Genomic DNA, 115,343 nt, shown 5'->3' with positions numbered 1-115,343 from the left:
CCATTGGGGGCTGATGTTGCGCAATTGCATCTTCCAGAATCGCCGTAAGCCGGTTGGTCTGCCACTTCGCCATGGCTGACTCATAACAAGCCTCCACTGACTCGTACAGAACCCCTACCCCCGAGCCGTGCAGCGCAGAGATATAGTGCTTGTCAGCATAATCCAGAAAGTCCAAACGACGCTTCACCTGCTCCTTCACTTTGGCGCGGGCTTCAGGATCCATTCCGTCCCACTTGTTGACCGCAATCACCAGTGAGCGGCCGGCATCGAGAACAAAGCCGATAAGATGCAAATCCTGATCAACCAATCCTTCACGCGCATCAATAACCAGTATCACAACATGGGCATCGTCGATGGCCTTCAATGTTTTGATAATGGAAAACTTCTCCACCGCTTCATTCACATTTTTGCGGCGCCGAATACCTGCGGTGTCGATAAGAGTGTATTGCTTTTCGTGGCGCTCATAAGGGATATAAACACTGTCCCGAGTAGTGCCAGGCATGTCATAAACAATCACCCGATCCTCGCCCAGCATACGGTTGACCAGCGTTGATTTACCTACGTTGGGACGACCAACAATGCCTATGCGAATACCAGGGTAACGATCCGCCCGATCAGCTGCTTCACGCTCTTCTTCAGAAGGTAGCAGCAACTCAAGCATCGATCGTATGCCGCGGTTATGGGATGCGGCAACCATAAACGTTGAAGAAAACCCAAGGCTATAGAAGTCAGCCGCAGCGACATCGGGATCCTGCCCGTCGGTCTTGTTAACCACCAAATGGGCTGGCTTGCCCGACCGGCGCAGGTGATCCGCGATTATCTCATCGCCGGCAGTCAAACCCGCGCGACCGTCAACCAGGAACAGAACTATGTCTGCTTCGTCTACGGCCTGCATGGACTGCCGGGCCATTTCGAGATCCAGCCCTTCTTCTGTACCCGTCAGACCACCGGTATCAATAACGATAAAGCGCTGGTCTTCGTAGGTGCCCTCACCGTACTTTCGATCCCGGGTCAGGCCGGGAAAGTCTGCCACCAAAGCATCGCGGGAGCGCGTCATCTGGTTGAATAACGTCGACTTGCCAACATTCGGCCGGCCAACAAGGGCAATTACTGGGGTCATAATGGTTCGCTATGAAGTTATTTTAGGCTCTGTCTTTTGGCAGAGCCTTGAGTACGAACGGAACCGTTCCGTTCTCTCAGTGTGAATACAGACAATTTACCGCCGTTTCCGAAAACCATCAGGTTACCGTTCGCCAACCGCTGCAATGGAACCCGGAGGCCATCGCTATCATAGTGCGTCTGGCCAACAAGGCGCCCATCATCTGCAGACAATACATGCAGATAGCCTTCGTAGTCGCCAACAACCAGATAGTTTTCGTAAACAGCTGGCTGGGTCAACTGGCGCCAGGATAACTTATCCTGAAGCCATACTTCTCTTCGGTCCGAGCCACGATAAGCCACAACATCGCCGTTAGCAGATGACATATATATATTGCCACCCCCGATCATCGGGGCTTGCAAGCTGGATGCCTTACGGCTCCATATCTCCTGCCCAGTGCGGATATCAACGAGCGCAAGCTTTCCTTGATAACCCGCAACCATTATTGCACTCTCGAGAACCAAAGGCTGACCCGCAATATCCACAAGCCGCTCAAGTTCCGTCCGCCCCTGAGGCTGCCCAACTTCGTACTGCCACAATGGCTGCCCTGAGTCGGCCGCCAACGCCATCAGCTTTCCGTTGGAGAACGCCGCAATCACCACATCGCCGCCCACCAATGGAGCAGCAGCGGCCCGCAGAGACAAAGCAGGCACAACGCCGTCATACTGCCAGAGTATTTCGCCATCAGCTGTATCAAACGCGAGGACTCGCCCATCCGTTGTTTGAGCCACTACCAGCGATCCGTTCGATTGCGGCGCTGCCAAGGCCTCTGTGGGCAAGGCGCTACGCCATAGTTCCCGCCCGTCTTCACGGGAAAGCGCGATCAGATCTGCTTCACGGGTGACCAGGTAGAGTTGTTCCAGATCCCCACCAACACCGGCAAATATGCGGTCTTGAAGCTCGCGCTCCCATATCAACTTGCCAGTTTCCGAATTCACAGCAACCAGCTCGCCATCCGCAGAAGCCGCGTACACAACGTCTCCCGCATTCAATGGTGCCAAGTATAGAAAATCGCCATCATGTCCGTCGCCGACGGACATCTTCCAGACTGTTTTAAGCGCAACGGAGCTATCTACTTCAGGAACCGGCACCGGTTGCTCAAAGGTATCGGTTGTGCTGCACCCGGTGATACCCAGTGCAGCTACCAGGGCTGAAAAAACACCAGCCCGGAACAGCCTGTTACCCGCAAACTTCATCAGGCCTCCTCTCCAACACCAAGATCAGACAGCTTGAGCTCCAAAATACCACTGCGGCCTTGCTGGCTTTGTTCACGGGCAGCCAGATAAGCATCCAGTGCACCTTTCTTGTCGCCCTTAGCCAACAGAATGTCACCACGCAACTCAGAGAAAATTGCAGTAAAAGCGTCAGCGCTTTCAACATCGCCAGCACCATCGATGGTTGCCAGTGCATCATCATAACGCTCGGCAGAGAATTGAGCGCGGGCCAGACGGTTACGAACCACCAGCGCCAGTGCTTTATGGTCACCGGCTTTTTCAAGAGCCCACTCCAGTGAAGCAACGGCTGCTTCCGCATCCTTGTCTTCAACCAGCTGCTGACGGGCCAGAATCAAATTGCCATAAACTGCATAGGCGCTTTCAGCATGATCTTCACGCAGCGTGTTCGCAACGAAGTCTACAGTTTCGCCAGCAGTGTCATCCGCTTGATTGCCAAATGCGTTTAACAGCGTGGCAAACTGGTTAGCAGCTTCCGCTCGCTGTTGTTCCTGATGGTTCTGCCAAGCCTGCCAGCCGAAAACAATTGCGAGGGCGGCACCGATACCAATGAGCAGAGAGCTGCCATTTTTCTTCCACCAGTCCTTGATCGCCTGAACCTGTTCTTCTTCGGTGCGCATTTCCGCCATGATGACTCCTGTAATGGTTTTTTACTTTTATATTGATGCGAATTCAGTTCGCCAGGGCTTTCGCAAGCACCGATGCAAGATCGCTCTGTGCCACACTGCTTTGTTCTTCATCGGAACGCAGCGGTTTGAGACCCACCGTTGCGTTCTCTATTTCGTTGTCGCCCAGAATCACTGCGTACCGAGCGCCACTTTTGTCCGCTTTTTTCATCTGACTTTTGAAGCTGCCACCGCCACAATGGCTGATCACCACGCGACCTTCCAGCTGATTGCGCAGTGTTTCCGCAAGCGCCATTGCTGGTGCTAACGCTGTATCGCCCATAGCGGTTACGTAGACATCCGCATTGCTGTTTGCTTCTTCCGGCACAAGCCCGAGGGTATCAAGCAGTAAAATGAGACGCTCCAGCCCCATGGCAAACCCAACAGCCGTCGTCGGCTTCCCGCCAAGCTGCTCAACAAGACCGTCGTACCGGCCGCCCGCACAGATAGTACCTTGTGCGCCAAGACTCTCGGTCACCCACTCAAAAACGGTTTTCCCGTAGTAATCGAGCCCGCGAACCAGAGCTGGGTTAACGGTGTAGACGATACCCGCAGCATCCAGAAGCTCTTTCAGGCGATCGAAATGCTCACGTGACTCTGCATCAAGATAGTCTTCAAGGCGCGGCGCATCGGCAAGCAACTTGCGGGTGCCCGAATCTTTGGTATCCAGAATGCGAAGTGGGTTGGTATCGAGTCGTCGCTGGCTGTCTTCATCAAGTTCCGATTTGTACTGCCCCAAGTATTCGACCAATGCCTGACGAAACTCCTTGCGGGCAGCAGATGATCCAATTGAGTTGATTTCCAGGCGAGCATGATCGGTAAGGCCCAATTCCCGCCAGAGTCTGGCCGTAAGAATCAGCAGTTCTGCGTCAATGTCCGGGCCCTGAATACCGAAACACTCAACGCCAATTTGATGAAACTGACGATAGCGCCCTTTTTGTGGCCGCTCATGCCGGAACATCGGCCCGGTGTACCACAACCGCCGGGTCTGGTTGAACAGCAGCCCGTGCTCTTCGGCAGCCCGTACGCAGCCAGCCGTACCTTCTGGCCGAAGCGTCAGGCTATCGCCGTTACGGTCCTCAAAGGTGTACATCTCCTTTTCAACGATATCGGTCACTTCGCCAATGGAGCGTTTAAACAGATCTGTCTGCTCGACAATGGGCATCCGGATTTCCTGATAACCATATTGCCGGAGCACTTTGCGCGCGGTGGACTCAACGAACTGCCAGATGGGTGTCTGTTCTGGCAGGATGTCGTTCATCCCGCGTATTGCCTGAATCTTAGCCAATGTAAACCCTTAATTCCTGCTGGATAATCGTGCCTGCTCGATTACTTGCCCGAGCGCGCAATAATGGCATCTTCCTGTTCTTTTTTTCGGGCGATTTCTTCACGAATCAGCCGCTCAAGATCATCCGTAAGATTGGCATTGTCGAGCTTTTGATTTGGTTTTCCTGCCCTGTAAAACAGGTTCTTTGGGCTGCCTCCGGTTAGGCCGATATCCGCCACTTTGGCTTCACCGGGACCGTTGACGATGCAGCCGATGATGGCAACATCCAAAGATTCGTTCACGTCTTCCAGTCGCACTTCCAAATCGTTCATGGTCTGGATAACGTCGAAGTTCTGACGGGAGCAGCTCGGGCACGCAATGAAGTTAATGCCCCGACTACGCAAGCGCAGGCTTTTGAGTATGTCGAAACCGACCTTGATTTCCTGAACCGGGTCTGCGGCCAGAGACACCCTGATCGTGTCGCCAATACCATCCATCAACAACATGCCAAGACCGATGGATGATTTAACCGTACCTGCACGGAGCCCGCCGGCTTCGGTGATGCCCAGGTGAAGCGGCTGATCAATCTGGGTGGCGATCTTACGGTAGGCTTCCACCGTCATGAACACTTCCGATGCTTTCAGACTCACTTTAAAATTCTGAAAATCATGCCGATCAAGAATGTCGATATGGCGCATTGCCGACTCAACCAAAGCGTCCGCCGTGGGTTCGCCGTACTTGCGCTGAAGCTCTTTTTCAAGTGATCCGGCGTTTACGCCGATGCGCATAGGTATGTTGCGATCCCGGCAAGCGCTGATAACTGCACTGACCCGGTCATCACGACCAATGTTGCCAGGGTTGATGCGCAAGCAATCCACGCCCAGCTCAGCAACCCGAAGCGCTATTTTGTGATCAAAGTGGATGTCTGCAACCAACGGCAGAGACACCCGCTCGCGAATCTTTCCGAAGGCATCAGCAGCCTCCATTGAGGGTACAGATACCCTGACAATGTCGGCACCCGCTTCCTGAAGCGCAGTAATCTGACCAACCGTTGCGTCAACATCGCAGGTATTGGTGTTGGTCATGCTCTGAACAGCTATGGGCGCATCGCCACCAACGGGAACATCCCCAACCATGATTTGGCGGGATTTGCGTCTTATGATCGGGGATTCGTGTTTCATGTGCTTACGACCGAGATAGATAAATGCAAAAAAGTGTTCAGATTGTCAGTGTGAACTCAGACCGGTTGTTCACCACCGGGAAGTCCCTTATGTCCACAGACTCGCCCTGAAAGCGAATCGTATCCACAGTGCTTACTGCGCCAATAACAACCTTCAATGGGGGTTTGCCGGATACTTGAAGTGTATCACCTGCTCTTTGCAGGGAACTGGCCAAACGATGTCCAGTGGCATCACTTACCTGTACCCAGCAGTCACCTGTAAATGCAATTTCCAGCACGCCGGATACAGGCCCAGAGCTTTCCGTAACCGGCGGCTGGGCCAGAGCTGGCTCTATGGTTTGAGCCACAACGGGTACCTGGTCTGAAACTTCGGGCTGCACCACAACCTGCTCAGGCTCAACATCCCCGGCAACCAGCTCGGCCGCTGGGGCTTCATCAAGATATCCAAGATCAGACTGAATCTCGTTATTGTCATCACTCTTGCTGTCGGGCTCATCGGGTAAGCTGATGCTATCTTCTGGCAGCGCATCATCCGGCTGCGACATGACACCCGTTTCCGCCGGAAGCTCGGCATCTGCTTGGCCAGCAGTAAACTTCGGCATAACAAACATGACCACTAAAGCGCCAACAGCCACCATTGCCGCAAACAGCAAAAAAAGCTTGGCGATGCGGCGCTTTCTGCGCCTCCGACGCTCAATATCAATGAGAGGGTTGGCTTCAAGCTCCCGGGCTTTCTGAATTCGCGCCGGTTCAAGTTCAACATTTAAATCAGCAATAATGGCATCTGCATCCAGGCCGACCTGTTTCGCATAGGCTCGAACATAACCTTTAAGGAATAGCTCGCTGTCGATTTGTGCGTAATCGCCATTTTCAATAGCCTGGACAACACCATTTCTTAAATGCTGGGCATCAGCAATCTGGGCGACGCTCAATCCTTGCCTTTCACGAGCTCGCTTCAGTTGCAGGCCAACGGCTTCATTCGCTGCATTTTGTTGGGAGTCATCACTTGTCATTTGAAATCAGCGCCTTGTATTGTTGGTACTCTACTGACTCCGGGTACTTGTTCTTCAGCTGCAAAATCAGGCTCGCTTCCTGATTTCTATCCCCGGAATATCGCGCAATACGAATACCCGTAAAAAGACTCTCAGGCGAATGCTGCAAATTCGGGTTACGCTGCATGATCGACAGAAGGCGGTCATAATAGCGCTTGGCCCCGGCCACATCGCCCGAGTCGACCATTACCCGGGAAAGCGAAAGCAAGGAGCGCGCATCGCCACGGGAAAGCTCCGTCGCGCGACGATAGGCAACAATTGCACCGTCCTGATCCCCAAGGCGCTCCTGTGTCATTCCCAGATTGTAAAAAACAGACCCACGGTCTTTGTAACTCGTATCTCTGGAAGCTGCGCTAAATTGATTGCGCGCCTCTGAAAACCGCTGTTTGGAATAAAGAAAGGCGCCATAATACACTCTTGCACGCGTGTATCCGGCGTCTTTGGAGATTGCGTTCTTGAAGCTCTCTTCTGCAAGCTCCGACTCGCCATCAGCATTATAAATCAACCCCAGAGTCGCCAGGGCCTGCGGGCTGTTTGGCTCAATCTCAAGAGCACGGTCCAGATGATGCCGCGCGCGCTCAATGTTACCTTGGCCAATATAGGCCGAGGCAAGCTCAACGTAATTATCAACAGCTTTCTGGCGGTCCGCTTCACGGGAAAAACGGTTATCCGTAGTGGTAACACACCCGGTGACCAGCAGAGCAACCAACAAGGCCGCTGCTGTAGAACATCGTCCATTTAGCAATTTCATAGCCACAGAATGCGTTCCTCGCGGGTTAAACATTGCAAGTGTCCGATCAGGAATTCACCTGCTGAACATTGATGTATCGCTGGCTTCTACGGGTACGGTCTTCAACCTGTCCAACAAGCTGTCCACACGCCGCATCAATATCATCGCCGCGGGTTGTTCTGATGGTAGCGATGTAGCCTGCCTCATTCAGGACAGCCTGAAAACGCCGGGTAGCGTTCATGCTAGGCCGACGGAAGTCGCTTTCCGGGAACGGATTAAAGGGAATGAGGTTGATTTTGCAGGGAATATCCCGCAACAACTCAGCCAGCTCGTGAGCATGCTCTGGCTTGTCATTCATGCCTTCAATAACCGTATACTCAATGGTCGCTTTACGCTTATCAGGAAGACGGCTGAAATAGCGTTTTGTGGCCGCCAAAAGCTCCGCAATCGGGTACTTTTTGTTAAGCGGCACCAGCTTGTTTCTCAACTCATCATTGGGCGCATGCAAGGAAATGGCCAGTGAAACATCGGTAACTTCCGCAAGCTTATCAATGCCCGGCACCACGCCCGAGGTACTGAGCGTTACCCTGCGTTTGGAGATACCGTATGCGAGGTCCTCCATCATAAGATTCATTGCATCTACCACGTTGTCAAAATTCATCAGGGGCTCTCCCATTCCCATCATGACAACGTTGGTAATTGGCCGGTCAGGGCCCGGCTCAAATGGCATGAAGGCTTTGCGCGCAACCCATACCTGCCCGATAATTTCGGCAGCCGTAAGGTTTCTGTTAAAACCACGCTTGCCCGTTGAACAAAAGGTGCAGTCCAGGGTGCAGCCGATTTGCGAAGACACACACAAAGTGCCCCGCTCACCGTCTGGAATCAGAACAGTTTCTACACTGTTGCCGTTATCCATGCGCATGACCCACTTGCGTGTGCCGTCTTTCGATGTTTCATCGTAGACGACTTCCGGACCACGAATTACGGCTATTTCCTTGAGTTTTTCCCGTAGAGATTTACTCACATTGGTCATTTGATCGAAGTCATCCACACCCCGCTGATGCATCCACTGGAGCATTTGAGTAGCACGAAAACGCTTCTCGCCCAGGGATTCAAAGAAAGCCTCAAGCTTTGCTTTGGGCATTCCCAGCAGGTTGGTTTTTTCAGCAGCGGCTGTCATTTTATAACCTCGATCAGATAATCAATGCGGGAGCCGCCGACGGCAGCCCCCGACCAACAAAATCAGCCGCGCGGGCAGATTTCGTTGTCACTGAAGAAATAAGCAATTTCACGCTCTGCAGAAGCTGCAGAATCGGAACCGTGAACCGCATTCGCATCAATAGATGTAGCGAAGTCTGCGCGGATTGTGCCGGCATCCGCTTCCTTCGGGTTAGTTGCACCCATCAGGTCGCGGTTCTTCAGGATGGCGCCTTCGCCTTCCAGAGCCTGAACAACAACAGGACCGGAGGTCATGAATGCAACCAGATCGTTGAAGAAAGGACGCTCTTTGTGCTCAGCGTAAAAGCCTTCCGCCTGCTCCTGGGTAAGGTGCATCATGCGTGACGCTACAATGCTCAGGCCGGCTTTTTCAAAGCGGCTGTAGATTTCACCGATCACATTTTTTGCAACTGCATCGGGCTTGATAATAGAAAGCGTGCGCTCATTAGCCATGGTATTTCTCCTAGAGGGTTTGGGTTATGGAATACGGGTGAATTTCAGGCCTGCGATTATACGCAGTCAGAGGCCCACTGCCTACCGCACTGCGCGAAGGCGGGTAACAACTTCAACAATTTGCGTGCTGGCGAAGGCAATTTCCTCAGACGTGGTAAAACGCCCGATGGAAAATCTCAGTGCACGATGGGCTAACTCTTCGCCCAGCCCAATACCGAGAAGCACATATGAAGGCGCTAAGGTGGCAGAAGCGCAAGCAGAACCAGATGACACAGCGAGATGCCTGAGACCAAGCATCAGAGACTCGGCATCAACACCATCAAATGAAAGATTCATGATTCCCGGCACGCGGCACGTATCAGAACCATTGAGAGTCACCCCTGACAACCCTTCAAGGCCACCAAGAAATTCAGCACGCAAGGCTTCGAGCTTGCCGATTTCTTCCTCGAGACAGAGCTGGGAAATTGCGAATGCCTTACCCATGCCAACAATCTGGTGCGTCGGCAGGGTTCCCGAACGCATACCACGCTCATGGCCACCGCCATGAATCTGGGCTTCGATACGAACATCCGGCGATCGCCTCACATAGAGCGCGCCCACACCTTTGGGTCCGTATACTTTGTGGCCAGAGAGAGACATAAGATCCACTGGCATAGTGGTGACATCAACGGCGAGCTTGCCAGCGGCCTGGGCCGCATCGACATGGAACAAAACACCACGGTTTCGAAGCTCCGTACCAATAGTGGCTATGTCAGTTACACAACCCAACTCATTGTTCACAAGCATCAGGCTCACCAGAAGAGTTTCTGGCTTAAGCGCATCAAATACCTGCTGCGGCCGGATCACGCCATCACGTTCAGGCTCCAACCACGTAACTTCAACACCGCGGCCCTCGAGCCATTTACAGGTATCAACAACCGCCTTGTGTTCAATAGTAGAGGTTATGACGTGGGCTTTATCTCGACCCGCAACCGCGCCCTTGATGGCGAGATTATCAGATTCGGTAGCTCCGGAAGTCCAGACTATTTCACGAGGATCCGCATGAATCAGGCTCGCCACCTGACCTCGAGCAGCCTCTACAGCCGCTTCAGCCTGCCAACCAAAACCATGGGAACGGGACGCAGGGTTACCAAAGAAGCCCTCCGGTGTCAGATACTTGATCATCTCTTCCGCTACGGCAGGATCAACGGGTGTTGTTGCCGCGTAATCGAGGTATACAGGCTTTTTCATAGAATACAGAGGCTTGATTCAGGCGGGCGCCTGATCTATCAGACGCTCGGTATTAATTGTGTCGGAATCACCTTCGGCTTGCCGGCGATTCTGTCGGTCCGCAACCTGGCGGATTTCGTGTCTTTGCATCAGATCTCCGAGACTGATCCCGCTAAGAAACTGATGAATCTGATCACTCAAGTCAGACCACAGGTGATGCGTCAGACATTTTTCACCATTCTGGAAATCGCCCTTATTTCCACACCGCGTGGTATCCAGGGACTCACTGACTGCATCAACCACTTCGGCAATGTAAATACTGGCCGCACTTCGGCTCAGGTGATAACCACCGCCGGGCCCACGAATACTTATCACCAACTCCCGGCGACGAAGACGTGAGAAGAGTTGCTCCAGATAGGAAAGCGATATTTCCTGACGGGCTGAAATATCCGCTAGCGTTACCGGCCCCTGCCCTCCGTGGAGAGCGAGATCCAGCATTGCCGTAACGGCGTAGCGGCCTTTAGTAGTCAACTTCATGGCATCAGCCCCATGATGGGAATGAATCTCAGTATGCGAGACTGAGTATGAATTGACCAAGTAATTCAGTCAAGTATTCAGCCGCGATCCTCGCTTTCATCACGCACGCAATCAAAATCGTCTTCGTCAAGCACCGGAAGCTCTCCATTCTGGTACTCACTATTCACCTTGCGCAGCGCCTTACACATGATTTCAATGCGATCATCCACCGCATGCATGTGATCCAACAGCGCACGCATGGAGCGAGCAACAGGATCCGGCATCTCCTCGGTCACGCCATAAGCATCAAAACCCATGCGCTCTTCCATAACCTTGCGGCGGGCATCGTCTTCCATTTTTTGCTTCACGATAATCCGACCGGGGATTCCCACAACAGTCGCACCGGCGGGAACCGCTTTGGTTACCACTGAGTTAGATCCAACCTTGGCACCCTCGCCTACCTCAAAGGGCCCGAGTATTTTCGCGCCTGCACCAACGACCACACCGTTACCTATCGTGGGATGCCGCTTTCCCTTATTCCAGCTTGTTCCGCCGAGGGTCACACCTTGGTACAGCGTCACATCGTCGCCAATAATCGTCGTTTCCCCAATAACCACGCCCATGCCATGGTCAATAAAAAAGCGCCGACCAATCGTTGCGCCCGGATGAATCTCGATACCCGTAAACCATCGTGCCAAGGTCGATATTGTGCGAGCCAGCCATTTCAGCCCGACATTCCACAGCCAATGGGAGAACCGGTGAATAAGCAGTGCGTGGAGCCCCGGGTAATTCGTGAGTACCTCAAACGTGTTCCTGGCAGCAGGATCTCGATGAAAAACGCTATTTATATCTTCTTTCAAATGCCTAAACATGGCCATTTCCCTGCCCGGTCAGTCTGTACTGGCCTTGGTTGAATTGGTGTGCCCGGATGCGCCTGCGGCCTTTTGAACAGCACTCAAAATGCCCCGAAGGATGTTGATTTCCATCTGATCAAGCTTTGCGCGCTGGAACAATCGGCGCAAGCGAGACATCAACTGTCTGGGATTATCGCGACGATGGAAATCCACATCATGTAGCGTCTGCTCAAGGTGGCCAAAAAAGCCTTCCACATCACCTACCTTGGCGGGCGGCACATCCCAGCCAGCATCGCCTGGCGCGAGCATCGGTTTTAGATAGGGATTGTCTTTACCCTCTTCAAGGTTACGCAAGAAAAGCATGCGCAATTCATAGCACATAATCTGAACCGCCATAGACAGGTTCAAAGAACTGTAATCGGGGTTCGTGGGGATATGAATATGGTAATGACACAGGTGGAGCTCATCGTTGCTCAGCCCATGATTTTCACGCCCGAACACCAATGCCACTGGGCCACTAAGGCTCTTCTCCGCTGCAATTTCGGCCGCTTCTGGCGGCGGCAATACGGGCCAGGGAATTTTCCGACCCCTGGCACTGGTACCCATCACCATAATGCAGTCTTCAAGCGCTTTATCCAGACTTGGAACTACCTGGGCTCTGTCGAGTATGTCGGAGGCTCCGGCCGCTCGAGCGTATGAGGCTTCATCTGGAAAAGAATTGGGATTGACCAGCCAGAGATTGGCCAACCCCATGTTTTTCATGGCCCGTGCGACAGCCCCGATGTTTCCGGAGTGAGAGGTCTCGACCAGGACAATTCGAATTTTATCCTGAAACGCGTCTGGCCCTTCCAGAGGCGGAGATGGCTTATGCATTGGTGACTAGCCCGAGGTTAAAATTTAAGGGCCGCAATGATAGCAGAAACCAGATACCTTCTGCGCTCCGGATATTCACTCACATAGCAACATCCGTGCTTTTCCTGAGTCAAAAAACATACAAGGAGGGGGATCTTTTGCTATCATACCCGGCCTTCACACACCCGGATAACGAACACACAGATGCAACCAGCTATTAAAATGGCCCTGCGCGTCGCGCGTCAAGGGTCGGATTACCTGAAAGCCCACTTCGAGCGCCAGGAGCCTACCGGAAAAGACGACGACGAGCGTCGCTTCCAGTTGGACCGGGTCGAGCAATCCATTTATGACAACTTTGCAGAGCAACTCGAAAAGGCCTACAAAGATCACACCATTGCGCCCCTGAACGAATCAGACGCCGGAACCAGCGAACGTAGCTGGCATATTTTCCCGGTATTGGGACGCGAAAATTTCCTTCGTGGCATTCCTGAATTTGCTCTGGCACTGGCTCAGAAGAAAAACAACCGCACGGAAAACCTTCTTCTGGTTAACCCGGTTACCGGTGAGGAATACTCTGCCAGCCGTGGCCGAGGCGCCGCACTGAATAGCCGCAGAGTTCGGGTGTCTGACGTCAAGCATGCCGAGAAAGCCGCGTTTGCAACCAACCTGCTTGATCAGGCGCGCAAAAGCGAGAACCCGCTGCTTTGGGGCGAGATGGCCGCAGTACTGGCCCAGAACTCCTCCATGTTTCGCACATCTGGCTGCGTGGTCCTTGATATTGCGCGGGTTTCTGCCGGCCTTCTCGATGCTGCAGTCATCTTCCGCCCAGATGCCGTTGATCTGGACCTCGGCGTAGCCTTGGCAATGGAGTCCGGTGCTCTTACCGCAGACTTCTCGGGCAACCCTTCAACAGATAAGGCACGCCAACTCGTTGTTGCGAACCCGAAGCTGTTCCGGGAGGTTCTCAAGGTATTGCACCCATTCCGTGGTCGCATGCCTGCCTGAGCTGAATACGCTTAACCCCTGGACTGAGCCAAAGCCAAGTTCAGGGCACAAAAAAACCGCCAACGAACGAGTGGCGGTTTTTTTGTGCCCGGGTTATTAACCCGGGACCTGAATCACATACGGTCAAGCCATTCCGGTGGCTGTTCCTCTTCAGCACCTTCCCCGGCACCCTCTTTAGCAGGCACCATGAGGTCTTCGCGAGAAACACCCATAACCATCAGCAAGTTGGCGGAGACATAGATAGATGAGTAGGTACCCACCACCACACCGATAATCAATGCCAACGCAAACTTGTTAATGGCTTCGCCTCCGAAGAAATACAGAGCCAGAAGAACCACCAACGTAGTACCAGAGGTGTTGATGGTACGGGCAATGGTCTGATGAATAGACTCGTTGATGATATCCCAGGATCCACCCACCCGCATTTTCCGGAAATTCTCCCGAATACGATCAGCCACAACGATGGTGTCGTTCAGCGAGTAGCCGATAATCGCCAGCAGAGCTGCAAGAACCGTAAGGTCGAACGTCCACTGAAACAGCGCGAAGATCCCAAGAACGATAATAACGTCGTGGGCCAATGGCACTACCGACGCAATACCAAACTTGAACTGGAACCGCATGCCCACATAAATGAGCACCACCGCAAGCGCGATGAGAAGCGCAAGGCCGCTGTTCTCTTTAAGCTCGTCGCCCACTTGCGACCCTACAAACTCGGAACCTATCAACTTCAGATCGCCACCGTTTTTGGCCAAAACGCTGACAATCTCTGGCGCCAACTGGTCGTTACCCGATTCGTTGAGGCGCACAAGAACAATCGTATCTGCACCGAAGTTCTGCACAACAAATTGATCGTAGCCAGCCTCTGTAAGAGTTGAGCGTACCTCATCCAGTTGCGGCGCTTGTGCGTATTCCAGCTCTACCGACGTACCACCGGTAAAATCCATGCCGAAGTTGAGGCCGCGGACTCCAAGCAACACGATAGACGCGACCACCAAAGTAATGGAGATTACGGAAGCAATTTTCCGAAACCCCATAAAATCGAACTTTTGCTTCTGATCATCAGACATTGGCGAGCTTTCCTCCGATCGACAGTTTCTCGACCCTGCGGCCGCCATAAACCATATTAACGATACTGCGGCTGACCATCAGTCCTGAGAACATGGACGTCATAATCCCGATACACAGTGTCACCGCGAACCCTTTTACCGGTCCTGAGCCCATCGCGAAAAGGATAATGGCCACAAGTAAGGTGGTGATGTTCGCATCAAAGATCGACACAAAAGCACGAGAGTAGCCCGCGTTGATAGCAAGCTGCGGCGACGCACCCGATTTAAGCTCTTCTTTTATACGTTCGAATATCAGAACGTTAGCATCGACCGCCATACCCACAGTCAGAACGATACCAGCAATACCAGGCAGCGTTAGCGTCGCGGAGAGAATGGACATGCACGCTATCAGCAGCATCAGGTTGATGGTCAGAGCGATATTCGCAACAACGCCAAACCCACGGTAGTAGACCAGCATGTACAGCAACACAAGAATGAAGCCCAGAGCCACCGACATCATGCCGGCATCAATGTTCTTCTGACCCAGGCTAGGCCCAATAGTGCGCTCCTGAACAAAGTACATAGGCGCCGCCAAAGCACCTGCACGCAACAACAGCGCAAGCTCGGACGCTTCAGGTATGGAATCCAGCCCGGTGATGCGGAAGCTGCTACCTAAAGCAGATTGAACAGTCGCGAGGCTGATAATGCCTTTCTCAACGATCCGCTTGTCTACTTCAACAGGCTCACCATCAACCATTCTGGTTTCGGTTTCCGTACGGAACTCGATAAACAGAACGGCCATGCGCCGCCCTATTGCATTCCGCGTAGCGCGATTCATCAGATCGCCACCGATCGAGTCCATCGTAATGCTGACTTGTGGCTGACCATTCTCATCAAAGGCCTGCTGCGCGTTTGCAACGTTGTTACCGGTAGCGATTGTGTCCCGCTCCAAACGAGCAGTACGCTGACGCTCATTGCGGAAACTGAACTGTTCGGTTTCACTGGCAGGCGCATCCTGCCGCGCCTCCATACGGAATTCCAGGTTTGCCGTGGCTCCAAGTACCCGTTTTGCCTGAGCGGTATCCTGAACACCCGGAAGCTCAACAATAATCCGGTCTGCGCCCTGCTGCTGAACCAAAGGCTCTGCAACACCCAACTCGTTCACTCGATTGCGAATAGTGGTCAGGTTTTGCTCGAGGGCATACTTTCGAATGGCACTTACTTCAGCTTCGGAAAGCGTAAGGACAATCTGGAACTCATCGCCGACGGTCTTTTCATCCAAAAGAAACTCGTTGTACTGACGCTTGATGAGGTTAAAGGCTTCGGTACGCGACGATTCATCGCGGAAGCTCAAAACGATATCGCGAGTACCTTTAACATCGCCCCCGCGGTAGCGGATGCGTTCTTCGCGAAGTTCGCGCTTGATCTGACCTGAAACTGCTTCCAGCCTCTGACCAACGGCAGTATCCATATCCACTTCAAGCAAAAAGTGGACGCCACCACGCAGATCAAGGCCAAGTTTCATTGGCCCTGCACCCAGACTCTTGAGCCAGGCTGGCGTAGACGGTGCCATATTCAACGCAACGAGATAGTCTCGGCCGAGAGCTGCCTGAACGGCAGGGCGGGCACGCAACTGATCATCGGAACTGGTTAACCGTATAAGGGCATCCCGATCCTCAAGCGTGCTGCTTTTAACTTCAATGCCATCCGATTCCAGCGCTTTAACGGCTCTTTCAAGAACAGCGGAGTTCACTTCAGTGCTACTACGGGCACCGGTGATCTGCACAGCGTAATCATCGGGAAACAGGTTGGGTAAAGCGTAGATAAACCCGATCACGACCGCGACCAGGATAATCAGGTTTTTCCAAAGCGGGTACTTGTTCAGCATGGGATCCCTTGTAGCCGGCCCAAAAGCCGGCCTTGGTGTTTCAGCCAGAAAGGTTCAGGCCGGCGGGTATCAGGGCCGGCCAGAGAGTCCTTGCTCAGATATCTTTGAGCGTACCTTTAGGCAGTGCGGCAGCTACAGCTACTTTCTGTACCTTTACTTCAACATTGTCGGCAATCTCAACAACGATGAAGTCGTCAGCTACTTTGGTGATCTTTCCGGCAATGCCGCCAGAGGTAATCACTTCATCACCCTTGTTCAAGCCCGACATAAGTGACTTGTGCTCTTTCGCACGCTTGGACTGTGGGCGCCAGATCAAAAAGTAGAAAATAAGGATAAAGCCGGCGAAAAAGATAACCTGACCCATAACACCCATACCACCAGCGGCAGGCGCCGCCTGAGCCATAGCCAGTGCAGGCATCATTGCTATTAGGCCGGCCAAAAACAACTTGACTGATTTCATCAAAACTCTCCGTTGATTAAGCAAAAGGATTTACTCATTACCCATGGCTGGCACTGTCTCGCCGCGCAGAGCATAGAAGTCATTTATAAAGCTCGACAATGTACCTGCTTCAATGGCCCCGCGCAATCCAGCCATGAGGTTCTGGTAGTAGCGCAGATTGTGGATTGTGTTCAGCTGGGAGCCCAGCATTTCCCCACATTTATCCAGATGATGCAGGTAACTTCTAGAAAAATTCTTGCAGGTATAACAGTCGCAACGATCATCCAAAGGGCCTGTATCATGGCGATTCTTGGCGTTTCGGATCTTTACGATTCCGGTGGATGTGAACAAGTAGCCATTGCGGGCATTTCTTGTGGGCATCACACAATCAAACATGTCGACGCCACGGCGCACCCCTTCCACGAGATCTTCCGGCCGCCCAACTCCCATCAGATACCTGGGCTTATCAGCCGGCATCTTGGGTGGCAGGTGGTCGAGTATGCGGATCATATCCTCTTTGGGCTCACCAACGGAAAGACCACCAATGGCGTAGCCATCAAAGCCTATATCCGTAAGCCCTTCGAGAGAACGATCGCGCAGCGATTCATACATTCCGCCCTGAACAATGCCAAACAGCGCTGAAGAACTGTCTCCATGAGCGTCCTTACTACGCTTTGCCCAGCGTAATGAGAGTTCCATGGATTCCTTTGCCTGCTTTTCTGTTGCAGGGTACGGCGTGCACTCGTCAAAAATCATAACAATATCAGAGCCGAGATCGCGCTGTACCTGAATCGCGATTTCTGGGGACAACTCAACGGGGGATCCGTCTACCGGGGACCGAAACGTCACCTTTTCCTCAGTAATCTTTCGCATCTCCCCCAGGCTAAACACCTGAAACCCACCGGAATCCGTGAGAATCGGCCCTTTCCATTGAGTAAAATCATGGAGATCACCGTGAGCCTTTATTACTTCCATACCAGGGCGCAACATCAGATGAAATGTATTACCCAGAATAATTTCTGCACCGGTTTCGTGGATATCCCGGGGCAACATCCCTTTCACCGTGCCGTAGGTACCTACGGGCATAAACGCCGGTGTTTCAACGGTTCCACGGGGAAAGCTCAGCCGGCCGCGACGGGCCAGGCCATCTTCCGCCAGCTTTTCGAATGTCATAAAACAGGACTGGCTCACGACTTATCTCCGGAATTGAATGATGATGGGCTGCCCGCATGTGCATGTTCATCGGGCGCGCCCAGTAGCATACCTCTGCTCGGCTCCTGCCCGGTAATGAACATGGCGTCGCCGTAACTGAAAAACCGATACTTTTCGGCAATCGCTTCTTTATATGCCTGCATTACATGCCCATGCCCTGCGAAGGCACTGACGAGCATAATCAGTGTGGATTCCGGCAGGTGAAAGTTAGTGACCAGTGCATCTACGGTCTGAAATCGATAGCCGGGGTATATAAAAATCCTGGTTTCACCCTGAAAGGCTTCCAGACACCCGCTCCGGCTGGCAGACTCAAGGGATCGCACAGACGTAGTACCAACGGCGATCACTCGCCCTCCCCTAGCCCGGGTGCGATTAACCGCATCCACTGCCTCCTGGGAGACATGCACTATTTCACTGTGCATAACGTGCTCATCGATATGATCAACCCGCACCGGCTGAAACGTACCTGCCCCTACATGCAGGGTTACAAACGTACTTTCAACACCCTGGGCTTTCAAAACATCCAAAATCGTCGAATCAAAATGCAAGCCCGCTGTCGGAGCAGCAACCGCACCGGATTCTTTCGCGTAAACGGTTTGATAGCGCTCGCGGTCAGTTGATTCATCGGGACGATCAACATAAGGCGGCAGCGGCATATGCCCGATGCGGTCAAGCAGCTCCAACACCGGCTCACTTGCCTCACTTTCAAGATGGAACAAGGCGTCACTTCGCCCCGTCATGCGCAGTGCGCTGCCATCTTCAAGGATCACCTTCTGCCCTTCCTTCAATGCCTTGGAGGCACGAACATGGGCAACAAGATTATGCTCACCGGTGACACGCTCAACCAACACTTCAACCTGCCCACCGGTTTCCTTTTTTCCGAACAGCCGAGCAGGGATAACCCGGGTGTTATTAAAAACAAGCAGGTCGCCTGGCTGGAGTAAATCCGGTAGATCCGTAAAAGATCGGTGTGCAGTGTCGCCGGTAATACCGTCAAGACAGAGCATACGGGAAGCGCTACGTTCCCTGAGAGGGTACCGGGCGATGAGATCATCCGGGAGATCAAAGTGAAAATCGGAGACGTTCATGAACCAGACTATTCAAGGCGCCGCATTCCTGCGACTTGATTGGGGTAGCTGCAGATGCCAGTTCCGGATCGCTGCTGGTTAATTTCCGTAAGTGGTTGATTTAATTGAACTCACCCACTTACGGAGGCGGCATAGTATCGCACGCCCGCCAGCTTGGTTACAACCGCGCAGCGCGCGTAGCCCAAGCTTACAGCGCAGTGTAACCATCCAGGGTCTGAATACCCTTATTTACCCTTCTTTACGTGGGGTAAGGTCTTTTCAAGTGCTTTAACAATAACCGCTCCGAAGTCTTTGGCAGCGGAATCTATAGACATTGGATCAACGGTGCTGGAATAGAGTTGCCAAACAGGCTTGGCGGAGTCGGTATCAAACAGCGTCGATTTCAACGCGTAAGTTGTTGTTTCTTCATAATCAGCCGGCGCTACCGTTGTTTGCATGTAGGTAGATGCAGCGAGAGGCCCTACGGATGTAACAATTGGCTGGTAGTTCACCTGCTCTGGCACATACCGTGATTCGCGTTGCTTACTCACAAGCGAAACCACCAGAACACCATCGTACTCTCCAGCTCTGGCATCTTCTGCAACGAGGTTCTGCAGCTTGGTAGGATCGCCCCAGGGGATGTCAGAGTTCGACATTGCAAATCGACTGGCCTTGAAGTCACTCTTGTTCAGTTCCGCAACAAGCTCGGCTTCAATCGCTGAGCGGTTACGCTCTTTTTGGGTTACCGCAAACACCATTACGCGTTTATAGTCTTTATCAACCTCTGAGACCGCATCGATTCGCTGAACCTTCGTACCGGAGCTAGCGCACCCGGCCAGAAGTGCAGCAATAAAAAAGCAGACATATTTCATCATCGCCGTAGATCCTTTCATACTCTCCCTCTTAATTCTGTGAAGCTCACGGCAGCCTCATTTGCGGCCGCCTTTTGTTGGATAAATCACTTTGGATGCAGCTCCAGCCAACCTCTGCCAGAAACTATTGCCTTACAACTTTAACCTTCATGTTTGCATCCGGGTTAGGCACATAGGCTCTCAAAACCCCATAGAAAGCCTTGCCTGTCGGTATGCCATTAATCCCTTCGCCATCAGGGCTAAAAGTCAAGGTATAACTGCCGTCCACATTTGCTTTAGATGAAAAAGTGGTGCGATCGTAGATCTTCTTGTCGTTTGGAATCAGTAGCTGGTTGTCTGCTCCATAAAGCGTGACCGAATAATAGCCACCCTTTAAATGAAGCCCGGCAGGGACGGTAACTACATAAGTATCCTTACCATTGAGTGCTTGCCCCTTATTATCCGTCAGCATTATGCCGTAGCGGACAGTATCGGCCGGCGTCCCCAACTGCCCCAGTTTCACACCTGCGGCAAGATTCAGGAAACTCACGTCGCCACTAACTTCCCCGAAAGCAACATCCGGGTTCGCATAAGATACAATGGCATCTATAACAGAGAGCGCGTTCTTTTCTGTTTCAGCGGAGAAACGCTGCACGTTTCGAACCATACTACCCCTCCCGCCTTCCATAACGATCTTCTTACTCAGTCCCATAACCTCTTTTAGGTTATCCACAACAACCATGCGTGTAAGAATCACGCCTTGATCAGTTTCCAGTGAAACAACATGGAAGTCGCCGTCAGGTACCTTCTGCCCCGGGCGTTTGATCAGAATAGGTTTGTCCGGGTTTACAATCACTGCAGGCACATTGTGTTTCATATCAAAGATCGAAACTGAGAAAAACTTGTCATACTTCGGAGTTTTAACAATGGCGGGATCATCAGAAACCGAGAACCAGTTGTACCCATAGTTCACCGTGGCCTGGGGCGTCACAACGGTACTGTCGGTGGGGTCTACCAAGCCGGTAAACTGAAACGTACCTTTCTCATTTTTTTCCAGCCAGGCGTGCATCATCTTGACCTGTTCCTGGTTGGGAAACTCCCGAATATATTCTTCGACAGTGTCAGCTGCCTGCACGGCACCCGCCGTCGCAAAAGACATGATCAAGGCTACGCAAAAAGATTTGATAATGATGTTCATTCCCTTATATCCCCATTCAGATCTATCCATAGCTAATAGAGCATTATCGACAGCCAGCCCCAAAGGCCCCCATTTGAAAGCCTCAACTTAATTCGAAGAAATATTATAGTTCAGAGGTAGGATCAGCACCCGTAAAAATTCGCCGCATGTTCAAATTCGCGTATCGGGTATTTCCAGCGAAAAACAGACAGGCACAAAAAAACCAGCCTTGAAGCTGGTTTTGTGTTTCTCTTTTTAACCAAAAACCTTCGTAAGATTTTGGTAGCGGCGGGCGGACTCGAACCGCCACACTATTTCTAGCAACGGATTTTGAATCCGTCGTGTCTACCAATTCCACCACGCCGCCAACGAAGAGTGGGGGAATTATACTTAGCCTGATCGTGAAAGCAAGACACTGAGCCTGCAAGTTTTCCTCACAGGCCAAACATTTTACAGCCGGTCAAATAACGACAGCTGGGAAACCTGGGCAAACGACTGCTGGGCTGCCTGCAGCACAAAGCTCTGGAAGCTCAGGTTACTGATTGCCTCTGCATAATCCACATCTTGTAGTTGTGAGCGAATCTCATTGGTGTACACAGAGGAGTCTGCAAGGAAGCTCTTGGTAGATTCAACTGCATTCATTCGACCGCCGAGCTCTGTCTGTTTGAGAATAAAGCTTTCCTGAGCATTATCGAGATTCACCAGAGAATGCGCGATCAAATCGTCATATTCGGCTTGACCTTCCGGAGTGCCTTTATTGATAGAATCCAGGCCGGCAATCAGGTTTTCGATGGTACCGAAAACGGATTGTTTCTCCCCTACCTTCAATGTGAACGTATCGGGCGAACCTGGGGTTGCTCCGGTAATACGTGCCTCGATCCCTGCAACAACAAACACACCTCCATCCTCGTAGTCCGCCGGGCTAACAGGTAAAGCCTGCGGTGGGGTACTGTTGTTGTCGAAAGCTAACACCTGTGGCGGCACGCTGTTATCGACCTGAAGCGTTATATCATTGGGGAATCCGTTCGGAAACGCAGCAGCCAAATCGGCCTCGTTAACCACCTTAACGCCTGAAATAGATTCTCCCGCAGGGGTCGCACCATCAAACTGCCCTGTCACCGCCGCTGGCACATTGACAAATATACCCTTGCCGTTGTCACTGATCGGTACGGTCACACCGTCATCAATTTCAAGAACCCGCTGCCCTTCATCTCCATGGTATTCGTACTTGCCTTCGGCATTTTTCTGAAACGCCTGCACCGACCCCTGGAACCCACTGAAAATATACTCACCTGAGGAATCGCGGGTATTGCCGATGTTGGCAAGCTGCCCTAGCCGTTCTTTCATTTCTGAGGAAATCGACTTGCGGTCATTGGGGGACAGTGCCCCGTTACCTGCCTGCACCGTCAACTCGCGGATCCGTTGTATTACGTCGATCGCGCTTGTGAGCGTATTTTCTTCTTGCTTGAGCCGGTTATCCGCAAGGTTCACGTTGCGCTCATAGGTTTTAACCCGGGTCAGCTCTTGATCCAGCTTGAGAATGCGAGCCGCAGCCACCGGATCATCCGAGGGCTTGTTCACCCGTTTACCCGTAGATATCTGTTGTTGCGTGTTGTTCAGGTTACTGTTCAACTCCTGCAACCGGTTGATACCGCTTGAGAACACCTGTTGTGATGAAATTCTGATCATGTCACATCACCTCGTCTGTTACCGGAACGTCTGCAACAGTGTATTGAACAAATCCTGGGCCACCGATATTACCTGCGCCGAAGCGTTGTAAGCGGCCTGGTACTGAATGAGCCTGCCAGCTTCCTCATCAAGGTTGACCCCTGAAACCGACTCGCGCTGAGCCGTGGACTGCTCCAACAGTGTCTTGCCCGCTGAAAGATCAAACTGGCTCTGGCGGGTTTTTACGCCTATATCCTCAACCAAACCGGCGTAGCCTTCGGTGAAGCTTTGGCTTTTGCCGTTCAGCGTATTCGCCGTACCCAGTGCAGCCAACAGTTCAGCGTTGCGGTTGTCTGACACACCGTTGCTGTTGTAGGCAATCTCAAAGGTATCGCCTACTGCTGGCTTGCCGGTCAACTTGAATTGAAAGCCTTGGTAATCCACTCCCGCCGCAGGGTCGTCACTGAACACATCGTTAATTTCCCCTGCCTCATAGGGCTGGTTTGGCGTTCCCACGCCAGTATTCGATGGCGGTGGACCGGTTACTGTAAAAGTCATGCCCGTTGGACCGCCTGCAGCAAAACGGATGGTCAGAGGACCATTAGCCAACTCACCCGCTGTCTGAAACCCTGGTAATAAAGAGCCGGTAAACGGGTTGCGGACATTGAACATGGTGCCTTGGTCAATCTTGCCAGTTCCTACGTTCTGCTCGCCCGTAGTGGCCCTTACCGGGCTGGCAAATGCCAGATCTTCTTCACGACCTACCTGCAAACCCATGGATTCGGCGGCGTTTCGGCTCGGTTGAATCAGGTACTTGTCGCCCGCGTTGAAGGTGCCACCTTCAATGCGAATATTAAAACCGGGCATGGAAATTTCCGACTGCACGGGATTTGGCAACCGGCCCTGATTTACAACTTCCCCGCTGGCTTTGTCGATAAGCTCAAAGCTGCTGCCGTCGCCACTGAATTGCAGTGTCCAGCTACCCGCAGGCAGCTTCGTACTATCAGTAATCTCAACCGCCAACCGCCCATCTTTCGGCAACTGGTTGTTGGCGTTGGCCACCACACGGCTTCTCTGTACAGCCAGGTCGTTTATATCGTTGAAAAACAGGCCACCAAGATCCCCCTCAAGGTCCATCCCGATTTCGTGCTGATAGTTCACACTGGCGGCAAGCCCAATGGCAATCCGGCCCAGTTCATCAAACGCGGGTTTCAGTGCCTCATCATCAAACCGCCTCAAACCACCGAGCTTTCCACCGGTGATCTGCTCATTAATATTGACAGTGCGGCCACCAGTGGAGAGTGTGAACTCCAGGCGGGTCAGATCTTCCGCGTTATTCCGGGTACCGAGCTGAGCCGCGTTATTTCCAACCACAAGGGACAATCCATTGGATAGAGAAACGTTAACCTGACTACCCTCTGTTTCGGTTACCCGTATATTGACCAGTTCAGAGAGCTGGCGCAGTTTTTCATCACGCTGATCCAGCAACTCATTTGGCATTCTGCCTTGGGCCAATCCTGGGGATTCCGAGATTGCCAGGTTAAGATCGGCAATGCTTTTCAACAGGGTATTGGCGTCTTTAACACCCTGCTGCATTTGTGTTTTTACAGATTCCCGCTGCTGAATGAATTCCTGGCTCAGCGATTGAAACCGGTTGACCACCTGCTTGGCTTCGCTCAACACAAGCTGGCGCTGTGGCAGGGAGGCTGGGTCTTCTGCCGCGTTCTGCAGGCTCGCAAAAAAGTTATTCAGGGCATTGTTCAGCCCCGTGGTCTCGCCACCCAGCAAGTTGTCGAGCCGGCGCAGTTCGGAATTCAACGTTTGCTGTTCGCCTGTCAGGGTGCTGTCTTCCCTAACCTGCTGCACAAGGAACTCATTCGCCAGCCTGCGGATGTCTATAACGCTGACACCCGTGCCGATGGTTCCGGCGCCGGTTCGGTTCCCCTGCTGGGTTTCGAACACCACTTCCTGCCGACTGTAGCCAGGCGTATTCGCGTTGGTGATGTTGTTGCCCGTGGTGTTCAAGGCACTCTGATGGCCAAGGATACCGGTCAGGCCAATACCAATCAGTCCCGCCATAATTTACTCCCCGGCTCCATTGCCCATTGAAAGTGTCATCAGAGAATCCCGGTTCATAATCCGATTGATCTTATCCCCATACTGCGGATCCGTGGCGTACCCGGCTTCCTGCAGCTTTCTGGCAAACACATCGGGCTGATCGGCGCTGGCCAGCACATCACGATAGCGAGGGTTCGATTCCAGAAATGCCACATAATCACGGAAGCTGGATTCGTAATCCGGGTAAGCACGGAAGTCCGCTCGCTCCTTCATGGGCACACCTTCACGGAACTCTGTGGTTGTAATCGTCACCGCATCACCCTGCCAACGGCTGTCCGCCTTGATACCAAACAGATTAAAACTCGGCTGGTTTCCGTCACCACGAATCATGTGCCGGCCCCAACCGGTTTCCAGAGCCGCTTGCGCGACCATCAGCTTGGGGCTAATGCCGGTATCGGCCGCAATCGATTCTGCAACTGGTAGCAATGTGCTTACAAAATGTTCCGGCGATTCAAACTGTTCAGGTAGTTTGATGGCTTGCGCGGCAGGCTCTGCATTCGTTTTCTGTGCCACTTCTGCCACTTCATCAACTCTCTCTGGTAAGCGTGGTGAAATGACCGGCAGGCTGCGTTCGTAGTCCGTCAGCAGCTTCTTGTGAGCGGCCAAGGGACTACCTTCCTCATCCATTCCAGGGATACTTTTACCCAGTTGACGCACAAGAGCATCCGCAAGCCCAGTGCCCTGCCCGCTAGCCATGGACAGGCTCAGCTGGCTATCGAACATATCCCGATACATTTCAGACTGACTACTGTTCAGGTAGTTGCCCTCAGCAAACACATCTCCGGCTTTGCGCATGGATTTCAGCATTTCAGACAGAAAAATACTCTCAAACTGGCGCGCCACTTCTTCCAGCGCAGCCTGCTTGTCATCCCCAGCGCTGTGCTTAAGTGCATTCAGCCCGCTGAAATCTGTGTATACCCTGGCCTGTTGAAGCTGATAATCCTGCATCACATCACCTAGATAACAATAAGCTCAGCGCGCAGTGCGCCAGCCTGTTTGAGAGCTTCCAGCACGGCCATAACATCCCCCGGTGCCGCACCTACCTGGTTTACTGCCTGAACAATTTCGTTGAGCGTAACCGCTGGCCCAAACTTGAACATGCGGGCCGGGTCTTCTGTGATGGCAATCTGGCTGTCCAGCTCGGTCGCAGTGGTGCCACCTGAAAACGGCAAGGGCTGCTGAATAGAGGGGTTCTCCTGAATGGTCACCGTCAGGTTGCCGTGGGTGACGGCCGCGGGGCTGACTTTCACGTTCTGCCCAACAACAATGGTACCCGTGCGGCTGTTTATGACGACTTTTGCTGCGTCTTCTGCCGGCTCCACTTCCAGATTTTCGAGAATGGACAGAAAACTCACACGCTGTGATGGGTCCCGTGGCGCACGAACCGAGATTGCTGTTGCATCATGGGCATAGGCCATATCAGGGCCAAGAAATTCGTTAACCACCTCTACCACCCGGCGCGCCGTAGTGAAGTCCGGACGCATCAGGTTGAAGGTAATCGTGTCACCACGGGTAAACGGCGAGGCAATTTCACGCTCAATGGTCGCACCGTTGGGGATTCGGCCAACACTGGGCACGTTCACTGTAATACGCGAACCATCCTGCCCCTGAGCACCGAACCCGCCCACCACAAGGCTACCCTGTGCCATGGCATAAACATTACCGTCTGCGCCTTTCAGGGGGGCCATCAGCAAGGTTCCGCCGCGCAAACTGTCGGCGTTTCCAATCGACGAAACGGTTATATCCATTTCCTGACCCATTTTCGCAAATGGCGGTAAAGTGGCACTCACAGTAACCGCAGCCACGTTGGCCAGGTTCGGGTTCACACCATCCGGCAGAGTAATGCCGAATTGGTTCATCATGTTTCGAAACGTCTGGTTGGTGAAAGGTGCTTTATCGCCCGTACCATCCAGACCAACCACCAGGCCATAACCCACAAGCTGGTTGTTACGCACACCTTTGATACGCGCCAAGTCCTTCAGGCGGTCTGCCAATACAGGTGCCGCCATGACGGCAAGCATCAGTGAGAGAACTACGCACCGGCGTATCATCATAGGGGCCACCACTCACTGTTGAAGAACCGGGCCAGCCAGCCCATCTGATTCGCCTGATCAAAATCTCCGGTACCGCCGTAGGCAATGCGAGCATCGGCTATACGGCTGGAAGCAACAATGTTGCCCGGGTCGATGTCTTGTGGGCGCACCAGGCCTGTCAGGCGCACATACTCATCGCCGTTGGTCAGCGAGATCCACTTCTCGCCACGCACTTTCAATACGCCGTTGGGCAACACTTCTATAACCGTCACTGTAATACTGCCCGCCAGGCTATTGCTCTGGTCTGCTTCGGCTTTACCGTTAAAGTCTCTTTCATTCTTGATGGACGTTGCGATGCCAAAATCATTCCTGCCCAGAATAGTGGGCTCAATCAGTGAAATATCACTGTCCTTATTGATCTTGGTTTCAGCATTCTTGCTGGCCCGCGTGGACTCCTTGAGCGTAACCGTCAGTACATCGCCTACATTCAAAGCCACTGTGTCGCCGTAAAAGTTGTAGTTGCGGGAGCTCTGGAAAATCGCGCCTGATTCCGGATCACGCTGCATCATTGCGTTGGCACGCACAGGTGCGTACGCGGGATCATTCGGCTCGGCTCTGGGCCGGCTCATGGCCGTACATCCTTGCAGCAGGATCAGCATCCATACCAACACAAAGGTGCCTGCCGGTTTGGCTATCCAGGTTGATGTAATCGGTTTCATGAGCTCACTCCTCACTTCTTTCAGTCTATTAGCCAATATTATTGGTAATGAACTGGAGCATCTGATCGGTAGTTGAAACAACTTTTGAGTTCATCTCATAAGCGCGCTGGGTGGTGATCATGTTCACCAACTCTTCAACCACTTCCACGTTGGAGGACTCAATCATTCCCTGCTCCAATGAGCCCAGCCCGGCCAAGCCAGGCTCACCCTCAGCAGGGTCACCACTGGAGTTGGTTTCCTTGAACAGGTTGTTGCCAATGGCCTGCAAGCCCTGAGGGTTGATGAAGTTCACCAGGGTAATCTGCCCAAGGTTCACCGGTGCAGCCTGATCATCAGTAATCGCCGAAACAGTGCCATCTTTGCCGATGGTCACTTTTGTAGCGTTTTCAGGCACGTTGATATTGGGCTGAAGTGCATAGCCCTCTGGCGTAACCACATCGCCATCTGCGTTGAGCTGAAACTGGCCATCCCGTGTATAAGCGGTCTGGCCATCCGGCAGTTCAATCTGCATGAACCCACGGCCGTTAACAGCCAAATCCAGAGGCTGTTCAGTGATCTGAAGGTTGCCCTGGCTAAACTGCTTTGCAGTGCCAACCACTCGCACACCCGTACCCAACTGCAGACCCGATGGCAGCTCAGAGTTCTGCGTGTTCATGCCTCCAGGCTGCCGGTTGATCTGATACAGCAAATCCTGAAATACCGCCCTATCTCGCTTGAAGCCCGTGGTGTTCACGTTGGCCAGGTTGTTCGAGATGGTGGACATGTTGGTGTCCTGGGCGCTGAGCCCTGTTTTACTAACCCAAAGAGCTGGATGCATAGTCATTACTCCTTGCCGGTGCCTGGCTTGCGGCTAAGATTTGCCGCTTCTGGGCCAGACGGGCGTTGTTTTCAATCGCTATCAAAGGTTCTGCAACAGTCGTGCCGCTGCTTCAGAATTCTCGTTTGCAGTACGCATTACCTTCACCTGCATCTCGTATTGGCGGGAGAGCTGAAGGTTGGAAATCATTTCTTCTACGGCATTCACATTGGAGCTTTCGAGGAAGCCTGAGGCCACGCGCAAGTTCGCATCGGTGGGTTCTTCGCCATCAATTCCTTCGCCAGGTTTGCGGCGGATAAAACCATCCAGACCTTTCTCAAGCGCTTCTGGCGGCGGGTTGACCAGTTTTAGTCGGTCCACTTCCACCAACTGGTCTGGCGGGCCACCCACGGGAACAATAGACACAGTGCCATCAGCACCGACCTGTACGTTATCAAAGGGGGGTAGAGCCACCGGGCCGCCGTTACCGAGAACCATCTCGCCAGTGCCCAGGCGCACCAGGCCGTTCACATCAATCTGCAAGCTGCCAGACCGGGTAAAAACTTCCTCGCCCAGGTTGTTCTGAATGGCAAGCCAGCCCTCGCCTTCAATGGCTACGTCCATTTTCCGGCCGGTTTGCATCAGTGCACCCGCCGAAAGATCTGTACCGGGGCGTTCAGCCATGGCGTAAGCACGGGTAGGATGATGCCCACCGAACACGGGCATGCTACGGGCCTGAGCAAAGTCCTTCTTGAAGCCTGTAGTGTTTACGTTTGCCAGGTTGTTGGCATGGGCACGCTGGGAAAGCATATTCTGCTTCGCGCCAGACATACCAAGATAGAGTGCTTTGTCCATGGGAAAACTCCTGCCGGAATTTTGACTGTTTTCAGTGTTCTTACAGTCATTCCTGCAGGAGTCATGCCATGTTCAGATCAAAGCCGGTTTAGCGCAGGTTAATGATGGTCTGGGTGACCGCATCGGAGGTCTCAATGGTTTTCGCGTTCGCCTGATAGTTGCGCTGCGCAATGATCAGGTTGACCAGTTCCGCAGAAAGATCCACGTTGGATTCCTCCACCGAACTGGCTTTGATACCACCTAATGTTCCCGTATCAGGTTGGCCAATAATTGGCTGGCCCGACTCGAAGGTTTCAACCCAGCTGGTATCGCCCACGGGCGACAAGCCATCGGTGTTATTAAAGCTGGCAAGGGCCACCTGACCCAGGGCTTTGGATTGGCCATTGGTGTAGCGGGCGAACAGAACACCCTGCTTGGACACATCAAGACCGGACAAACGCCCAGTGGTGTAGCCATTTTGCCGCTGATCGTCCACGCCAAAGGCTGCACCGTACTGGGTGGTCTCCCCAAGGCTCAACACGAAGGCGGACGAAGTAGGCGGCTCCGGAATGGGAGTGACCACAGGTGCGCCAGCCGCCGGAGGGCCATCGGCGCCGTTAGGTAGGCCTTGGCTATCTTTCGGAACCCAGTCAGTGATCAGAATTTCACCACTGGTATCGCCGTTAATGGATTGCAGCACACCGTCTTGATCAAATCGCGCCGTGTAGGGGGTAATGTCTGTGCCCGCTACCATTTCGCCATCAATTTGCAGGTACACAGACCACTCACTCACGCCCACACCGTTTCCAGGGGCTGGCTCTTTAACAAAGAATTGCGTTAGCTCGTGGGAGTTACCCAAGCTGTCAAAAACCGAGGTCGATGTGGCGTGGTTATAGGTTCGCTGATCCTGCGGGTTGAACTCATTGGTTATGCGGATCGGAGAGGTCCCATAACTGTCAACAAAATTGCTAGTTCCGCCTGTAGATGTAAGACCTAAAATGGTTCGGTCGCCTATGGCATTCACATCACCGAAGACAGTTACAGGCGTAGTTGGATCTATAGATTGGGCCGGATTTCCATTGCCATAACTGAATTGAAGATTCTCACCCTGGTTATGAACGACATTCAACACACCAGTGGTACTGTCAATAGTGGCGGAGATTGCGCTATCACTCGATCTGTTAATAGCATCCCGCAGGTCAACCAGCGAGTTTACAGAACTGGTATCTATAGGAATCGGCGCATTGTTAACACTGAGATTGAATGAAAAACTGCTAGGGACTTGAGCTTGAGCGGTCGAAATATAGGCGTCGTTGAGTTCCGAGCCCGCTGGTGCAGGCGTGGTTGGGTGCTGAATGCGTGCAGTGGTTGTCGCGGAAGCGCTAAGACCCGGCGCACCGGCTATTTGGTCGGCCATCGCACGTGCCGTCGGCAATGAACTCAAATCGACGGAATAGGCAGGAGTGCCATCGGTATAGGTAACGTCGAAGGTTTCACCGCTAATGTCATTGTATGACAAAGGCACCACATCCCGTACTCTGGATTCCAGCACAGACTGGCGAGAGTCCAGGTTCAGATCAGAGCGTAAATTAGTGGTACGCCGCGGCGCCAGGTTATCCGTGGCAATTTCAAGATTGCCCCGGATGCCCGAGAGGTTACCATCATCATCAGCAGTGTAGCCCTGTACCCGCATTGACTGGCTATTTACCACAAAGCCGTCTTTATCGATGGTGAATTGCCCGGCACGTGAGTAGCGGGTTTCGCCACCACTATTCAGAATAAAGAAGCCATCGCCACTAATAGCCATATCCAGGCCATTGTCTGTAAAGCTGATATTACCCTGACCAAACGATTGCTTTACGTCCTGAACATTGACACCGTCGCCAATCGGGTTGGAGCCGCCGCTCAGAAAGCCGCTGGCATACAGGTCGCCAAACTGAACCCTGCTCCCTTTGAACCCCACTGTGCTGGCGTTGGCAATGTTATTGCCCGTAACATCCAGATCTACCGCTGCAGCCCGCAGGCCACTGAGCCCCGTATTAAAAGCCATAATTCACCCCTGGTCTGACATCGGTATTAATTGATTTGTTGTACATCTGACAGAGCAATAGAGCCCATGCCTGCCAGGTTTAAAGTAACTGACCCATTTTGCCCAAGTGACACGCTGTCTACGTTTGCACTGACCAGAGTCGGAAGCTGCACGCTACCCTGCGGATACGAGGCTTCAGCCACAATTCGATAAGGCCCGGGCGGCAAACTGTTGCCGTTGCCATCCTTGCCGTCCCAGCTGAACGCTTTGACCCCGGCAGAACTGCTGCCAAGATCAATCTGCCGCACCAGTTCGCCACTGGGGCTCTGGATAGACAAGCGCACGCCACCGGTGGATGCCGGCACCTGAATATTGCCGGAGATTTCACCCTCCGCTCCAAGAATACCGACTTCCGAAGGCGCCAGAACCGTCTTGCCAACCATTGCAGAGGCCTGCAGCGCCTGCGTGGAGCGGAACTGCCCTACCACGTCTTCAACAGTGCCCGACAGTTTCTGCATTTCTTCCAGCGAGCTGAACTGAGCAAGCTGGGAAATAAACTCGCCGTTGTCCTGGGGCTCCAACGGGTTCTGGTTTTTAAGCTGTGCCAGCATAAGCTCCATGAACTCGTTCTTGCCGAGTTCGCCCTTGCCGCTGGCGCCGCTCTGTGGCTGGCTTCTGTAGTTCGCCAGTACATCTGAGGCTTGTGTTGCGTTAACTGCACTCATGATTGAATCCCCGCCCCGTTACTGCTGACCAAGTGTCAGGATGCGCTGCATCATGGATTTTGCCGTGTTCATAATATCCACGTTCATTTGAAAGCTTCTTGAGGAAGACATCATGTCTGCCATTTCTTCCACCACGTTCACGTTGGGGTAGTACACATAGCCATCTTCATTAGCGGCCGGGTGATGTGGCTCGTAACGCATCTGCAGCTCGGCATCGCTCTCAACAATGCCCTCAACACGAACGCCTGCACCAGCACCCTCTCCTGCCTGAGCCCCAAATCCCTGCTGGCCCGGATTCATCATGGACTGCTGGATAGCAGAGAAAACCGGCTTGCGCGCACGATAGGTCGTGTCGGTGCTGGAACTCGCTGTCTCGGCGTTCGCGATGTTTGAGGCGGTGGTATTCAACCTCAACGATTGCGCTGTCATGCCGGAGCCGGCGATATCAAATATGTTGCCCAGGGACATGGTGATTCTCCTTCACAAATCGTGGAACCGCGGATTACTCGCCTTTCAGGGCTTTGGTCAGGCCGGTAAATTTACTGTTCAAAAACTGGAAGCTCGCCTGGTAATCCATCGCATTGCGCATGAACCGGGTCTGCTCTGCCTGGGCATCCACCGTATTGCCATCTACCGAAGGCTGGTCTGGCTCCCGATACAGCAAATCTGAATCGCCGCCACCGGCAGAGGTATCCATATGGCCTGCGTGGGTTTTCTCCATGCTGATACCGCTCATGCTGTCCTGGGCTTTCTGCATCATGGCCTGAAAGTCCACGTCACGGGCTTTAAAACCCGGCGTATCGGCGTTGGCAAGATTGTTCGCCAGAATTTCCGCACGCTGAACCCTGGCGTGCAGCGCATGCTGGTGAATGCCAAGAGCTCTATCAAAAGTGATTGCCATACAACCTCCGAAATACTGTCACCAGCAATATTTGGCTTTGCCGGTTTCGTTCTATGGCAGAACTAAAGCAATGCTGATGCCAGATTTTGGAAGTACGCTGAATTCGGGTGTCTTAGGGGATTACAGAGGTGCGGGGAATAATAATGCAGATAAAGAAGCGGCAAAGCCTGATGAAAGCGGCAAGCTGCTTCCCCCGCTGAATCGGCAGGGGAAGCAGACCTGTTGTTACGCTGGCCAACGGGCAACAAATTCCGACAGCTCAGGCCTTGGGACTGCAGGCTTGTTCGACGACACGGTACCTGTATAGAGAAAACCGATTATAGATTCTCCCTGTTCAAGGCCCAGCCCTTCCAGAACCAGGCGATTGTAGACCAGTTCACCGGTGCGCCACATAACCCCATAGCCGGCATCCTGAAGGGCAAGTCCAAGATAGCTCATGCTGGCGCCGGCTGAGAGTATTTGTTCAACCTCAGGAACTTTTGGATGGGGCTTAGGAGACGCAATTCCAACAATAATCATGGGGGATCGACGCGCCTTATTGCGTATGATGTCGAGCTTTTTTTCGTCGGTCTTACCCCTTAAATCGGAGTAGCCCACCGCAAGCACCTCACCCAGGGCATCCAGACCCTCACCCTCAATCACCAGATAACGCCATGGGCGTAGCAATGCATGGTCTGGTGCCCGGGCTGCACAAGTAAAGGCCCGGTCAAGTATTGCGGCATCAGGAGCTGGCGCTTCCAGCCGTGGCTCAGATGCCCTATTGAGCAAAAAGTCAGTGACTGAACTCATATCGATAATTTTCCAATAACAGAACACTGGCCCGTTAGCATTCAAACCGTGCCAGCGAATTGTGGGTTATACGTAATACTGCTAACCTTTAGTCGTACTTCCAATCTTTACTCTCAAACGTGCCTTACAAACTACAAATAAATTTGAATGGTTCCAGCACCATGAGTGATCAGCATACATGATGAGTGCTCCGGCAGATCTGCGCAATGCCAGCAATAGCTTGGGGAAATCTCTGGCATCCGATGCTCAGAACAGACCGGTAGTGATTCCCCCGATGCCCGACTACAGCGGGCGAGTGCTGGCGTATACGGCCACAGCCATCATTATTACTGTGGGCGTTTGGGAGGAAGTGTTCCAAACATGGCATTTGTGGCTGGTTGCCGGCGCCTTGATGTGGCCCCACATTGCGCACCTGTTAAGCCGTCGTACGTTTTTGAAAAACTCCTCCCGCATTCGACAAAAAATGCTGATGGTCGACTCCGTGATCGGCGGCAGTTTCATGGGATGCATCGGGCTGATTGCCATTCCATCCGCTTGTGCCGGGCTTATGGTGATGTTCAGCGCGCTGATCATTGGCGGGATTCGACAGTGGCTCATCGGCTGCGTGTATATGCTCATCTCCGCTTTGGCTTTTTTGGCCTTGGTGGGGCCCGCAGATTCGTTCCAGTCACCTTTATTTACAAGCCTGTTCTCCATACTAGCGGCTGGCTTCTACATCTGTGTGACTGCGTTTTACTCGCATCAACAGGCGCGGGCGCTCATGCTGGCAAAAACCCAGATTCAAAACCAGCGCGAGCAGTCCATAGCACTCTCCCACAAGTTGTCCAAATACCTCTCACCCCAGGTATGGCAATCCATTTTTACCGGGGAAAGAGATGTTCGCCTTGAAACCCAGCGTAAAAAGCTCGCCGTATTTTTCTCCGACATAAAAGGCTTTACCGAACTGTCGGAAGAAATGGAGCCAGAAGCGCTTACTGAATTGCTCAACCACTACTTCAACGGCATGTCTGAAGTGGCCCTCAGGTATGGCGGCACCATCGACAAATTCGTGGGCGACTCCATCATGATTTTCTTTGGTGACCCCACCAGCCGTGGCCAGCGGGAAGACGCCTTTGCCTGCGTATCCATGGCTATTGATATGCGCAAACACATGAAGATCATGCGGCAGAAGTGGCGCAGCCAGGGCATTAAATCCCCCCTCGAAATTCGCATGGGCATCAGCACCGGCTACACAACCGTAGGCAACTTTGGCGCTGAAAACCGCATGGACTACACCATTATTGGCAAGGAAGTTAACCTTGCCAGCCGGTTGGAATCTCTCGCAGAGCCGGGGGAAATTCTCGTTTCCTACGAGACCTTCTCACTGATCAAAGATCGGATCATGTGCCGAGACAAGGGCGAAATCACGGTGAAAGGCTTCGGCCGCCCCGTACCCATCTATGAAGTGGTAGATTTCCGCAGGGACATGGGGCCAAACCGCAGCTTTATGGAACATGAACACAGCGGTTTTGCCATGTACCTGGATTCCGAGAAGATCACCGGCAAAGAGCGGCAGAGTATCCTCAGTGCCTTGGAAGATGCCGCAGAGCGTCTGCGGCATGAAGAAGACAGCGCCCGGGACTGATTACTGACGAATCAACCTTGGGCCAACCTGTTCTTCTGGCTCCGTGCTGCGCCAAGGGTTGATATCCAAGCCACCCCGGCGGGTATAACGGGCGCAGACCGTCAGGCTCTCAGGCTTGCAACGACTCAACAAATCCGTAAACAAGGTTTCCACACAATGCTCGTGGAAATCCTGTTTTTGCCGAAAACTCACGATGTAACGCAACAACCCAGCGCGATCAATGGCAGAGCCGGTATAACTGATCAGCACCGTACCCCAGTCGGGCTGGCCGGTTACGGGGCAGTTACTCTTCAACAAGTGTGAACACAGCTTCTCTGAAACCACAGGCCCGGATGCGGCAAGTGATTCCGGCGCATAGTCATACACCACATCCTCAACCGTTTCGTTATCAATCAATTCGTATCCCGACGGGCGCCCGGTAGCCGTGTCAGACTCATCAACACTCAAAAGGCGAACATTCACTGCAGCTCCACACACACTGGAGAGATCCGCAGTAACGGTCTCCTCAACCTGTTCATCGGATGAGAACACGGTTTGATTCAGGGAGTTCAAATAGAGCTTGAGTGACTTGGATTCAACCAGGGACGGAGACGCAGCCGGAAACCGGATTTCTGCCCAGGCAACCCGGGGAATGCCATAGGGCCGCAGCCAGGATATTTCCCAAGCCTGCCACAGATCACCACCAAACCAGGGCCAGCGCCCATCCTCGAGGCCGATTCGACGGCGATTTTCATCCCGCGCTACCGGGAAAAGCAGAGCTGGATCGTACCGATCCGGGTAGTCACTGGTTTTGCCAAGCGGCGCATTATCAAGAGCCATAAAACGTCCTAAAAATAACAGTTGTCAGTATCTGGTGAAGGCATCAATGCCTGATGCCCTTGCCCCGCGCCAGTAATTTGAGCGCAATAAAGGAAAGCACAACGATGAACACCAGTATCATTCCAAGGGACACAAACGGGTTTACATCAGAAACGCCGAGTATGCCAAACCGGAAGCCGTTAACCATGTACAGGATCGGGTTCGCCATCGACACGCCCTGCCAGAAATCCGGCAGTAGATCGATGCTGTAAAACACCCCGCCGAGGTAGGTCAGCGGCGTTAGAACAAAGGTCGGCACGATGGAGACATCATCAAACTTGGTAGCCAAAAGCGCGTTAATAAAACCGCCCACCGCGAACAATGCAGATGTCAGAAATACCGTTACCACAACCATGGGAAGGCTGTGTATTTTCAGCTGGGTAAACGCCAGCGACAAAAGAGTCACAATCACGCCAATTCCTAGCCCGCGCGCCATTCCTCCCGTTACATAACCGGCCAATATGATCCAGTTCGGCACTGGTGAAACAAGCAGCTCTTCAACGCTGCGCTGAAACTTCATGGAGAAAAACGACGACACTACGTTGGCGTAGGAGCTGGTAATAACCGCCATCATGATAAGCCCCGGCACGATAAACGACATATAGTCGAAACCGCCCATCTCACCAATTCTGGAGCCGATCAGGTTGCCAAATATAATAAAGTAGAGCGTCATGGTGACAGCAGGTGGCAGCAGAGTCTGGGGCCAGATGCGGGTAAACCGGCGAATTTCCCGCAGTACAATAGTGCTGTACGCAGTAAACAGTGCCTGAGCGTTCATGCCCTGCCCTCCGTGATGGCTTCGCCCTCAGGGGCACTGGATTCCACCATTCGGATAAACAACTCTTCCAGCCTGTTTGCTTTGGTCCGCATGCTGATAACTTTTATACCTTGCTGTTCCAACTGCGCAAATACATCGTTCAATGCTTGCCCTTTGTGCACATCCACTTCCAGAACACCCTCATCGTCTAACCGGCAGGTAAAACCTTCCAACTCTGGCGTTTTACTCAACGGCTTCTCGGTATCAAGCAGAAAGGTTTCCAGGCTGAGCTGCTGCAGCAGTTCCCGCTTACTGGTATTCCGGACGATACGCCCATGATCAATAATGGCGATATTCCGGCACAGGGCCTCCGCCTCTTCGAGGTAATGAGTCGTAAGGATGATGGTGGTGCCCTGCCGGTTCATTTCCTCAAGAAATGACCACATGGAACGCCGCAATTCAATATCCACACCCGCGGTGGGCTCATCAAGAATCAGCAGTTTCGGTTCGTGCACAAGGGCACGGGCAATCATCAGCCTGCGCTTCATACCACCAGACAGCATGCGTGCTGGTGTGTTCCGCTTGTCCCACAGACCGAGCTTTTTCAGGTATTTTTCAGCGGAAACCGCCGCTTTCTTTAATGGAATTCCGTAATAGCCCGCTTGAATGGTGACAATATCAAACACCTTCTCAAACTGGTTGAAATTGAACTCCTGCGGCACCACCCCAAGATGGAGCTTTGCCTCTGAAAGATGGGTATCAATGTCGTAACCAAATACGCTTACCTTACCCGCACTTTTGGTCACCAGGGAGCACACAATACCCAGCGTGGTCGATTTGCCGGCACCGTTAGGGCCCAGCAATGCAAAGAAATCGCCCTCCGTTACCTTCAGGTCAATTCCCTTGAGTGCTTCAAACCCACTACCGTAGGTTTTGGTTAGCCCCTCGATTTCCAGAGCATTGGTCATAAAAGGTTCCGATTAAATAGGCAGTGTTCAGGGAACACTCATTTATTGAGGCTTATCCCATTTTTTCAAGGCCAATGCGCACCCACTCAGGCTCCGCGAAATATGCAAACTGCGACAGGTATCCCGATATACCCTGATTGGGCTCCCTATAATGCCGGTTACAACAATTTACAGAAGGCCGTCCACGACTGCACAGTTGGCACGGCCCAACCTCAGGGAATGTACAACGAACCATGGCTGCCGTTCACCTTGCTCGCTCACTCTTTACTCCTCCCCGCGCGCTCCTTGCTGCGTTGATTGTCGCGCCACTACTCTCCGGGTGCGTGAGCAGTGACAGCAACAATAACGGTGGTGGCACGAGCACGGGGACAATAAACGCATTGGGCGTTAGCGGGCTAAGTTATCAAACCAGCAGCCAGTCCGGTAAAACCGGCATCAAGGGCCATTTTCAGTATTACCCAGGTGAAACACTCCGCCTCAAAGTTGGCGATCTGCTTCTGGCAGAAGACGTACCTGCGCAGGAATGGGTCACGCTGCTCGAGTTTCTGCCGGAAATACGCAGCCAACTCACAACACCCGCTGTCGATGCTGAGGGCCTCAGTACTCACAGGATTACCGAACAACAGCTTCTTACTGACGTAACCTTGACCAACCTCACCCGATTCCTGTTGTCGCTCAATTGGTCCGAAAATTTGCGGGAAGGCAATGGCATCGACATCCGCGACCGCGTACTTCAGCAGATGAACGCGGCCCTGCCTGGCCTTTCCGGCCCCATTGATTTCCGCGTGAGTGAAGCCGAGTTTAATGCAACAGGCGCGGCGCCCTCCCCAGCAAACCAGTTGCTGACCAGCATCTGTTTTTACCCGCCAGATGATGAACTTTGCCAGACGCCCCCAACTGAAGACGAAATAGACCAAGCCCCTGATCGGCCAGAAGACGAAGATCTATGGGACCCGAACATTGAGTACAAGGAAGATCTGCGCAACAAAAGACAACGCATTCTCGACTCTGTTCGCTCCATGGAGGATGTTGATGCTGAAGATGCCAGGCTCTATCTAACCCGGGAGCTGGATAGCATTTCGACCACCATTGGAAACCGCTTTTATCTGGAAAATCACGTAGCCAAGCACCCGGCTAGCGACACCGGCATAAAACGGTTTGAAATACGTCGTATTGGTGGCAGTGCTGAGCTTGCAGACATTGAAGCCATCACAACCCGACCACAAGATGTGAGTGTGCATTCTTTTAGTTGGCAAACGGCCGATGTGGAATACTTTATAGGCGGACCTGCCGGTGGCGAGTCCGAGATTGTGACCAGCTTCTTGCCCGATTCTACTTACAGGTGGGTGCGGAAGACTCTGCGGGTTGTTATAACACCTTGAAAACGGTTATCGACTGATAAACCGGCTCATACTCCAACGGGATTCTGAACCGGTAACATCGTAACCCGCCGGATTCAGGCCATCAGTTCCGTGGGCAAGGCACTCTCTGATCGCCAATATCTGGGCTGCTGAACGGCTCTGGTTGTATTTCGCAAGATCAACAACCTTTGCGGCTTTCAGGGGCGAGCGGTTGCTGTCCGACATCACCATCACCTTGGGCCACAAACGGCGCCCGGGTGAATGCGACACCACAATACCGCGCTGACCATCCGTCAGCTCCACAAGGCTGCCTGTTGGGTAAATGCCTATGGCACGTATAAACCCCTCAACAAGCTCATCCTGAAATTCTATGTTGCGCATGTCATAAAGCAGCGCTACTGCCCTTGCAGGCGTCATCGGCTCGCCTAAACCTTCCCTCGGCTCAATCAGCGATTCGAAGAACTCAGCAATCCCGGCAATCTTGGCCAGCAATGGAATCCTGTCACCACGAATCCCTTCCGGAAAGCCCGAACCGTTATGGCGCTCACGGTGGCCCTGCACAACGCTGAGAACCGCACGGGAAAGCCCGCTATCCTCTAGCATCGCCATACCTTTTTCGACATAACTCCGGTACAGCGCAAATTCTTCCGGGCCCAACTGGCCTTCCCGACTGAGCAGGTCTTGAGGCAGCTGAGCTTTACCCACCTGGGACAACAGGCAACCCAAACCAAGATGACTCAGCAAGCCTTCATTCAAACCAAGCTGACGACCACAAACAAGCGCCCACACGGACGTATTGAGGGCATGCCGGTACACATGGTTATCGTGCTGCTGAACACGGCTCAGCCATAACAAGGCGTCTGGCTGGCGAATAACACTGCGCACCATTTTATTGATCACGGCTGCAATCGGGCGCAGGTCGCGGGTTTCCTGGGTATTTACAGCGGCGTAAAGCCGCTCAAGGGCAGTGCCGGCATCTTCAAGCAGATGCTTGGAGGTTTTCATTTCACGCTTCAGCGTGGTGCTTGCCTGATATTTTACCGGCTCACGTATACTAAGCGGCGGAAGCTGAAGCTGTTCGCGCCCATCATTCTTTTGTTGGCTTCTTTTTCCAAAAGACGGCCGCACAATTCGTGTCAGTTCAACGGAACCAGCTGTTTCCGCAACGTCGATGGACACCCATTTACAATGGGAGACAAGCGCACGAATATCGTCTTCGGAGCGGATATGAAAACCCTGAATCGGAAACGGTGTCTGGTGCCACGGCCGATCAAGGTCAGACACAAACATGCCAACCTCCAGATCATGCACCGCTACTTTTCTCTGACAGACACCCACCGCGTCACTCCTTGAGCCAAATACTTCTTTGATTGCTACTATTTTCAACCGAAGAAAGGGAATAGTCCATTACAACTTGGTAGCTTAAAGTAACGACAACAACACAAACAGTAACGACTGTATTCGGCCGGAAACAGAGTGTAATACCGTGACAAACATCACAGTGCTTACCCTCGCCATGTCACTAAATCCAAATGCCGATCACTCGGCATCGCATACCGAGCGTTCAAACTTTGGAGGGCGCGCATTGAACGCACCCCTTGGGGCTTTGCGAGAGTAGACAGTATAAGGCACCGTCGATGCGCGAATGTAATCAACATTCACCGCCTCCTTGCCTTCGCCCCTCACCGGAGAAACCGGCTCACAGGCTACGACAAGCTCCAACCGGCCGGGGATATCTGCAATTCTTGCTTCCGAATCCGAAGATCTCACCGACATACACTGATCGTCCGCACCCGCTGGCCGCCTGCTTTCTACCAGTCGGTCCTGCCCGGGCTGCCCGCAGGCCCGGATACCCTGGCCACAGCCTTCTGCCTCAGCATGGCTCGCATCATAAAGTTTCCAAACTCGCTCACTACACTGGGTTTCGACAGTTAAAGGCGTGGCGCGATCGGATACAAACCACCAACCGGGGTATTCCGCAGTGTCCCAGGATAGCCGGACAGTACGCGGCTCTCCTTTCGAATTTTCAGCAGGAAACATCGCGTAATGGGAGTAATAAGTAGCACAGCCAGCCTGCGTCACCAGCAACCCGGCGACAACCAACAAGCGCGCAATGCCAGCAGTACCACTAATAGAGGTGTTAAATCGGAAAGCGGTCATGATACCTAATCTATACATAGGGAATCTGTGTGGTGGTGCAGTCGGCGGGCGTGTCCTAGTTTACGCTTTCATCAAACTGCAAACCGTATCCATCTATGGTTTTGCGAACTACAACCATTTCCAGCAGCGGTGCCTCTACGGGCAAACCTTGCACCTGAACATTCACCTTGTCGCCCATTTCCGGAGCAAAGGGCTCAGTGTCGACCACGATGAACACACCACCATCTGATATATCGCGGGTAGAGAATATAAATTCTCCCAGCTGCTCGTGGGTCACTTTTACCTTGGCACTCATCGCTGTGCGACAGTGTATTCTGCGGTCATCTACAGCCATCAACAAAGATCCACTGCTTAACTACGGTACATTGTAGATTTTTATGTGTTTATACGAATCATATTTCGTATGTATCAATACGTAGAGTAACACCATTTTGAAGAAGTACGCCAAAGGGAATATTGACAACACCTGTAATAGAAATGAGAATGGTTGGCGTTTACAGACCGCAACTCATCTCAAACTCAGATGCGAACCCAAACAGACTCATTTAAGGATGCATTATGCGCATGAAACTCGCTGCAACTGCGGCAATCGCCCTTACAGCTCTCCCACTTGCCGCCTCCGCAGACGGTGAAGTTAATATCTACTCATACCGGCAGGCGTATCTCCTTGAGCCGCTGCTGAACGCATTCGAGCAAGAGACTGGCATCAAGAGTAATGTTGTGTTTGCAAAGCAGGGCCTGGCTGAGCGCTTGGAGCGCGAGGGCCGCAACAGCCCGGCAGACGTTGTGATGACCGTAGACATTTCACGCCTTAACGAACTGGTAGAGCGCGATCTGGTTCAAGGCCTGGACAACGATGTGCTGGAAAAGAACATTCCCGAAAACCTTCGCCACCCCGAAGGCAAGTGGTTCGGCCTTACTACCCGTGCCCGCCTGATTTACACCTCGAAAGAGCGCGTTGAAGAAGGTGAAATCACAACCTACGAGCAGTTGGCTGACAGCAAGTGGGACAACCGCATCTGTACCCGCAGTGGCAAGCACCCTTATAACATTGCTCTGATTTCATCCATGATCGCGCACCACGGTGAAGCCGAGACAGAAACCTGGCTCAAAGGCCTGAAAGACAACCTCGCCCGCAAACCCCAAGGCGGAGACCGCGACCAGATTAAAGCCATCGCGGAAGGTGTGTGCGATGTGTCTATCGGCAACAGCTATTACTACGGCAACATGCTGCAGGATGAGAGCCAACGCCCAACGGCAGAAGCCGTTCGGTTGGTGTTCCCTAATGCCGATGGCCGTGGAACACACATCAACATCAGTGGTATCTCTTTGACCAAGAGCACCCCGAACCGCGAAAACGCGATCAAGCTGATGGAGTTCCTGTCATCTCCGGAAGCCCAGGGCATCTACGCTGAGGCGAATACTGAATACCCAGCCAACCCGAACGTAACACCCACTGGCCTGGTAGCAGAATGGGGAGAAATCCACCCAGACAGCCTTTCTCTTCAGGAAATTGCAGACAAGCGCAATGCAGCAGTGAAATTGGTTGACCGCGTAGATTACGACGGCGAGTAAGCGTTTTGGCGAGGGTGGCACAACCACCCTCGCTATTTCTTTAAATCGGCCTGGCAAATGACACCAGTCATTGCAGCGGCTATTTGAGCTGACTACAATCCCTACCCTTCAACGTTAAACCCTATTCCCTATTGCCAACAGGAACCCTATGAGCGAGGTCGCGACCAGCGTTAACCCCGGGCTAACCCAGCCCTTGCTGGCAAAGCGAACCTCACGCCGTTGGTTGGTCAGTGCTGCACTCACCACTGCCATTGTCGCGCTGCCGGTTCTCACCGTTATTTTTCTGGCCTTTTTCCCTGAAGAAAACATCTGGCCACACCTGCTGGATACAACCTTACCCCGCTACCTTGTAACCACCATTAAGCTCATGGCCGGTGTCGGTGCCATTACTCTGGTAATCGGCCTTGCAACCGCCTGGGCCGTCACCATGTGCGAATTTCCGGGGCGCAAGTTCTTTGAATGGGCGATGTTGTTGCCGTTTGCGGTTCCGGCGTATGTTATCGCCTATGTATACACCAGCCTTCTGGATTATGCCGGCCCGGTACAAGGTGCCCTGAGGGATGTGTTTGGCTGGACCAGCGCCGCCGATTATTGGTTCCCGGAAATTCGCAGTCTGGAAGGGGCCACGTTAATGATCGGCCTTGTGCTTTACCCATACGTTTACCTTCTTGCCCGTGCCGCCTTTCTGGAACAGTCGCCCTCCCTGTTTGCCGTTAGCCGCAGCCTTGGCCATTCAGCGTTGAGCACTTTTTTCAAAGTGGTTCTACCCATCGCCCGCCCTGCCGTCGCTGTAGGTCTTTCACTGGTATTAATGGAAACACTGAACGACTTTGGCACCGTCGATTTCTTTGCCGTACAAACGCTCACCGCTGGCCTGTTTGATACCTGGATGAACCTGGGCAACCTGGGCGGCGCCGCGCAAATTGCCACCACCATGCTTATCTTCGTTGTTATTCTGGTCACCCTTGAACGCTATTCCCGACGACGCCAGCAACAATTCGCAGCGCGAGACAACCGCGACCCTATTCGCCGCTTTACCATGTCGTTCCCCCGGCAGCTGATCTGCGTTGCTGTTTGCGCCGTGCCAGTGGTGCTTGGCTTTGTCGTTCCCGGCGTCACGCTGAGTGTTTATGCATGGGAGTATTTTGGTGAAAGCTGGAACCCGGATTTCGTGCGCAACACATTTAACAGCCTGTTCCTTTCTGGAACCGCGGCCTTGACCACCCTTTTGATCGGCGTAACCCTTGCGTACAGCCGCAGGCTTCACAATACCCGCGGCATGCAGGTGCTCATGCGGCTTTCAAGCCTGGGATACGCCATGCCGGGTGCCGTGCTGGCCGTGGGTGTGATTGTGCCCCTGGCGGGTTTTGATAACTGGCTGGACAGCCTGATGCGGGATTACTTCGGTGTGAGCACCGGCCTGCTGCTGAGCGGCTCGGCCTTCGCCATCGTATTTGCGTATACGGTGCGCTTTCTTGCGGTCTCCGCCGGCAGCGTCGAAAGTGCATTGCAGAAGATTACCCCGAGTATGGACATGGCCTCGCGGTCACTGGGCAACAGCCCGGGTAAAACGTTGGTAAAGGTGCACCTACCCATGTTGCGCGGCACCCTTGTAACCGCCGCACTGGTGGTGTTTGTGGACTGCATGAAGGAACTGCCAGCCACGCTGATACTCCGGCCCTTCAACTTTGAAACCCTGGCCACCTACGTGTACCAGTTTGCCTCTGATGAGCGCCTGTACCACAGCGCTCTGCCTGCCCTGATTATTGTATTGGCCGGTATTATTCCCATCATTCTGATGAGCCGATCCATCTCCAACTCCCGCTCTATGGCCTGATACACCTCAAAGCTGCGGGGGCATCTTTGATCGGGCGTCCTGAACCACGAACCGGCCCTGAAACACCGCCACCGGATCGCCGTGGGGCAAAGGGTTAGGTTTGCCGCAGAACACCTCTGTGGTCAAATCCAGACGGCCCTTACCGTGCCTTGCCAGGCTTTTCCTGAAGCGCTCCGGAATTTCATCCCCAGGTAGGCGACAAATGGCGTAGAAGTCAGAGGTGACTGGCTCAAGGTAATCAATGCTCCCCGTTTGCACCACCACACTCCCCTTCAACCCGAGATCAGCCAGCGCAAGCTCCGTGACCCCCCAGGCTGCGGTTACGGCCACTGAATAAACGCTACCACCAAAACCCGTACCTTGGTGATTGATGTTGGGCGCAAGCGGGGCGCTGAGAAGCAACGAGCTGCCATCCCATGAATGCAGCTGGATGCCTAGCGCGCGAGAAAGCGGAATTTCCTCATGGATGCGCCGTTGGAACGCGGAAAGCTGAGCCATAAACCCCTCCTGATGTGAGTTAATTCTATGCCCGCCACTCGTCTTTCCCAATGCGACCAATGTCGGTTCCAAAACGCATCAGGCCCAGCGTGAGCCGGGCCTGATTTGAAACAAAACGGATTGCGCGTTACTGCCAAACTACCTTCTTCTTCTGCGCATACCACTCGTTTACTTTGCCTTCGTAAGTATCCTCCACCACGTTCCGCTTCAGCTTCAACGTTGGTGTAAGGAAGCTGTTTTCGATACTCCACTCATCGCTAACAATAATAACGAACGCCAGTTGCTCATGGGGATCCACAGTTTTGTTCACCCGTTCAACCAGCTCCGTCAGTTCCGCCTCAAGCTCCTTCCGGAAGTTCGCATCGCCTACCTTGGGCCGAACGCCTTCCGCCAGTTGAATCATGGCATAGGGCTGGGTTTGATTGGCACCCGACACGCACACCAGCTCGATAGACTGGTTTGCCATCAACTTGTTTTCAATGGGCGCGGGAGCAATGTACTTCCCTTTGCTGGTCTTGAAGATTTCCTTCATCCGGCCGGTAATTTTCAAGCGGCCCATCTCGTCAATTTCACCCTTATCGCCGGTTCTCAGGAATCCGTCTTCGGTAAAGGCCTCTTTGGATTTTTCCTCATCCTTGTAGTAACCCATCATAGTGGCCGGGCTCTTCACCAGAATTTCACCCTCCTGGCTAATCTTGGTGTCTACGCCGGGCATGGATTCACCCACATAACCGGTGCGGGAGCGCCCAGGCTTGTTGATATGGGAATAGGCAAAGTTCTCCGACATGCCGTAGCCTTCAAGTAACTCCAGGCCAAGGTTGCGATACCAATCCAGCACATCACCGGCCAGCGGCGCAGAACCACTACCCGCCAACTTGACCTTATCCAGGCCCAGCCCAGTGAGAACCTTCTTTTTGATCAGCTTGTTCACCACAGGAATCTTCAGCAGCGTATTCAGCTTTTTCTGTGGCAGCTTCTGCAGAACACCCTGCTGGAACCTGACCCAAAGGCGCGGAACCGAGAGGAACAGAGTTGGCTGCGCGCGCTTCATATCATCAACAAAGGTGTCGAGAGATTCCGCAAAGAACAGGTGAAAGCCGGCATACAGCGATGCAAGCTCAACAAACGTACGCTCAAACACATGAGCAAGAGGCAAGTAAGACAGCATGCGCTCATTGGGGCCTACCTGCAGCACATCCATACCACCTTCCGCCGCGTATGCCATATTGCGGAAGCTGAGCATGACGCCCTTGGGCCGCCCGGTACTACCGGAGGTGTAAACGATGGTTGCCAGCTCGTCTGCATCACGCTGAACGTTTTCTTCCAGCGGCGGGTACTTGGCAACAATATCATCCCAGGTTTCGAAATCATTAGGCGGGCTCAGGGGGAAGGAAATGCAGCGAACAGATTCAGGAACGCCCGGCTTCATCATATCCCAGTCGTCGAGCTTGCCCACAAACAACACGTCGCACTCGGCGTGATTCAGCACGTAATTGACCGTGTCAGCGTTGAGCGTTGGATACAAAGGCACGGAAATATGGCCCGCCATCCAGATTGCCCAGTCGGTCATAATCCAGTGCGCGCAGTTTTTGGAAATCAGGCCTACTCGGCTCTTTTCCGGAAGATTGAGCGACTTCAAATACGACGCCATTCGGCGGGCCTCGTCGACCGCTCTACCCCAAGTGTATTCAACCACCTTCCCATCTCCGATGGGCTGTGTCATATACAGGGAGTTCGATTTAGCCGTTTCCCAGTGATAGACCATATCCAGGGGCAATTTATTTTTAGTTGGCATGGACTTTCCTTACGTACGTTATTTGATTTATAAGGGCATTATTTAGACTTTAGTAGCATATTTCAACACATTATGGCGGGCCAAAGCGTGACACAAGCCTGCTGAACAGAAACTCAACCGGAGAATAACGAATCAGACTGCAAACACGTTAGCACGCTCTAACAACAAGTGGGTGAGGCTGTGATAAACTCCCGCACCTTAACAACTCGAAATACCGTATCAAACCTCGGAGATGGGCAATATGGCCAAGAAAACACTGCGCACCCTGCTGGGCGCGTCACTAATGGCACTGACAAGTCTTTCAATGGCCGCGGAACCGCGTGTTGTCGCTATTACACAGATTGTGGAGCACCCTGCTCTCGATGCTGTTCATCAAGGTGTGAAAGATGAACTGGCTGCACAGGGTTTTATTGAGGGTGAAAACCTCAAACTCATGCACGAAAGTGCCCAAGGTAACTCCGCTATCGCCTCCCAGATTGCCCGTAAATTTGTGGGCGATAACACCGACGTTATCGTGGCCATCGCGACACCGTCTGCACAAACTGTTGCCGCCGCTGCCCGGAATATTCCGGTCGTGTTTGCAGCCGTAACAGACCCGGTCGGCGCTAAACTCGTAAAAACTGCTGAAGAACCAGGTGCGAACATAACCGGTGTAAGCGACATGCTGCCTATCGACAAGCACATCGACATGCTGCTGCGCATGGTTCCGAATGCCAAGCGTATCGGCACCGTATATAACCCCGGTGAAGCCAACGCAGTATCTCTTATTGAACTGCTTGAAGAGCGCCTTGAAGCCCGCGGCCTGACTCTGGTTAAAGGTGCCGCTACCAAGACCTCCGAAGTACTCGGTGCAGCGCGCTCCCTGGTGGGCAAAGCCGATGCTATTTACCTGACCACCGACAACACCGTGATCAGCGCCGCTGAAGCCGTAATCTCTGTGGGCGAACGTGCCAAAATCCCGGTATTTGCAGCCGACACAGCCACCGTTGCCCGTGGTGCCGTTGCCGCACTGGGCTTTGATTACTACGACCACGGCCGCCAGGCCGGCGTTATGGTTGTGCGCATCCTTAACGGTGAAAAGCCAGCTGGCATGCCGGTAGAAACCATGGAAAAACTCAACCTGTTTGTAAACCCCGAAGCCGGTGAGCGCATGGGCATCACCCTGCCAGACGACGTACTCGCAGAAGCTGCTGAAGTGATTAGTAGTGGCAAGTAACACCTGACTTACACGGGCGGGTTCTGTATAAAGGGCCCGCCCGTTTTTCTTCCACAGTGAATCTTTCCCATGCTCAGTGAAATTGCATTTTACGGCGCAGTCGAAACTGGCCTTATTTATGGCTTGGTTGCGTTCGGTATCTACCTCTCTTTTCGTGTACTCGATTTTCCGGATCTGACCGTTGATGGCAGCTTCCCCCTTGGCGCAGCCGTTGCAGCCGTCCTTATTATGGAAGGCTGGAACCCTTGGCTGGCAACCGGTTCTGCCGTCCTTGCCGGCATGGCCGCCGGTGCAGTTACTGCGATACTCAACGTAAAACTGAACATCCTGAACCTGCTGGCATCCATCCTCACGATGATTGCCCTCTACTCCATCAACCTCCGGGTTATGGGGCGGCCAAACATAGCGCTACTAGGTGAAGAAACCGTACTCACCCCTTGGTACTCGCTGGACATCGCCTACCACCAAGTGCCGGTATTGCTGTTTGCGATCGTGATTATTGTCGCCCTTATTCTTCTCTGGCGCTTCATGAAATCTGAAACCGGCCTGGCCATGCGCGCCACCGGAGCTAACGCCAGAATGGCCCGCGCCCAAGGCATCGCCACCGGCGCCATGATTATTCTTGGTGTTGCCGTATCCAACGGCCTGGTTGGCCTGGCGGGCGCTCTGTTTGCCCAAAGCCAGGGCGCTGCCGATGTAACCATGGGCGTTGGCGTCATTGTTATTGGCTTGGCCTCACTGATTGGTGGTGAAGCGGTTATCACGCCTTCAACCGTTGTGCGCGCGCTGATTGCCTGCGTGGTTGGTGCCATTATCTACCGCCTGGCCATTGCCTTTGCACTGAACGCCGATTTCCTTGGCCTGCAGGCGCAAGATCTGAACCTGATTACCGCTGTGCTGGTTACCCTGGCAATTGTATTGCCTGGTGTTCGCACCTCTCTGGTAAACAAACTCACCCGCAAAAAGGCCTGAGGAGACACTATGATCAGCGCAACCGATCTCCGGCTTACCTTCGGCAAGGGCACTCCTCTTGAGAACCCTGCACTGCGAGGCATGAGCCTGACCGTAAATCAGGGTGAATTTGTTACCGTGATTGGCAGTAACGGCGCCGGCAAGTCCACCTTCCTGAACGCTCTGGCAGGCGAAACCCTGGTGGATAGCGGCACTATCGTGGTCGACAACGTAAACGTTACCAAACTGCCAACCCACAAGCGCGCGGGACGAGTGGCACGAGTCTTTCAGGACCCTCTCGCAGGCACCTGCGAAGGCTTGAGCATTGAAGAAAACCTCTCGCTCGCCATCAAACGTGGCCAGTTCCGTGGGTTGGGCACCGCCGTTAAAAAACAGTACATGGACAAATTCCGGGAAAGCCTTTCCTCGTTGAACCTCGGGCTGGAAAACCGCCTTGGCGACAAAATGGGCCTACTCTCCGGTGGCCAACGCCAGGCCGTAAGCCTGTTGATGGCAAGTCTTACTCCATCCGCGATTCTGTTGCTGGACGAGCACACCGCAGCACTGGACCCCAAAACAGCCGCCTTTGTTTTGGAACTCACCACCAAGATCATTAACGAGCAAAAACTGACGGCTCTGATGGTCACCCACAGCATGAAGCAGGCGCTGGAAGTGGGCACCCGCACAGTCATGCTGCACCAGGGCCAGGTGGTGTTCGATATTGCAGGCAAAGACCGGGAAGGTCTGGAAGTTAAGGATCTTCTGGAGCTGTTTGAAAAGCAGCGAGGCCTAACGGTAGACGACGACAGTTTACTGCTCGGCTAACAAAAAAGCGGGAGCCTTGAGCTCCCGCTTTTTTGTTACTGCACCAACCCTTAGTGACCGTAGATACGCATCGACGTATTGGTAATCGCAAGGTCATCCACAAAAATACTGCCGATGGACTGCTGACCAACAATCAGTTCATCTATCCCGATATCCGCCCGGAACGACGGCATCTCAATCGCCAAAGACGACCAACCGTTAGAGAACCGAGCGCCTTCGTAGATATAGAGATCCACCTCAGCAAACAGATCCAACGGGCTGGGGAAAGAGCGATCGTAATCGGCACCGGTAATTTGCATGCCGCGAACACCAATCGCCAGGAACGGCACATCAAACTCCATGGTCTCAATCGCAAAGGCCGTTCTGAAGCGCATCACATCCGTTGCTGTATCGATGTGAATCGAGCCACGCCCCATTAAGCCTTCCGCAAAAAAGTTGCCAATCAGATCGGTGTAGTTGTTACTTCCGTCTGTGGCAGCCAAATACCAGGCACCTGTGGTGATACGGAAATCCACCGCAGCAAATTTTGTGGGCACGATATTAATCGCCGCATCGCCATCCGCAAGCACATCAATATCAATCCGGATATTGTCCAACCGATCAGTACCGGTTGGCCCGGCAATCCCGCCAAACCCGAAGAAATCCGTGCGTTCGGCACCGCCAATACTGATGTTTTCGATAGCCAGCGCACCTTCATCGAAATAAAGGAAGCGGCCGATATCGATTTTCGTTTCAAGTTCAATACTTACACCCGCCTGCCCCGTGATGTTACCCATCATGGAATCATCCAGGCGCTGTATGTCAGCCATGGCTGCAGGTGTGACCCCCGCAATACACAGCGCTAGCAATGTAGGTTTCAGGCCCTTCATTGTTCGTTTCCTTTTTATAGTCGTTATTACATCCTGTGGGCCACTGCGGTTTTCGACGCCACATCGCTACTTTAGCGACACGTGCGATTTGAATACGTGCAAGAGTCACAAATAGTGTGTATTTACTAGGTAAAACAACCAACTTCGCGTATTTTTTGATCACAACATGTAGTAATTTCCATTTTTTGAGCCCAAGCGACGGATTTACCGAACTTTTATTTCTTGCAAGCCATTTTCCATTGATTTTCTTTGCAAAAAGTCACATCTCAATAGCTCCGCTTAAATTCACAAACCACTATATCCTGTTATACTCACCCCACAATAATCCCATATATAGGGCAAACTACTTCCTAGCAAACCTGCACCAAAGCAAGCATACTAGCGGCCAAAGCCCCGAGATGAGCGCTTACGGGGTTGTTTTCCGGGTGTAGTTATCAGGTACCGGAGCACTACAGCAGGTTCTCGCGAGCACCACATATAGTGTTTCATCGGCGAAACATAAACGCCGTACAAAGATCAAGAGCACAAGCGCAGGTTTAGCAAACTTTTACAGGGAAATGGCACCGCCGAAAGGGTGCCATCGACAGACAACAGTCATATTTGAAGATTGAGGGTGGCAATGAACGCTAAGGCTAAAGCAGAGGCAGTGGTTACAACGATTCCGATGCAGGAAACTTCGCTGGATATCTGGAACAGTAAATACCAGCTGAAAACGAAAACCGGCGAACCTGTAGACAAGGACATCGACGCCACGTATCACCGCGTTGCGGTAGCTCTGTCTCAGGTAGAGAACAAAAATGTTCGTGCCGAGCAGATGAAGAACTTTGCCTGGGCTCTTAAAAACGGTGCCATTCCTGCAGGCCGGATTACCTCCAACGCCGGTGCCGAAGCGCACAAACCTGCAACCTCCACCATCAACTGCACCGTATCTGGCTCCGTTCAGGATTCCATGAACGACATCCTGGAGAAAAACCACGAAGCAGGCCTCACCCTCAAGGCAGGCTGTGGTATCGGTTATGAGTTCTCTACCCTGCGCCCGAAAGGTGCCTACGTTGCCGGCGCCGGTGCAACCACATCTGGCCCGCTGTCGTTCATGGATATCTTCGACCGCATGTGCTTCACCGTATCCTCTGCCGGTGGTCGCCGCGGTGCGCAAATGGCAACCTTCGATGTTCACCACCCGGATGTAATCGACTTCATCCAGGCCAAGCGTGAAGACGGCCGCCTGCGCCAGTTCAACCTGTCCCTGCTGATTACCGAAGACTTCATTGAAGCCGTTCGTAACGACAGCGACTGGCACCTCTCCTTCCCGGTAACCGAGAAAGAAGTCGCAGAAGAAGGCCTGGATCTGACCGACCCAAGCCAGTTCGTGTACCGCGACTTCCCCATACTGGACGGCTACGTGGTTAACGATGAAGGCAAGGTGGCGTGCCGCATTTACCGCACCCTGAAAGCCCAGTTCATCTGGGACACCATCATGACCTCCACCTACGATTATGCAGAGCCCGGCTTCATCCTGATCGACAAGGTCAATCAGATGAACAACAACTGGTTCTGTGAAGACATTCGCGCCACCAACCCCTGTGGCGAGCAGCCCCTGCCCCCTTACGGTAGCTGCCTGCTGGGCTCTGTGAACCTGACCATGTTTGTGGACTACCCGTTCACCGACAAAGCCAGCTTCAACTATGAGAAGTACCGCAAAGTAGTGGGCATCTTCACCCGCATGCTGGACAACGTAGTAGAAATCAACGGCCTGCCTTTGCCTGAGCAACGCCACGAAATCAACTACAAGCGCCGCCACGGCATGGGTATTCTGGGCCTGGGCTCCACTCTCGCCATGCTGCGTATGCCATACGGTTCTGATGAATCCGTACAGTTCACTGAAGACGTAGTGCGTGAAATGGCCGTAGAAGGCTGGCGCCAGTCTCTTGCCCTTGCGGAAGAGAAAGGCGTTGCGCCGATCATGAGCGACGACTTTGAAATCACCCCGAAAATGATGGGCAAAAACCCACAACTGGCCAAAGATGGCCACAAAATCGGTGATAAGCTGCCAGGCCGCGTACTGCACGCCAAGTACAGCCGCTACATGCAGGAAATCGCCAAGGTAGAGCCTGAACTGGTTGAACAGCTGGCTGAAAAAGGTGGTCGTTTTACTCACCACACCTCTATTGCACCAACAGGCACCATCAGCCTGTCGCTGGCCAACAACGCCAGTAACGGCATAGAGCCAAGCTTTTCGCACCACTATGCGCGTAACGTAATCCGTGAAGGCCGTAAAACCAAAGAAAAAGTCGACGTGTTCTCCTTCGAGCTGCTGGCCTACCGCCACCTGGTAAACCCCGGTGCCATGCCCTTCTCAGACGAAGAAGACAAAAAGCTGCCCAGCTACTTCACCACCGCAGATGATGTAAGCCCGGCACAGCACGTAGACATCCAGGCCGCAGCCCAGAAGTGGGTGGATTCTTCGATCTCCAAAACCGCAAACGTGCCGACTGATTTTGAATACCAGGAATTCAAAAACATTTACCTCTACGCCTACGACATGGGCCTGAAAGGCTGCACCACCTTCCGCTTTAACCCGGAAGCCTTCCAGGGCGTACTGGTAAAAGAGAAAGACCTGGAAAACACCCTCTACGAGTTCACCCTCGACGATGGCAGCAAAGTAGAGCTGAAAGGCAACGAACAGGTGGAGTACGACGGCGAAATGCACACCGCCGCCAACCTGTTTGACGCGCTTAAAGAAGGCACCTACGGAAAGTATTGATCCGGAACACCGACACAGGACATAGAGACATGACAGTTAAAATCAGCAACAAAATCGTCGGCTACCGGGTAAAGAAAGCCGACACAGATGCAGCCAGCCCACAGCCGGCAGCACAGCCAGAAACCTCACTGGTACAAATGAACGAGTACATCGAGCGGCCAGAGTTTCTTGTAGGCACCACCTACAAGATCAAACCGCCCGTGGCCGAGCACGCGATGTACATCACCATCAACGACATCATACTGAACGAAGACACTGACCACGAAAGCCGTCAGCCGTACGAAGTGTTCATCAACTCCAAATCCATGGAGCACTTCCAGTGGGTAATCGCCCTCACCCGCGTAATCTCTGCGGTGTTCCGCAAAGGCGGCGACCTGACCTTCCTGGTGGAAGAACTACGCTCGGTATACGACCCCAACGGCGGCTACTTCAAAAAGGGCGGCGTATTCATGCCCTCCCTGGTAGCTGAAATTGGCGCGGTCATCGAGAAGCACCTGAAGGCTGTAGGCCTGATGGAAAGCGAAGAGATGAGCGAAACCACCAAGCGCATCCTCGCCGAAAAGCGCGCGGAGTTTGAAGCCAATAACGCCAAGGCAACCAACGACGACAAGGCTGGCGACTTCCCACCCAACGCCACCATGTGCGGCAAGTGCAGCACCAAAGCGGTGATTGTGATGGACGGTTGTGCGACTTGCTTGTCTTGTGGGGATAGTAAGTGCGGTTGAGGTAACTCGGAAGCATGAGAAACAGGAAGGCCCGGAGCGAATGCCCCGGGCCTTTTTTTATGACCAGCATTAACGAAAGCACGTATTCGTGTGACAGCTTCGTTATTGCGCGGTGATATTACGGAATTTGACCCCCCCGGACTGGTAACCGCCTGGTTTTGAGCTAGTTTATTGGTTTGGTTTCTGAAGAAAGGCGTAATAACGACGCGGACTATTGCGGACATCAAAGGTGTTTAATAACGAATAGTGCAGTCTAATTGCTGTTATGCGCATTTATTAACAATGGAGTTATCTATTGAAAGTTACTACTGATCAACAACGTCAACGATTTGTGCAAGAGCTACTTAAGGATCTCACCGAAGAGAATTTAGCTATTTTCGCTGGTGCAGGGCTATCCGCTCCGGCAGGGTTTGTTAGTTGGTCAGAATTGCTTCGGCCAGTAGCAGAAGAACTTGAACTTGAAATTGAAAAAGAAACTGATTTAGTTGCTTTGGCCCAGTACCACTGTAATTCAAACTTGGCTAATCGTGGAAAATTAAATCAGTTACTCATTAATGAGCTATCTGACAATGCAGAAATTACCGAGAACCATCAGATACTTGCCAAGCTTCCAATATCAACATATTGGACAACAAATTACGATAAGCTCATTGAAAAATCTTTAACAGAAACAGGAAAAATTCCTGATACAAAATATAGAATTAAGCAGTTGAGCTTTACTAAACGAGGGCGAGACGCCGTTGTTTACAAGATGCATGGAGACATTGAACATCCTGATGAGGCTGTACTTACGAAGGATGATTATGAGACATACCACGTCAAAATGCAGCCATTCATAAATGCACTTAGTGGTGACCTTGTAGCAAAAACTTTTTTGTTCCTAGGCTTTAGCTTTACTGATCCCAACTTAGATTATATCTTAAGTCGTGTGCGCGTTGCTTACACTACGGATCAGCGGCAGCACTATTGCATTCAAAAACTTGTTGAGCCAAAGGATGGTGAACCTCCAGCTGACACGGAGTACCGAGCAAGAAAGCAAGAGCTATTTATTCAGGATTTACTTAGATTCGGAATAAAAACAATATTGGTATCTAGCTATGCAGAAATAACGGATATTCTCCAGCAATTAGAGTGGGCTTTTAAAAGAAATACAATTTTCATTTCTGGCTCAGCGCATGAATATGGTAGGTGGGAGCCCTCAGTTGCGGAAAACTTCATGTACTCTCTAGCAAAAGAAATATCAAGTTTAGGATTTAGAATAGTATCTGGTTTCGGTTTAGGTGTTGGTAGCTCTGTAATTACTGGGGCGCTAGAACATGTTTATATGAACGGGCGGCGCTTGGATTCTGACCAATTAATACTCAGGCCATTCCCTCAGACTGAAGTTGGCACTCGACCAATCGCGCAAGTTTGGCATGACTACCGAACAGACATGATTTCATATTCAGGTATAGCCATTTTTCTATTTGGAAATAAATTGAAAGATGGTGAGCTAGTCGTTGCTGATGGACTGATCAAGGAATTTGAAATAGCAAAGTCAAATGGGTTGCTATTAATCCCTGTAGGGGCAACTGAATATGCAAGTAGACAAATTTATTGCCAACTTCTGAAAGAGGGGTATTTTGATAGTGATGCTTTCCCTGAAAATGCAAGAAAATTCATAAACCAAATTTGCGATAAAGAATCTGAGTTGACTACGATTCAGAGTGGAATAGTTGACTTACTAAAATCATTAAAATAAGGACGCTAAATATGCCTAAACGTAACTGTTTTTACAGCTTTCACTATTTACCTGATAACTGGCGTGCTGGAACTGTACGAAGTATCGGAGCAATCGATGGAAATAAGCCTACATCAGATAACAATTGGGAAACAGTTAAAAAAGGTGGGGATGCTGCGATAAAAAAATGGATTGCAAATGAAATGTCTGGAAAGTCATGCGTTGTAGTTCTTGTAGGCAGCAATACCGCAGATAGGAAGTGGATTAATCATGAAATAGTTAAGGGCTGGGACGATGGCAAAGGAGTCGTAGGAATTTATGTCCATGGACTAAAAGATAGTGGTGGTAACACCTCATCAAAAGGTAGCAACCCGTTTGATTATATTGGTTATGGAAACTCAGGAAAAAAGCTATCGTCAATAGTGAAGTGCTACAACCCTACAGGGACAACCAGCCAAGAGAGATATGATTGGATCAGCAAACACTTAGCTAATGCTGTAGAAGAGGCAATAGAAATTAGGAAAAACAACTAAATTGAATTTTTCTCAATTGCGCATAACAAGCGCATGTTGTCGGACTGGTTTTACGCTGCGCTCCAAACCAGCCGCAAATGCGGGCGTTAGAGGGAAGAGAACACTATGTCCGTAATTGCTAAATTTCTTTACGAAATAATCCCAGGGCGCTTTGACGACTTCATGGAAATGTTGGGCCAAGCGGCTAGCCCTGAGTTCGACAGCCCAGTAATGCCAAGTTCTGTACGTCTGTTTCGGTGCATCGTCCCGGGGCCTGATACCAGCTCCATTCAATTGTTCATCGAGTATCCGGACATGGCCGCTTACGGTCGCAGAACCGATTTCGAAAACAATAATCCCAAGTGGCGGGCACTATTCAGCGAGCAGCCTGACTCGCCGCAAAGGCTGGTTTCCGTCGAGCTGCTATCCGAAATTGTGCCAAGTGCTCCCCTCTAACAAGGCGCAGCAGAACGCGGCCGATGGCCGCCGGACGCCCCTAAAAGGGCGCCGCTGTGCTTCAGGCGTTAGGCCTTCAATGGTGTTGCCACTTCCTCAGGAGCAAACGACCGTGTCCGGAACTTCGTAACGATGTTGAACATTCTGTTTCTCCTTCTTGGCATTGCCTTGCTCACCTGTGGCGGTGAGGCACTGATTCGTGGCTCGCTGGCTGCCGCAAGGCGCCTTCGTGTATCACCTTTGCTAAGTGGTCTCGTAATCGTAGGTTTCGGTACTTCAGCTCCAGAGTTGGTGGTTTCCGTTAATGCTGCAATCGACGGGCAGCCGGACATCGCTATTGGCAACATCGTTGGCAGTAATATCGGCAATATTCTGTTGATTTTGGGTGTTTGCGCCTTGATCACGCCGTTAGTGGTCAAGCCATTGGCATTGAGGCGAGATGCTGTCACGGTAGTAGCAGCAAGCGTATTGTTTCTCGTTCTTGTTGGAGGAAATGCGCTAGGGCGTGCAGATGCCGCTATATTCCTTGCTGCTCTGGGTGCTTACTTGGTGTGGGCTTACTGGAGCGAACGATTCCACGCTGCACCCTCGGGTGAATTGCACCAAGCTGAAGCAGATGAGCTTTCCACCATTCCAAAGTCGGCATTGTGGACTGTAGTCGCTGTGGTTTGTGGCTTGCTGCTGTTAATCGGCGGATCACAAGTTCTTCTGATTGGGGCAATTGGTATCGCAGAGCATTTGGGTGTGCCAGAGGCTGTCATTGGCTTGACGCTGGTGGCCGTGGGCACCTCTCTTCCTGAACTGTCAATATCAGTGATTTCAGCCATTCGGGGGCACGCTGATGTAGCTGTTGGGAACATACTCGGCAGCAATATCTTCAACTTGCTGGGGATTCTTGGGGTGTCCGCTCTTCTTCAGCCACTTCCGGTTCATGCAAGAATTTTGCAGTTTGATCAATGGGTCATGCTTGGAACATCGTTGCTTCTGCTGTTGTTCTTGTACACGGGGCGTCGCCTGAGCAGGTTGGAGGGTGGAGTATTGGTGGTCGGCTATGGAATTTACGTATGGCTGAGTTTTGCTGTAATCAGTGGCTGAAATGGCCTAACAAATCGCTGCAAGTGACGTTTGACCCGCTGCCCATTTTTGCTCTCGCAAAAATAGGCATCGCCTCAAATGCACCTGAGCTCAGGCGTTGAGGCTGTAGAAAAACCCCAAAACAGGTCGTTTTTGGTAGCATTGAGCAAACAGACAAGGAGTCGTCGGAATGCCCCGCTTCAAGCATTACAACTACGACCAGGATGCGATGGTCGTCATCAATTATCAGGAACAGCTTCAGCCTGGCACCTTTGAACACGCCGTTCATTACCTGATTGAACACAAGCTGGATCTGTCGGTGTTTCACCCCAAGTATCGCAACGACGACACAGGCCGCACGGCTTATGATCCCGCGATTCTCCTGAAGATCATTCTGTTTGCTTACTCCAAGGGCATCACCTCCAGCCGCGAGATCCAATGGTGCTGCGAGACCAACATCATCTTTAAAGCGCTGTCCTGCGACACGCTTCCCCACTTCACCACCTTGGCCAAGTTCGTCAGCCTTCACGCCGATGAAATTGAAGAACTGTTCGAGCAGGTATTGTTGGTGTGCCATGAACAAGGGTTGCTGGGTAATGAGCTGTTTGCCATCGACGGCTGCAAAATGTCCTCCGATGCGGCTAAAGAATGGTCGGGCACCTTTAAAGAGTTGGGCGAAAAGCGGGACAAGCTGAAACGGCTGATTCGCCACCACCTGACTGAACACCACGCTCGGGATGAGGCGGAAACCGAAGTGGAATTGGATCAAGACATTCGCCGCGCCAACACCATACTGTCGCTGGATGAAGCGATGTCCAAAGTAGACCGTTTCCTAAAGACGAGCAGCCCAAGGATGGGTCAGGGGAAACGACGCAAGGAAGTGAAGAGCAACATCACCGATAACGAAAGCGGCAAGATGACCACCAGCAAGGGCACGATCCAGGGTTATAACGGCGTGGCCACGGTGGACAAGAAACACCAGATCATCATCGATGCCCAGGCCTTCGGCGAAGGGCAAGAACACCACACTTTAACGCCGGTGCTGGAGACGGTTCAGCAGCGCTATAAAAAGCTGGGCATTGCCGACAACATCTACCAAACCGGCGCGATTGTCACCGCCGATACTGGCTTCGCCAACGAAGCCAACATGCGATACCTGCACGAACACGAGATCAACGGCTACATCCCGGACAACCGCTTCCGCAGCCGCGACCCGAAGTTCGCGGAGCAGAAAGATAAATACGGTAAACGGCACCAGAACCTCCCGGATAAGGGTTGGAAAGACACCCTTGCAACCAGTGAATTCCAGTTCGATCCCGTGAACCTTAGCTGTATCTGCCCGGCTGGTGAAACACTGACCTACCGGGGCCAAAGGGAAGCTGAGAATGGCAAGATCCGGGTGCACTTCGAGGGTCGGTTGCTTCAGTGCCGCCACTGCCCGAAGAAGCACAAGTGCATGCAGAATCCAGCATCAGCGGATCACCGCAATGGGTCTGCCCGACAGGTGTCGTTCACGATCGAAAACAAACGACTCCCCAACTACACAGACTGGATGAAACATCGGGTGGATAGCCCACAAGGCAAAGAGATATACGGCCATCGAATGTCGGTGGTGGAACCGGTGTTCGGCAACATCGGCAGCAACAAGGGCCTGAACCGCTTCAGCCTGCGAGGCAAAAAGAAGGTGCAGGGCCAGTGGCAGTTGTATTGCCTGGTTCACAATATTGAGAAACTGGCGAATTACGGACAAATAGCGGCATGATCGGGACTATGATACTGCCAATAAATCGCTCTTATAGGGCCATATTGGCGGTGTTTGGAGCTGAATATGGATAATATTGCGATGCTGCCGAAATGTAAAAAACTCGCGGCAGTCAATTGCAGGTGATGAAAAAACAACAAAGCGGCTGTGGATTAGGCTCTGTGAAGGGTTTTTCTACAGGCTCGTTAAACAGCACAAAAAAGACCCAGGCTCCTGAAGTCATTCTGCCCCCAGCAGCCTGGGATGGCCTCACGGCCACACACCAAACCTCAGCTCTGCGGTCTGATCAGGAACTTCTCGCCAGTAGCCTGTTTTCCGTAAACCGCCATCGCATCCAGTTGTAGAGTACCAGCCAGGGATACTTCGTGAGTGTAGTGGCTGGCGAACGTCGTTTTGATCTCGGCGGCTATGCGTTTGCGCATTGCGATCACGGTTTCCTTGTTCAGTTTTCCTAATGCATTGAACAATAGAAAGCCGTTCACACCCCAGGCAAAACCAAAGTTGCGGTTTAGCGTGATGGGGCCGCGATCAAGCCCGCCATAAATATAAACCTGTTTGTAGATGTCAGATCCATACACGCTGTATTCGGTGGTGTTGCGAGACACGGCGGCTTCCATGCAGGTGAGAATATCACTGGCCAATTTACCGCCACCAATAGGATCGAACGCGATGGTCGCGCCGGTTTCGATCAGTGCTTGGGTCAGGTCTGCCATAAAGCTGTCGCTACTGGAGTTAACCACGTATTTGGCACCCAATTCCCGCAGCAAGGTTTCCTGTTCTGGCTTGCGGACGATATTGACCAGGTCGATGCCGTCGGCGATGCAGATGCGGTTGAGCATTTGTCCGAGGTTGGAGGCGGCGGCAGCGTGAACGATAGCCTTGTGACCTTCAGCGCGCATGGTTTCGACCATGGTTAATGCGGTCAGCGGGTTAACAAAGCTTGAAGCGCCTTCGGCTGCAGTCGTACCCGGCTCTAGTTCCAGGCAGCTTTGCACCTTGGCACAGAGATATTGGCGGTAGCTACCACCGCCAATGAACGCAACGGTTTTGCCCATCAGGCTTTGCGCAGCGGCTGATGAGCCTGCAGCTACAACTGTACCGGCGCCTTCGTTGCCGACGGGTATAGCCTTGCCAACCCGCTTTTTAACGGCGCCCATGAACTTGGCCGGAACATCGGCACGGATAACCGGGCGATCGGCGCTACCGGATTGGCTGGCAGTCGTCATATCGGCCGCGCTGAACATCACTCCCAGGTCAGACGGATTAATAGGGGCGGCTTCGATGCGGATGACCACTTCGTTTTCGCCGGGCTGGGGAATCTCGATCTCCCGCAGGGCAAGTTCCAGTGTGTTGTCTTCGCTAATAGTGGAAATAAGTTCGATGTTGGTGTCCGACATTTTTCTTCTCCTGAAAAAGTTAGGCTGTCTGTCACTTCGCTGAACTGTTTGATCGTAGCGGTAAACTGAGGTCAGATTAGCACTTCACCAAGCATTAATGTTCAACTGCCCTCAATGGCACCGACAATGAGCTGAATGGGGCGTGCTTCTGCTTTATTATTACAGGCGGGTGCGGACGCTGACGTTATACACAAGGAAGTCATCTATCATGGCAAAAAATCGCGGCCAAAGTGGGCCGATTGAATCGAGGCTGATCAGCCTCTTCGCATCGCTGTTCTTCTCTATCCCAACCGCAGCGTTCGTTTGGCTCTGGGCAAACCTGGAGCTGGCCGTCTATTGGGATGGCTTTCTCAGTAGTAGCTACCTTGTCACCTGCATCATCGTATTTGCTGTGTTGGCTTTGCTACTCCCGCAACTCTTCCCATCTATTCTCGGGGCTGTTTGGCGCGCTATAGCCAAAGTTTGGGGCTGGTGGGGTTGGTAAACACGGTAAGGCATCCCATGAAAACAATAGGTCTAATTGGCGGAATGAGCTGGGAGTCAACACAGACTTATTACCGCCTGATCAACCAGCGAGTAAGAGAAGAACTCGGCGGGCTCCATTCGGCAAAACTTGTTCTTCATAGCGTTGATTTTGCAGAGATTGAGGCCTTGCAACACCAAGGGGATTGGCAGGCAACAGGGGAAATACTGGGATCAGTCGCCCAGTCGGTTGAGTCGGCAGGCGCAGAGTTTTTGGTTCTCTGTACGAACACGATGCATAAAGTCGCTTCCCAAATTGAACGCTCAGTAAACATCCCCCTACTCCACATCGCAGATGCCACGGCCAACGTGCTCAAAAAGGATGGGATAACCTGTGTAGGGCTGCTGGGAACACGGTTTACTATGGAGCAGACGTTTTACCTTGGGCGTCTTCAGGACCATGGTATCCAGGTTGTTGTGCCAGATGAGTCTCAAAGAGAGCGTGTTCATTCGGTGATTTACAATGAGTTGTGCCAAGGTGTGATCAAGCCTGATTCAAAAGCCATGTATCTGGATGTTGTCGCATCATTGGCTGAACGCGGTGCGCAGGGCGTAATTTTGGGATGCACGGAGATAGGCCTTTTGATTCAGGGCTCGGATACAGAGGTCAAACTGTATGACACCACAGAAATACATGCCGAGCAGGCGGTTCAGTATGCCTTGGGCAGGATTTAACCAGAGGCTGCTGCAAGGGAATGAAAGAGCACAACGCTTATGAGCCTGAAACAGCATTTTGAATTGTTAGCTGCTTACAATCAGTGGATGAACTCCAAGATCTACGAGGCTGCAGGCCAACTCTCTGAAGCAGATCTGGCCAAGGATCGCGGTGCCTTTTTTGGCTCCATTCTGGGAACACTGAATCACATCCTGGTTGGTGACACTGTCTGGCTGAAGCGGTTTGCCACACATCCATCCTGCGTTAGCTCGTTGCAGGAGGTCGCTAACCTTCCAAAGCCGACAAGCCTGAGCCAGATGATGTTTGACGATATTGGTAGCTTATCTGAGCATCGGGCTTGGCTTGACCGGCAAATCATCAGCTGGATAGCCGAGCTAACCGAAAGCGATCTGGATTTCGTTCTCAGCTACCACAATTCCAAAGGGATTCCCGCCAACAAGCGATATTCGAGTCTTGTTCTTCATTTTTTTAACCATCAGACTCACCATCGAGGGCAAATCACAGCTTTATTGTCACAGGCGGGTGCAGACGTTGGGGTTACTGACCTATTGGCTCTGATTCCGGAGGAAACTCATGTAGGAGCGGGTTATTTTGTCTGAGTTGAAAACCGTTGGTCTATTTCTCATCACTGCTCTAGCCGAGATTGTTGGCTGTTACCTGCCCTACCTATGGCTTCGGGAAGGTAAATCCATATGGCTCTTAGTGCCGGGGGCGTTGAGCCTTGCGGCATTTGTCTGGCTGCTGTCGTTACACCCCACGGCTGCAGGCAGGGTTTATGCGGCCTATGGTGGCGTTTATATCTTCACGGCCATTCTCTGGCTGTGGACAGTAGATGGCATTCGGCCCACTACCTGGGATCTGGTTGGCTCAGGGGTTGCCTTGGTAGGTATGGCAATCATCATGTTTGCACCGCGCACCACATAACCGAAGCACAGGCCCAAGGGAAAGCTTCGTCGTCCCCGACGAGATTTGGCACCCGGTTGTTGCAGTCCGGGATTAAAAGACGGTTCATATCATGCCGAAGAAAAACATCAATAACTCAAATTTACTATGAAACAGAAACCGCAATCCCAACCAAATGTTGCTACGCAGGACCCTGTGGTTTTGTTCGATGGCGTGTGTCGACTTTGCGCCGCATGGGCTCGCTTCCTCATTAGGTTCGATAAAAAACGTCGATTTAAATTAGCGACCGTTCAATCACCTGAAGGCCAGGCGATTCTTCAGTCCCACGGTTTCCCGACGGACTATTACGAAACCATGCTGCTTGCTGAGGGGCCGGATATTTATACAAAATCTACTGTCTTTTTCAGGGTAATGCGTGAACTGCCATGGCCGTGGCCATTGGCCTGCATTGGTTGGGTTGTGCCATCAGTGATTCGAGACTGGCTATACGACCGAATTGCCTTAAACCGCTACAAGCTGTTCGGTCGCTACGATGCTTGTGTGATTCCCAACAAAGATCATGATTCAAGGTTCCTGGGTGAATAGTCCACTTTTAAGTTACGCAGTATGTCGGGGCACCATTGCTTTTATTTGGTTCTATCAAGGCTTGATTCCAAAATTGCTTTACCCCCATGAGGATGAGTTGGCAATGAACATGGCGGTAGGGTTTTCACGCTCTGAGGCAGTTCAACTAGCCACTGTCGCTGGTGTGTTAGAGATTGCTATGGCCGTTGCTATCTTGATATTTTGGCGGCATCGTTGGCCGCTGCTGCTTACATTAGCCTCAATGGTAGGCTTGCTGGCATTCGTAGTGCTGGTTCAGCCCTTACTTCTGGGTGGCGCGTTCAATCCAATAACAACGAATGCTGCTGTCGCTGCGCTTTCAATCGCCAGCTTGCATCTTCTGCAAGCGACCGAGAAATAGTTAACGCTGCGCCTCAGTAAGCTGCACACCACGCATCAGGATTTTTTTAGAAAAGGAAGCATTATGCAGTGCCCCAAATGTAGAAATATTGATTTGAAGCCTACGAGAATGGAAGAAGGACTTCCCGTTATGGGGTGCCCGGAATGTGAGGGCTCTTTGCTGTCACTGCTCTACTATCGTGATTGGGCGGAGAGGAACCAGCCCATCGGCGAGAGTGAGGAAGTTGACACAGATGTCACTGTGGAAAGCGATGCCAAAACCGCCCTTTGCTGCCCAAAGTGCAGCAAAATAATGACCAAATTCTCTATATCGAGCGACCACAAAAACCGTATTGATCTTTGTAGCTTTTGTGATGAAGCATGGCTGGACGGCAGTGAATGGAAGCTACTCAAGTCATTAGAGCTTGCCCACAAGCTTCCCAAGGTTTTTACCGACCAATGGCAAAGAAATGTGCGAGGGGCAAGGATGGACTCCATGAAGGTTGAGCGGTTAAAAAGAATCGTGGGTGAAGACGATGCAGCGAAAGCCGTAGAGGTGAGAGACTGGCTTAAAAACCATGAGAAGAAATCACCCATTGTTCAGTTCATAGGTTCGGATTAGCACAATCTACCCCTGAGCAGCTTGCAGTTGATTCTAAACGCCTGGGACAAGGCTAACTTTCAAGACAAGGAACGTGTATGAAAAAGTGGATTCTGGCATTGGTATTGCTCAGTGGTGCATGTTTTGCCCAAGAACCTGATAAAGCTCCGGAACTTTGGTCCTGGTTCAAAGATCTCGACAAGTCTGCTGCAGCGTGTGAAATTCAGAGCTCATTTACCCTGCAAAAGATTGGCCTGGAGAATCAGGTCGAGAACAAGCACGGCATTTATGGCACCTACAAAGGCAACCGAGTAGTCGTAAAATGCCTGGCTATGGGAGAAGGCAAAAGCAAGGTGTGGGTGGCGGTTGCGGGCAACGACCGAGATGCCGTTGAGCTGGTTCGCAACATGATCGTAAAAGAAATCATTTAGTATATTGCGCAATCAACGTCAGCTTAGCGTCGGCCAAAAAAACATAAAATAATGAGAACAAAATGGCTAGAAAAGACCAGCTCTTAGGGTGGGATGTTTCCCCATACACCGCAAAAGTGCGTAGTTATTTCAACTACAAAAATATTCCCTACGACTACAAGCCACCCAACGCTCATACGCTTTTCAGAAAAGTGCAGCCTGCCGTTGGGAAAATAATAATGCCCACTGTGTTTCGGCTCGATGGCTCCGTGCTACAAGATTCAAGCCATATCATCGATGTTTATGAAACGGAAAACCGACTCAAACCGGTTTTTCCAGAAACGCCAAAGCAAGCCTTTGCCAGCCTGTTGGTGGAGCTGTTTGCTGATGAATGGCTACCCATGGCCTCCCTTCACTACCGTTGGAACTACAAGGGTAATTTGAAGTTTATCATTGGCGAATTCGGCAAGAATGCACTCCCCTATTTTCCAGGCGTCCTTCAGCGCACTGTGGCTAAAAAGTTCGCCGGGAAGATGTCCGGCTATTTGCCAATTTTGGGCATCACCAAGAAAATGGAGCCTAGGTTAGAGGTCGCGGTTGAAAATATCCTCTCCCTGTTGGACAAACATTTTCAGCCCCATAAATTTCTATTAGGCGGCCAGCCTACCATTGGAGACTTTGCACTATATGGCCAGCTCTACGCCCACCTGCATCGTGACCCCGAACCGGTAGATTTAATTAAAAAATACGATCATCTTTATACGTGGCTAATGGCAATGCATGGATCGTTCGGTCAGCCTTGTGAAGCCTTGCTCCCAAATGATGAGATACCTGACACACTGATTCCAGTATTGCAGGCAATGTCATCACTGCAGGCCCCGTTGTTAGAACAAGCTATTCAGGGGGTGAAATCCTGGGCAGATGAAAACCCCGCTAAAGATAAGATACCCCAACGCCTTGGAGACGCCAGGTTAACGATTGAGGGAGAATCGGAGACGCGCTACAACGTGAGCTATCCTTATTGGATGGTGCAACGAATCAATCAAAATGTGGACGCAGGCTCTTCAGAGCTTAAAGGGTTTATCCTAGAACTCGGGCTGGCTTCCGTCTTTTCTGAGCCCTTACCTGTGAAGGTGGAATTAAAGCGGGCTCGGCTTTATAAAAGCTAGACTACAAGGCTCAACGCACATTATAAAAGGGTGACAAGTATGATCTTCTTTAATGCTGCCCGTTGGCGGGGCGCTACCATTGCAGTTGCATTGTGCGGGTCGCTGACCAGTTGCGCGGCTCTTTCTCCTGCGCCGAATTTGACCGCCGATGAAAAGAAAGCCCTCAGTGCCAACCTGAACGAGAAGTACAAGGCGTATCAGGATTGCATGGTCGGTGAATCCGATCGCTTCAGCCATATCAGCTCGGCACCCCCTTCAGACATTGCCAAGGGCGCCCAAGCGGGCTGTGAGGCTGCTTTCAGGAATTATCATAAGGCCGTGACCAAACAGTTTACGGCCTTTGTATCAAGTGCGGGCCAAGCAGAAGCCCTAAGCCGCGCTGACCAGCATGCCAGCGATGCAAAAGATCGCACCTGGGGCCATGTTATCCAGCGGGTTCTGATCCAAAGACAATAAACCATCTATGAGTGGAGCACGCAGCACACTCAGTGGGCTGCTCCAGCTCCGAGGAAGAAATATGAATTTAAGGATTGTTGGCACCATTGGAACATTTCTTTTGGTGTTTCTGGGGTTATTGCACAAGGTTGGCGATTTTAACGCGCAGGAATTCTTCGTAATTCTAGCGCTCGCGTCTATAGCAGGCGCAATTGCCTGGTTTAAACTCTTCAAGCCAGGCCCTCGGCGCGAAGGCAACTAAGTGCAGGGCGAATAACCCTGCGGCCGTTATTGAGCGCCCGATCTATATTGCCTAGAATGGCGCCCTTTCCTATTCAACGCGGATTACTATCATGAGCGAAACTACATCTTTGCCAGCACTGCCGGATCGTCTTTCAAGAAACCCCAACAGCCCGCACCATGTCGCTGAAGTTTTCGTGCACGACATTGCTATCAAGCTGAATGGAAAAGAGCGCACCAATGTTGAGGAATATTGCATCAGTGAAGGGTGGATAAAAATCGCCTCCCCCAAGGCACTGGACCGTCGTGGCCAACCGCTGATGATGACCATGAAAGGTAAGGTTGAAGCCTACTACGATTAAGCAACACGGCGCCAAGGAGATAGCCCATGCCCCGCATTTTTGAAGACAACTCTCAGTCCATTGGCAATACACCGCTGGTGAGGCTTAACCGTGTGAATAATGGCGCGACTATCTGGGCCAAGATTGAAGGCCGTAACCCGGCCTACTCGGTGAAATGCCGAATTGGCACGGCCATGGTGCTGGATGCCGAGAAGCGGGGGGTGCTGAAGCCGGGCATGACCATTATCGAACCCACCAGTGGCAACACGGGTATAGCCTTGGCCTTTGTGGCGGCGGCCAGAGGCTACAAAATCGTTCTTACCATGCCTTCTTCCATGAGCTTGGAGCGCCGCAAGGTGCTGAAAGCTCTGGGTGCTGACCTGCTGCTGACCGAGCCCGCCAAAGGCATGCCTGGCGCGATCGCCAAAGCGGAAGAACTGGCGGCGGCCGAGCCTGAGAAGTACTTTCTGCCTCAGCAATTCAACAACCCGGCCAATCCACAAATTCACGAAGATACCACCGGTCCTGAAATCTGGAACGACACCGATGGCGCCGTGGATATTTTTGTTTCGGGTGTGGGCACCGGCGGCACGCTCACGGGCGTCTCTCGCTACATCAAGAACACCCAGGGCAAGGCTATTACTACGGTAGCCGTTGAGCCTGCTGACTCACCTATCATCACTCAGGTGCGTAATGGCGAAGCCCTCAAGCCGGCACCGCACAAAATCCAGGGCCTTGGTGCTGGCTTTGTGCCTGGAAACCTTGATTTGGACATGGTTGATCAGGTGGAAACGGTCACCAATGAAGACTCCATGGCCATGGCGCACCGGTTGATGCAGGAAGAAGGCATTCTGTGTGGCATTTCCTGTGGTGCGGCAGTGGTTGCCGCTGTCCGTGTTGGCCAGCAACCTGAACACAAGGGCAAGAACATTGTGGTCATCCTGCCGGATTCGGCCGAGCGCTACCTCTCCAGCGCCCTCTTTGCTGAGCAGTTTGGCGATACGGAAAACGTGCAGTAAAAGGCACCCTACCCCGTAAAACACTGCAAAATCCGCGGGTTCCGTGTTCCGGTTCCAATCGCTTTGGGCTAGGGTTAGCGCAACCCTAAACGGCTGGCTGCTACGCCGGCCTAGCCCAAGCGAAGATTAGTTCAATTTTTGGAGACACAATGAAAAAAATCCTTTTGGCCGCGTCTGTTTTGTTTACTTTGAGTGCCCACGCAGACACTACAGTAATCGAGTCTCAGGCCGTCAAAAATGGTGTCGTAAAATGCGCTGCACCTCTGGCAGAGATGGGGGATTTCATTATTGGGGATAAGAGCCACGCGTCCCATTCAACATGGAACTCGAAAGACCCGGACAACCGTATCTATGCGTCCCTGTCGAGCAAGGGTTACTCCGATGGCGATTCCCATGTAACGGTGATTGCCGCGCCGACGTCATCAGGCAAGTGCGATACAACCTATATTGAAACCTTTGCCTTGGCCAAATCCTGCATGCTCACCCGAGAAGAGGTGTTTGGTGACTGGGCCTATGTAGGCACCATGAACGAGAAGACTCTAATTCTTAAAAATGACGACGACACAGTGAATATCTATCTCTCAGCTCAGGGTACGAATGACAACATCTGCCTGGTCTCCAAGAGAGAGGTTGTATACCAGTAAGTTCAAACTTCAATACTTACTGAACCTCGCCTTCTCGGTGCTCACTGAGAAGGCAGACTCCGGGAGTACTGCTCAACCAAAGTACTCCTGCATCCATTCAAACAACGTTTCCGCGCTCACATCCGCCATATCAACACTTTTGAACCCCTCGCCAACTTCTTCATCAATGGTAATAAACTGATAGAGGAGTTTGCCGGGCTGCTCGTCATGCAAAATAAGCGTAATGCGCCGACGCGTTCGCAGGCAATCGATGGTCATTGCATCTGCAGGAATGCCTGCATCGCGCATGCCGCGGCGCACTTCAACAACTGGGTTTATGTGCTCATGCGTGGATTGAATTCGTGCGTGTGCTTCACTGGCCATATCAGCCAGAGTTTTCAGGGGATCAACAGACATAATGATTATCTTGCAGTTGGTTGTGAGCGTTTTACGAGCATACCTGATGAGACTTTCCTCAACCACGCTGAACGCCAACGAGCCTGATAGGCTAGACTGCATATATCTGTAGCAAGGTTCAGGTGCACAACAGCCCGAGTTACGAGAGGAGCCGTCAAAACAATGCCCCCCGACGAATCCATCGCTTTTTTTGCTCGAGCTGGCTACGCCGCCCGCGGGATTGTGTATTTGCTGATCGGAGGCCTTGCCACTCTGTCGGCGCTCGGTAGAGGCGGCCAGACTACGGGAAGCCAAGGCGCGCTGGAAAGATTGTTGTCGGCACCTCTGGGCGAGATTCTTTTAGGCGCAATGGCCTTCGGCCTTGTTGGTTACGCATTATGGCGCTGCATACAAGCCATCGCAGACACCGACCGCCATGGAAAAAGCTTTAAAGGCATTATTATCAGGGCCAGCCTGCTCGTAAGTGCCGCAACGCACCTGCTACTCGCGTTCTTTGCCATTAATCTGATCTTTACCTTGGGTGGCAGCGGCGGTGGCAGTGGTTCTGACGGCACTGCCGGCTGGCTCATGAAGCAACCCTATGGCCAGTGGTTAGTGGGAGCTGTTGGGCTGATGATGATCGGCGCCGGAGTAGCGCACAGCGTTAAGGGCGCAAAGGCCAAATTTGAACGCCATTTTTGTATGCCACAGAGCACGCAGCGCTGGGCTTACCCCATCTGCCGATTTGGCCTGGTCGTTCGTGGCTTAGTGTTCATCGTTACGGGTACTTTTTTTATTATCGCGGCTTACCAGGTCAATCCGGACGAGGCCGGCGGTATAGCTGAAGTGTTCTCAACCTTCCGCAAGCAGCCTTTCGGCACGCCACTTATGGCGTTCATCGCCGTCGGGCTGTTCGCTTTCGGCATGTACAGCATGTTGGAGGCTTTCTATCGCCGTGTTGATCCACCATAGCCCGATCAACATTCATGCTTTTTCATCCTTGCCTAGTCAGTGTTTACTGCTATCATCATGTTCAATTGAACATCTAGTAATAATAAACCAATGGAGTCGGCCCTCCCAGATGTTCAATAAAACCGCATGGAACCCCATGCATGGACCGCTCCCGACGGAGAATCACAATGAATTTCCATAAAAAAAAGCTTCCCGGGGTACTGCCCTCTGCTGCCTTAGCGGCTTCCGTTTTGATGGCAAGTTTCAGCGGTCAGGCATTTGCCGACTGCGAGAGAGGCGCACTGGATACTCTGTATTGCGATGAAAATGGCGACATGGTTGCAGACTTGCCTGCGGACAAGTCCAAGTGGAACGATCCCAACACCCTGATTTTTGCCTACACCCCGGTTGAAGACCCCGCCATTTATTCCGATATTTGGCAGCCGTTCATCGATCACCTGTCGGAAGTAACTGGCCGTGATGTTCGCTTCTTTGCCGTTCAGTCCAACTCAGCTCAAGTAGAAGCTATGCGCAGCGGCCGTCTGCATATTGCTGGCTTCTCCACTGGCCCAACGCCTTTCGCGGTTAACCTGGCCGGTGCGGTTCCGTTTGCGCTGATGGGTTCAGAAACAGGTCAGTTTGGTTACACGCTGCAGGTGTTCACCCACGTTGATTCCGATATTCATGAGATGAAAGATCTGAAGGGCAAGCGTGTCGCTCACACTTCCCCAACGTCTAACTCGGGCAACCAGGCTCCACGGGCTCTGTTCCCTGAGATGGGTATCGTTCCTGGGGATGACTATGAGATTTCTTTCTCGGGTAGCCACGACCAGTCCATGCTTGGTGTCGTCGCAAAAGACTATGATGCCGCTCCGGTAGCATCAGAAGTTGTGGAGCGTATGGCGGCTCGCGGGCTGTATGACACAGACGACGTGCGTCTGGTTTGGGAATCAGATCGCTTCCCGACTACCTCGTACAACTATGCGCACAACCTGCACCCGGATCTGGTTGAGAAGATCCGCGAAGCGTTTTACACCTTCAAGTTTGCCGGCACTGAGCTCGGTGAGGAATTTGAAGGCGTCGAAACGTTCATTCCCATCAACTACAAAGATAACTGGAAGGTCATCCGCACCATCCAGGCCTCTAATGGCGTTCAGTACACCCGCGATAACCTTAAATAAGTAGCCCAGGAGCCTCTGGCATCGCGCCAGAGGCTCTATCCGGAGTAAACACATGTTAGAGATTACCAACCTCGTAAAACGTTACGGGCAAAACGAACCTGTGCTCAAAGGCCTGAATCTGAAGGTGGAAGGCAGCAGTGTTGTTTCCATCGTCGGCGCATCCGGTGCAGGTAAAAGCACCTTGTTACGATGCATCAACCGGTTGGTCGAGCCAACGTCGGGTTCGATCAAGCTGAACGGCCACGAGTTGGTCAATCTTCGCGGAAGCGACCTGCGCCACTCTCGTCGGCGGATCGGTATGGTGTTTCAGGGCTTTAACCTGATTGACCGTTTAACCGTTATGGAAAACGTGCTCTCCGGCCGCTTGGGCTATGTGTCCTTCTTTCAGGCTTTGACTCGTCGCTTTCCACAATCGGATATCGACCGCGCATTCAGCCTCATGGAGCGTGTGGGTATCGCCCACTACGCCGATAAACGTGCCGACCAGCTGTCTGGTGGTGAACGCCAGCGTGTTGCTGTGGTACGCGCTTTGATGCAAGAGCCCGAAATTCTTTTGGCCGATGAGCCCACGGCTTCGTTGGACCCGAAAACCTCACAGCAGATCATGAGCCTGCTGCAAAGCCTTGCCAGTGAAATGTCTTTGCCTGTACTGATCAACATTCACAACGTGACCCAGGCGCGTATGTACACCGACCGTATTGTGGGCATGCGTCATGGGCAGATGATTTTTGACGGTGAACCCAAAGACTTCAACCAGGATGCTCTGGATGCCATTTACGGTGGCATTGAGTCGCCGGAAGAAGATGCTGGTGAGCCTGCATCCCCAACTGAGGAGGCTTCGGCATGACATCCGGGAACACTGCATCCGGTGCACAGCCGGGCAGGGTCTGGAAAAAGCCCCCTTTCATAGCAAATCCCTGGATTCGCTATGGATTGGTCGCAATCACCCTGGCCTACTTGTACTGGGCATTCTCAACACTGCCTTTTGACTGGCAGCGTATCGCTGAAGGCTTGCCTCGGGCAGGCAAAATTTTTGGCGGCGCTTTCCCTCCCAGTTTCGAACGCGGCGGGCTGCTGTGGACGGGCTTCAAGGAAAGCTTCCAGATCGCATTTTTGGCGACCATGCTGGGTGTTCTCCTGTCTATCCCCATTGCGGTTATGGCGGCTCGTAACGTAGCTCCCCTGCCCGTTTACTTGCTGGGACGGACTCTTATTATCGTCTCCCGCAGCTTTCACCCGGTTATCGTCGCCATTTTGTTTGTTGCGGCGGTGGGCTTTGGCCCTATGGCGGGCATTCTTACCCTGACTCTCTATTCCATCGGCTTCGTTGCCAAGTTATTGGCAGAAGAGATTGAAGAAATTGATTGGGGCCAGGTTGAAGCCATGCGTTCTGTTGGCGCCGGTTACATGAAAATCCTGGTTTATGGGGTTTTCCCACAGATCATGCCGCGCCAGATCGGGCTATCCATGTATCAGCTCGACAGTAACCTTCGCGCATCGGCCGTTGTTGGCATTGTGGGTGCCGGTGGTATCGGTGGCACGCTGATGAACGCATTCGGACGTTACGATTACGATTTCGCCTTTGCCATTTTGCTGATGATTATTGCGATCATTCTGGTCAGTGAAGGTTTGAGCGGATGGGTGAGGAAAAAAGTATGGTAGATCACGCTGCAAAACTGACCGACCGAGTCTGGTCGCGCTACGACCGTAAAGAACAGCTTACGCGCTATGCGGTCTACCTGGCCACGCTGATAGCTGTTGTTTGGGCCGTGCGTGATATTGATATTTTTTGGCCCTGGGTTTGGGATGCGCCCAACCAGATCCAAAGCTTGGGCGCACGCATGTGGCCGCCGGAATTCAGCAAGTGGAGTGCGATTTTCTCCGCCATGCTGGAGACGGTGCACATTGCCACCCTGTCCACCATGCTGACGATTTTCATCGCTCTGCCGGTGTCTTACATAGCGGCTCAGAACACCACACCGAACAAGATCACGCTCTGGATTGGTCGATTCATTCTGGTATCCAGCCGCTCAGTGAACACCATTATCTGGGCATTGCTGTTCGTGGCTATTTTTGGCCCCGGCGTGCTGGCCGGTATTTTGGCGGTGATGTTCCGCTCCGTTGGGTTTATCGGCAAGCTGATGGGCGAGGCGATAGAAGAGATTGATCGCCGCCCGGTGGAAGCCATGGAAGCGACCGGTGCCAGCAAGATGAAAGTGGTGTTGTACGCGATTGTGCCTCAGGTAATGCCGGCATTCTTCGCCATCATCATTCTGCGCTGGGACATCAACATCCGTGAATCCACTGTGCTGGGTTTGGTGGGTGCCGGTGGTATCGGTGTGTTGCTTCAGGGGTCAATCGACATGTTCGCTTGGCAAACCGTTGCAACCATCCTGCTTGCAATCGTTGTGTTGGTCATTCTGGGCGAGGCGCTGACCAGCGTTCTGCGCAAAAAAGTAATTTGACCTTGAGTTGTTTGCCGCCCGAGCGTTTCGGGTGGCAAACACTCGCGCTGTGAACTGGATAACCGATTCTATGAAAGACAGTATTGATTTTGGCAGGGCCGACATTCTTTTCACCGATGTGGACGATACGCTCACCACCTGTGGCCGCCTTCTGCCAGAGACCTATCTCGCGATCTGCCGGCTGGCCGATGCAGGTATCAGTGTCATCCCCGTAACAGGGGGCTGTGCTGGCTGGTGTGATCAGATCATTCGTACCTGGCCGGTAAAAGCGGTGATTGGTGAAGGCGGAGCCTTCTATGCTGAGCGCACTGCCCCGCAAACTGTTAAATGGCACTTCTGGGAAAACGAAGCGAAACACCGACGCGACCAGCAGTCCATATTAGACGCTGTCGCAGCACTGGATTTGGATTTCGAGGCAAAGCTCGCCACAGACCAACCCTTCCGTTTTGTCGATGTGGCAGTAGACTACAACCAGCAGGAATCGCTAACACCTGAGCAGGTAGCGGCGATACATGATCCTTTGGTTTCCCAGGGCTTCAGCGTTCGGCAAAGCTCTATCCACATCAACATCTGGCTCGGCGATTTCGACAAATCCACTATGTCACTTCGAGTGGGCCAGGAGTTACTGGGGCTGGATATCGAGTCTTTGCAGAAGCGCTCCATTTTCATTGGTGATGCCCCCAATGACGAGAGCATGTTCCGCAGCTTTCCCATGAGTGTTGGCGTAGCCAATATTCGGAAGCATTTACACGTTATGACCCATCAGCCCGCAGCGATTGTCAGCCAACCTTCGGGATTGGGCTTTGCTGAAATGGCAGAGGCCTGGCTGCAACATCGCACCTGACCGAGCAGGTAATCTGATGAGTGCCAAAGAACGCCAGCGCTGCATCCTCGAATGGGTGCATGAACAAGAGCATGTCGAAGTTGAAGACATCGCTCAGCGCTTTGGCGTCACTACACAAACCATTCGCCGCGACATCAACAAGATGTGCGAACAGGGTTTGTTGCGCCGTCGTTATGGCGGTGTCAGCCTGCCGGCAACGCCTGCACCATCCTTTGCTGTGCCCCAGGATGAACCGACATCCAGTCAACTCGCTAAACAGCGAATGGCCAAACGCGTTGCCACAGATATTCCTGAAGGCGCCACCGTTAGCCTGGGGGTTGGCAGTACCGTTGAACTGGTTGCACAAGCGCTGATTCATCATCATTCGCTTCGGATATTGACCAACAATTTCAGTGTGGCGGCGGCACTTTCAGGTAACCCGGGTATCGAGGTTATCGTGTCTGGAGGCATGTACCGCCACAACCATCACGATGTGGTTGGGCCAGAAGTCAGCAGCTTTTTCAGCTCCTTCACGACAGACTTCGGCATTTTCAGCACCGGAAGCATGGATCTGGAACAAGGCCTGATGGATCACGAAATCCGCGAGGCTGAAGTTAGCCGTGCCATCATCGCAAACACCAGAACCCGTATGCTTGTGGCAGACCACAGCAAATGGACTCTGAACGCACATTGTAAAGTGGCCACGTTCAAATACGTTGACCGTTTTTACACCGATTCCGTCCCACGGAAACAGCGGGCAAACCTGCCCGGCTCCATGGCCATCATTGAGTGCGACGAACCACAGCTGGTGGTTAGTTGATCAATAGTGAGGTGGCCACTAATGTTTAGCTCAATAATATAAATTCAAACAAAAAATACAGAAGGATTCTGTCATGAAACGTACACTTTCCCTGTCACTGCTCGCGGGTTCTATTGCGGTCATGTCTGGCTGCAGCACCATGGATCACAATGCCAGCACCCCTGAAGCCTCCCCTACTGACAGCCAGGCGCTGGTTCAAGTTGGACCCCGGCCTTACTTCCTGATTAACAACATGGACGAAGGCAAGCTGAAGCAGTCCCTGCAAGCGTGTGAATCCAAGCCGGTGACCTCTTCGACCTTCTCCATCGGTCACCGGGGTGCTCCTATGCAGTTTCCTGAGCATACCCGCGAATCTTACATAGCGGCCGCACGAATGGGCGCCGGGATCGTAGAGTGCGACGTGGCCTTTACCAAGGACAGGGAGCTGGTGTGCCGCCATGCCCAGAATGACCTGCACACAACCACCAACATCGTGGCTGTGCCGGAATTGAACGCCAAGTGCACCAAACCTTTTACCCCGGCAGATCCGGCCACAGGCCAAAAGGCCGAAGCTGAATGCCGCACAAGCGACATAACACTGGCTGAGTTCAAATCGCTCAGGGGTAAAATGGATGCGTTTAACGCCGATGCCACCACACCAGAAGAATACCTGGGCGGCACAGCCGACTGGCGAACGGATTTGTACGCCACGAATGGAACGGTGTTAAGCCACCGTGAAAGCATCGAGCTGCTCAAGGAACTGGGTGTTCAGTTCACTCCGGAGCTGAAAACGCCGGTGGTCGACATGCCGTTTGAAGGCGACTACACACAGCAGGATTATGCTCGCCAGATGATTAATGATTACGTGCAGGCAGGTGTTAGCCCTTCCGATGTATGGCCTCAGTCGTTTTTGCTGGAAGACGTGGTGTTCTGGATCAATGAAACGCCTGAATTTGGCAAGCAAGCGGTCTTTCTTGATGAAGATGATCACTCCCCTGAAAACGTATCCCTTGAGTACATGGAAAGCCTCGTTCAACAAGGGGTTCCTGTTCTGGCGCCTGCAATCTGGAAAATGCTGACCCTGAACAGCAACAACGAAATTGTACCTTCTGAGTATGCACTCAACGCCAAAGCTGCCGGCCTTGACCTGATTGGCTGGTCGCTTGAGCGCAGCGGACCGCTACACACGGGCGGCGGGTGGTACTATCAGAGCGTAACCGATGCCATCAACAACGACGGTGACATGTTCACAGTGATTGATGTGTTGGCTCAGGAAGTGGGTGTAATCGGAATCTTTTCAGACTGGCCGGCCACTACAACCTACTACGCCAACTGCATGGGCATATAAGCTGAACCCTGGAGTTACCTAATGAACCCGACCGTAGCGAATAACAGGCCTGTAAAAGTGGATCTCGCAGAAGGCGAGGAATATTACTTTTACACCTGTGGCCGTTCCAACAAACAGCCGTTTTGCGACGGTTCCCACGTGGGCACTGAGTTCAAACCAAAACCCTTCACGGCTGAGAAATCTGGTGATGCCTATTTGTGCCAGTGCAAACATTCGGCAAATCTGCCGTTTTGCGATGGTACTCATAAGCAATTTGATGCCGATGCGGTTGGTAAAGAAGGGCCAGGCGTTAAAGCGGGTGCGGGTGAGATGCCCGTCGCTAGTGCCACTGTAGAGGAACCTACGGTCGAGTTCATACATCAGTTGGCCAGGGATGGCTTATCCAAAATGGGACACCACGGCCCTATGACGGCCATGGGTGTGCCCCGTCACACGCTCCCCCACTGGGACGACCTGCAAGTGATGACGGCCCAGATGGCCACTCAGCCCTTGCTTGAAGACGTTGCTGTTCGCACCGAACTGGTTATTGGCCCTAAAGCTAGAAAGCCACTGAAACTTAAAATCCCTCTATTTGTGTCTGATATGAGTTTTGGGGCGCTATCAGAAGAAGCCAAGCTGGCTTTAGCGAAAGGTGCCGAGCTAGCCGGCACAGGTATTTGCTCTGGCGAAGGCGGGATGCTTCCAGAAGAACAGGCTGCCAACTCCCGTTATTTTTACGAATTGGCGAGCGCCCAGTTCGGGTATGACGAAGAAAAGCTGAAAGGTGTTCAGGCCTTTCACTTCAAGGGCGGCCAAGGCGCAAAAACCGGAACCGGCGGCCATCTGCCAGGCAATAAAAACGTCGGTGAAATTTCACAGGTTCGCGGCATTCCCGAAGGCGAACCTGCAGTATCTCCACCCACATTTTCACACCTGCATACGGCTGCAGATTTCAAGAAATTTGCCGATCGCGTGCGTGAGGTAACGGGTGGCATCCCCATTGGTTTCAAACTCAGTGCCAACCATATTGAAAAGGACATTCAGTTTGCTCTGGATGCCAGCGCCGATTACATCATATTGGATGGCCGAGGTGGCGGCACGGGCGCGGCGATACCTGGATGAGCAGGGCGTGGGTGGCGACGTTACCCTGATTATTACCGGTGGCCTGCGCACACCCATGGATTTCGTGAAGGCCCTGGCTTTGGGCGCCGATGGCGTAGCCATAGCAAACAGCGCCATGCAATCAATAGGCTGTGTCGCTGCGCGCATGTGTAATACAAACAACTGCCCTGCCGGTATAGCCACACAAAAGGCCGATCTTCGGCAGCGTTTGAACGTCGAAAAATCCGCCGGGCAGCTCAGGAATTTCTTTGAAGCCTCTGTAGAATTGATGCAAGTGATGGCCAGAGCCTGTGGTCACGATTCGTTGAATTCATTCAACAGTGACGATTTGGCAACTTGGCATCGAGAGATGGCTCTGTTATCAGGAGTAAAGTTTTCCGGGTTTATCGAACCCTGATCAACTTTTTCATCACTAATCAAACTTTCGAGGCATGTATGAACATTTATGCTCCCCTTACGTTGGCGTCTGCCCTTTTCCTCACTGCCTGTGCAAGTTCGCAGCAAGATGATGTGGGCACCACGCATACCTATCAGTGCGACAGTGGCGAAACGATTACGGCAACCTACCCTTCGAACAAATCTGCTGTAATTCAGCACAAGGGTGCCAAGCACACACTGCAAATCGCAGTCTCTGCCAGTGGTTCACGCTACGTTGGCAACGAGCTGGAGTGGTGGACGAAGGGTTCCGGCCCCGGAGCTGAAGCTGCCCTCCTCCATCACATGGCTGACGGCACTTCAGGAAAAATCATCGAGAACTGTGCTGAATCCTGAGCATCGAAAGATATGAAAATCACGCTTGCTCTGTAGCATTTGAACTAATAAAACGGCTAACCGATGCGTTACGCAATCGAATTCCAACTATTGTTTGGGTAGCCCTATCGGACGGCATGGGCAGCAATTACGCCCGAACAGAGGAATAGCCTGCATGAGCCAAAATACCGGCAGCACAAGCAAGGTAGACAAACTACTGGCTGAGCAGCGTGACTATATCGCAAAGCGCGAAAGTGGCTACCGTGAACGCGCTCTGAAAATGTACCCCTGGGTATGTGGCCGTTGCGCCCGTGAGTTTACGCGCATCAATTTACGAGAGCTCACCGTGCACCATGTTGACCATGACCACGACAACAACCCGGCCGACGGCAGTAACTGGGAACTGTTGTGCGTGTACTGTCACGATGAAGAACACAGCAAGTTTGAGGATTTTGTGCGCTACGGCGGAAGTTCCGAGAAGCGGCGTGAAGCCGCAACGCACAACCCGTTTGCAGGCCTGAAGGAAGCGCTTGAGAAGAAAAACTAACAGCCTGCCTGTATCTTAAGAGTCCCGTTAGGCAGGCTCTACACATCCCCCCCGCCAGAATTTAAGCACGTGCCCTTTGAAGGGCTTTTCCAGGTAATCCGTATGCTCCGGCTTCTCCTCAGAAAAGCTGAATCCGTGGGTTTCCATGCGACGGCTGAATTTGTTTTTTCTGCCTCTTCCCGGATCCACCAGAATTACTTCACAGGTTGGGTTGGCGTGCCGGTCAATGAAATCGGCCAACAGGTTTACGTGCTCGTCTTCGTACAACACGTCACTGCCAATAATAATATCGAACAAGCCGAGATCACTGGCTTTATCTGCCCAATCAACTCGCTGGTAACCTATCGCTTTCCCTTGGTTGAGCTGAGTGTTCCGCTCCAGAAAAACGCCCACTTCAGGGTGGTAGTCGGTCGCCGTAATATCATCGTTACGTTCGTTCAGCAGCAGGCTGGACAGCGCCATTCCGCAGCCAATTTCCAGAACTCTCTTGCCCTCCGTTGGATGCTTCACAATGTGATGGGCAAGCACCAGGCTTGATGGCCAGATAATTCCGAACAGAGGCCAGGTAGCAGAGGAAATACCCAGCTTGAGTGCGATGTCGTTTGGGTCGTCGAATTGCTGATTATCACGCAAGGTACACACGTGAATGTCCACGTTGCCGAACTCAATAGTTTGGTAGCGAAGACGCAGAGGTGATTTCATTGTGGGTCACACTAAAGGGGTTAGGCCCGCCAACCTGTTAAATGAAGCGGAAAATCCTACTCCTTCAGAGTATACCCCTTGGCTCGCTTGGAAAACGACTTTATCGTTTTGCCAGATCTTCAAGAAAAACCTGAATTCGCTCTGCGTTGGTGCCAAGATCGCTTTTGCCCAGCCTGGAGGCAGAACGCATATCTACTTGCACGCCTTGCTCTGTTTCCGTCATGCGGATCACCACGTCATCTTTAAACCCGAACCAGCGGGTTGTCGCGGTGGCTTCAATTGTCTTGTCGGTGATTCCGGCAATCTCCCAACCACGGGCTTCAACCATGGTTTTCACTGCGGTCATAACACGCGTTAAAGGAGCATCCAGAATAATCGGCTTTAACTGGGGGTAGGCCAATTGCTGCTGCTTTGCAGTTTCCGCTCCCGGATAATCGACGGCATTGGGTGCTTCCTCACGGGCCGCCGCCAACAATGTGAAGGCCGGAGGGTTTTCCATATCCGTTGTTATATCGTGGATGGGCGGCACGCTTTGGGCGCGCTGCTTCATCTGCATGGGTATGGCGATTATGGCCACTACCGCCAGGGTGACCAAAGCACCCACCAGAGCCGGCCGCCAGCGGCGCAGTGCACCTGCAAGTACCAAAGTAATCAGCCCCACTACCGCAGCGCCCATTGCCAGTTGCGCGCCCTGCCGCATCCACGTGAAGGAGGTGCCCAACTCAATCCACTCTGCCCTGAATGCCGGCCCGGCAACGCCCATCAACGCGCCTGCTACGACCAACAGGGTTATTGCAAACCACGCAGTAACAAGTGGCCACTTTCCGCCGCGTCGGGTTGAGTTGTTTTCAGGCGACATTCTGCTTCCTTATTATACGTGGGAAAACCTAATACGATGCCCTACCTTAGCCCGATCACCACGGCTTTGGTATGCTGATGTTCACAACAGGTAAAGGCTTTGCCGAGGGTAAGATTATGGCTGGTGGGTGGACCCGTGATGGGGCTGTGCAGGATCAGATTGATGCGAGCGTAGAGGATGCCGTCGCCGAGGCACGTAGTCGGCTTGGCAGGGGTGAAAGTGCGGAGTCCTGCGAAAAGTGTGACTGCCCTATTCCTGAAGCTCGGCGCAAAGCGATTTCCGGTGTACGCCTGTGTGTTAATTGTCAGGCGGCGCTGGAAAAACAGGAAACAGGATCAGGCGGCATCAACCGACGAGGCAGTAAAGATAGCCAACTGAGATAACCGGGTGCAATCAAAGAAAGGCCCTGAAGCACAGACTACACTTGAGGATATACCACAACGGATATACGCCATAACACTCTCCCCGTCATAAGGAGCCGGTATGAGCATTCAAGCCGAACTGAGTTCAACCATTCAAGCCCTCATTCAGCCAGGAAAAGGAATTCTTGCCGCCGATGAAAGCCATCCCACGATTGCCAAGCGCTTCAAAGCCGTTGGTGTCGAATGTACGGAAAGCAAACGTCAGGAGTATCGCAGCCTGATTTTTTCCACACCAGGGCTCGGCGAGTTCATCAGTGGCGTCATTCTTTTTGAGGAAACCCTTGGCCAGAACAGCCTTGAACGAGTCACAATCCCGGCGCTGCTGGAAAACCAGGGGATTGTGCCGGGAATCAAGGTAGATAAGGGTAAGAAACCACTCGTTAACGCCCCGGGCGATGAAATAACCTACGGCCTGGACGGTTTGGATGATCGTCTGGAAATCTACAAAAATCAGGGTGCTCGCTTCGCGAAATGGCGCGCGGTGTACAACATCTCCGACACCCTGCCCTCACGCCAGGCGGTAGAAGCCAACGCTGAAATGCTGGCACGCTATGCCGCGCTCTGCCAGTCCATAGGCATTGTGCCTATTGTGGAGCCCGAGGTACTGATTGACGGTGATCACACCATCGAGCGGTCTGCGGAAGTAAACGAAGTTGTGATTTCGGAGGTTTTCAACGCGCTTCGCCGGCACCGAGTGCAACTGGAAACCATCATTCTTAAACCGAGCATGGTAACGCCGGGCAAAGAGTGTGTGAAGGCGTCTCCAGAGGAAGTCGCAGAAGCGACCTTGAAGGTATTCCGCAAGGTTGTGCCTGCAGCGGTTCCAGGCATTAGTTTCTTGTCTGGAGGACAGACCCCTGAAGAAGCGACCAGTAACCTGAACGCCATGAACAGCCATGGCCCGCAACCTTGGTATCTGAGCTTTTCCTACGGCCGCGCCCTGCAGGAACCGGCCCAGAAAGCCTGGGCAGGCAATCTGGACAACGCGGCCGCCACCCAAGCTGCCATGCTCAAGCGAGCCAAGCTCAACGGCGCGGCTACGTCTGGAGAGTATAAAGCAGACATGGAAGGCTGATATCAGTCACAGCCCGACGAACAACCACCGTCGCCGTTGAAGGCGATGGTGCGCCCACTTAAAGGCACGTGCACGGGGACTTTTACCAACTCCCTGAACAACGCCGTTTTCGTGCCCGGATTCAGTTTGCCACCACTCGTAGCCGGCTCATTGGCATGTGATGCAATGACGGCTTTCGGATCGATCAGATCATTGATCACGTAGGCGGCCTCTTTGGGCCCGGTAGTGTAATTGTCGCCAATATTCATCACCACCAGCTCAGCCCCATAGTGGTCGTTCACCACCAACTTCTGCTCAGCCGTAATACCAGTATCCCCGGAAAGATAAACCACCAGCCCATTTGAAAATGTCAGTACGTAGCCGGTCGGTGGGCCGACACTCGCGCCAACGCCTGCAGCTTGAAGATAGTCCGCCAGCGGGCCAGTGAGAAACGAAGGAGAAACGCCGTTGCTGTGCACTGCCGGTACGGTGGTGATAGCCACCCCACCGACATCAAGTTCCGCACCAAATCGAACCAGCATGGAATTAGATGGATCGCCGCCGGCCGCTTCAAGCTTGGCAGAAAAAAATGCCGGCATTTCGCTGCCGGTAACAATTTTTGCCTGTTTCTTCACCGCTATGTCTACGGTGTTGGATTGCGGCAGAGTGACCACTGGAAATTTCGGGCCACCGCAGCTACCGGCGTTGGTTTCCTTGATCCGACGATCACCCAGATGGTCGCCGTGCATATGCGACACCAACACCACGTCAATTTTGCCAAGGCGGGAGTCATCGGGGCCGGCAACTGTTCTGCCAGCATCGTAAAGAATGCGGGTACCATTGGGATCTTCAAACACCATAGCCCGGTCCAGAGCACAGAACTCGCCATCATGGCTCCCCAAAGGCGTAACCTTTACATCACCCTCTGCAGCGCCTGCACCGGGCACCAGTCCCAGCGACAGACAAACCCCACTCACGAGCCCTTTAAAGACCCCGGATTTCAGTATTTTGGACATTAAAGCCCCTCCCTTCGTGGTTTTGTTTTACGAACCACAGTAATTACGAACACCGGACAGCTCTGTACCAGTGTAGTTCGCAAACAGGGAAAGTGAGGGAGAGGTAATCGAAAAAAGAAAGCGTCAGGCTGCCCGCTCTGCACGGTTCAGCACGGGCATCTTTTGCTCCAGACACGCGAGCATTGGCACAACTTCCCGAATTTTACGGGCATCCTGCCAGATGGCTTCAGCCTCCGGAAATCCCTGTCGCAAAAAGTTCAGCCACTGCTTGATGCGGCCGGTTACATACTTGTCTTCCAGCCAGCCCTGCAGCACTTCGGCATATTCCCGAACCAAGGCTACGGCCTCTGGCCAGGTCATGTCTGTAACCTTTTTGCCTTGCTGGCTGGCCTTGATCTTGAGGGCGAGGTCCGGCCTTGCAATCAGGCCTCGGCCGATCATGACATCCTCACAACCGGACACTTCCCGGCAGCGCCAGTAATCGGCTACTGTTCAGATTTCACCATTGGCTATGACTTTGCATTTAACTGCCTCGCGAGCCTTGGCGATTTCCTCCCAGTAGGCTGGTGGTTTGTAGCCATCCACCTTACTGCGGGCATGGATAACAATCTCCTCTGCCCCGGCCGCTTCCAGCGCCTGAGCACAGGCCACGCCCATGGAGCGATCGTCATACCCCAGGCGCATCTTGGCCGTAACCGGCACGCCTTCAGGAACTGCCTTACGCACGGCCGCAACGATGTTATGCATCAGTTCCGGCTCTCGCATCAACACACAGCCACCCTTGTGCTTGTTCACCGTTTTGGCGGGGCAGCCGAAATTGATATCAACCTGAGTTGCGCCCAGCTCTGCTGCTCTGTTCCCGTGCCAACCCATTTGCTCCGGGTCTGAACCCAACAGTTGAACAGCCACAGGGGTGCCCACCCGTGTGAGGGAATGATTATGCAATTCAGGGGCAAACTTATAGAAAACCCGTGGCGGCAACATGCTATGGGTCACACGGATGAACTCGGTCACGCAACGATCTATCCCGCCGACTTTGGTCAGGGTTTCACGAATAGGTGCATCGACCAACCCTTCCATCGGGGCAAGGATGATTCGCATGGGGGTCTCCAATTGTTCAAAATTCAAGCGAGCGCGATTGTAGGCAATTCGCGCTCGCTTTGGTAGTGAAGGCTACCGGGGCTCACCTCCCATGAGTGCTTTTTACTGCAAGCAGATATTACTCTGCCAATTCAGGGTTGGGATCCAGCTCATCAGGCGACTTGACCGACATCCCCAGAGCCTTGGCAACCCCTTCGCCATAGGCCCGGTCGCAACGGGTGCAGTTGTCGATGTGGCGCTGTTTGATGAAGTCTGGCGCATCCCCCATATTCCGCCCGGTATTTTCAAACAGTACCTGCTGTTGAGCAGGTGTCATCAGTTGAAACAGTGCGCGGGGCTGACTGTAATAATCGTCATCATCCTCACGGAAATCGAACATGGCCGCATTCCCGTCAATCTTGAGCGGCGGCTCTGCATATTCGGGTTGGTCTCTCCACTGACCGAAGCTGTTTGGCTGATAATGCGGCAAACTACCGTAATTGCCGTCTACCCTGCCAAGACCATCGCGATGGTTGCTCATAACCGGGCATTTAGCCCCATTCACCGGTATCTGCTGGTAGTTCACACCCAAACGATACCGTTGCGAATCGGGGTAGTTAATGAGGCGCGTCTGAAGCATCTTGTCCGGAGAGACACTGATACCAGGTACCAGATTCGCTGGCGAGAAGGCCGCCTGCTCAACATCCATATGATAGTTTTCAGGATTTCGGTTTAGCTCAAACTCGCCGACCTCGATGAGCGGGTAATCCCCCTTGGGCCAAACCTTGGTCAAGTCAAACGGATGCACGTGGTAGGTTTCCGCATCGGCTTCGGGCATCACTTGCACATACATTTTCCAGCGCGGGAAGTCGCTACGCTCGATCGCTTCAAAAAGGTCTCGCTGATGGCTTTCACGGTCATCAGCAACAACTGCCGCTGACTCGGCGTCGGTCAGGTTCTCAATGCCTTGCTGCGTTTTGAAGTGGAATTTCACCCAATAGCGCTCACCTGCTTCGTTCCAGAAGCTGTAGGTGTGGCTGCCAAAGCCATGCATGTGCCGGTAGCTTTTGGGGATGCCACGGTCTGACATCACCACAGTCACCTGGTGCAGAGCTTCGGGCAGAAGTGTCCAGAAATCCCAGTTGTTCGTGGGCGAACGCATGTTGGTTTTCGGATCGCGTTTTACGGCTTTATTCAAATCCGGAAACTTCTTGGCATCCCGTAAAAAGAACACAGGGGTATTGTTGCCCACCATGTCCCAGTTGCCTTCTTCGGTATAGAATTTGAGCGCAAAGCCGCGAATATCACGCTCGGCATCGGCCGCGCCCCGCTCACCTGCGACAGTACTGAAGCGGGCAAACATTTCGGTCTTTTTCCCTACTTCACTGAAAATTTTAGCGCGCGTATAGCGGGTAATGTCATTGGTTACGGTAAACGTACCAAACGCACCCGACCCTTTTGCGTGCATGCGGCGCTCAGGAATAACCTCACGCACAAAATTGGCGAGTTTTTCGTTGAGCCACACATCCTGAACCAACACGGGGCCGCGTTTGCCAGCGGTCATCGAGTTCTGGTTGTCGACTACCGGGGCACCAAAAGCGGTTGTCAGGTGTGATACCGGGCACTTACCCTTTTTTGAGTTTTCATCGGTCATGATCCGTTCCTCTGAAATTCATATCATCATTGAACAGCTTATACCAAGACTCGTACTCAGCAACTTGTGCTCTTTTCCTTGTTTCAGTGTCAGCGTTCAAAATCATTGGACCACGCCAATCACCGTGCAGATAATCAATTAAGAGAAAGACATCGAAAGTTTTTAACTATCAGGAATGAGAGGAGGGAAATACTAGACTCGCTCAATGAACTCGAACTTACCTTGTTCATTAAACACGATTCGGAAGGAGCCACGAACGCCGTCGCGAAGATAAAAGCGGGAGAGAATACGGGCCGGGAAGCGAACTGAGCGTCCGTCCCGGGCCGTAGCGTGAACATCGGTAGCAACGCCCTGGTAGAATTTTATCCACTCATCAGGGCTGATGCTTATGTCCACGATAATCTGGTGCATGGGCTTTAGTTAGCCAGTTCCAGCAACAGACGGTTCAAGCGGGTTACGTAGGCACCCGGATCCTGTAGCTGCTCGCCACTGGCCAGTGTGGCCTGATCCAGCAGAACGGCCGAGAGCTCATTGAAGCGCTCGTCGCCCTTCTCGCTTTCAAGGCGCTGAACCAGCGGGTGATCTACGTTGATCTCAAAGATCGGTTTGCTGTCGGGAACCTTCTGGCCCGCTGCTTCCATGATCTTCTTCATCTGGGCGCCCATATCGAAGTCGCCGGTTACCAGGCACGCCGGCGAGTCTGTCAGGCGGTTGGTAACCCGCACTTCCTGAACCCGGTCGGTGAGTGCTGTTTTGATACGTTCCAAAAGCGCCTTGTGCTCTTCAGCAGCTTCTTCCTTGTGCTTCTTGTCTTCTTCGGTTTCCACATCGCCAAGATCAAGATCGCCACGGGCTACGTCCTGGAACTGCTTTTCGCTGTATTCGTTGAGGTAGCCCATCATCCACTCGTCGATACGGTCGGAGAGAATCAGTACCTCAATACCCTTCTTGCGGAACACTTCCAGATGCGGGCTGCTCTTCGCGGCCATGAAGTTATCGGCTGTGATGTAGTAGATCTTGCTCTGACCTTCTTTCATCCGCTCAATGTACTGGTCCAGAGATACGTTCTGGGCACTCTCACCTGTGTGGGTAGAGGCAAAGCGCAGCAGGCCGGCAATTTTCTCGCGGTTGCTGAAATCTTCCGCCGGGCCTTCCTTGAGAACCGTGCCGAACTCATCCCAGAACTTCTGGTATTCACCGGCATCTTTCTTGGACAACTTACCAAGCATGTCCAGCACACGCTTGGTAAGCGCTGTGCGAATGCTGTCTACCGTGGAATCGTTCTGCAGAATTTCACGGGATACGTTCAGTGACAGATCATTGGAATCCACCACACCTTTAGCAAAGCGCAGGTACAACGGCAGGAACTGCTCTGCGTCGTCCATGATGAATACACGCTGTACATACAACTTCAAGCCACGGGGCGCATCACGGTTGTACATGTCAAACGGCGCACGAGCCGGAATGTACAGTAGGCTGGTGTAATCCAGTTTGCCCTCTACCTTGTTGTGGGACCAGGTGAGCGGGTCTTCAAAGTCGTGAGCAATGTGCTTGTAAAACTCTTTGTATTCCTCGTCTTTGATTTCGGTGCGAGGCAGTGTCCACAGCGCGGTTGCGTCGTTAATGGTTTCGTCTTTTGGCTCTTCGCCTTCTTCGGTCGGTTCGGACTTCATGACCACCGGGAAGGAGATGTGGTCGGAGTACTTCTTCACCAGGTTGCGCAGGCGGAAGCCATCGGCAAATTCGGTGGCATCGGGTTTCAGGTGAATAACAATTTCAGTCCCGCGCTTTTCCCGAGCGATCTGCTCGATTGTAAACTCGCCGTCTCCAGCCGACTGCCAATGCACGCCTTCTTCAGCTGGCGCGCCGGCGCGGCGGGTGAACACGTCAACTTTGTCGGCAACGATGAATGCGGAATAGAAGCCCACACCAAACTGGCCAATCAGTTTACTGTCTTTCTTTTCATCGCCGGAAAGCTGCTTAAGGAATTCTGCAGTGCCGGATCGGGCGATGGTGCCGAGGTTCTGAACGACGTCTTCACGGCTCATGCCGATGCCGTTGTCAGTCAGGGTAATGGTGTTGGCTTCTTTGTCGAAACCCAGGCGGATTTGCAGGTCGGAATCGCCTTCGTACAGGCCGTCGTCTTTTACGGCGGCGAAGCGCATTTTATCTGCGGCATCGGAGGCGTTGGAAATCAGCTCACGGAGGAAGATTTCCTTGTTTGAATACAGGGAATGGATCATCAGGTGAAGTAGTTGTTTTACTTCAGTCTGGAATCCTAACGTCTCTTTTTTTGATTCAACTGTCATTCTTCAGTCTCTCCTGCATGAAACATGTGGTGAGACACGGGAGCGAAGGGCATTCCAAAACACGCTGTAGATACGTCCGTGTACGCTCGGCTCCGCCATCCATGGCTCCGCACGGTTTTGGAATGCCCTTCGCTCCCGTGTCATCCGGCATCGGAATTATTCATGATGCAAAAATGGGGTCGCGCGAGAGCATTTCAAGCCCTGATGCAGAAAGCGGCTCAGTCTTCCAGCAGGAAATGCGCCCGCGCGGTGGAAATTGGCTTGGAGCGGGACTTTTGCCAGGCGGTTATCATCACGTTTGCTACCCGGTTGCCCTGTCGGGTGAGTCGGCACTCCGCGTAGATTTCGCGGTCGAGGCCGGCGCGGAGGTAGTCCAGGGAGAAGTTTACGATGCGGGGCATGCGAACGGTTTCCTGGGCGAGCATCAGGTATATCGCAGCCGAGAGCTCCATGAAACCACCTATTACGCCGCCGTGAATAGCGGGCAGTACAGGATTACCCAGGTTTTGATCTTTGGCTGGCAGGCGGAAGATGAGGTCGTCGCCAAATTGATCGCACTCCAGGCCAATAAAGTTTGCATAGGGAATGCTCGCGATCAGCCGGGAGAAGTCGCCTGTTTCGCGGGTGTATTTCAAGGTTTCCAGATCAGTCATACCGGGCCTCCGGTGATTTTTTCACGGTAGGCTTGCGGCAGCGCCTGGGGGCCGATGCGCATGAAGGTTCCTACGCAGTTAGCTACGGTTTCGCCGTGGTCTTGATAGGCTTCGCATCGGGTGAATATGATGTTGCGGGTTAATCGGTGGATCTCTGCCCGTGCGTAAACGGGCTTGTGGGGCTCGGCTGGGCGCATGTAATCAACCCGAAGATCCAGCGTGGGGCAAAGTTCGAATACGTCCAGCGCACAGAGCATGAGCGAGCCGGATGTGGTGTCCATGAGCGTAGTGATGGCACCGCCATGAATCACGCCAGTAACTGGATTGCCGATGATTCGGTCACTGTATGGCAGGCAAAGAGTGAGGCTGCGATCCGTTGTCTCGGTCACCGTGAGACCAAGCTCCACAGCCTGATTGAGCGTTTGGATAAACCGGGTTACCCGGTCGGCCCGGATTCGATCGTCCATTCAGAACAAACCTGTGCGTCGTGTATGGGTTTTACCACTGGCAGTGTTTCAAGCCGGCAGCAGCCGTGTAATTATACGCCTTAGTATTTCAATTACAGGAGTCGAGTGTGAAAAACACGGTCTTGCAACGCTGTGCGCCAGTTTTGGCATTTATGCTGGTGCTTACCGGGTGCTCGGTAAACCCGGTTACTGGCGAGAACCAGCTTTCGCTGATTGGTGAGAGCCAGGAATTCGCCATGGGTGCTGAACAGTATACCCCCACCCAGCAGACTCAAGGCGGGCAGTTTTATGTTGACCCCGAGCTTACGCTCTACGTCCGCGAGATTGGCCAGAAGATGGCGCAGGTGAGCGACCGCCCCGACCTACCCTACGAATTCGTGGTTCTTAACAGCAGTGTGCCTAACGCTTGGGCGTTGCCGGGCGGAAAGATTGCGATTAACCGTGGCCTGCTGACGCAGCTTAGTGATGAAGCTCAGCTTGCATCTGTGCTGGGCCATGAGATTGTGCATGCGGCAGCGCGCCACAGTGTTCAGCGTATGCAAAAGGGAATGCTGATCAGCGCCGGCGTGGCCGGGTTAGGGTTTGCGCTGTCTGATAACGAGTGGGCTGGCTTGCTTATGGGTGGCGCGGCTGTCGGCGCACAGCTTGCTCTGGCGCAATACGGCCAGGGAGATGAGCTGGAATCGGATTACTACGGCATCGTTTATATGAAAAAAGCCGGCTACGACCCGCAGGCTGCTGTTGAGCTGCAAGAGATTTTCCTTCAGCTTTCGAAGGGGCAGCAGGCAGGCTTTGTAGATGGTCTTTTTGCGACCCACCCGCCTTCCGCCAAGCGCGTACAGGAGAACAGTAAGCTGGTTGCCAAGATAGGCGGCGGTGGTTATCGCGGGGAAGAGGTTTACAAGAAGAAAACCGCGTTCCTGCGCAAGGCTCAGCCGGCTTACGATGCCCACGACGAAGCTATGAAACTTGTCTCCAATGACGATATGAATGCAGCGCTTAAAAAGGTCAACGAGGCCATTAACCTGCTACCGCGTGAAGCCATGTTCTATTCTTTGCGTGGCCGTATTTATCAGGAGCAAAAGCAGCCCGAAAAAGCCCAGGCTGATTTCGACAAGGCGGTGTCTATGTACCCCGAAATGTTCACATATCGCCTCCACAGCGGCCTGACTGCGCTGCAGCTTAATAATCTGAGCAAAGCGCGGGAGAACCTGACCCGGGCTAACGAGGTGGTACCCACGTCCATTGCCTTTCTGCGGCTGGGCGATATTGCCGTAAAGGATAACAACCGCAAGGAGGCCATCGCTTATTACAGCACAGCGGCGGAGTCCGGCGGCGACATTGCGGAGGAAGCCAGGCGTAAGCTTGCCGCGCTAACCCAGTAACACCTCCAAAATCATGCGTTAAAAGGCCGCCATCCTGGGGATGACGGCCTTTTTTCGTTTCCGAATCCAGGTTTGCCGAGAGTGCGCAACTTTACTGTCATCATGATCATTGACTTTTAGAGCAATAACTCTAAAAATCAGTCATCAATAACCATATCCAGGTGACGGACATGTTAGCGAAACGTATCCAGCCGATGGCTTCCCAGGCGAAACGCCTGTATGTAGAGCTGATGTTCCAGGTTATGGGACGGGCCCTACAGGCGGTCAGTGAGGTTGATAGCGAGGTTCAGGCAGAGGCGCGAACTCTGCCTGAAGGGTTCCTGTTTGAAATGATGGTGATGCCAGACGGCTCCAAGCTGATCGTGGAACACATCGGCGACGGCCGTTTCCATTACCATGGGGACTCAGCCCCTCGCCCGGTAGATGTGTCCATCAAGTTCAAGCACCTTACCCACGCTTTTTTGGTGTTGTCGTTCCAGGAAAAAACCTCAGTCGCATTTGCCAATGACCGCATGCTGGTGGATGGCGATGTTAGTTACGCAGTGCGTATGACACGGGTGCTGAACCGGCTGGAGGCATTCATTCTGCCCAAGATCATTGCCGAACGAGCCGTAAAAGAATATCCGGCAAACCTGCATCTCCCGGAAAAATTGATCAGTGCTGCACAGATTTACTTGAAAGTTGCCACCCATTTTGTCCAGACAGTGAGAGCCTAAATGTCCAACACTTATTACGAGTTCTTCTGCCCGGTAAAAGTCATTGCCGGCAAAGCCGCCCTTGAGCACATTCCATATGAGCTAAGCGGCCTTGCCGCCAAGCGCCCAATGATTGTCACAGATAAGGGCGTTCGTGCCGCCGGGCTGCTGGACCCCGTTATTGCGGCCTGTGAAGAAAGTGGGCTCGAAATTATTTCCATTTACGACGATGTTCCACCGGACTCATCCACCACCGTCGTTCGTGACATTGCCGCCGTCTACCGTAAGGAAAAATGCGATTCCATCATTGCTATTGGCGGTGGCTCGGCCATCGACACAGGCAAAGCGGTCAACATTCTGGTTTCAGAGGGCGGAGATGACGTTGCCAAGTACACGGGTGCTGGCGTACTGAAACGTCCCCTCAAACCATTTTTGGTGGTGCCTACCACGGCAGGAACTGGCTCCGAAGTAACCTCTATTGCTGTCATAACCGATGAGAAAAAAGGCGTAAAACTGCCTTTCACCTCTTCATATCTGCTGCCCAACGCAGCGGTGATCGACCCGCGAATGACCCTGACGTTGCCACCTCACATCACCGCAGCAACGGCCATGGACGCCATGACCCACGCAATTGAGTCCTTCACGTGTATGGCGAAAAACCCCCTGAGCGATGCTTATGCTGCCGCGGCTATAAAAAAGGTCAGCCGTTCTCTGCTACAGGTAATGGACAACCCGAAAGACAGTGATGGCAGGCTTGAGCTGGCGCAGGCGTCCACCATGGCGGGCATTGCGTTCTCCAACTCCATGGTTGGGCTGGTGCATTCTCTTGGCCACGCCACCGGTGCTATCTGCCACCTGCCCCACGGCCTGTGCATGAGTCTGTACCTGCCTTATGTACTTGAGTACAACCTTGAAACCATTCGTGAACCGCTGAGCGAGTTGCTTTTGCACCTGGAAGGTCCGGAAGTATACGCAGCCACGCCTTCCAGCCGCCGTGCAGAAGCCAGTATTTCGGCGCTGCGCAAGCTGAGAGATGCGCTTTACAAGCGCTGCAAACTGCCACGCACGCTGAAAGAAACAGGCAAGGTTACCGAAGATCAGCTGGACCAGATTGCAGAAATGGCGCTCGACGACGGCTCCATCATGTTCAATCCGAAAGAGGTGAATCTGAAGGACGCACGAGCAGTACTGCAACGCGCCTGGGCCTGATACAACAACGACGCTGAAACGGGGCCCGAACACCGGCTCCGTTCCTGTTTAACACAACATTACTCAACACTGTTGAAATAACAGGACAGACGAGTAACAATTACCCTCCTTCTGGCAGGGATTTAGCCGGGTCAGTTCTTCCACGGACCGTACCACCCGCAGAGAGTCCCTTTTGATGAAGCACCTGAAATCTGGCTGGCTTACAGCTTTTACTAGACGCTTTGTCTGCCTGACCTTATTGCTGACGTTTGCCTTGGCCATAAACACTGCGTTTGCCAGCGATGCAAAGGTGTTTCGCTTCAACATTTCCCCTAACGGCTACCCGCCCTATATGATCGTTGATCGGGACGCGCCCTCCGGCATCATGTGGGACGTAGTTTCACTGATTACCGAGCGCCTGGGCTATGAACTCGTCGCTAAAAAGATTCCCCGCAAACGCGTAGATCAGATGTTGCTGGATAGCTATATCGATGGCACTTCCCGGGCTGTTGAATGGACACAAAACCCCGAAGACTTTCTGTTTACTGAACCCGTAGTGGATGTGCAGGAAGTGTTCTTTACACCCAAAAGTACCGGTGAGACTTACCATTCCCCCGAAGACCTGTTTTCAAAAACGGTCGTTACCCATTTAGGTTACATATACCCGGTACTGGAACCACACTTTGAGTCTGGTGCTATCAAGCGTTTCGACGTGCCCAAAGAAATAGATATGTTTAAATTTTTACTTCACGGCGACCGTTTCGATGTCGCGGTGATGGATTTGCTTGTGGGCAAGTGGATGCTGAAAAATGAAGGCTTGCAGGATCAGTTCGTGTCTTCAGGGGGCATAAGCTCTTACGGCTTCCGGATTATGCTGCGCAAGGAATCCCGGCCATTTGCCGAGAAGTTCAACGCAGAACTGGCACGCATCCGCAAGAGCGGCGAACTGGCTGCTATCCTCGCGAATTACCGCTAAGAATATCCTGGAACAGACACGGGCGATGTAGCCCGTACCCCTGTAAATAATCCACCCCCATATCTTTGAGCAATGCCTGGGTTTCGTCATTTTCGACAAACTCAGCGATGGTTTCTTTCTTCAGGGTTTTACCAATATCGTTTATTGCCCGTACCATCGCCAAATCCGTTTCGTCAGTCACTATGTCCCGCACAAATACCCCGTCAATTTTCAGATAGTCGACGGGGAGCCGACGAAGATAGCTGAACGACGACAATCCGGTTCCAAAATCATCCAAGGCAAAACGGCACTCCGAATCTCGCAGGCGTTCCATAAAGTCCTGGGCATCTGCAAGGTTGTGCATGGCAGCGGTTTCAGTCAGCTCAAAACAAATTTTGCGGCCTGATAGCCCATAATGCTCTAACCGCTCGATAACGAAGTCGGCAAAATCAGGCTGATCAAATGAGCGACCAGACAGATTTATATGGCAGGCATCCAGTTCCTCCAGGTGCGCGGCATGTGCCACCAACTGGCGGAAGACTTCGTCGATCACCCAGCGATCTATTTTGGGCGCAATTCCAAAGCGTTCGGCCGCAGGCAGGAAGGCACCCGGGGGAACAGTTTTCCCGTCTTCGCCCTTCATCCGCACCAGGACTTCGTATCTCAACCTGCCACCGTTGCTCACCGGTGGCACGATAAACTGGGCATCAAGAAAGAATCGTTTTTCCTGCAAAGCTTCCTGAATGCGATTCACCCACTCCATCTCAGTGCGTTGCTCTGATATCTGAAGGTCATCTTTAACAGAAAGGTAAGTCCGGTTACGGCCTCGGCTCTTGGCCACGTAACATGCAATATCCACCGCACGCATCAGCGTACTGATATCGGCAACGCCGGGTGTTATCGGCACAATACCAATACTGCCGCCCACACTGTGGCTTTTGCCTTCCCATGTGAACGCCATATCCTCAAGTGCCACACGGAGCTTGTCCGCAATACCAGCTGCGGCATCCGCCGAAAGGTTACGCAGAATGATGCCGAACTCATCGCCGCCCAGGCGCGCAAGAACGTCACTTTCCCGCAGTGAATGGCGTGCTGTTGTAGCAACTTGCCGCAGCAGCTCATCACCTGCCAGGTGGCCGGATGTGTCGTTAACAACTTTGAACTGGTCCAGATCCAGAAAGCACAAGGCATGATTGGTGTGTTCAGTGTGTGCTTCATTCAGCACCGCTTCCAGATGACGCTCGAATGCCCGGCGGTTTACCAGCCCGGTCAGCACATCGTGATTCGCCTGGTAGCTCAATTCTTCTGACATGCGGTAGGATTCAGAAACATCTTCCAGCACAACAATATAATTGCTGGTGCGATCTTGGTGTGATTCGGCTTTAGACACAGTGAGCCTGGCCCAGAGCACGTCTCCGTTGGCGTTTTTCAGGCGCTGCTCAAAGGTATAGTTGGCCTCATCTTCAATCATGACCGCCTGTTGCTGTAACCGACCAGACTCCCAATCCTCGGGAAACAACAGGTCTTCATACCGCATCGAAAGTAACTCGGGCTTTGAGTAACCCAGAATCCTGCTGAGGGCTTCATTAACATCGAGCACATAGCCATCGCTCCGGAGCTGAGCTATGCCGACCGCCGCCTGTTCAAATATGGCGCGAAACTTCTGCGCCGAATGTCGCACCGAACGTGTCAGGCGGGCACTGAGTTGCCAGGCCACAAGGGCCAGAATCAACAGAAAAACTGTGCTTATAATCGATAGTACGCCCGCTGACCTTCTGGTCGCGCTGGCCATCGCTTCGCGAAAGCGCACCGCATATGTTTCCAGCTCGCCGTTTGTCTCCGCCAACTGTTGTCGAAGCAGCGCAATGTTTGCCCGGTCAGGCTGCGCCAAAGACCATTCCGCCTCCAGGGCATCACCAATTTTGCGAAGCTTAAGCAATCCGGGATCTGTCTTTCGCCATGCGTCCATGGCTTTCTGAAAATCATCAACATCCGATAGATTGCGCACCAACCAGATCATTCCGCCAACATCAGCCGGGTGATTCTTACCCGCAAGGAGACCTGTTTTAGCCGCGTCCCGATCAAATGGTTCAGTTTCCATGGCCAAACGCGCTTCGCGGTCAGCAAGCGGAACCGAAAGCCAGTCTCTGGCTTGTTTCAATTCCTGAGGGTTACCGGAACGGGCGTACCGGTCAAAATAGATCACAGCAGATAACTGGGATCTGGACCAGATACTTTCGCCACCCGCGTATGCCGTAATCGCAGCTTGGATCTGAACAATGGAAACGGCACAGATCATGGCAATCAAAACCAGGGAAAAAAGCCCTGCAACCATGCCGGCTATTTTTAGCCGCGGCGGCTGCCGAAACCAACCTTGTCTTTTAGGCATTGCTTTTCCCTGTGTGCGGCCCCCTCAAACGGACGATTCATTTGCCGGAGGCATCGCTTTATTCGAGGCGCCTAAGCAGTAGCATAGGCGAAACACTCAATACTGGCCGGAGTTGCCAACGCCCGAATAATGAAAGTACTACCGCACTGATTATCGGTATAGGCAGAACAACTTGCCAGTGCCAGCTAAAGGCGCCCTCAAACATCCGGAACTGTAACGCCCAGACCGCCGCTTCTGCCGCTGCCACCCCAAGAATGCCTGCAAAGCCACCAAGCAAGGCAAACTCCAGCATGGTGCTGCGCACCAACAGGCTCTGACGACCGCCAAGTGTGCGCAAAAGTGCCCCTTCCCGTTGCCGATCCTGAAGCGTAGCGCTGACTACCGCAGCCATCACCACCAGGGCTGCTGCCAGTATCAACACCAGAATCGCCTCTATGGCCTGGGTAACTTGCCGCACAATTTCCTGTATGCGTTCAATTATATTGTCGATTTCCAGCAGCGACACGGTTGGGAAACGCCGGGAAAACTCATTCAGCTCGCTTTTACGGTCTCTTGGCAGATGGAAGCTGGTTATCCAGGTGGCGGGCATATTGGTGAGAGCCCCGCCCGGAGGAAACGCCATATAGAAGTTCGGCTTCATGCTGTCCCACTGAACCGTGCGAATGCTGGTGACCGTTGCGTTGACCTTGTCGGAGCCAATGGTGAACGTGAGCTCATCACCCAGTGCCAAATCAAGCGCGGCCGCCAGATCTGCCTCCACGGAGACACCGTCGGTTTGGCCTTCCTCGAACCAACTGCCTTCCACAACAACGTTGTCTGCAGGCAGAGAGGGCATCCAGGTGAGGTTGAGTTCCCGGTTGAGGGCGCCTACCCGCTGATCTTTACTCACCACTTCTTTTACAGGTTGGCCGTTCAGTTCTGTAAACCGCCCTCGCACCATGGGGTATAGCTGATCCAGTGGCTGGCCACGCTCTTCCCAGTACGCAGCAACGTCATCCACTGCCTCCGGAGCAATGTTGATCAAAAAGTGATTCGGCGCATCGTCTGGCAGCTGAGCTTGCCAGTCGTCCAGCAAGGAGGTGCGCACCAGAATCAGTGTTGTTGCCAGCATGAGCGTCATGGCAAATACGGCAATTTGCGACAAGCTGGCACGGCGATGCCGGTACAACCCAACCAGCGCCAGGCGCCAGGCATGCCCACCACCTCGAACCTTTCTAAGGGTTGCCACAAGCACCCAACCCAGTACGCCCAAAGCGCCCAACAGCAAGGCAAGGCCTCCCAGAAGGGAAATCACCAAAGACACTTCACCCGCATACAGCCACACCAAACCAAACACGGCCACAATAGCTATCAGCATGTCAGGCAGTGCTTCGCGCCCTGTTTCGCCCGGCTGGCTGCGCAATACGCGCATGGCCGGCACGTTTCTGAGGCGCCTGATGGGCGGGTACGCAAAGGCAAACAGGGAAACGACCGCTGTTAACAGTGCCGGCGTGAGTGCGGCTGAATCCAGCTGAAACGGCACCGGCCTTTCCAATGCCTCACTGAGTAAACGGGTGAGTATCCAGAACAGCGGCAAGGCCACCAGAAGGCCGCCGACCATACCGGTCACCCCCCAGAGCCCAAGCCGCTTGAGGTAAAGCCGGCCGATTCCGGAACTGCCAAGGCCCAGAGTTTTGAGCAGTGCCACGGTGTCGCGTTGGGACAACGCGTACTGCCGGCTTGCCACTGCCACAGCGACAGCCGCCAGCAAGACTGCAAGGCTACCGCCTAGCAGCAGGAAGCTTTCAGCACGAGCCAGTGAGCGTGAGAAGGTTTCACCGTCGCGCACACCTTCCCACTCATGGCTGGGCTCGAGCTGCGGCTGTAGCCATTGATAATAGCGTTCCAGAGATGCTTCTTCGCCGGCAAACAGGTAAACGTACTTTACCCGGCTGCCTTCCTGCAGTACGCCGGTAGAATCCACGTCATCCACGTGCATCATCACCCGGGGTGCGAGTGCGGAGAGGCTGAACCCGCCGTCCGGCTCCCGCAGCACCAGGCCCGACACTGTCAGCTTGCGGCTACCGACTTCAAGGCTATCGCCAACCTGAATATCCAACAGCCTTAGAAGTCTTGGGTTGATCCATACTTCGCCCGGCGCCGGCCCGTTTTGCACTTGAACCCGCGAACCTTCTGACGGCCCCTGGATCTCAAGCTCGCCACGCAACGGGTACTCGTTGCTGACCGCTTTTACCGACACAAGCTGAAAGGCATCGCTACCAAACACCATGGTAGAGAACTCCACCATGCGACCGGTTTCGAGCCCACGCTCGATTGCTTCGTTTATCCAGGGCTCCGGAACCGGCCGGCCATTTTCGGCCTCCAGCTGCCTGTCCGCTGCCAAAAATGAGCTGGCAGAAGACACCAGAGTGCGTTGTAACTGGCTGGCGAACAGGGCAATAGTGGCTACAGTAGCTACGGCGATAATAAGCGCCGCAAGCACCACCCGCACATCTCTCTCTCGCCAGTCGCGGCGCACCGACATGAGTTTTTTTGCTGCAGCCATCAGTGTGCAAACTCCACCTGAGCAACTGGCTCAGTCAACTCGCCCGCTTCGATATGGAACTGCCGGGAGCAACGCGCAGCCAGCTGATCATCGTGTGTAACCATCACCAGCGTGGTGCCCTGCTCCTGATTCAGCGCCATCAGCAAGTCAGAAATTTCCTGGCCGGTGCGGTTATCCAGGTTGCCAGTAGGCTCATCGGCAAACAGGATGGCCGGGTCAGAGGCAAAGGCTCTGGCAATAGCCACCCGCTGCTGTTCACCGCCAGATAGCTGCCGAGGGGTATGGGTAAGCCGCTCACCGAGCCCAACCCGCTCAAGCAATTCACGGGCACGCTTTTCCGGCGCTTCCATGCCTGCCAACTCCAGTGGCAGCATGACATTTTCCAGTGCAGTCAGCGCGGGCAGCAATTGAAATGACTGAAATACAAACCCGACCCGGTGAGCACGCAATTGGGCCCGCTCATCTTCACTTAACCGGCTTATAATGGCGCCATCGAGCTCAACAGTGCCTTCGGTGGGTGTATCAAGGCCGGCAAGCAACCCAAGCAAGGTGGTTTTGCCAGAACCGGAGCGACCGACAATGGCTACGGATTCTCCCCGATTGATTTCAAGGCTGACCGCCTTCAATATCGTCAGCGTATCTGTTTCCAGGCTTACGCGATGGGTCAGGTTTTCAACGCGCAACATCGGGCGCTGGCTATCAGGATTTATAGTCTGCATTTTGTTTACGGAGCTCCCGGAACAAGCACGTTCATTTATCAAGGTATACGAGTTGTTTATGTATAAAGTGCTGCTGTATTCAAGATCGATCGCATTCATTGTGCTGGCATTTATTACCGTGCCCGTGATGGCCAGCCAGCAAACGTTGCTGATTGTGGGTGACAGCCTCAGCGCCGCCTACGGCGTGCCAACCGAAACCGCCTGGGTACAACTCTTGCGTGAGCGCTTGCAAAGCAATGGCCTTGGCAACTGGCGCGTGGTAAATGCCAGCATCAGCGGTGAAACCACCGATGGCGGTGTTCGGCGCCTGCCTGACTTGCTGGATAAGAATAGCCCCTCCGTGGTGATTATCGAACTGGGTGGTAACGATGGCCTGCGCGGCTTTCCACCCGATGTAATCAAATCCAACCTTGCAACCATGGTTGGGCATGTTCAGGACGCTGGCGCTCGCGCTATTCTGGTGGGAATACAAATACCCCCCAACTACGGCCAGCGCTACACACAAATGTTTGCTGACATCTTTCCAGCGCTGTCAGACAGCTACAACACCGCTCTGGTTCCCTTCTTTCTCGACAGAATCTACGATCAGGAAAATCTGATGCAGGGTGATGGCATTCATCCTACTGCCGAAGCCCAACCCATACTCCTTGAAAACGTATGGCCAGTCCTCAAGCCTTTGCTTCAATAAGATAAATCACACCACGCCCTGCAAAAATGCCAGGGCCCGGCGCTCAGACCAATAGATGCCACCCTGCCCATACTCCACGAAGCCCACATGGCCACCCCACCTGGGGGCGTCCATGCTCACGTGAGCACCAAGTACTGACGGCGACTCCGGAAAACATTCGCGGGACAAAAACGGATCATCCGCGGCATTAACCATTAGCGCCGGCACCCGGATGTCTTTCAGTTTACCCAACGCAGAACACTGCTCCCAATAATCCTCAGCGTTCTTGAATCCGTGCAGTGGCGCGGTATATCGATCATCAAATCCATGAAAACTCTGGATTGAGTCAAAATCTGACACATCAATAAGTTCGGGAAATTTTTGCGCCTTTTCATGCATCTTTACGCGAAGATCCTTTAAAAATCGTTGCATGTAGATCTTCCGACTCGGCAAGGCAAGCTTATCTGCACTGCCCGCCAAATCGCAGGGTACCGAATAAGCCACGGCACCACAGATTCTGCTGTCAACGCGCTCGCCCTGCTCGCCGAGATACAACAGCGTAAGGTTGCCACCCATGCTGAAACCGGACAGAAACACTGTTTGATAGCCTTGCGCCAAACCATGATCCACAACCCGGCGCAGATCTTCAGTGGCGCCGCTGTGATAAAACCTTGGCTGATGATTCATCACACCGCCGCAGGAGCGGAAATTCCAGGCCAGAACATCCCAGCCTTCGGCCATCAGCGCCCTGGCCAGCCCTTTCACATAGGGTCTCCGGCTATTTCCTTCCAGCCCATGGGAAATGACCGCCAAGCGGCTGCTGCCCTGGCGATACCAATCCAGATGCAGCTCATCTTTGTCGTCCGTAGGGAGCACTTCTCCCACCGGCTCCTGCAGGTTTACCTTGCGAAACAACGCGGGCCATACCGATTGAACATGGCCACTGCGAAACCAGGGTGGAGGGCGATATTGATGAGCCATACTGCGGTACAAATTTTGACCTTTTATATCAGGGGGTTGACCGGCTAATTCAAAGCGACTACTATGCCGCCCGACTTGATGCTGTTCCCCGATAGCTCAGTTGGTAGAGCAACGGACTGTTAATCCGTTTGTCGCTGGTTCGAGCCCAGCTCGGGGAGCCACTTATTCCTAAATGCCGCTACTTCATACGAAGCAGCGGCATTTTTCGTTCCGGGCTGTTAAAAACCGCTAGAACACCTGCTTGCGCTGCATAAACTCGGTCAAAACTCTATACAGCGTAAAGCCATCCTCAGTACCGATCAGCTCACGAATCGAGTGCATGCCAAACTGCGGCACACCAATATCCAGCGTTGTCACACCCAGGTTTGCCGCCGTCAACGGCCCAATGGTGCTGCCACAGCCCATATCACTGCGCACCACAAAGCTTTGGTGGGGCAAATCAAGCTCATCACTAATATGCCGGTAAACCGCAGCAGAGCGACTGTTGGTTGCGTAACGCTGATTGTGGTTGATCTTGATAACCGGGCCCTTGTTCAGAATAGGGCCATGGTTTTCATCGTGCTTGTCGATGTAGTTGGGGTGCACGCCGTGGGCGTTGTCGGCTGATATCATCATGGAGCGTGCAATGGCTTTTGCCTTGCCGGCGCCACACCAGCGGTCAAGAACCGCCGTCAGGAATGGCCCCTGGGCGCCTTCGGAAGATACGCTACCCACTTCTTCGTGGTCGTTACACACCAGCAGCGCCGCTTCGTCACCTGAGGTATTCAGCAAAGCTTGCAGGCCGATGTAGCAACTCAACAGGTTATCCAGCCGTGCAGATGCAATAAATTCGTCACGCAAGCCGACAAAGTTCGCCTCTTGGGCATCGTAAAAGCCCAGCTCATAACCAAGCACCTTGCGTACTTTCACGCCGGATTCACTGGTAATTTGCTGGCCCAAAAGCTCGTGAAAACTGGTGGCATCGTCTTCAGCCACTTGCATCAACACAGGCGGAAGATCGGTCTGGGGGTTTACTGTGCGCTTGGTATTGGCTTCTCTGTCCAGATGGATCGCGAGGCTGGGGATAAACGCCATCGGCTTATGGAAGTCCACCAGCGTGTCTGTGACCTTGCCATGGCCATCAAGAAACGTCACCCTACCGGCCAATGAAAGATCCCGGTCAAACCAGGGGTTCATAAGAACGCCGCCGTACACCTCTACGCCCAGCTGAAAATACCCTTTTCGGCGCAGCTCGGGGTTGGGCTTAACTTTCAGGCACGGGCTGTCGGTATGGGCACCCACCATGCGGATACCGGATGCCACGGCATCGCTTGCTCCGGTGCGAAACGCAACGATAGACGACCCATTGCGGATAACGTAGTAGCTGGATTTCTGATCAAGAGACCAATCTTCTTTTTCATCCAACTCTTTAAAACCGGCTGCATCCAGCCTTTTTTTCATGGTTGCCACAGCATGCCAGGGCGTGGGCGATGCGTTCAAAAACTTCAGTAAATCTTTGTTGAATTCAGCTTGTTCCATGGTGTCCCTGATAGAATGATATGGATTGCTACAGTATGGCATGAAGCCTTAATACCTCATACCTGACCAACAGACATTAATCGCCTTCTTTAAAATCTTGAACTCACTGTACGCCACCCACTAAACGGAGCCTGCCATGTCGACACCAAGATTTCTCGATATCGAGTACTGCCAGACCGAAGATGCCCTGTTTCCAATTGCTATGGCCTGGTCACTGGAAGACGGCCAAATGAAAACGGTGGTTATTGCTCCGGTGGATGAATGGCTACCGGAAGACGGCGATCTGGGCGACATCGATCTGAACTACCTGGCCGAACAGGGCGTGCCTTTGATCGAGATTGTTCATGAACTGCATCAGGACCTGCCTGATCAAACCGTATACGTAGACGGGCTGGATCCGGACGAAATCCTGATTGATTTGATTTTTACCGCCATGGAGCAAGATGCACCTTTCGAGATCGCTCCCATCACAGACCTGATCACCAGCATGGATAGCAACGCCCTGGAAGATCGCCGGCGTCAGTTGCTGTTTGATGAAAGTCTTGAGCCCCAACTGCCGGAAAATGGCGTTTACGCTCTATTGTTGATGGCTCAGGAACATGGCCTGTTCGAGGAAGACTAAACTGTGACATGGGTCGACGTAACAATCGGTTACACAAGGCAAACTCAGACCGTAACCGCTCACGTCAGGAAACCCGATAATAATGAAAAAGGTTGTTCGATCGCACCTGATCCTCGCACTGCTGCCAGCTTGCCTGCTTCACTCTCAAGCTTCCCTGGCGCAGGAAAAGCCACGGGAGGATAAGCACTATGTGGGTTTGATAACCACAGCGTTTAACTACCGCACCATAGGTGAAGTCTCGAAAGAGCAGGCTACTGGTAGTGGCGCGGCACTGATTATGGGCACCCATATCACAGATCTGTTTCATGCAGAGCTACGTGCAGGCGGAGGATACAGGGATGCCAAAGTAGGCGATAGCGGCCTGACCCTTGCCGTTGACTACTTTGCCAGCTGGTATATGGGGTTGCACTACCCTGTTACAGACTATGCCAACGTCTACGCACAGGCCGGATTTTCCTTTATCCACGGCACCGCTGAAATCAACGATGAAAATGGGCCGGTACGATCCGAATTCCAGGATATGGAAGGCGACTTTCCAGACAGCAGCTTCGGTGTAAGCTGGGTATTCGGGATGGACTTCGAAGTGTTTGACGACACTTACCTCGTATTAGAGGGCGGTAAATTCTTCAAGGATACTGGTACTGACGCTAACACCTTTCAGTTTTCTACCGGCCTGAAATACGAGTTTTAAACACCTTCTCAAAATTCAGATGGAATGTTACAGACTTTTCCGGATGTGCCAGCACCGGTGAATTCGAGCATTCCTCTGGAAGTCCTTATCCAGAGTGCTTGCACTTACCTCTTCAACCTCAAACTCTGCGGCCAACTCATCATCAAGCTTGAAGCGCCGGAAGTTATTGGAAAAAATCAGCAAGCCGTCCGTACTTAACCTTGCCATGGCCTGGCGGATCAGCCTGCCGTGATCCTTCTGAACATCCAATACACCTGCCATACGGGCAGAGTTGGAAAAGGTTGGCGGGTCCATAAAGATCAGATCGTAAACCTGATCAGGTTTGGGCTTTGCAGCCAACCAAGCCAGACAATCCGTCTGCTCTACCTTATGCTTCCGTGGATCTGCCGCGTTCAACCTGAGGTTGTCCTGAGCCCAGCCAACATAGGTGTTAGACAAGTCGAGGCTCAGGGAGCGGCTGGCGCCTCCAGCAACCGCATGAACAGTCGCGGCACCGGTGTAACAGAACAGGTTCAGGAACCGCTTGCCCTGAGCATTTTGCTGAATCCAGTGGCGCACAGGCCGGTGATCCAGGAATAGCCCGGTATCGAGATAATCCTTAAGGTTCACCTTGAGGGTGACACCGTGCTCCTTCACATGAAAGAACTCGCCGCTGGCATCCTGCTTTTCATACTGGTTAACGCCAGCCTGACGCTGCCGCTGTTTGCACACCATCTGATCCCGCTCAATGCCCAAGGCTTCCGGAATAACCGCCAGTGCTTCGGCCAGGCGATCCCGTGCGGAGCGCTCATCAATGGTTTTGGGGGCAACGTATTCCTGCACATGCACCCTGCCCTCATACATATCGATCGCCAGCGCGTACTCTGGCATATCCGCATCGTACAGGCGGTAACAGCTTATATTTTGCTTGCGCGCCCACTGACCGATAGTCTTCATATTTTTCTTCAGACGATTTCGCAGCATGGCTGCTCGCTCTTCATTCGCAATGCGGGGCAGGACTTCACCCGGGAGTCCAGGCTCGCGAGGCGTGCGCACACTCGCCTCATCAATGGTGAACAGAAGCAGTTGTGCTGGTAGCTTGCCGTTAAACAACTTGTATTGTTTGAAACTGCGCAAGCCGATGGACTTGCCGAATTCCGGAGCCCCCGTAAACACACCCAGGCGCCATCCTGACGCGGCCTCTTTGACAGCATCGCCAAGTGATTCGTATAGGCCTGCCAAAGCCTGCCTGTCGCTCAGGCGTTCGCCGTAGGGAGGGTTTACCAGAACCAGCCCGGCTTCTGCCCTGTCATCACCCAATGATAGCTCTTCAATCGATTGCACCTGGAACTCAACCAAGCCTTCAAGCCCTGCTCGCTGAGCATTATTGCGCGCTGTGGAAATGACCCGGCTATCCTGATCAAATCCCAAAAACTTCGGTACTCTGCCCTGCTTGCCTTCGTATGCTCGCTTCTCAGCCTCTTGCCTTAAAGACAGCCAGGTTTCAGGTTGGTGGCCCAACCATTTTTCGAAACCGAATCGCTCCTGACGACGGCCTGGCGCTATGTCCAATGCCATCAGCGCCGCTTCAATTACGAGCGTGCCTGAACCACACATCGGATCAACAAAATCACCACCCGCCGCTGCAATTTCAGGCCAGCCCGCTCGCAATAGCAACGCAGCTGCAAGGTTTTCCTTCAAAGGCGCAAGACCTTGCTCTGTTCGGTAGCCGCGCTGATGCAGACTGTGTCCACTGATGTCGATACCCAGAGCCAGTCGACCACGATGCAACCGTGCAGATACGGTGACATCCGGTGTTTTGGCTTCAACCGCCGGACGCTTTCCGCCGCTCATCGTGAACCGGTCTACAATTCCGTCTTTTACCCGCTGAGCACCAAACTGGGTGTTACGGATTTCCTCGTTTTCACCAATGAAGTTGACTCGGAAACTGCCATCGACAGGAATGTGCTGCTGCCAGTCAATGTGAACAACGCCATCGTAAAGCTCATCGGCGCTGGTAGCCGCTACTTCGTCAATATGGAGAACCACCCGGTTCGCCAAACGCGACCACAGGCAGGCCCGGTATCCAGCCTCAAGCGAGCCCTCTACCCATGCGCCAGCCGGTGCGTTTTTCACCAGCCCGAGACCCAAGGTGCCGAGCTCGTCCGCCAGAAGGTACTCAACACCCTTTGGGCAACTTACAAAAAATACAGGTTTGGACAAGTTCAACTCCAGGCTCTTTAGGCAATTCTCGCTAAGTCACGGGAATTGCAGCGTTCATAGGTTTCAGGTCATCGCTTATTCAGTTTAGACCAAAAAAAGCGATCCGTTAGATCAAAATGATAGTGTACTTCTGCTCGAACTTCGGCTTACCTTGTAGGTGACGCGTCGTTCGGAAAGGGGTAACTCCCTTTCGTTAACAGGATCCTGACTGCTCTGGCTGGAGCTGGCAATAGTGGGTTATCCCGGAGTGGATTCCACATGTCACAGCCACTGCAGAAGTGTACACGCTTGTTCTGTTAATCCATTAGTGAGGAACGGCATGAAAAGACAGAAAAGAGATATGTACGCTCGTGCATTCAAGCGGGGTTACCTCGCTGGCGTATCCGGAAAGTCCAAAGACAGCTGTCCGCTCGACCAGGCAGAAGTTCGCCAGGAATGGCTGAACGGGTGGCGAGAAGGCCGCACAGATCAATGGGATGGCATGACCGGCGTCTCTGGTATCCATAAAATGGCAAACGTCACCACCGCGTGATATTTGCTAAACCCCGACTTCTTAATCTGATCTTTTGTCACACAATTTGACGCAGTATTCAGCACAACCAATACGGGGCCTCCCGCCCCGTCTCATGCGCTGATGAGCGCAACGGGGTTAACTCCCCGTGAGGGCCCGCATTGCGGGCCCTTCCTTTACCGGAGCTTCCGAATCGCCTCGACGGTTTCACCAATCAGTTCGGGCCCCCGGTATATAAAGCCAGTATATAGCTGAACCAGTTTGGCACCGGCACGGATTTTTTCAGCCGCACTCTCGCCATCGGTAATACCGCCCACACCGATAATCGGCAGTTCATCACCAAGCTCTGCATACAGCCCTTTGATTACCCTTAAGGACGCTTCTCTAACCGGTGCACCACTAAGCCCTCCGGCTTCTGCCCCATAAACGTGGCCGGCAACGGCATCGCGGCTTATGGTGGTGTTTGTGGCGATAACTCCATCCAAGCCAGCCTCTTTCAGAGCTGACGCAACAAACCTTATACCTTCGTCATCCATGTCCGGTGCAATTTTAACGGCAATCGGCACGTAACGACCGAGCTGGCTCTGGCACTTCAGCTGTTCATCCTTGATGGCGTGGAGTAGGCCTTTCAGTGAATCACCAAACTGAAGATCCCGTAAACCCGGCGTGTTCGGTGATGACACGTTTACAGTGATGTAGTCTGCCCGGCTATAAACAGCTGCAATGCCCTTACGGTAATCCGACTCGGACTCTTCGTTTGGCGTATCTTTGTTTTTACCAACATTAATGCCGAGAATGCCTCGGTAGCTGCGCTTGTCTACTCGCTCCAGCATGTGGGCCAAGCCTTCGTTATTGAACCCCATGCGGTTAATGATGGCCTGGTGCTCTGGCAAGCGGAACATGCGGGGTTTCGGGTTACCGGGCTGGGCCAGCGGTGTAACGGTTCCAACTTCAATAAACCCAAAGCCGAGGGCGCCCAGAGCGTCCAGATGATCTGCATTTTTATCCAGCCCTGCTGCAAGCCCCACCGGGTTGGGGAAATCAAGCCCCATCACGTTGACTGGCAGTGCCTCTGCTTTCGGTGAAAAAGCACCCAGCAGACGCAGGCGATGCGCCAGATCCAAGCTGTTTAATGCAACAGCATGTGCCTGTTCGGGTGATAACCGGAAAAGCAGATTGCGGATAACGCCGTACATCTGAAAACTCCTCAAGAAAACGTGCTCGCGAGTATACCGGAAGTTTTCCACAGCGGCCCGGTAACATAAAACAACAGTGCTAAACATCTGTATACTTAGGCCCTTGGGAGCTTTTCCACGGAATCTGTGGATAACCCTGTTGAAAATCACGGAGCATCCTTGCCTAACCCTTGCAATCTGCGCCCATCTACAGATTGATCATTTTTTGACCAGTTTATTTTTCGTTTATTTTCAACATGTTATTTAATTTTCACTTAAAATAGAAAAGATTCTGAACAAACTGTCATTCAAAGCCACTACTGCTATGATGTGTATAAATCAAGCAGGAATGCAGAAATTTTCGGAGCTTTTTTCAATGCAGCAACCCGTTTCACCAGCCCAACGCAATCGCGACAACCTGGCGGTGGAAATGAAAGCAGCCTCCCGGGTTACGATTATAGGAATGATCCTTGACGCCTTCCTTGGAGTCATCAAAGTCATCGGCGGCACGCTTTTTCACTCCCAAGCTCTTCTGGTTGACGGAATTCACTCCTTTACGGATGTAGCATCCGATGTTGTTGTGCTGGGCGTAATGAAAGTCTCCCGCCAGGAACCGGATGATTGTCATCCATACGGACATCAGCGCATCGAGACCTTTGGCACCCTGGTACTTGGTAGTATCCTGATCGCTGTGGGTGCAGCCCTTGCCTGGGAAAACACCCTCAGGCTGATTGAAGGCGATGTTGACCACATTCCCGAATGGCCAGTGCTGGTCGCCGCAGCCATTTCGGTTGTGGGAAAGGAGTGGATTTTCCGCTACACCAAGCACGTCGGCCTGGCCATCCGCTCAGATTTAATTATCGCCAATGCCTGGCACAGCCGCACCGATGCCCTCTCTTCCCTGGTGGTTCTGGTTTCAACGGCGGGCGCCATGCTTGGATTTGTATGGCTGGATATGCTCGCAGCCGTAGCGATTGCGGTGATCATTATCCACATTGGCTGGAAGTTTACCTGGGACAGCGTTCAGGAGCTTGTAGACACCGGGTTATCACCCGATGATACCGAAATGCTGAAAACCATAGCGCGGGGAACTGACGGCGTTTTAAACGTGCACGAACTTCGCAGCCGGCGTATGGGGCAGGATATTCTTCTGGATATCCACCTGGTCGTGCGCCCGGAAATCAGTGTGTCAGAAGGGCATCAGATAGGTATGCAAGTGGTCGCCGGAATGCGCAATGCTCTGGACAACATTCTCGACATCAACTTCCACATTGACGCCGAAAATGATGAGGACCACGAGTTTGCAACCACCAAACAGCTACCCTCGCGTGCAGAGGTTACAAGCATCATTGCGGAACACCTGGGTGAAATCCCCCAGCGTAGCCGGCTAAGACTTCATTACTTGAGAAACAAATTGCATCTGGAGATTTTTCTCGACGAGCAGGACGCGGAGGCGGTGTTCACACCCGAAAACGTCCGGCAGCATCTGGAAGCATACCCATGGTTTGGCAGTGTAAGAATCTGGGTAGCCGGCCTGTAAGCCGGCCACCCGGCATCCGTAACTCAGAAGGTGTTAACGGCGGCGATTCTCTTCCATTCGGGAAAGGAATTCCTGCATGATCAGCGTGTAAAGTTCGCCGCCGAGAAACAGATCTTCAACACCCGCATCAATACTCGGGTTATCGTTTACTTCAATGACGGCAACCCGGTTGCCAGACTGTTTGATATCCACGCCATAGAGCCCGTTACCGATCAGTCGCGTGGAGTTCAGTGCGGCCTGGATAACATTTCTCGGCACCTCATAAGTGGGCATGGTTTCGAACCCGCCGCTCTCACTTGCTGACTCGCCGTGTTGATAGATCTGCCAGTGGCCTTTCACCATCATGTATTTGCACGCGTAGATTGCCCGGCCACCCAGCACGCCGATACGCCAGTCGTAATCGGTATACAGGTACTCTTGCGCCAATACCAACGCTGACTGCCGGAACAGATCTTTCAGCCCTGCTCTGAGGGATGCCTCATCTTCAGCCTTGGTCACACCTCGAGAGAATGCACCATCCGGTATTTTAATAACCGCCGGAAAACCCAACTCCTGAATCACCTGTTCCACAGCATCTTTCTGGTCTTTTGAAAGAATCAGCGTTTTGGGCGTAGGTATCTTGTTGTTTTTCAGCAGGTCCGCCAAAAAGACCTTGTTCGTGCATTTAAGGATCGATGCAGGATCGTCAATCACCACCATGCCTTCAGCTTCGGCCTTACGAGCAAAGCGATAGGTGTGGTGGTCGATGGCTGTGGTTTCACGGATGAACAGGCCGTCGTACTCAGGCAAACGCATGTAATCCCGGCGCGTAATCTGCTCCACGTTAATTCCCAGCTTGCGCCCGGCTTTTTCAAAGCGTTTCAATGCCACCGCATCGCTGGGCGGCATTTCTTCATCCGGATTCACCAGAATCGCAAGGTCATAGCGGTACCGGCGGCGGGTTCTCGGCTTGCGCCAAACCATGCTGCTGAAGCGGTCCAATGCAGCAGCAAAAACATCCTGGTCAGCCTCGTTCAGATCTGCAGGCGCCGCGGGCTTCATGGATTCAATCTGCCAGTTTTTCCGGCGCCGGAACACGATTTCAAGAATCGGGCAAGGAAACCGCTCAAACAAGACCCGCGCCACCGGTTTAAGATCCGGATGCTCGGTTTGCCCGAAGTAGGTGCGAACCCGAACCTCGTGGGTGGCGTTGCGCTCATCGCTGGCCGGATCAATGGCCGAGCCAGCCGCTTCCAGCCAATTGACAACACTCGCGTCGAGCTCTTCCAATTCAAGAGAGAACAGCCCTTTCCGGCTCAAATCGTTCAGCGTCATCACAGACGGAACGACATGGTGTCCACGGGCTTCTGCCAGCAAGGAGCAGTAGTAACCACGGCTGAGGTATTTCGCACTTTGACACAAGTTGATAACACGCACGCGACTGGTCGCCGGCGCAGAGAATTGCAGGTACTGATCGAACGTCAGTACATCCTCACTGGGGTAATACGGAGCCCAGTCCTTGGTGCGGTCTACAACGATAAGCAAACGAGACATTAAAGGCGCTCCTCCCCGGAGATAATTGCCTGGATAACACGCCGCAACAATACGCCGCTGCGGGTGCTGGAACAATCCACTGATAATGAGTGCTTTTACTCATAATAAGCGTATTTTCCAATTCGTTACTCTCAATCATAATAGCTGCATAAGGGAAGCCTACCAGCATGCCCCATGCCTATATTCGCAAGGCCGCTTTAACCATGTCCGATTTGCAACTCCGGCAAGCCACAAGTGATGATCTGAATGCGCTTCTCCAGCTTGAGCATCGCTGCTTTACGGAAGACAGGCTATCCCGTCGAAGCTTTCGGCGTTTTCTGGACATGCCCCGGGACAGGCTGATTGTTGCGGAGACAGTGAATGAGGGCGTAAGCGAGCTCCAGGGCTATTGCCTGGTGCTGATGAGTGCAGCAACCCGAATGGCGCGCATCTACTCTATTGCGGTGCTGCCTGCGGCGCGCGGCCGTGGTGTTGGTGAAAAGCTGGTGAAGTTGGCAGAGCGCGAGGCAGCAGAGGCCGGCCGCATTCTCATGCGCCTGGAAGTTCGGGAAGATAACAGCGGCGCCATTGCCCTGTACAAGCGCCTGGGCTATCGGCAGTTTGGTACCTATCGGGACTATTACGAAGATCAGGGCACGGCCCTGCGCTTTGAACGCCGCATTCTGTTTTATGAGCCCACGCAGGAATTCCTGCCCGTACCCTACTACCCTCAAACCACCGACTTTTCCTGCGGCCCAGCAGCATTGATTATGGCTATGGCCGCGCTTGATGAGGAGCAGTCGCTCACCACTCTGGAAGAGCTCAGAATCTGGCGTGAAGCGACTACAATCTTCATGCTCGCCGGCCATGGTGGCTGCGGCCCACACGGTCTTGCGCTATCGGCATGGAAGCGTGGTTTTGAAGCCAGTGTCTGGATCAGCACAGAAGGCCCCCTATTCCGGGACACAGTTCGCAACGACGATAAAAAGCGGGTTCTGGAACTGGTCCATGAAGGGTTTTTGCATGATATCGGGCAAACAGACATCGAGCTACACCACGACCCGCTGACGCTGGACGCCATGGAGCAGGCTCTGCTCAACGGCCAGATACCAGTGATACTGATTAGCACCTGGCAACTAAACCGCAGCCGCGTGCCTCATTGGGTTACGGTATGCGCCATAGATGATCAGTTCGTCTATCTGCACGATCCGGAAATAGACGCCGACGATGGCGAAACCGTGGCAGACAAGCAATATTTACCGGTGGATAAGCGGGTATTCAGCCAAATTTCGCGATACGGCAGCGTTCAGCCACTCAGGGCCGCTGTTATTGTTGGCCCCAAGCGCTGATATGGTATCTGAACCGGTTTATCCGGTTCGCAGAGCGGCCTCTTTAAGGCCGGATATTTCATCCCGCAGGCGGGCGGCTGCCTCAAAGTCCAGCTCTGCTGCTGCCTTGTACATCTCATCCTCGAGGCGCGTTACTTCTTTGAGCAAATCCTGTGGCGAACGGCTGCCAACCCGTGTGCGATACTGCTCAGCCTCTTCTGCAGCCTTCTCCCCTGGCCGTTCGGCTTTTCGTCGGCCGCGGCCACCACCACCGGCACCTTCCATGATGTCCGCCACCTTCTTATTAAGCCCCTGAGGAGTGATACCGTGCGCCTCATTGTGCTCTTGCTGTTTGGCGCGCCGGCGATCTGTTTCATCAATGGCCCGCTGCATGGAACCGGTAATGCGGTCGCCGTACAGAATTGCTTTCCCGTTGAGGTTCCTGGCGGCGCGGCCAATCGTCTGAATCAGCGCGCGCTCGGAGCGCAGGAAGCCTTCCTTATCCGCATCCAGAATAGTCACGAGCGACACTTCCGGCATATCCAGACCTTCACGCAGCAAGTTGATGCCCACAAGCACATCAAATTCGCCCCGGCGCAAATCGCGAATAATCTCTACACGCTCAACCGTGTCTATGTCCGAGTGCAAGTAGCGCACGCGAACATCGTGCTCCATCAGGAAGTCCGTAAGATCCTCCGCCATTCGCTTGGTAAGCGTTGTTACCAGAACTCGCTCTTCCACCTTCACTCGGGCACGGATTTCCGAAAGCAGATCGTCCACCTGTGTCGACGCCGGGCGCACTTCAATCACCGGATCCAACAAACCAGTGGGCCTGACAACCTGCTCTACCACCTGCCCCGCATGTTCGGCTTCGTAATTGCCGGGTGTGGCTGACACAAAGATCATCTGGGGCGCAATGCGCTCCCATTCGTCAAACCGCATGGGTCGGTTATCTAACGCAGACGGCAAGCGGAAACCATACTCCACCAGAGTTTCTTTCCGGGAGCGGTCGCCTTTGTACATGGCACCAATTTGCGGAATGGTCACGTGGGATTCATCAACAACCAGCAGCGCATTCGGCGGCAGGTAATCAAACAGTGTTGGAGGGGCTTCGCCGGGTTCCCTGCCTGAAAGATAGCGGGAATAGTTCTCGATGCCGTTGCAATAGCCCAGCTCGTTCATCATCTCCATATCGTAGCGGGTTCGCTCTTCCAGCCGCTGGGCTTCCACAAGGCGGTTGTTGTCCCGGAGCTGCTGCAGGCGCTCGTCCAGCTCAACCTTGATTCGCTCCGCGGCGTCCAGAATCGTCTGCCGCGGCGTGACATAGTGCGACTTGGGATAGATCGTAACCCTGGGAACCCGTCGGAGCACTTCGCCGGTAAGCGGGTCGAAATAACTGAGGTTTTCCACCTCTTCATCAAACAACTCGATGCGCACCGCTTCCTTTTCCGATTCCGCCGGAAACACATCGATAACATCACCCCGCACCCGGTAATTGGCCCGGTGGAATTCGATGTCGTTGCGGGTGTACTGCAACTCAGCCAGCCTGCGCAGAATATGCCGCTGGTCTATCTTGTCGCCCCTATCCAGGTGCAACATCATTTTCAGGTAGGACTTTGGATCACCCAAGCCATAGATTGCAGACACCGTTGCCACAATAATCGCATCGGGGCGCTCAAGCAGTGCTTTGGTGGCAGACAGCCGCATCTGCTCTATGTGCTCGTTAATAGAAGCGTCTTTCTCTATAAATGTATCCGATGAGGGAACGTAGGCCTCAGGCTGGTAGTAATCGTAGTAGGACACGAAGTATTCCACGGCATTGTCGGGAAAAAATTCGCGAAATTCGCCATAGAGCTGCGCAGCCAGGGTTTTGTTGTGGGCCATTACAATGGTCGGACGCTGTACCGATTCGATCACCTTGGCTACGGTAAACGTCTTGCCCGAGCCGGTAACGCCCAATAACGTCTGGCTTGCCAATCCCGAATGAATGCCGTCAATCAGGCCTTCTATGGCCTTTGGCTGGTCACCTGCGGGCTCAAATGGCGAGTCAACAATGAAGACGCCCTCTTTACCTGAAATGCTGGAATCACTACTGGCCATAATCGGCACACAACCTCCGCTTACACAACCTACGAACCCTAGCCAGGTCTTATGGTTGCAAGACTTGGCCCGAGAGAGAAATTTATTGTTACGCCAGCTTCATGGTACCATCAACGCGATCGACGGCTGGGCGAAAATCAGCCGCCATAAGGCAAGGATTCAGACACCCCGCCGGTCACGGACCTATCAGATGCAGCTTTAAGGAGCGCAAGTTTGGACCTTCAACTTTCCAGCCGAGTACAGGCAATCAAGCCATCCCCCACCCTCGCAGTCACCAATAAAGCTGCCGAATTGCGCGCAGCTGGCCAGGATATTATCGGCCTTGGTGCAGGCGAACCGGATTTCGATACCCCGGAGCACATCAAGCAAGCAGCCATTGAGGCCATCAAAAGCGGCCAGACCAAGTACACAGCTGTTGATGGTACGCCAGCCGTAAAGAAAGCAATCATTGCGAAATTCAAACGGGATAACGGCCTGGAATACGAAGCCAACCAGATACTCGTCTCAAGTGGTGGCAAACAGAGCTTTTTCAACCTTGCATTGGCAACTCTGAATGCGGGCGACGAGGCCATTATCCCTGCGCCTTACTGGGTATCCTACCCGGATATGGTTCTGGTTGCTGAAGGCAAGCCGGTTATCATCGAAACCGGTGCCGAAACCCGCTTCAAGATCACTCCGGAACAACTGGAAAGCGCGATTACCGAGCGCACACGTTTGTTCGTGATCAACAGCCCTTCCAACCCCAGCGGTATGGCTTACACCATGGAAGAGCTG

Annotated in this window: 112 protein-coding genes, 2 tRNA genes and 2 pseudogenes (2 of these 116 cut by a window edge); 54 read left to right on the top strand and 62 right to left on the bottom strand. The window is 53.0% G+C overall.

The genetic code is table 11. From position 1 onward, the window contains the following. The 13 genes from der to trmJ form a co-directional block, all read right to left on the bottom strand. Positions 1-1,120, bottom strand: partial view of a ribosome biogenesis GTPase Der gene (der, locus tag RG807_RS07660; RefSeq protein WP_309044365.1) — the 5' portion only. It extends 302 nt beyond the left edge of the window; only the first 1,120 of its 1,422 coding nucleotides appear in the window; the start codon lies at positions 1,118-1,120; its stop codon lies off the left edge, out of view. Between the two features lie 17 nt (positions 1,121-1,137). Continuing rightward, entirely contained in the window at positions 1,138-2,355 is a 1,218-nt protein-coding gene (bamB, locus tag RG807_RS07655) for an outer membrane protein assembly factor BamB (RefSeq protein ID WP_309044364.1), read from the bottom strand. Continuing rightward, a complete protein-coding gene (locus RG807_RS07650; RefSeq protein WP_309044363.1) occupies positions 2,355-3,020 on the bottom strand; it encodes a YfgM family protein in 666 nt (221 codons plus the stop codon). The genes bamB and RG807_RS07650 overlap by 1 nt, the downstream gene beginning before the upstream one ends. A 43-nt stretch (positions 3,021-3,063) precedes the next feature. Continuing rightward, positions 3,064-4,344: a histidine--tRNA ligase gene (gene hisS, locus RG807_RS07645; RefSeq protein WP_309044362.1), complete on the bottom strand. Its 1,281-nt coding sequence runs from the start codon at positions 4,342-4,344 to the stop codon at positions 3,064-3,066. 41 nt (positions 4,345-4,385) lie between these two features. Next, a complete protein-coding gene (ispG, locus tag RG807_RS07640; RefSeq protein WP_309044361.1) occupies positions 4,386-5,504 on the bottom strand; it encodes a flavodoxin-dependent (E)-4-hydroxy-3-methylbut-2-enyl-diphosphate synthase in 1,119 nt (372 codons plus the stop codon). Between the two features lie 37 nt (positions 5,505-5,541). Continuing rightward, the gene (locus RG807_RS07635; RefSeq protein WP_309044360.1) at positions 5,542-6,516 is read right to left on the bottom strand and encodes a RodZ domain-containing protein; all 975 of its coding nucleotides are present in this window, start codon (positions 6,514-6,516) and stop codon (positions 5,542-5,544) included. Further along, positions 6,506-7,306 carry a type IV pilus biogenesis/stability protein PilW gene (gene pilW / locus RG807_RS07630; protein WP_309044574.1) on the bottom strand — a complete coding sequence of 267 codons (801 nt, stop codon included), beginning with the start codon at positions 7,304-7,306 and terminating at the stop codon, positions 6,506-6,508. Before pilW ends, RG807_RS07635 begins: the two co-directional genes overlap by 11 nt. A 46-nt stretch (positions 7,307-7,352) precedes the next feature. Further along, positions 7,353-8,465, bottom strand: a complete 1,113-nt coding sequence (rlmN, locus tag RG807_RS07625; protein WP_200204985.1) for a dual-specificity RNA methyltransferase RlmN — start codon at positions 8,463-8,465, stop codon at positions 7,353-7,355. A 62-nt stretch (positions 8,466-8,527) separates the two neighbouring features. Continuing rightward, positions 8,528-8,956 (bottom strand): nucleoside-diphosphate kinase, encoded by a 429-nt coding sequence (ndk, locus tag RG807_RS07620; protein ID WP_200204986.1) that lies wholly within the window; start codon positions 8,954-8,956, stop codon positions 8,528-8,530. Between the two features lie 81 nt (positions 8,957-9,037). Continuing rightward, on the bottom strand, positions 9,038-10,186 hold the full coding sequence (locus tag RG807_RS07615) for an IscS subfamily cysteine desulfurase (RefSeq protein WP_309044359.1): 1,149 nt from the start codon (positions 10,184-10,186) through the stop codon (positions 9,038-9,040). Between the two features lie 18 nt (positions 10,187-10,204). Next, positions 10,205-10,702, bottom strand: coding sequence for an Rrf2 family transcriptional regulator (locus tag RG807_RS07610; RefSeq protein ID WP_309044358.1), 498 nt, complete (start codon positions 10,700-10,702; stop codon positions 10,205-10,207). Positions 10,703-10,779: 77 nt separating this feature from the next. Further along, entirely contained in the window at positions 10,780-11,553 is a 774-nt protein-coding gene (cysE, locus tag RG807_RS07605) for a serine O-acetyltransferase (RefSeq protein WP_298446930.1), read from the bottom strand. 18 nt (positions 11,554-11,571) lie between these two features. After that, positions 11,572-12,408, bottom strand: coding sequence for a tRNA (cytosine(32)/uridine(32)-2'-O)-methyltransferase TrmJ (gene trmJ, locus RG807_RS07600; RefSeq protein WP_309044357.1), 837 nt, complete (start codon positions 12,406-12,408; stop codon positions 11,572-11,574). A 183-nt stretch (positions 12,409-12,591) separates the two neighbouring features. On the opposite strand from trmJ, the gene RG807_RS07595 reads away from it, so the two are divergent. After that, on the top strand, positions 12,592-13,392 hold the full coding sequence (locus RG807_RS07595; RefSeq protein ID WP_298446928.1) for an inositol monophosphatase family protein: 801 nt from the start codon (positions 12,592-12,594) through the stop codon (positions 13,390-13,392). Positions 13,393-13,505: 113 nt separating this feature from the next. On the opposite strand, the gene secF is transcribed toward RG807_RS07595, so the two are convergent. The 20 genes from secF to RG807_RS07495 all read right to left on the bottom strand — a co-directional run bounded on the left by secF (position 13,506) and on the right by RG807_RS07495 (position 33,684). Then, a complete protein-coding gene (gene secF, locus RG807_RS07590) occupies positions 13,506-14,459 on the bottom strand; it encodes a protein translocase subunit SecF (RefSeq protein ID WP_309044356.1) in 954 nt (317 codons plus the stop codon). Next, positions 14,452-16,326: a protein translocase subunit SecD gene (gene secD / locus RG807_RS07585; protein WP_309044355.1), complete on the bottom strand. Its 1,875-nt coding sequence runs from the start codon at positions 16,324-16,326 to the stop codon at positions 14,452-14,454. Before secD ends, secF begins: the two co-directional genes overlap by 8 nt. A gap of 94 nt (positions 16,327-16,420) precedes the next feature. Next, entirely contained in the window at positions 16,421-16,786 is a 366-nt protein-coding gene (gene yajC / locus RG807_RS07580; protein ID WP_298446925.1) for a preprotein translocase subunit YajC, read from the bottom strand. A gap of 30 nt (positions 16,787-16,816) precedes the next feature. Beyond that, positions 16,817-17,938: a tRNA guanosine(34) transglycosylase Tgt gene (tgt, locus tag RG807_RS07575; protein WP_309044573.1), complete on the bottom strand. Its 1,122-nt coding sequence runs from the start codon at positions 17,936-17,938 to the stop codon at positions 16,817-16,819. 14 nt (positions 17,939-17,952) lie between these two features. Further along, positions 17,953-19,065 carry a tRNA preQ1(34) S-adenosylmethionine ribosyltransferase-isomerase QueA gene (queA, locus tag RG807_RS07570; RefSeq protein ID WP_309044354.1) on the bottom strand — a complete coding sequence of 371 codons (1,113 nt, stop codon included), beginning with the start codon at positions 19,063-19,065 and terminating at the stop codon, positions 17,953-17,955. Between the two features lie 224 nt (positions 19,066-19,289). Further along, on the bottom strand, positions 19,290-19,937 hold the full coding sequence (locus RG807_RS07565; protein ID WP_309044353.1) for a hypothetical protein: 648 nt from the start codon (positions 19,935-19,937) through the stop codon (positions 19,290-19,292). 103 nt (positions 19,938-20,040) lie between these two features. Then, complete coding sequence (locus RG807_RS07560; RefSeq protein WP_309044352.1) at positions 20,041-21,156, bottom strand: DUF1214 domain-containing protein; 1,116 nt, start codon at positions 21,154-21,156, stop codon at positions 20,041-20,043. Positions 21,157-21,352: 196 nt separating this feature from the next. After that, positions 21,353-21,439: transfer RNA gene (locus tag RG807_RS07555), tRNA-Leu, on the bottom strand. 83 nt (positions 21,440-21,522) lie between these two features. Then, entirely contained in the window at positions 21,523-22,761 is a 1,239-nt protein-coding gene (flgL, locus tag RG807_RS07550; protein ID WP_309044351.1) for a flagellar hook-associated protein FlgL, read from the bottom strand. Positions 22,762-22,779: 18 nt separating this feature from the next. Then, positions 22,780-24,819: a flagellar hook-associated protein FlgK gene (flgK, locus tag RG807_RS07545; RefSeq protein WP_309044350.1), complete on the bottom strand. Its 2,040-nt coding sequence runs from the start codon at positions 24,817-24,819 to the stop codon at positions 22,780-22,782. 3 nt (positions 24,820-24,822) lie between these two features. Further along, positions 24,823-25,806: a flagellar assembly peptidoglycan hydrolase FlgJ gene (gene flgJ / locus RG807_RS07540; protein ID WP_309044349.1), complete on the bottom strand. Its 984-nt coding sequence runs from the start codon at positions 25,804-25,806 to the stop codon at positions 24,823-24,825. Positions 25,807-25,814: 8 nt separating this feature from the next. Continuing rightward, positions 25,815-26,912, bottom strand: coding sequence for a flagellar basal body P-ring protein FlgI (locus RG807_RS07535; protein WP_309044348.1), 1,098 nt, complete (start codon positions 26,910-26,912; stop codon positions 25,815-25,817). Then, positions 26,909-27,610 (bottom strand): flagellar basal body L-ring protein FlgH, encoded by a 702-nt coding sequence (gene flgH / locus RG807_RS07530; RefSeq protein ID WP_309044347.1) that lies wholly within the window; start codon positions 27,608-27,610, stop codon positions 26,909-26,911. The genes RG807_RS07535 and flgH overlap by 4 nt, the downstream gene beginning before the upstream one ends. Before the next feature lie 28 nt (positions 27,611-27,638). Next, on the bottom strand, positions 27,639-28,427 hold the full coding sequence (flgG, locus tag RG807_RS07525) for a flagellar basal-body rod protein FlgG (protein ID WP_298446917.1): 789 nt from the start codon (positions 28,425-28,427) through the stop codon (positions 27,639-27,641). Between the two features lie 81 nt (positions 28,428-28,508). Further along, positions 28,509-29,261, bottom strand: a complete 753-nt coding sequence (locus RG807_RS07520; protein WP_298446916.1) for a flagellar basal body rod protein FlgF — start codon at positions 29,259-29,261, stop codon at positions 28,509-28,511. Positions 29,262-29,349: 88 nt separating this feature from the next. Next, entirely contained in the window at positions 29,350-31,290 is a 1,941-nt protein-coding gene (locus tag RG807_RS07515; RefSeq protein WP_309044346.1) for a flagellar hook protein FlgE, read from the bottom strand. 26 nt (positions 31,291-31,316) lie between these two features. After that, positions 31,317-31,994, bottom strand: a complete 678-nt coding sequence (locus RG807_RS07510; RefSeq protein WP_309044345.1) for a flagellar hook assembly protein FlgD — start codon at positions 31,992-31,994, stop codon at positions 31,317-31,319. An 18-nt stretch (positions 31,995-32,012) separates the two neighbouring features. Next, a complete protein-coding gene (flgC, locus tag RG807_RS07505; protein ID WP_309044344.1) occupies positions 32,013-32,462 on the bottom strand; it encodes a flagellar basal body rod protein FlgC in 450 nt (149 codons plus the stop codon). 34 nt (positions 32,463-32,496) lie between these two features. Further along, positions 32,497-32,895 (bottom strand): flagellar basal body rod protein FlgB, encoded by a 399-nt coding sequence (gene flgB, locus RG807_RS07500; protein WP_309044343.1) that lies wholly within the window; start codon positions 32,893-32,895, stop codon positions 32,497-32,499. Positions 32,896-33,120: 225 nt separating this feature from the next. Beyond that, entirely contained in the window at positions 33,121-33,684 is a 564-nt protein-coding gene (locus RG807_RS07495; protein ID WP_309044342.1) for a nitroreductase family protein, read from the bottom strand. A 178-nt stretch (positions 33,685-33,862) separates the two neighbouring features. On the opposite strand from RG807_RS07495, the gene RG807_RS07490 reads away from it, so the two are divergent. Next, positions 33,863-35,308, top strand: coding sequence for an adenylate/guanylate cyclase domain-containing protein (locus RG807_RS07490; protein ID WP_309044341.1), 1,446 nt, complete (start codon positions 33,863-33,865; stop codon positions 35,306-35,308). Here RG807_RS07490 and queF read toward each other — a convergent pair whose 3' ends face one another. Genes queF through RG807_RS07475 form a run of 3 tightly spaced genes read right to left on the bottom strand, consistent with a single transcriptional unit; the run spans position 35,309 to position 37,891 of the window. Then, entirely contained in the window at positions 35,309-36,127 is an 819-nt protein-coding gene (queF, locus tag RG807_RS07485) for an NADPH-dependent 7-cyano-7-deazaguanine reductase QueF (protein ID WP_309044340.1), read from the bottom strand. 43 nt (positions 36,128-36,170) lie between these two features. Beyond that, positions 36,171-36,944 (bottom strand): ABC transporter permease, encoded by a 774-nt coding sequence (locus RG807_RS07480; protein ID WP_298446908.1) that lies wholly within the window; start codon positions 36,942-36,944, stop codon positions 36,171-36,173. After that, positions 36,941-37,891 (bottom strand): ABC transporter ATP-binding protein, encoded by a 951-nt coding sequence (locus RG807_RS07475; RefSeq protein ID WP_309044339.1) that lies wholly within the window; start codon positions 37,889-37,891, stop codon positions 36,941-36,943. Before RG807_RS07475 ends, RG807_RS07480 begins: the two co-directional genes overlap by 4 nt. A 233-nt stretch (positions 37,892-38,124) precedes the next feature. Here RG807_RS07475 and RG807_RS07470 point away from each other — a divergent pair, with 233 nt between their 5' ends. Continuing rightward, entirely contained in the window at positions 38,125-39,273 is a 1,149-nt protein-coding gene (locus RG807_RS07470) for an organic solvent ABC transporter permease (RefSeq protein ID WP_309044338.1), read from the top strand. A 6-nt stretch (positions 39,274-39,279) separates the two neighbouring features. Here RG807_RS07470 and RG807_RS07465 read toward each other — a convergent pair whose 3' ends face one another. From RG807_RS07465 to RG807_RS07455, 3 genes are all read right to left on the bottom strand, one after another. After that, positions 39,280-40,590: a cyclic di-GMP phosphodiesterase gene (locus RG807_RS07465; RefSeq protein WP_309044337.1), complete on the bottom strand. Its 1,311-nt coding sequence runs from the start codon at positions 40,588-40,590 to the stop codon at positions 39,280-39,282. 201 nt (positions 40,591-40,791) lie between these two features. After that, positions 40,792-41,412 (bottom strand): hypothetical protein, encoded by a 621-nt coding sequence (locus RG807_RS07460; RefSeq protein WP_309044336.1) that lies wholly within the window; start codon positions 41,410-41,412, stop codon positions 40,792-40,794. Positions 41,413-41,467: 55 nt separating this feature from the next. Further along, positions 41,468-41,746 carry a PilZ domain-containing protein gene (locus tag RG807_RS07455; protein WP_309044335.1) on the bottom strand — a complete coding sequence of 93 codons (279 nt, stop codon included), beginning with the start codon at positions 41,744-41,746 and terminating at the stop codon, positions 41,468-41,470. A 224-nt stretch (positions 41,747-41,970) separates the two neighbouring features. Here RG807_RS07455 and RG807_RS07450 point away from each other — a divergent pair, with 224 nt between their 5' ends. Together RG807_RS07450 and RG807_RS07445 are read left to right on the top strand one after the other, a co-directional pair. After that, positions 41,971-42,987 carry a Fe(3+) ABC transporter substrate-binding protein gene (locus tag RG807_RS07450; RefSeq protein WP_309044334.1) on the top strand — a complete coding sequence of 339 codons (1,017 nt, stop codon included), beginning with the start codon at positions 41,971-41,973 and terminating at the stop codon, positions 42,985-42,987. 148 nt (positions 42,988-43,135) lie between these two features. Next, positions 43,136-44,824: an ABC transporter permease gene (locus RG807_RS07445; RefSeq protein WP_309044333.1), complete on the top strand. Its 1,689-nt coding sequence runs from the start codon at positions 43,136-43,138 to the stop codon at positions 44,822-44,824. 6 nt (positions 44,825-44,830) lie between these two features. Here the strand turns inward: RG807_RS07445 and RG807_RS07440 are convergent, their stop codons facing one another. Beyond that, a complete protein-coding gene (locus RG807_RS07440) occupies positions 44,831-45,322 on the bottom strand; it encodes a thioesterase domain-containing protein (RefSeq protein ID WP_309044332.1) in 492 nt (163 codons plus the stop codon). A 127-nt stretch (positions 45,323-45,449) separates the two neighbouring features. Then, on the bottom strand, positions 45,450-47,117 hold the full coding sequence (locus RG807_RS07435; protein ID WP_309044331.1) for an AMP-binding protein: 1,668 nt from the start codon (positions 47,115-47,117) through the stop codon (positions 45,450-45,452). A gap of 241 nt (positions 47,118-47,358) precedes the next feature. Between RG807_RS07435 and RG807_RS07430 the strand changes: the two genes are divergently transcribed. The 3 genes from RG807_RS07430 (at position 47,359) to RG807_RS07420 (ending at position 50,109) form a co-directional block, all read left to right on the top strand. Beyond that, positions 47,359-48,333 carry an ABC transporter substrate-binding protein gene (locus RG807_RS07430; RefSeq protein ID WP_309044330.1) on the top strand — a complete coding sequence of 325 codons (975 nt, stop codon included), beginning with the start codon at positions 47,359-47,361 and terminating at the stop codon, positions 48,331-48,333. A gap of 69 nt (positions 48,334-48,402) precedes the next feature. Continuing rightward, positions 48,403-49,305 (top strand): ABC transporter permease, encoded by a 903-nt coding sequence (locus RG807_RS07425; RefSeq protein ID WP_309044329.1) that lies wholly within the window; start codon positions 48,403-48,405, stop codon positions 49,303-49,305. Positions 49,306-49,314: 9 nt separating this feature from the next. Next, positions 49,315-50,109 (top strand): ABC transporter ATP-binding protein, encoded by a 795-nt coding sequence (locus RG807_RS07420; RefSeq protein ID WP_298446896.1) that lies wholly within the window; start codon positions 49,315-49,317, stop codon positions 50,107-50,109. Positions 50,110-50,159: 50 nt separating this feature from the next. On the opposite strand, the gene RG807_RS07415 is transcribed toward RG807_RS07420, so the two are convergent. Further along, positions 50,160-50,978: a DUF6160 family protein gene (locus RG807_RS07415; RefSeq protein WP_309044328.1), complete on the bottom strand. Its 819-nt coding sequence runs from the start codon at positions 50,976-50,978 to the stop codon at positions 50,160-50,162. A gap of 619 nt (positions 50,979-51,597) precedes the next feature. On the opposite strand from RG807_RS07415, the gene RG807_RS07410 reads away from it, so the two are divergent. From RG807_RS07410 to RG807_RS07380, 7 genes are all read left to right on the top strand, one after another. After that, positions 51,598-53,742 (top strand): adenosylcobalamin-dependent ribonucleoside-diphosphate reductase, encoded by a 2,145-nt coding sequence (locus RG807_RS07410; RefSeq protein ID WP_309044327.1) that lies wholly within the window; start codon positions 51,598-51,600, stop codon positions 53,740-53,742. Between the two features lie 29 nt (positions 53,743-53,771). Beyond that, on the top strand, positions 53,772-54,467 hold the full coding sequence (locus RG807_RS07405) for a TSCPD domain-containing protein (RefSeq protein ID WP_200371165.1): 696 nt from the start codon (positions 53,772-53,774) through the stop codon (positions 54,465-54,467). A gap of 295 nt (positions 54,468-54,762) precedes the next feature. Then, positions 54,763-56,208 (top strand): SIR2 family protein, encoded by a 1,446-nt coding sequence (locus RG807_RS07400; protein ID WP_309044326.1) that lies wholly within the window; start codon positions 54,763-54,765, stop codon positions 56,206-56,208. A gap of 11 nt (positions 56,209-56,219) precedes the next feature. Then, the gene (locus RG807_RS07395) at positions 56,220-56,720 is read left to right on the top strand and encodes a TIR domain-containing protein (protein ID WP_309044325.1); all 501 of its coding nucleotides are present in this window, start codon (positions 56,220-56,222) and stop codon (positions 56,718-56,720) included. 105 nt (positions 56,721-56,825) lie between these two features. Further along, on the top strand, positions 56,826-57,155 hold the full coding sequence (locus RG807_RS07390) for a hypothetical protein (protein WP_309044324.1): 330 nt from the start codon (positions 56,826-56,828) through the stop codon (positions 57,153-57,155). 132 nt (positions 57,156-57,287) lie between these two features. Next, a complete protein-coding gene (locus tag RG807_RS07385; RefSeq protein WP_309044323.1) occupies positions 57,288-58,250 on the top strand; it encodes a calcium/sodium antiporter in 963 nt (320 codons plus the stop codon). A gap of 169 nt (positions 58,251-58,419) precedes the next feature. After that, on the top strand, positions 58,420-59,991 hold the full coding sequence (locus RG807_RS07380) for an IS1182 family transposase (protein WP_309044322.1): 1,572 nt from the start codon (positions 58,420-58,422) through the stop codon (positions 59,989-59,991). A 269-nt stretch (positions 59,992-60,260) separates the two neighbouring features. Here RG807_RS07380 and RG807_RS07375 read toward each other — a convergent pair whose 3' ends face one another. Next, entirely contained in the window at positions 60,261-61,388 is a 1,128-nt protein-coding gene (locus RG807_RS07375; RefSeq protein WP_309044321.1) for a zinc-binding dehydrogenase, read from the bottom strand. A gap of 208 nt (positions 61,389-61,596) precedes the next feature. Between RG807_RS07375 and RG807_RS07370 the strand changes: the two genes are divergently transcribed. From RG807_RS07370 to RG807_RS07305, 14 genes are all read left to right on the top strand, one after another. Next, positions 61,597-61,872, top strand: a complete 276-nt coding sequence (locus tag RG807_RS07370) for a hypothetical protein (RefSeq protein WP_309044320.1) — start codon at positions 61,597-61,599, stop codon at positions 61,870-61,872. Positions 61,873-61,889: 17 nt separating this feature from the next. After that, on the top strand, positions 61,890-62,585 hold the full coding sequence (locus RG807_RS07365) for an aspartate/glutamate racemase family protein (RefSeq protein ID WP_309044319.1): 696 nt from the start codon (positions 61,890-61,892) through the stop codon (positions 62,583-62,585). Positions 62,586-62,624: 39 nt separating this feature from the next. Continuing rightward, on the top strand, positions 62,625-63,185 hold the full coding sequence (locus RG807_RS07360; RefSeq protein WP_309044318.1) for a DinB family protein: 561 nt from the start codon (positions 62,625-62,627) through the stop codon (positions 63,183-63,185). Then, a complete protein-coding gene (locus RG807_RS07355; RefSeq protein ID WP_309044317.1) occupies positions 63,178-63,510 on the top strand; it encodes a YnfA family protein in 333 nt (110 codons plus the stop codon). Before RG807_RS07360 ends, RG807_RS07355 begins: the two co-directional genes overlap by 8 nt. Before the next feature lie 126 nt (positions 63,511-63,636). Continuing rightward, a complete protein-coding gene (locus RG807_RS07350; RefSeq protein ID WP_309044316.1) occupies positions 63,637-64,074 on the top strand; it encodes a thiol-disulfide oxidoreductase DCC family protein in 438 nt (145 codons plus the stop codon). After that, the gene (locus tag RG807_RS07345; protein WP_309044315.1) at positions 64,067-64,453 is read left to right on the top strand and encodes a DoxX-like family protein; all 387 of its coding nucleotides are present in this window, start codon (positions 64,067-64,069) and stop codon (positions 64,451-64,453) included. The genes RG807_RS07350 and RG807_RS07345 overlap by 8 nt, the downstream gene beginning before the upstream one ends. Positions 64,454-64,561: 108 nt before the next feature. Next, positions 64,562-65,053: a TFIIB-type zinc ribbon-containing protein gene (locus RG807_RS07340; protein WP_494337497.1), complete on the top strand. Its 492-nt coding sequence runs from the start codon at positions 64,562-64,564 to the stop codon at positions 65,051-65,053. A gap of 77 nt (positions 65,054-65,130) precedes the next feature. Next, complete coding sequence (locus RG807_RS07335; protein ID WP_309044313.1) at positions 65,131-65,463, top strand: hypothetical protein; 333 nt, start codon at positions 65,131-65,133, stop codon at positions 65,461-65,463. Between the two features lie 62 nt (positions 65,464-65,525). Continuing rightward, positions 65,526-66,611: a glutathione S-transferase family protein gene (locus RG807_RS07330; protein WP_309044312.1), complete on the top strand. Its 1,086-nt coding sequence runs from the start codon at positions 65,526-65,528 to the stop codon at positions 66,609-66,611. A 39-nt stretch (positions 66,612-66,650) separates the two neighbouring features. After that, positions 66,651-67,067, top strand: coding sequence for a hypothetical protein (locus RG807_RS07325; protein ID WP_309044311.1), 417 nt, complete (start codon positions 66,651-66,653; stop codon positions 67,065-67,067). A gap of 61 nt (positions 67,068-67,128) precedes the next feature. Further along, positions 67,129-67,308 carry a hypothetical protein gene (locus tag RG807_RS07320; RefSeq protein ID WP_309044310.1) on the top strand — a complete coding sequence of 60 codons (180 nt, stop codon included), beginning with the start codon at positions 67,129-67,131 and terminating at the stop codon, positions 67,306-67,308. A gap of 91 nt (positions 67,309-67,399) precedes the next feature. After that, positions 67,400-67,648: a DUF3297 family protein gene (locus RG807_RS07315; protein ID WP_298446875.1), complete on the top strand. Its 249-nt coding sequence runs from the start codon at positions 67,400-67,402 to the stop codon at positions 67,646-67,648. Positions 67,649-67,674: 26 nt separating this feature from the next. After that, complete coding sequence (gene cysK / locus RG807_RS07310; RefSeq protein ID WP_309044309.1) at positions 67,675-68,646, top strand: cysteine synthase A; 972 nt, start codon at positions 67,675-67,677, stop codon at positions 68,644-68,646. Between the two features lie 149 nt (positions 68,647-68,795). After that, a complete protein-coding gene (locus tag RG807_RS07305) occupies positions 68,796-69,290 on the top strand; it encodes a hypothetical protein (RefSeq protein ID WP_309044308.1) in 495 nt (164 codons plus the stop codon). A gap of 72 nt (positions 69,291-69,362) precedes the next feature. Here the strand turns inward: RG807_RS07305 and RG807_RS07300 are convergent, their stop codons facing one another. Then, positions 69,363-69,686, bottom strand: coding sequence for a hypothetical protein (locus RG807_RS07300; protein ID WP_298446872.1), 324 nt, complete (start codon positions 69,684-69,686; stop codon positions 69,363-69,365). Between the two features lie 162 nt (positions 69,687-69,848). Here RG807_RS07300 and RG807_RS07295 point away from each other — a divergent pair, with 162 nt between their 5' ends. The 11 genes and pseudogenes from RG807_RS07295 to RG807_RS07245 all read left to right on the top strand — a co-directional run bounded on the left by RG807_RS07295 (position 69,849) and on the right by RG807_RS07245 (position 79,630). After that, complete coding sequence (locus RG807_RS07295) at positions 69,849-70,637, top strand: DUF1206 domain-containing protein (RefSeq protein WP_309044307.1); 789 nt, start codon at positions 69,849-69,851, stop codon at positions 70,635-70,637. Positions 70,638-70,804: 167 nt separating this feature from the next. Beyond that, the gene (phnD, locus tag RG807_RS07290; protein WP_309044306.1) at positions 70,805-71,797 is read left to right on the top strand and encodes a phosphate/phosphite/phosphonate ABC transporter substrate-binding protein; all 993 of its coding nucleotides are present in this window, start codon (positions 70,805-70,807) and stop codon (positions 71,795-71,797) included. Between the two features lie 52 nt (positions 71,798-71,849). Further along, entirely contained in the window at positions 71,850-72,644 is a 795-nt protein-coding gene (gene phnC / locus RG807_RS07285) for a phosphonate ABC transporter ATP-binding protein (RefSeq protein WP_100640337.1), read from the top strand. Beyond that, the gene (phnE, locus tag RG807_RS07280; protein ID WP_309044305.1) at positions 72,641-73,459 is read left to right on the top strand and encodes a phosphonate ABC transporter, permease protein PhnE; all 819 of its coding nucleotides are present in this window, start codon (positions 72,641-72,643) and stop codon (positions 73,457-73,459) included. The genes phnC and phnE (RG807_RS07280) overlap by 4 nt, the downstream gene beginning before the upstream one ends. Beyond that, the gene (gene phnE / locus RG807_RS07275) at positions 73,453-74,262 is read left to right on the top strand and encodes a phosphonate ABC transporter, permease protein PhnE (protein WP_200371124.1); all 810 of its coding nucleotides are present in this window, start codon (positions 73,453-73,455) and stop codon (positions 74,260-74,262) included. The genes phnE (RG807_RS07280) and phnE (RG807_RS07275) overlap by 7 nt, the downstream gene beginning before the upstream one ends. Before the next feature lie 70 nt (positions 74,263-74,332). Next, positions 74,333-75,106, top strand: a complete 774-nt coding sequence (locus RG807_RS07270; RefSeq protein WP_309044304.1) for an HAD-IIB family hydrolase — start codon at positions 74,333-74,335, stop codon at positions 75,104-75,106. Between the two features lie 16 nt (positions 75,107-75,122). Next, a complete protein-coding gene (locus tag RG807_RS07265) occupies positions 75,123-75,905 on the top strand; it encodes a DeoR/GlpR family DNA-binding transcription regulator (protein ID WP_309044303.1) in 783 nt (260 codons plus the stop codon). A gap of 73 nt (positions 75,906-75,978) precedes the next feature. Beyond that, a complete protein-coding gene (locus RG807_RS07260) occupies positions 75,979-77,232 on the top strand; it encodes a glycerophosphodiester phosphodiesterase family protein (RefSeq protein ID WP_309044302.1) in 1,254 nt (417 codons plus the stop codon). A 21-nt stretch (positions 77,233-77,253) separates the two neighbouring features. Continuing rightward, positions 77,254-78,730: pseudogene (locus RG807_RS07255) on the top strand (glutamate synthase-related protein). A gap of 38 nt (positions 78,731-78,768) precedes the next feature. Then, positions 78,769-79,104, top strand: coding sequence for an MliC family protein (locus tag RG807_RS07250; RefSeq protein WP_309044301.1), 336 nt, complete (start codon positions 78,769-78,771; stop codon positions 79,102-79,104). Positions 79,105-79,258: 154 nt separating this feature from the next. Beyond that, the gene (locus RG807_RS07245) at positions 79,259-79,630 is read left to right on the top strand and encodes a YajD family HNH nuclease (RefSeq protein WP_298446861.1); all 372 of its coding nucleotides are present in this window, start codon (positions 79,259-79,261) and stop codon (positions 79,628-79,630) included. Between the two features lie 27 nt (positions 79,631-79,657). Here RG807_RS07245 and RG807_RS07240 read toward each other — a convergent pair whose 3' ends face one another. Together RG807_RS07240 and RG807_RS07235 are read right to left on the bottom strand one after the other, a co-directional pair. Continuing rightward, complete coding sequence (locus RG807_RS07240; RefSeq protein ID WP_309044300.1) at positions 79,658-80,332, bottom strand: class I SAM-dependent methyltransferase; 675 nt, start codon at positions 80,330-80,332, stop codon at positions 79,658-79,660. Between the two features lie 100 nt (positions 80,333-80,432). Beyond that, positions 80,433-81,191 carry a DUF1499 domain-containing protein gene (locus RG807_RS07235; protein WP_309044299.1) on the bottom strand — a complete coding sequence of 253 codons (759 nt, stop codon included), beginning with the start codon at positions 81,189-81,191 and terminating at the stop codon, positions 80,433-80,435. Between the two features lie 116 nt (positions 81,192-81,307). Here RG807_RS07235 and RG807_RS07230 point away from each other — a divergent pair, with 116 nt between their 5' ends. Together RG807_RS07230 and RG807_RS07225 are read left to right on the top strand one after the other, a co-directional pair. Further along, positions 81,308-81,574 carry a DksA/TraR family C4-type zinc finger protein gene (locus tag RG807_RS07230; RefSeq protein ID WP_309044572.1) on the top strand — a complete coding sequence of 89 codons (267 nt, stop codon included), beginning with the start codon at positions 81,308-81,310 and terminating at the stop codon, positions 81,572-81,574. Positions 81,575-81,674: 100 nt separating this feature from the next. Further along, positions 81,675-82,688 carry a class I fructose-bisphosphate aldolase gene (locus tag RG807_RS07225; protein ID WP_309044298.1) on the top strand — a complete coding sequence of 338 codons (1,014 nt, stop codon included), beginning with the start codon at positions 81,675-81,677 and terminating at the stop codon, positions 82,686-82,688. Positions 82,689-82,690: 2 nt separating this feature from the next. On the opposite strand, the gene RG807_RS07220 is transcribed toward RG807_RS07225, so the two are convergent. From RG807_RS07220 to RG807_RS07190, 7 genes and pseudogenes are all read right to left on the bottom strand, one after another. Further along, positions 82,691-83,683, bottom strand: coding sequence for an MBL fold metallo-hydrolase (locus RG807_RS07220; protein ID WP_309044297.1), 993 nt, complete (start codon positions 83,681-83,683; stop codon positions 82,691-82,693). Positions 83,684-83,806: 123 nt separating this feature from the next. After that, positions 83,807-84,784 (bottom strand): annotated as a pseudogene (locus tag RG807_RS07215) (tRNA dihydrouridine synthase). Between the two features lie 118 nt (positions 84,785-84,902). Then, positions 84,903-86,417 (bottom strand): catalase, encoded by a 1,515-nt coding sequence (locus RG807_RS07210; protein ID WP_309044296.1) that lies wholly within the window; start codon positions 86,415-86,417, stop codon positions 84,903-84,905. 192 nt (positions 86,418-86,609) lie between these two features. Beyond that, positions 86,610-86,828, bottom strand: a complete 219-nt coding sequence (locus RG807_RS07205) for a DUF2835 domain-containing protein (RefSeq protein WP_298446855.1) — start codon at positions 86,826-86,828, stop codon at positions 86,610-86,612. A 5-nt stretch (positions 86,829-86,833) separates the two neighbouring features. Then, positions 86,834-88,726: a molecular chaperone HtpG gene (htpG, locus tag RG807_RS07200; protein WP_309044295.1), complete on the bottom strand. Its 1,893-nt coding sequence runs from the start codon at positions 88,724-88,726 to the stop codon at positions 86,834-86,836. Between the two features lie 218 nt (positions 88,727-88,944). Further along, the gene (locus RG807_RS07195; RefSeq protein ID WP_309044294.1) at positions 88,945-89,379 is read right to left on the bottom strand and encodes a PaaI family thioesterase; all 435 of its coding nucleotides are present in this window, start codon (positions 89,377-89,379) and stop codon (positions 88,945-88,947) included. Next, positions 89,376-89,846 (bottom strand): PaaI family thioesterase, encoded by a 471-nt coding sequence (locus RG807_RS07190; RefSeq protein WP_309044293.1) that lies wholly within the window; start codon positions 89,844-89,846, stop codon positions 89,376-89,378. Before RG807_RS07190 ends, RG807_RS07195 begins: the two co-directional genes overlap by 4 nt. Before the next feature lie 152 nt (positions 89,847-89,998). On the opposite strand from RG807_RS07190, the gene RG807_RS07185 reads away from it, so the two are divergent. From RG807_RS07185 to RG807_RS07170, 4 genes are all read left to right on the top strand, one after another. Continuing rightward, entirely contained in the window at positions 89,999-91,231 is a 1,233-nt protein-coding gene (locus RG807_RS07185; RefSeq protein WP_309044571.1) for a M48 family metalloprotease, read from the top strand. A 170-nt stretch (positions 91,232-91,401) separates the two neighbouring features. Next, positions 91,402-91,947 (top strand): hypothetical protein, encoded by a 546-nt coding sequence (locus RG807_RS07180; protein ID WP_309044292.1) that lies wholly within the window; start codon positions 91,402-91,404, stop codon positions 91,945-91,947. Then, complete coding sequence (locus RG807_RS07175) at positions 91,948-93,135, top strand: iron-containing alcohol dehydrogenase (protein WP_309044291.1); 1,188 nt, start codon at positions 91,948-91,950, stop codon at positions 93,133-93,135. It abuts the gene before it with no gap. A 175-nt stretch (positions 93,136-93,310) separates the two neighbouring features. Next, on the top strand, positions 93,311-94,090 hold the full coding sequence (locus RG807_RS07170) for a substrate-binding periplasmic protein (protein WP_309044290.1): 780 nt from the start codon (positions 93,311-93,313) through the stop codon (positions 94,088-94,090). Here the strand turns inward: RG807_RS07170 and RG807_RS07165 are convergent. Genes RG807_RS07165 through RG807_RS07155 form a run of 3 tightly spaced genes read right to left on the bottom strand, consistent with a single transcriptional unit; the run spans position 94,068 to position 99,722 of the window. Continuing rightward, complete coding sequence (locus tag RG807_RS07165; protein WP_309044289.1) at positions 94,068-96,458, bottom strand: putative bifunctional diguanylate cyclase/phosphodiesterase; 2,391 nt, start codon at positions 96,456-96,458, stop codon at positions 94,068-94,070. The genes RG807_RS07170 and RG807_RS07165 overlap by 23 nt on opposite strands. 58 nt (positions 96,459-96,516) lie before the next feature. Then, the gene (locus tag RG807_RS07160) at positions 96,517-99,003 is read right to left on the bottom strand and encodes an ABC transporter permease (protein WP_309044288.1); all 2,487 of its coding nucleotides are present in this window, start codon (positions 99,001-99,003) and stop codon (positions 96,517-96,519) included. Further along, positions 99,003-99,722 carry an ABC transporter ATP-binding protein gene (locus RG807_RS07155; protein ID WP_309044287.1) on the bottom strand — a complete coding sequence of 240 codons (720 nt, stop codon included), beginning with the start codon at positions 99,720-99,722 and terminating at the stop codon, positions 99,003-99,005. Before RG807_RS07155 ends, RG807_RS07160 begins: the two co-directional genes overlap by 1 nt. A gap of 58 nt (positions 99,723-99,780) precedes the next feature. On the opposite strand from RG807_RS07155, the gene RG807_RS07150 reads away from it, so the two are divergent. Further along, positions 99,781-100,410 carry an arylesterase gene (locus tag RG807_RS07150; RefSeq protein WP_309044286.1) on the top strand — a complete coding sequence of 210 codons (630 nt, stop codon included), beginning with the start codon at positions 99,781-99,783 and terminating at the stop codon, positions 100,408-100,410. Between the two features lie 6 nt (positions 100,411-100,416). On the opposite strand, the gene RG807_RS07145 is transcribed toward RG807_RS07150, so the two are convergent. Further along, positions 100,417-101,370 (bottom strand): YheT family hydrolase, encoded by a 954-nt coding sequence (locus RG807_RS07145; protein ID WP_309044285.1) that lies wholly within the window; start codon positions 101,368-101,370, stop codon positions 100,417-100,419. A gap of 85 nt (positions 101,371-101,455) precedes the next feature. Here RG807_RS07145 and RG807_RS07140 point away from each other — a divergent pair. Next, positions 101,456-101,531: transfer RNA gene (locus RG807_RS07140), tRNA-Asn, on the top strand. Positions 101,532-101,598: 67 nt separating this feature from the next. Here RG807_RS07140 and RG807_RS07135 read toward each other — a convergent pair. Then, positions 101,599-102,888 (bottom strand): M18 family aminopeptidase, encoded by a 1,290-nt coding sequence (locus tag RG807_RS07135; RefSeq protein ID WP_309044284.1) that lies wholly within the window; start codon positions 102,886-102,888, stop codon positions 101,599-101,601. A gap of 136 nt (positions 102,889-103,024) precedes the next feature. Between RG807_RS07135 and RG807_RS07130 the strand changes: the two genes are divergently transcribed. Continuing rightward, positions 103,025-103,510 carry a hypothetical protein gene (locus RG807_RS07130; protein ID WP_309044283.1) on the top strand — a complete coding sequence of 162 codons (486 nt, stop codon included), beginning with the start codon at positions 103,025-103,027 and terminating at the stop codon, positions 103,508-103,510. 82 nt (positions 103,511-103,592) lie between these two features. Then, positions 103,593-104,201 (top strand): outer membrane beta-barrel protein, encoded by a 609-nt coding sequence (locus RG807_RS07125; protein ID WP_309044282.1) that lies wholly within the window; start codon positions 103,593-103,595, stop codon positions 104,199-104,201. A 27-nt stretch (positions 104,202-104,228) separates the two neighbouring features. On the opposite strand, the gene rlmKL is transcribed toward RG807_RS07125, so the two are convergent. Next, a complete protein-coding gene (gene rlmKL / locus RG807_RS07120; protein ID WP_309044281.1) occupies positions 104,229-106,403 on the bottom strand; it encodes a bifunctional 23S rRNA (guanine(2069)-N(7))-methyltransferase RlmK/23S rRNA (guanine(2445)-N(2))-methyltransferase RlmL in 2,175 nt (724 codons plus the stop codon). Between the two features lie 319 nt (positions 106,404-106,722). On the opposite strand from rlmKL, the gene rmf reads away from it, so the two are divergent. Further along, complete coding sequence (gene rmf / locus RG807_RS07115) at positions 106,723-106,935, top strand: ribosome modulation factor (RefSeq protein ID WP_200204386.1); 213 nt, start codon at positions 106,723-106,725, stop codon at positions 106,933-106,935. 155 nt (positions 106,936-107,090) lie between these two features. Here rmf and RG807_RS07110 read toward each other — a convergent pair whose 3' ends face one another. After that, complete coding sequence (locus RG807_RS07110) at positions 107,091-108,110, bottom strand: quinone-dependent dihydroorotate dehydrogenase (RefSeq protein WP_309044280.1); 1,020 nt, start codon at positions 108,108-108,110, stop codon at positions 107,091-107,093. Between the two features lie 355 nt (positions 108,111-108,465). On the opposite strand from RG807_RS07110, the gene RG807_RS07105 reads away from it, so the two are divergent. Beyond that, positions 108,466-109,629, top strand: coding sequence for a cation diffusion facilitator family transporter (locus tag RG807_RS07105; protein ID WP_309044279.1), 1,164 nt, complete (start codon positions 108,466-108,468; stop codon positions 109,627-109,629). Between the two features lie 33 nt (positions 109,630-109,662). On the opposite strand, the gene RG807_RS07100 is transcribed toward RG807_RS07105, so the two are convergent. Continuing rightward, complete coding sequence (locus RG807_RS07100; RefSeq protein WP_309044278.1) at positions 109,663-111,162, bottom strand: RimK family ATP-grasp domain-containing protein; 1,500 nt, start codon at positions 111,160-111,162, stop codon at positions 109,663-109,665. A gap of 203 nt (positions 111,163-111,365) precedes the next feature. On the opposite strand from RG807_RS07100, the gene RG807_RS07095 reads away from it, so the two are divergent. Continuing rightward, positions 111,366-112,490 carry a GNAT family N-acetyltransferase/peptidase C39 family protein gene (locus tag RG807_RS07095; RefSeq protein ID WP_309044570.1) on the top strand — a complete coding sequence of 375 codons (1,125 nt, stop codon included), beginning with the start codon at positions 111,366-111,368 and terminating at the stop codon, positions 112,488-112,490. Between the two features lie 18 nt (positions 112,491-112,508). Here RG807_RS07095 and uvrB read toward each other — a convergent pair whose 3' ends face one another. Then, positions 112,509-114,569, bottom strand: coding sequence for an excinuclease ABC subunit UvrB (gene uvrB / locus RG807_RS07090; protein WP_309044277.1), 2,061 nt, complete (start codon positions 114,567-114,569; stop codon positions 112,509-112,511). Between the two features lie 213 nt (positions 114,570-114,782). On the opposite strand from uvrB, the gene RG807_RS07085 reads away from it, so the two are divergent. Next, positions 114,783-115,343: the 5' portion of a pyridoxal phosphate-dependent aminotransferase gene (locus tag RG807_RS07085; RefSeq protein ID WP_309044276.1), read on the top strand. It continues 624 nt past the right edge of the window; the window shows 561 of its 1,185 coding nt (coding positions 1-561); its start codon is at positions 114,783-114,785; its stop codon lies off the right edge, out of view.

Origin of the sequence: Marinobacter sediminicola, assembly GCF_031157525.1 — a bacterium.
GTDB lineage: Bacteria > Pseudomonadota > Gammaproteobacteria > Pseudomonadales > Oleiphilaceae > Marinobacter > Marinobacter sediminicola.
Note: the sequence above shows the minus strand (reverse complement) of the source record. Positions and strands in the feature narration are given on the sequence as shown.

Bases quoted from the DNA above. Each gene is read 5' to 3' on its own strand.
- bamB (WP_309044364.1), bottom strand. From the start codon at position 2,355: ATGAAGTTTGCGGGTAACAGGCTGTTCCGGGCTGGTGTTTTTTCAGCC.
- RG807_RS07650 (WP_309044363.1), bottom strand. From the start codon at position 3,020: ATGGCGGAAATGCGCACCGAAGAAGAACAGGTTCAGGCGATCAAGGAC.
- ispG (WP_309044361.1), bottom strand. From the start codon at position 5,504: ATGAAACACGAATCCCCGATCATAAGACGCAAATCCCGCCAAATCATG.
- RG807_RS07635 (WP_309044360.1), bottom strand. From the start codon at position 6,516: ATGACAAGTGATGACTCCCAACAAAATGCAGCGAATGAAGCCGTTGGC.
- pilW (WP_309044574.1), bottom strand. From the start codon at position 7,306: ATGAAATTGCTAAATGGACGATGTTCTACAGCAGCGGCCTTGTTGGTT.
- rlmN (WP_200204985.1), bottom strand. From the start codon at position 8,465: ATGACAGCCGCTGCTGAAAAAACCAACCTGCTGGGAATGCCCAAAGCA.
- ndk (WP_200204986.1), bottom strand. From the start codon at position 8,956: ATGGCTAATGAGCGCACGCTTTCTATTATCAAGCCCGATGCAGTTGCA.
- RG807_RS07615 (WP_309044359.1), bottom strand. From the start codon at position 10,186: ATGAAAAAGCCTGTATACCTCGATTACGCGGCAACAACACCCGTTGAT.
- RG807_RS07610 (WP_309044358.1), bottom strand. From the start codon at position 10,702: ATGAAGTTGACTACTAAAGGCCGCTACGCCGTTACGGCAATGCTGGAT.
- cysE (WP_298446930.1), bottom strand. From the start codon at position 11,553: ATGTTTAGGCATTTGAAAGAAGATATAAATAGCGTTTTTCATCGAGAT.
- trmJ (WP_309044357.1), bottom strand. From the start codon at position 12,408: ATGCATAAGCCATCTCCGCCTCTGGAAGGGCCAGACGCGTTTCAGGAT.
- RG807_RS07595 (WP_298446928.1), top strand. From the start codon at position 12,592: ATGCAACCAGCTATTAAAATGGCCCTGCGCGTCGCGCGTCAAGGGTCG.
- secF (WP_309044356.1), bottom strand. From the start codon at position 14,459: ATGTCTGATGATCAGAAGCAAAAGTTCGATTTTATGGGGTTTCGGAAA.
- secD (WP_309044355.1), bottom strand. From the start codon at position 16,326: ATGCTGAACAAGTACCCGCTTTGGAAAAACCTGATTATCCTGGTCGCG.
- yajC (WP_298446925.1), bottom strand. From the start codon at position 16,786: ATGAAATCAGTCAAGTTGTTTTTGGCCGGCCTAATAGCAATGATGCCT.
- tgt (WP_309044573.1), bottom strand. From the start codon at position 17,938: ATGACATTCGAAAAGCTGGCGGAAGATGGCCTGGCCCGTCGCGGCCGG.
- queA (WP_309044354.1), bottom strand. From the start codon at position 19,065: ATGAACGTCTCCGATTTTCACTTTGATCTCCCGGATGATCTCATCGCC.
- RG807_RS07565 (WP_309044353.1), bottom strand. From the start codon at position 19,937: ATGAAAGGATCTACGGCGATGATGAAATATGTCTGCTTTTTTATTGCT.
- flgL (WP_309044351.1), bottom strand. From the start codon at position 22,761: ATGATCAGAATTTCATCACAACAGGTGTTCTCAAGCGGTATCAACCGG.
- flgK (WP_309044350.1), bottom strand. From the start codon at position 24,819: ATGGCGGGACTGATTGGTATTGGCCTGACCGGTATCCTTGGCCATCAG.
- flgJ (WP_309044349.1), bottom strand. From the start codon at position 25,806: ATGCAGGATTATCAGCTTCAACAGGCCAGGGTATACACAGATTTCAGC.
- RG807_RS07535 (WP_309044348.1), bottom strand. From the start codon at position 26,912: ATGATGATACGCCGGTGCGTAGTTCTCTCACTGATGCTTGCCGTCATG.
- flgH (WP_309044347.1), bottom strand. From the start codon at position 27,610: ATGAAACCGATTACATCAACCTGGATAGCCAAACCGGCAGGCACCTTT.
- flgG (WP_298446917.1), bottom strand. From the start codon at position 28,427: ATGCATCCAGCTCTTTGGGTTAGTAAAACAGGGCTCAGCGCCCAGGAC.
- RG807_RS07520 (WP_298446916.1), bottom strand. From the start codon at position 29,261: ATGGACAAAGCACTCTATCTTGGTATGTCTGGCGCGAAGCAGAATATG.
- RG807_RS07515 (WP_309044346.1), bottom strand. From the start codon at position 31,290: ATGGCTTTTAATACGGGGCTCAGTGGCCTGCGGGCTGCAGCGGTAGAT.
- RG807_RS07510 (WP_309044345.1), bottom strand. From the start codon at position 31,994: ATGAGTGCAGTTAACGCAACACAAGCCTCAGATGTACTGGCGAACTAC.
- flgC (WP_309044344.1), bottom strand. From the start codon at position 32,462: ATGTCCCTGGGCAACATATTTGATATCGCCGGCTCCGGCATGACAGCG.
- flgB (WP_309044343.1), bottom strand. From the start codon at position 32,895: ATGGCAATCACTTTTGATAGAGCTCTTGGCATTCACCAGCATGCGCTG.
- RG807_RS07495 (WP_309044342.1), bottom strand. From the start codon at position 33,684: ATGAGTTCAGTCACTGACTTTTTGCTCAATAGGGCATCTGAGCCACGG.
- RG807_RS07490 (WP_309044341.1), top strand. From the start codon at position 33,863: ATGATGAGTGCTCCGGCAGATCTGCGCAATGCCAGCAATAGCTTGGGG.
- queF (WP_309044340.1), bottom strand. From the start codon at position 36,127: ATGGCTCTTGATAATGCGCCGCTTGGCAAAACCAGTGACTACCCGGAT.
- RG807_RS07480 (WP_298446908.1), bottom strand. From the start codon at position 36,944: ATGAACGCTCAGGCACTGTTTACTGCGTACAGCACTATTGTACTGCGG.
- RG807_RS07475 (WP_309044339.1), bottom strand. From the start codon at position 37,891: ATGACCAATGCTCTGGAAATCGAGGGGCTAACCAAAACCTACGGTAGT.
- RG807_RS07470 (WP_309044338.1), top strand. From the start codon at position 38,125: ATGGCTGCCGTTCACCTTGCTCGCTCACTCTTTACTCCTCCCCGCGCG.
- RG807_RS07460 (WP_309044336.1), bottom strand. From the start codon at position 41,412: ATGACCGCTTTCCGATTTAACACCTCTATTAGTGGTACTGCTGGCATT.
- RG807_RS07455 (WP_309044335.1), bottom strand. From the start codon at position 41,746: ATGGCTGTAGATGACCGCAGAATACACTGTCGCACAGCGATGAGTGCC.
- RG807_RS07450 (WP_309044334.1), top strand. From the start codon at position 41,971: ATGCGCATGAAACTCGCTGCAACTGCGGCAATCGCCCTTACAGCTCTC.
- RG807_RS07445 (WP_309044333.1), top strand. From the start codon at position 43,136: ATGAGCGAGGTCGCGACCAGCGTTAACCCCGGGCTAACCCAGCCCTTG.
- RG807_RS07440 (WP_309044332.1), bottom strand. From the start codon at position 45,322: ATGGCTCAGCTTTCCGCGTTCCAACGGCGCATCCATGAGGAAATTCCG.
- RG807_RS07435 (WP_309044331.1), bottom strand. From the start codon at position 47,117: ATGCCAACTAAAAATAAATTGCCCCTGGATATGGTCTATCACTGGGAA.
- RG807_RS07430 (WP_309044330.1), top strand. From the start codon at position 47,359: ATGGCCAAGAAAACACTGCGCACCCTGCTGGGCGCGTCACTAATGGCA.
- RG807_RS07425 (WP_309044329.1), top strand. From the start codon at position 48,403: ATGCTCAGTGAAATTGCATTTTACGGCGCAGTCGAAACTGGCCTTATT.
- RG807_RS07420 (WP_298446896.1), top strand. From the start codon at position 49,315: ATGATCAGCGCAACCGATCTCCGGCTTACCTTCGGCAAGGGCACTCCT.
- RG807_RS07415 (WP_309044328.1), bottom strand. From the start codon at position 50,978: ATGAAGGGCCTGAAACCTACATTGCTAGCGCTGTGTATTGCGGGGGTC.
- RG807_RS07410 (WP_309044327.1), top strand. From the start codon at position 51,598: ATGAACGCTAAGGCTAAAGCAGAGGCAGTGGTTACAACGATTCCGATG.
- RG807_RS07405 (WP_200371165.1), top strand. From the start codon at position 53,772: ATGACAGTTAAAATCAGCAACAAAATCGTCGGCTACCGGGTAAAGAAA.
- RG807_RS07395 (WP_309044325.1), top strand. From the start codon at position 56,220: ATGCCTAAACGTAACTGTTTTTACAGCTTTCACTATTTACCTGATAAC.
- RG807_RS07390 (WP_309044324.1), top strand. From the start codon at position 56,826: ATGTCCGTAATTGCTAAATTTCTTTACGAAATAATCCCAGGGCGCTTT.
- RG807_RS07385 (WP_309044323.1), top strand. From the start codon at position 57,288: ATGTTGAACATTCTGTTTCTCCTTCTTGGCATTGCCTTGCTCACCTGT.
- RG807_RS07380 (WP_309044322.1), top strand. From the start codon at position 58,420: ATGCCCCGCTTCAAGCATTACAACTACGACCAGGATGCGATGGTCGTC.
- RG807_RS07375 (WP_309044321.1), bottom strand. From the start codon at position 61,388: ATGTCGGACACCAACATCGAACTTATTTCCACTATTAGCGAAGACAAC.
- RG807_RS07370 (WP_309044320.1), top strand. From the start codon at position 61,597: ATGGCAAAAAATCGCGGCCAAAGTGGGCCGATTGAATCGAGGCTGATC.
- RG807_RS07365 (WP_309044319.1), top strand. From the start codon at position 61,890: ATGAAAACAATAGGTCTAATTGGCGGAATGAGCTGGGAGTCAACACAG.
- RG807_RS07360 (WP_309044318.1), top strand. From the start codon at position 62,625: ATGAGCCTGAAACAGCATTTTGAATTGTTAGCTGCTTACAATCAGTGG.
- RG807_RS07350 (WP_309044316.1), top strand. From the start codon at position 63,637: ATGAAACAGAAACCGCAATCCCAACCAAATGTTGCTACGCAGGACCCT.
- RG807_RS07340 (WP_494337497.1), top strand. From the start codon at position 64,562: ATGGAAGAAGGACTTCCCGTTATGGGGTGCCCGGAATGTGAGGGCTCT.
- RG807_RS07335 (WP_309044313.1), top strand. From the start codon at position 65,131: ATGAAAAAGTGGATTCTGGCATTGGTATTGCTCAGTGGTGCATGTTTT.
- RG807_RS07330 (WP_309044312.1), top strand. From the start codon at position 65,526: ATGGCTAGAAAAGACCAGCTCTTAGGGTGGGATGTTTCCCCATACACC.
- RG807_RS07325 (WP_309044311.1), top strand. From the start codon at position 66,651: ATGATCTTCTTTAATGCTGCCCGTTGGCGGGGCGCTACCATTGCAGTT.
- RG807_RS07320 (WP_309044310.1), top strand. From the start codon at position 67,129: ATGAATTTAAGGATTGTTGGCACCATTGGAACATTTCTTTTGGTGTTT.
- RG807_RS07315 (WP_298446875.1), top strand. From the start codon at position 67,400: ATGAGCGAAACTACATCTTTGCCAGCACTGCCGGATCGTCTTTCAAGA.
- cysK (WP_309044309.1), top strand. From the start codon at position 67,675: ATGCCCCGCATTTTTGAAGACAACTCTCAGTCCATTGGCAATACACCG.
- RG807_RS07305 (WP_309044308.1), top strand. From the start codon at position 68,796: ATGAAAAAAATCCTTTTGGCCGCGTCTGTTTTGTTTACTTTGAGTGCC.
- RG807_RS07300 (WP_298446872.1), bottom strand. From the start codon at position 69,686: ATGTCTGTTGATCCCCTGAAAACTCTGGCTGATATGGCCAGTGAAGCA.
- RG807_RS07295 (WP_309044307.1), top strand. From the start codon at position 69,849: ATGCCCCCCGACGAATCCATCGCTTTTTTTGCTCGAGCTGGCTACGCC.
- phnD (WP_309044306.1), top strand. From the start codon at position 70,805: ATGAATTTCCATAAAAAAAAGCTTCCCGGGGTACTGCCCTCTGCTGCC.
- phnC (WP_100640337.1), top strand. From the start codon at position 71,850: ATGTTAGAGATTACCAACCTCGTAAAACGTTACGGGCAAAACGAACCT.
- phnE (WP_309044305.1), top strand. From the start codon at position 72,641: ATGACATCCGGGAACACTGCATCCGGTGCACAGCCGGGCAGGGTCTGG.
- phnE (WP_200371124.1), top strand. From the start codon at position 73,453: ATGGTAGATCACGCTGCAAAACTGACCGACCGAGTCTGGTCGCGCTAC.
- RG807_RS07270 (WP_309044304.1), top strand. From the start codon at position 74,333: ATGAAAGACAGTATTGATTTTGGCAGGGCCGACATTCTTTTCACCGAT.
- RG807_RS07265 (WP_309044303.1), top strand. From the start codon at position 75,123: ATGAGTGCCAAAGAACGCCAGCGCTGCATCCTCGAATGGGTGCATGAA.
- RG807_RS07260 (WP_309044302.1), top strand. From the start codon at position 75,979: ATGAAACGTACACTTTCCCTGTCACTGCTCGCGGGTTCTATTGCGGTC.
- RG807_RS07250 (WP_309044301.1), top strand. From the start codon at position 78,769: ATGAACATTTATGCTCCCCTTACGTTGGCGTCTGCCCTTTTCCTCACT.
- RG807_RS07245 (WP_298446861.1), top strand. From the start codon at position 79,259: ATGAGCCAAAATACCGGCAGCACAAGCAAGGTAGACAAACTACTGGCT.
- RG807_RS07240 (WP_309044300.1), bottom strand. From the start codon at position 80,332: ATGAAATCACCTCTGCGTCTTCGCTACCAAACTATTGAGTTCGGCAAC.
- RG807_RS07235 (WP_309044299.1), bottom strand. From the start codon at position 81,191: ATGTCGCCTGAAAACAACTCAACCCGACGCGGCGGAAAGTGGCCACTT.
- RG807_RS07230 (WP_309044572.1), top strand. From the start codon at position 81,308: ATGGCTGGTGGGTGGACCCGTGATGGGGCTGTGCAGGATCAGATTGAT.
- RG807_RS07225 (WP_309044298.1), top strand. From the start codon at position 81,675: ATGAGCATTCAAGCCGAACTGAGTTCAACCATTCAAGCCCTCATTCAG.
- RG807_RS07220 (WP_309044297.1), bottom strand. From the start codon at position 83,683: ATGTCCAAAATACTGAAATCCGGGGTCTTTAAAGGGCTCGTGAGTGGG.
- RG807_RS07210 (WP_309044296.1), bottom strand. From the start codon at position 86,417: ATGACCGATGAAAACTCAAAAAAGGGTAAGTGCCCGGTATCACACCTG.
- RG807_RS07205 (WP_298446855.1), bottom strand. From the start codon at position 86,828: ATGCACCAGATTATCGTGGACATAAGCATCAGCCCTGATGAGTGGATA.
- htpG (WP_309044295.1), bottom strand. From the start codon at position 88,726: ATGACAGTTGAATCAAAAAAAGAGACGTTAGGATTCCAGACTGAAGTA.
- RG807_RS07195 (WP_309044294.1), bottom strand. From the start codon at position 89,379: ATGACTGATCTGGAAACCTTGAAATACACCCGCGAAACAGGCGACTTC.
- RG807_RS07190 (WP_309044293.1), bottom strand. From the start codon at position 89,846: ATGGACGATCGAATCCGGGCCGACCGGGTAACCCGGTTTATCCAAACG.
- RG807_RS07185 (WP_309044571.1), top strand. From the start codon at position 89,999: ATGCTGGTGCTTACCGGGTGCTCGGTAAACCCGGTTACTGGCGAGAAC.
- RG807_RS07180 (WP_309044292.1), top strand. From the start codon at position 91,402: ATGTTAGCGAAACGTATCCAGCCGATGGCTTCCCAGGCGAAACGCCTG.
- RG807_RS07175 (WP_309044291.1), top strand. From the start codon at position 91,948: ATGTCCAACACTTATTACGAGTTCTTCTGCCCGGTAAAAGTCATTGCC.
- RG807_RS07170 (WP_309044290.1), top strand. From the start codon at position 93,311: ATGAAGCACCTGAAATCTGGCTGGCTTACAGCTTTTACTAGACGCTTT.
- RG807_RS07165 (WP_309044289.1), bottom strand. From the start codon at position 96,458: ATGCCTAAAAGACAAGGTTGGTTTCGGCAGCCGCCGCGGCTAAAAATA.
- RG807_RS07160 (WP_309044288.1), bottom strand. From the start codon at position 99,003: ATGGCTGCAGCAAAAAAACTCATGTCGGTGCGCCGCGACTGGCGAGAG.
- RG807_RS07155 (WP_309044287.1), bottom strand. From the start codon at position 99,722: ATGCAGACTATAAATCCTGATAGCCAGCGCCCGATGTTGCGCGTTGAA.
- RG807_RS07150 (WP_309044286.1), top strand. From the start codon at position 99,781: ATGTATAAAGTGCTGCTGTATTCAAGATCGATCGCATTCATTGTGCTG.
- RG807_RS07145 (WP_309044285.1), bottom strand. From the start codon at position 101,370: ATGGCTCATCAATATCGCCCTCCACCCTGGTTTCGCAGTGGCCATGTT.
- RG807_RS07135 (WP_309044284.1), bottom strand. From the start codon at position 102,888: ATGGAACAAGCTGAATTCAACAAAGATTTACTGAAGTTTTTGAACGCA.
- RG807_RS07130 (WP_309044283.1), top strand. From the start codon at position 103,025: ATGTCGACACCAAGATTTCTCGATATCGAGTACTGCCAGACCGAAGAT.
- RG807_RS07125 (WP_309044282.1), top strand. From the start codon at position 103,593: ATGAAAAAGGTTGTTCGATCGCACCTGATCCTCGCACTGCTGCCAGCT.
- rmf (WP_200204386.1), top strand. From the start codon at position 106,723: ATGAAAAGACAGAAAAGAGATATGTACGCTCGTGCATTCAAGCGGGGT.
- RG807_RS07110 (WP_309044280.1), bottom strand. From the start codon at position 108,110: ATGTACGGCGTTATCCGCAATCTGCTTTTCCGGTTATCACCCGAACAG.
- RG807_RS07105 (WP_309044279.1), top strand. From the start codon at position 108,466: ATGCAGCAACCCGTTTCACCAGCCCAACGCAATCGCGACAACCTGGCG.
- RG807_RS07100 (WP_309044278.1), bottom strand. From the start codon at position 111,162: ATGTCTCGTTTGCTTATCGTTGTAGACCGCACCAAGGACTGGGCTCCG.
- RG807_RS07095 (WP_309044570.1), top strand. From the start codon at position 111,366: ATGTCCGATTTGCAACTCCGGCAAGCCACAAGTGATGATCTGAATGCG.
- uvrB (WP_309044277.1), bottom strand. From the start codon at position 114,569: ATGGCCAGTAGTGATTCCAGCATTTCAGGTAAAGAGGGCGTCTTCATT.